This is a genomic window from Nocardioides sp. CPCC 205120 (genome assembly GCF_048654585.1).
Lineage (GTDB): Bacteria > Actinomycetota > Actinomycetes > Propionibacteriales > Nocardioidaceae > Nocardioides.
Genome location: NZ_JBMCYY010000001.1, coordinates 222302 through 334987, shown reverse-complemented (window position 1 = coordinate 334987; position 112686 = coordinate 222302). Strand labels below are relative to the sequence as shown.

At 74.6% G+C, this 112686-nt stretch carries 107 protein-coding genes and 1 pseudogene (2 of these 108 only partly in view); 68 read left to right on the top strand and 40 right to left on the bottom strand.

The features are described from left to right. The 3 genes from ACOACO_RS01665 to ACOACO_RS01655 form a co-directional block, all read right to left on the bottom strand. Window positions 1-865, bottom strand: partial view of a CocE/NonD family hydrolase gene (locus tag ACOACO_RS01665; RefSeq protein WP_420294519.1) — the 5' portion only. Its footprint begins 1691 nt before the window's first position; the window shows 865 of its 2556 coding nt (coding positions 1-865); the start codon lies at window positions 863-865; the stop codon falls past the left edge of the window. Between the two features lie 342 nt (window positions 866-1207). After that, on the bottom strand, window positions 1208-2095 hold the full coding sequence (locus tag ACOACO_RS01660) for a DUF4097 family beta strand repeat-containing protein (RefSeq protein WP_420294518.1): 888 nt from the start codon (window positions 2093-2095) through the stop codon (window positions 1208-1210). Between the two features lie 111 nt (window positions 2096-2206). After that, the gene (locus ACOACO_RS01655) at window positions 2207-2764 is read right to left on the bottom strand and encodes a pilus assembly protein HicB (RefSeq protein ID WP_420294517.1); all 558 of its coding nucleotides are present in this window, start codon (window positions 2762-2764) and stop codon (window positions 2207-2209) included. A 116-nt stretch (window positions 2765-2880) separates the two neighbouring features. Between ACOACO_RS01655 and ACOACO_RS01650 the strand changes: the two genes are divergently transcribed. Further along, window positions 2881-4071 carry an MFS transporter gene (locus ACOACO_RS01650; protein ID WP_420294516.1) on the top strand — a complete coding sequence of 397 codons (1191 nt, stop codon included), beginning with the start codon at window positions 2881-2883 and terminating at the stop codon, window positions 4069-4071. Window positions 4072-4336: 265 nt separating this feature from the next. Here the strand turns inward: ACOACO_RS01650 and ACOACO_RS01645 are convergent, their stop codons facing one another. After that, the gene (locus ACOACO_RS01645; protein ID WP_420294515.1) at window positions 4337-8320 is read right to left on the bottom strand and encodes a heterodisulfide reductase-related iron-sulfur binding cluster; all 3984 of its coding nucleotides are present in this window, start codon (window positions 8318-8320) and stop codon (window positions 4337-4339) included. 198 nt (window positions 8321-8518) lie between these two features. Further along, window positions 8519-9772: an ROK family protein gene (locus tag ACOACO_RS01640; RefSeq protein WP_420294514.1), complete on the bottom strand. Its 1254-nt coding sequence runs from the start codon at window positions 9770-9772 to the stop codon at window positions 8519-8521. 156 nt (window positions 9773-9928) lie between these two features. Here ACOACO_RS01640 and ACOACO_RS01635 point away from each other — a divergent pair, with 156 nt between their 5' ends. The 6 genes from ACOACO_RS01635 to sppA all read left to right on the top strand — a co-directional run bounded on the left by ACOACO_RS01635 (window position 9929) and on the right by sppA (window position 16440). Beyond that, on the top strand, window positions 9929-10957 hold the full coding sequence (locus tag ACOACO_RS01635) for a substrate-binding domain-containing protein (RefSeq protein ID WP_420294513.1): 1029 nt from the start codon (window positions 9929-9931) through the stop codon (window positions 10955-10957). Between the two features lie 55 nt (window positions 10958-11012). Beyond that, window positions 11013-12038 (top strand): ABC transporter permease, encoded by a 1026-nt coding sequence (locus ACOACO_RS01630; protein WP_420294512.1) that lies wholly within the window; start codon window positions 11013-11015, stop codon window positions 12036-12038. Further along, complete coding sequence (locus tag ACOACO_RS01625) at window positions 12035-12868, top strand: ATP-binding cassette domain-containing protein (protein ID WP_420294511.1); 834 nt, start codon at window positions 12035-12037, stop codon at window positions 12866-12868. Before ACOACO_RS01630 ends, ACOACO_RS01625 begins: the two co-directional genes overlap by 4 nt. Before the next feature lie 154 nt (window positions 12869-13022). Further along, complete coding sequence (locus tag ACOACO_RS01620; protein ID WP_420294510.1) at window positions 13023-13886, top strand: sugar phosphate isomerase/epimerase family protein; 864 nt, start codon at window positions 13023-13025, stop codon at window positions 13884-13886. Between the two features lie 2 nt (window positions 13887-13888). Then, window positions 13889-14569 (top strand): nucleoside/nucleotide kinase family protein, encoded by a 681-nt coding sequence (locus tag ACOACO_RS01615; RefSeq protein ID WP_420294509.1) that lies wholly within the window; start codon window positions 13889-13891, stop codon window positions 14567-14569. A gap of 23 nt (window positions 14570-14592) precedes the next feature. After that, window positions 14593-16440, top strand: coding sequence for a signal peptide peptidase SppA (gene sppA / locus ACOACO_RS01610; protein ID WP_420294508.1), 1848 nt, complete (start codon window positions 14593-14595; stop codon window positions 16438-16440). 36 nt (window positions 16441-16476) lie between these two features. Here the strand turns inward: sppA and ACOACO_RS01605 are convergent, their stop codons facing one another. Then, the gene (locus ACOACO_RS01605) at window positions 16477-16776 is read right to left on the bottom strand and encodes a hypothetical protein (RefSeq protein WP_420294507.1); all 300 of its coding nucleotides are present in this window, start codon (window positions 16774-16776) and stop codon (window positions 16477-16479) included. Then, window positions 16773-17093 (bottom strand): WXG100 family type VII secretion target, encoded by a 321-nt coding sequence (locus ACOACO_RS01600; RefSeq protein ID WP_420294506.1) that lies wholly within the window; start codon window positions 17091-17093, stop codon window positions 16773-16775. Before ACOACO_RS01600 ends, ACOACO_RS01605 begins: the two co-directional genes overlap by 4 nt. Window positions 17094-17276: 183 nt before the next feature. On the opposite strand from ACOACO_RS01600, the gene ACOACO_RS01595 reads away from it, so the two are divergent. The 6 genes from ACOACO_RS01595 to ACOACO_RS01570 all read left to right on the top strand — a co-directional run bounded on the left by ACOACO_RS01595 (window position 17277) and on the right by ACOACO_RS01570 (window position 23300). Continuing rightward, window positions 17277-17606: a hypothetical protein gene (locus ACOACO_RS01595; protein WP_420294505.1), complete on the top strand. Its 330-nt coding sequence runs from the start codon at window positions 17277-17279 to the stop codon at window positions 17604-17606. Beyond that, window positions 17606-20020 (top strand): WXG100 family type VII secretion target, encoded by a 2415-nt coding sequence (locus ACOACO_RS01590; RefSeq protein ID WP_420294504.1) that lies wholly within the window; start codon window positions 17606-17608, stop codon window positions 20018-20020. The genes ACOACO_RS01595 and ACOACO_RS01590 overlap by 1 nt, the downstream gene beginning before the upstream one ends. Then, window positions 20017-20403 carry a hypothetical protein gene (locus ACOACO_RS01585; RefSeq protein WP_420294503.1) on the top strand — a complete coding sequence of 129 codons (387 nt, stop codon included), beginning with the start codon at window positions 20017-20019 and terminating at the stop codon, window positions 20401-20403. The genes ACOACO_RS01590 and ACOACO_RS01585 overlap by 4 nt, the downstream gene beginning before the upstream one ends. Further along, window positions 20400-21251 carry a hypothetical protein gene (locus ACOACO_RS01580; protein ID WP_420294502.1) on the top strand — a complete coding sequence of 284 codons (852 nt, stop codon included), beginning with the start codon at window positions 20400-20402 and terminating at the stop codon, window positions 21249-21251. The genes ACOACO_RS01585 and ACOACO_RS01580 overlap by 4 nt, the downstream gene beginning before the upstream one ends. Before the next feature lie 251 nt (window positions 21252-21502). Beyond that, window positions 21503-22432 carry a peptidoglycan-binding protein gene (locus ACOACO_RS01575; RefSeq protein ID WP_420294501.1) on the top strand — a complete coding sequence of 310 codons (930 nt, stop codon included), beginning with the start codon at window positions 21503-21505 and terminating at the stop codon, window positions 22430-22432. Window positions 22433-22448: 16 nt separating this feature from the next. Next, window positions 22449-23300, top strand: a complete 852-nt coding sequence (locus ACOACO_RS01570; RefSeq protein WP_420294500.1) for a PhzF family phenazine biosynthesis protein — start codon at window positions 22449-22451, stop codon at window positions 23298-23300. Window positions 23301-23372: 72 nt separating this feature from the next. Here ACOACO_RS01570 and nhaA read toward each other — a convergent pair whose 3' ends face one another. Beyond that, window positions 23373-24632 carry a Na+/H+ antiporter NhaA gene (nhaA, locus tag ACOACO_RS01565; RefSeq protein ID WP_420294499.1) on the bottom strand — a complete coding sequence of 420 codons (1260 nt, stop codon included), beginning with the start codon at window positions 24630-24632 and terminating at the stop codon, window positions 23373-23375. Window positions 24633-24816: 184 nt separating this feature from the next. On the opposite strand from nhaA, the gene ACOACO_RS01560 reads away from it, so the two are divergent. Continuing rightward, the gene (locus ACOACO_RS01560; protein WP_420294498.1) at window positions 24817-25512 is read left to right on the top strand and encodes a hypothetical protein; all 696 of its coding nucleotides are present in this window, start codon (window positions 24817-24819) and stop codon (window positions 25510-25512) included. Here the strand turns inward: ACOACO_RS01560 and ACOACO_RS01555 are convergent. From ACOACO_RS01555 to ACOACO_RS01535, 5 genes are all read right to left on the bottom strand, one after another. Beyond that, entirely contained in the window at window positions 25431-26528 is a 1098-nt protein-coding gene (locus ACOACO_RS01555) for a DUF6882 domain-containing protein (RefSeq protein ID WP_420294497.1), read from the bottom strand. The two genes, ACOACO_RS01560 and ACOACO_RS01555, sit on opposite strands and share 82 nt — an antisense overlap. Before the next feature lie 30 nt (window positions 26529-26558). Further along, window positions 26559-27026, bottom strand: a complete 468-nt coding sequence (locus ACOACO_RS01550) for a hypothetical protein (protein WP_420294496.1) — start codon at window positions 27024-27026, stop codon at window positions 26559-26561. After that, window positions 27023-28270: a fatty acid desaturase family protein gene (locus ACOACO_RS01545; protein ID WP_420294495.1), complete on the bottom strand. Its 1248-nt coding sequence runs from the start codon at window positions 28268-28270 to the stop codon at window positions 27023-27025. The genes ACOACO_RS01550 and ACOACO_RS01545 overlap by 4 nt, the downstream gene beginning before the upstream one ends. Before the next feature lie 89 nt (window positions 28271-28359). After that, on the bottom strand, window positions 28360-29484 hold the full coding sequence (locus tag ACOACO_RS01540) for a ferredoxin reductase (RefSeq protein WP_420294494.1): 1125 nt from the start codon (window positions 29482-29484) through the stop codon (window positions 28360-28362). 96 nt (window positions 29485-29580) lie between these two features. Continuing rightward, complete coding sequence (locus ACOACO_RS01535; protein ID WP_420294493.1) at window positions 29581-30780, bottom strand: MFS transporter; 1200 nt, start codon at window positions 30778-30780, stop codon at window positions 29581-29583. An 85-nt stretch (window positions 30781-30865) separates the two neighbouring features. Here ACOACO_RS01535 and ACOACO_RS01530 point away from each other — a divergent pair, with 85 nt between their 5' ends. Further along, window positions 30866-31549, top strand: a complete 684-nt coding sequence (locus tag ACOACO_RS01530) for an HAD family hydrolase (RefSeq protein ID WP_420294492.1) — start codon at window positions 30866-30868, stop codon at window positions 31547-31549. Window positions 31550-31582: 33 nt separating this feature from the next. Here ACOACO_RS01530 and ACOACO_RS01525 read toward each other — a convergent pair whose 3' ends face one another. Then, window positions 31583-32938, bottom strand: coding sequence for an SLC13 family permease (locus ACOACO_RS01525; RefSeq protein WP_420294491.1), 1356 nt, complete (start codon window positions 32936-32938; stop codon window positions 31583-31585). A 102-nt stretch (window positions 32939-33040) separates the two neighbouring features. On the opposite strand from ACOACO_RS01525, the gene ACOACO_RS01520 reads away from it, so the two are divergent. Continuing rightward, window positions 33041-33667, top strand: coding sequence for a FadR/GntR family transcriptional regulator (locus ACOACO_RS01520; protein ID WP_420294490.1), 627 nt, complete (start codon window positions 33041-33043; stop codon window positions 33665-33667). A gap of 189 nt (window positions 33668-33856) precedes the next feature. Here ACOACO_RS01520 and ACOACO_RS01515 read toward each other — a convergent pair whose 3' ends face one another. From ACOACO_RS01515 to dtd, 3 genes are all read right to left on the bottom strand, one after another. Then, window positions 33857-35077, bottom strand: coding sequence for a CaiB/BaiF CoA transferase family protein (locus tag ACOACO_RS01515; RefSeq protein WP_420294489.1), 1221 nt, complete (start codon window positions 35075-35077; stop codon window positions 33857-33859). Between the two features lie 212 nt (window positions 35078-35289). Further along, on the bottom strand, window positions 35290-35727 hold the full coding sequence (locus ACOACO_RS01510; protein WP_420294488.1) for a hypothetical protein: 438 nt from the start codon (window positions 35725-35727) through the stop codon (window positions 35290-35292). An 18-nt stretch (window positions 35728-35745) separates the two neighbouring features. Continuing rightward, window positions 35746-36183 (bottom strand): D-aminoacyl-tRNA deacylase, encoded by a 438-nt coding sequence (gene dtd, locus ACOACO_RS01505; protein WP_420294487.1) that lies wholly within the window; start codon window positions 36181-36183, stop codon window positions 35746-35748. 48 nt (window positions 36184-36231) lie between these two features. Between dtd and ACOACO_RS01500 the strand changes: the two genes are divergently transcribed. Genes ACOACO_RS01500 through ACOACO_RS01485 form a run of 4 tightly spaced genes read left to right on the top strand, consistent with a single transcriptional unit; the run spans window position 36232 to window position 40573 of the window. After that, a complete protein-coding gene (locus tag ACOACO_RS01500; RefSeq protein WP_420294486.1) occupies window positions 36232-36612 on the top strand; it encodes a hypothetical protein in 381 nt (126 codons plus the stop codon). Window positions 36613-36645: 33 nt separating this feature from the next. Next, on the top strand, window positions 36646-38130 hold the full coding sequence (locus ACOACO_RS01495; protein ID WP_420294485.1) for an amino acid permease: 1485 nt from the start codon (window positions 36646-36648) through the stop codon (window positions 38128-38130). Beyond that, entirely contained in the window at window positions 38127-39011 is an 885-nt protein-coding gene (locus ACOACO_RS01490) for a universal stress protein (protein WP_420294484.1), read from the top strand. Before ACOACO_RS01495 ends, ACOACO_RS01490 begins: the two co-directional genes overlap by 4 nt. Then, a complete protein-coding gene (locus tag ACOACO_RS01485) occupies window positions 39011-40573 on the top strand; it encodes a fused MFS/spermidine synthase (protein ID WP_420294483.1) in 1563 nt (520 codons plus the stop codon). Before ACOACO_RS01490 ends, ACOACO_RS01485 begins: the two co-directional genes overlap by 1 nt. A 93-nt stretch (window positions 40574-40666) precedes the next feature. On the opposite strand, the gene ACOACO_RS01480 is transcribed toward ACOACO_RS01485, so the two are convergent. The 4 genes from ACOACO_RS01480 to ACOACO_RS01465 form a co-directional block, all read right to left on the bottom strand. Then, window positions 40667-42643, bottom strand: a complete 1977-nt coding sequence (locus tag ACOACO_RS01480; RefSeq protein WP_420294482.1) for a hypothetical protein — start codon at window positions 42641-42643, stop codon at window positions 40667-40669. Between the two features lie 156 nt (window positions 42644-42799). Then, window positions 42800-43687: an HpcH/HpaI aldolase/citrate lyase family protein gene (locus tag ACOACO_RS01475; protein ID WP_420294481.1), complete on the bottom strand. Its 888-nt coding sequence runs from the start codon at window positions 43685-43687 to the stop codon at window positions 42800-42802. Between the two features lie 3 nt (window positions 43688-43690). Continuing rightward, a complete protein-coding gene (locus tag ACOACO_RS01470) occupies window positions 43691-44800 on the bottom strand; it encodes an HpcH/HpaI aldolase/citrate lyase family protein (RefSeq protein ID WP_420294480.1) in 1110 nt (369 codons plus the stop codon). A gap of 21 nt (window positions 44801-44821) precedes the next feature. Then, window positions 44822-46006, bottom strand: coding sequence for an alpha/beta hydrolase family protein (locus ACOACO_RS01465; protein ID WP_420294479.1), 1185 nt, complete (start codon window positions 46004-46006; stop codon window positions 44822-44824). Window positions 46007-46109: 103 nt separating this feature from the next. On the opposite strand from ACOACO_RS01465, the gene ACOACO_RS01460 reads away from it, so the two are divergent. Then, complete coding sequence (locus tag ACOACO_RS01460; protein ID WP_420294478.1) at window positions 46110-46700, top strand: carboxymuconolactone decarboxylase family protein; 591 nt, start codon at window positions 46110-46112, stop codon at window positions 46698-46700. Here ACOACO_RS01460 and ACOACO_RS01455 read toward each other — a convergent pair. Beyond that, a complete protein-coding gene (locus ACOACO_RS01455) occupies window positions 46697-47626 on the bottom strand; it encodes a fumarylacetoacetate hydrolase family protein (protein ID WP_420294477.1) in 930 nt (309 codons plus the stop codon). The genes ACOACO_RS01460 and ACOACO_RS01455 overlap by 4 nt on opposite strands. Continuing rightward, window positions 47623-48216, bottom strand: coding sequence for a VOC family protein (locus tag ACOACO_RS01450; protein WP_420294476.1), 594 nt, complete (start codon window positions 48214-48216; stop codon window positions 47623-47625). Before ACOACO_RS01450 ends, ACOACO_RS01455 begins: the two co-directional genes overlap by 4 nt. A gap of 233 nt (window positions 48217-48449) precedes the next feature. Here ACOACO_RS01450 and ACOACO_RS01445 point away from each other — a divergent pair, with 233 nt between their 5' ends. After that, window positions 48450-49211: an IclR family transcriptional regulator gene (locus ACOACO_RS01445; protein ID WP_420294475.1), complete on the top strand. Its 762-nt coding sequence runs from the start codon at window positions 48450-48452 to the stop codon at window positions 49209-49211. Window positions 49212-49273: 62 nt separating this feature from the next. On the opposite strand, the gene ACOACO_RS01440 is transcribed toward ACOACO_RS01445, so the two are convergent. Beyond that, window positions 49274-50821 (bottom strand): bifunctional 3-(3-hydroxy-phenyl)propionate/3-hydroxycinnamic acid hydroxylase, encoded by a 1548-nt coding sequence (locus ACOACO_RS01440; protein ID WP_420294474.1) that lies wholly within the window; start codon window positions 50819-50821, stop codon window positions 49274-49276. Between the two features lie 270 nt (window positions 50822-51091). On the opposite strand from ACOACO_RS01440, the gene ACOACO_RS01435 reads away from it, so the two are divergent. Further along, window positions 51092-52189, top strand: coding sequence for a serine hydrolase domain-containing protein (locus ACOACO_RS01435; protein ID WP_420294473.1), 1098 nt, complete (start codon window positions 51092-51094; stop codon window positions 52187-52189). A 46-nt stretch (window positions 52190-52235) separates the two neighbouring features. Here the strand turns inward: ACOACO_RS01435 and ACOACO_RS01430 are convergent, their stop codons facing one another. The 3 genes from ACOACO_RS01430 to ACOACO_RS01420 form a co-directional block, all read right to left on the bottom strand. Then, window positions 52236-52835 (bottom strand): DUF1992 domain-containing protein, encoded by a 600-nt coding sequence (locus tag ACOACO_RS01430; RefSeq protein WP_420294472.1) that lies wholly within the window; start codon window positions 52833-52835, stop codon window positions 52236-52238. Between the two features lie 65 nt (window positions 52836-52900). Beyond that, window positions 52901-54427: an MFS transporter gene (locus ACOACO_RS01425; protein ID WP_420294471.1), complete on the bottom strand. Its 1527-nt coding sequence runs from the start codon at window positions 54425-54427 to the stop codon at window positions 52901-52903. Continuing rightward, window positions 54424-55767 carry a M20/M25/M40 family metallo-hydrolase gene (locus tag ACOACO_RS01420; RefSeq protein WP_420294470.1) on the bottom strand — a complete coding sequence of 448 codons (1344 nt, stop codon included), beginning with the start codon at window positions 55765-55767 and terminating at the stop codon, window positions 54424-54426. The genes ACOACO_RS01425 and ACOACO_RS01420 overlap by 4 nt, the downstream gene beginning before the upstream one ends. A 208-nt stretch (window positions 55768-55975) precedes the next feature. On the opposite strand from ACOACO_RS01420, the gene ACOACO_RS01415 reads away from it, so the two are divergent. From ACOACO_RS01415 to ACOACO_RS01350, 14 genes are all read left to right on the top strand, one after another. Further along, entirely contained in the window at window positions 55976-56128 is a 153-nt protein-coding gene (locus ACOACO_RS01415; protein WP_420294469.1) for a hypothetical protein, read from the top strand. Further along, a complete protein-coding gene (locus tag ACOACO_RS01410; RefSeq protein ID WP_420294468.1) occupies window positions 56125-56355 on the top strand; it encodes a hypothetical protein in 231 nt (76 codons plus the stop codon). The genes ACOACO_RS01415 and ACOACO_RS01410 overlap by 4 nt, the downstream gene beginning before the upstream one ends. Window positions 56356-56483: 128 nt before the next feature. Then, complete coding sequence (locus tag ACOACO_RS01405) at window positions 56484-57893, top strand: phytoene desaturase family protein (RefSeq protein WP_420294467.1); 1410 nt, start codon at window positions 56484-56486, stop codon at window positions 57891-57893. Between the two features lie 286 nt (window positions 57894-58179). Further along, on the top strand, window positions 58180-59076 hold the full coding sequence (locus tag ACOACO_RS01400) for an ABC transporter ATP-binding protein (protein WP_420294466.1): 897 nt from the start codon (window positions 58180-58182) through the stop codon (window positions 59074-59076). Continuing rightward, window positions 59057-60292, top strand: a complete 1236-nt coding sequence (locus ACOACO_RS01395; protein WP_420294465.1) for an ABC transporter permease — start codon at window positions 59057-59059, stop codon at window positions 60290-60292. The genes ACOACO_RS01400 and ACOACO_RS01395 overlap by 20 nt, the downstream gene beginning before the upstream one ends. A gap of 43 nt (window positions 60293-60335) precedes the next feature. Beyond that, window positions 60336-61208 carry a hypothetical protein gene (locus ACOACO_RS01390; protein WP_420294464.1) on the top strand — a complete coding sequence of 291 codons (873 nt, stop codon included), beginning with the start codon at window positions 60336-60338 and terminating at the stop codon, window positions 61206-61208. Beyond that, window positions 61205-62233, top strand: coding sequence for an alpha/beta fold hydrolase (locus ACOACO_RS01385; protein ID WP_420294463.1), 1029 nt, complete (start codon window positions 61205-61207; stop codon window positions 62231-62233). The genes ACOACO_RS01390 and ACOACO_RS01385 overlap by 4 nt, the downstream gene beginning before the upstream one ends. Continuing rightward, on the top strand, window positions 62220-62777 hold the full coding sequence (locus ACOACO_RS01380; protein WP_420294462.1) for a hypothetical protein: 558 nt from the start codon (window positions 62220-62222) through the stop codon (window positions 62775-62777). The genes ACOACO_RS01385 and ACOACO_RS01380 overlap by 14 nt, the downstream gene beginning before the upstream one ends. Next, window positions 62774-63532, top strand: coding sequence for a class I SAM-dependent DNA methyltransferase (locus tag ACOACO_RS01375; protein ID WP_420294461.1), 759 nt, complete (start codon window positions 62774-62776; stop codon window positions 63530-63532). Before ACOACO_RS01380 ends, ACOACO_RS01375 begins: the two co-directional genes overlap by 4 nt. After that, a complete protein-coding gene (locus ACOACO_RS01370; RefSeq protein ID WP_420294460.1) occupies window positions 63529-65268 on the top strand; it encodes an ABC transporter ATP-binding protein in 1740 nt (579 codons plus the stop codon). The genes ACOACO_RS01375 and ACOACO_RS01370 overlap by 4 nt, the downstream gene beginning before the upstream one ends. 41 nt (window positions 65269-65309) lie before the next feature. Further along, window positions 65310-65489 (top strand): hypothetical protein, encoded by a 180-nt coding sequence (locus tag ACOACO_RS01365; protein WP_420294459.1) that lies wholly within the window; start codon window positions 65310-65312, stop codon window positions 65487-65489. Window positions 65490-65605: 116 nt separating this feature from the next. After that, a complete protein-coding gene (locus ACOACO_RS01360; protein WP_420294458.1) occupies window positions 65606-65809 on the top strand; it encodes a hypothetical protein in 204 nt (67 codons plus the stop codon). A gap of 31 nt (window positions 65810-65840) precedes the next feature. Next, the gene (locus tag ACOACO_RS01355) at window positions 65841-66038 is read left to right on the top strand and encodes a hypothetical protein (RefSeq protein ID WP_420294457.1); all 198 of its coding nucleotides are present in this window, start codon (window positions 65841-65843) and stop codon (window positions 66036-66038) included. A 135-nt stretch (window positions 66039-66173) separates the two neighbouring features. Continuing rightward, window positions 66174-66419, top strand: a complete 246-nt coding sequence (locus ACOACO_RS01350) for a hypothetical protein (protein ID WP_420294456.1) — start codon at window positions 66174-66176, stop codon at window positions 66417-66419. Between the two features lie 82 nt (window positions 66420-66501). On the opposite strand, the gene ACOACO_RS01345 is transcribed toward ACOACO_RS01350, so the two are convergent. The 3 genes from ACOACO_RS01345 to ACOACO_RS01335 form a co-directional block, all read right to left on the bottom strand. Then, window positions 66502-67167, bottom strand: coding sequence for a hypothetical protein (locus ACOACO_RS01345; protein WP_420294455.1), 666 nt, complete (start codon window positions 67165-67167; stop codon window positions 66502-66504). A 140-nt stretch (window positions 67168-67307) separates the two neighbouring features. Beyond that, window positions 67308-68021 (bottom strand): response regulator, encoded by a 714-nt coding sequence (locus ACOACO_RS01340; protein WP_420294454.1) that lies wholly within the window; start codon window positions 68019-68021, stop codon window positions 67308-67310. Next, window positions 68018-69331, bottom strand: a complete 1314-nt coding sequence (locus ACOACO_RS01335; RefSeq protein WP_420294453.1) for a sensor histidine kinase — start codon at window positions 69329-69331, stop codon at window positions 68018-68020. The genes ACOACO_RS01340 and ACOACO_RS01335 overlap by 4 nt, the downstream gene beginning before the upstream one ends. A gap of 184 nt (window positions 69332-69515) precedes the next feature. On the opposite strand from ACOACO_RS01335, the gene ACOACO_RS01330 reads away from it, so the two are divergent. Together ACOACO_RS01330 and ACOACO_RS01325 are read left to right on the top strand one after the other, a co-directional pair. Beyond that, the gene (locus ACOACO_RS01330) at window positions 69516-69704 is read left to right on the top strand and encodes a hypothetical protein (RefSeq protein ID WP_420294452.1); all 189 of its coding nucleotides are present in this window, start codon (window positions 69516-69518) and stop codon (window positions 69702-69704) included. Window positions 69705-69717: 13 nt separating this feature from the next. Continuing rightward, window positions 69718-71433, top strand: a complete 1716-nt coding sequence (locus ACOACO_RS01325; protein ID WP_420294451.1) for a DUF4135 domain-containing protein — start codon at window positions 69718-69720, stop codon at window positions 71431-71433. 19 nt (window positions 71434-71452) lie between these two features. Here the strand turns inward: ACOACO_RS01325 and ACOACO_RS01320 are convergent, their stop codons facing one another. Further along, entirely contained in the window at window positions 71453-72067 is a 615-nt protein-coding gene (locus ACOACO_RS01320) for a nitroreductase family protein (protein ID WP_420294450.1), read from the bottom strand. Between the two features lie 186 nt (window positions 72068-72253). Here ACOACO_RS01320 and ACOACO_RS01315 point away from each other — a divergent pair, with 186 nt between their 5' ends. The 4 genes and pseudogenes from ACOACO_RS01315 to ACOACO_RS01300 all read left to right on the top strand — a co-directional run bounded on the left by ACOACO_RS01315 (window position 72254) and on the right by ACOACO_RS01300 (window position 77034). Next, window positions 72254-72376 carry a hypothetical protein gene (locus ACOACO_RS01315; RefSeq protein WP_420294449.1) on the top strand — a complete coding sequence of 41 codons (123 nt, stop codon included), beginning with the start codon at window positions 72254-72256 and terminating at the stop codon, window positions 72374-72376. Window positions 72377-72435: 59 nt separating this feature from the next. Beyond that, window positions 72436-75465 carry a helix-turn-helix transcriptional regulator gene (locus ACOACO_RS01310; protein WP_420294448.1) on the top strand — a complete coding sequence of 1010 codons (3030 nt, stop codon included), beginning with the start codon at window positions 72436-72438 and terminating at the stop codon, window positions 75463-75465. Window positions 75466-75554: 89 nt separating this feature from the next. Next, window positions 75555-76349 (top strand): annotated as a pseudogene (locus ACOACO_RS01305) (sucrase ferredoxin); the annotation flags it as partial. Window positions 76350-76458: 109 nt separating this feature from the next. Next, a complete protein-coding gene (locus ACOACO_RS01300; protein ID WP_420294447.1) occupies window positions 76459-77034 on the top strand; it encodes a hypothetical protein in 576 nt (191 codons plus the stop codon). Window positions 77035-77108: 74 nt separating this feature from the next. Here the strand turns inward: ACOACO_RS01300 and ACOACO_RS01295 are convergent, their stop codons facing one another. Then, on the bottom strand, window positions 77109-77678 hold the full coding sequence (locus ACOACO_RS01295; RefSeq protein WP_420294446.1) for a DUF4303 domain-containing protein: 570 nt from the start codon (window positions 77676-77678) through the stop codon (window positions 77109-77111). A 252-nt stretch (window positions 77679-77930) separates the two neighbouring features. Between ACOACO_RS01295 and dnaK the strand changes: the two genes are divergently transcribed. The 8 genes from dnaK (at window position 77931) to ACOACO_RS01255 (ending at window position 86396) form a co-directional block, all read left to right on the top strand. Further along, window positions 77931-79781, top strand: a complete 1851-nt coding sequence (gene dnaK / locus ACOACO_RS01290) for a molecular chaperone DnaK (protein ID WP_420294445.1) — start codon at window positions 77931-77933, stop codon at window positions 79779-79781. After that, complete coding sequence (grpE, locus tag ACOACO_RS01285) at window positions 79778-80431, top strand: nucleotide exchange factor GrpE (RefSeq protein ID WP_420294444.1); 654 nt, start codon at window positions 79778-79780, stop codon at window positions 80429-80431. The genes dnaK and grpE overlap by 4 nt, the downstream gene beginning before the upstream one ends. Window positions 80432-80544: 113 nt before the next feature. After that, a complete protein-coding gene (dnaJ, locus tag ACOACO_RS01280; RefSeq protein WP_420294443.1) occupies window positions 80545-81705 on the top strand; it encodes a molecular chaperone DnaJ in 1161 nt (386 codons plus the stop codon). 20 nt (window positions 81706-81725) lie between these two features. Then, a complete protein-coding gene (locus ACOACO_RS01275; protein ID WP_420294442.1) occupies window positions 81726-82154 on the top strand; it encodes a heat shock protein transcriptional repressor HspR in 429 nt (142 codons plus the stop codon). Window positions 82155-82293: 139 nt separating this feature from the next. Beyond that, window positions 82294-83610, top strand: a complete 1317-nt coding sequence (locus tag ACOACO_RS01270) for a hypothetical protein (RefSeq protein WP_420294441.1) — start codon at window positions 82294-82296, stop codon at window positions 83608-83610. Then, the gene (locus ACOACO_RS01265; protein ID WP_420294440.1) at window positions 83607-84659 is read left to right on the top strand and encodes an Abi-alpha family protein; all 1053 of its coding nucleotides are present in this window, start codon (window positions 83607-83609) and stop codon (window positions 84657-84659) included. Before ACOACO_RS01270 ends, ACOACO_RS01265 begins: the two co-directional genes overlap by 4 nt. A gap of 50 nt (window positions 84660-84709) precedes the next feature. Continuing rightward, window positions 84710-85693, top strand: a complete 984-nt coding sequence (locus ACOACO_RS01260; protein ID WP_420294439.1) for an alpha/beta hydrolase fold domain-containing protein — start codon at window positions 84710-84712, stop codon at window positions 85691-85693. A gap of 28 nt (window positions 85694-85721) precedes the next feature. Beyond that, window positions 85722-86396 (top strand): methyltransferase domain-containing protein, encoded by a 675-nt coding sequence (locus ACOACO_RS01255; RefSeq protein ID WP_420294438.1) that lies wholly within the window; start codon window positions 85722-85724, stop codon window positions 86394-86396. Window positions 86397-86510: 114 nt separating this feature from the next. Here ACOACO_RS01255 and ACOACO_RS01250 read toward each other — a convergent pair whose 3' ends face one another. Together ACOACO_RS01250 and ACOACO_RS01245 are read right to left on the bottom strand one after the other, a co-directional pair. After that, on the bottom strand, window positions 86511-86750 hold the full coding sequence (locus ACOACO_RS01250) for a CDGSH iron-sulfur domain-containing protein (protein ID WP_420294437.1): 240 nt from the start codon (window positions 86748-86750) through the stop codon (window positions 86511-86513). Next, the gene (locus tag ACOACO_RS01245) at window positions 86747-87727 is read right to left on the bottom strand and encodes an iron-containing redox enzyme family protein (protein ID WP_420294436.1); all 981 of its coding nucleotides are present in this window, start codon (window positions 87725-87727) and stop codon (window positions 86747-86749) included. Before ACOACO_RS01245 ends, ACOACO_RS01250 begins: the two co-directional genes overlap by 4 nt. A gap of 243 nt (window positions 87728-87970) precedes the next feature. Here ACOACO_RS01245 and ACOACO_RS01240 point away from each other — a divergent pair, with 243 nt between their 5' ends. Then, the gene (locus ACOACO_RS01240; protein ID WP_420294435.1) at window positions 87971-88519 is read left to right on the top strand and encodes a DUF6328 family protein; all 549 of its coding nucleotides are present in this window, start codon (window positions 87971-87973) and stop codon (window positions 88517-88519) included. Here ACOACO_RS01240 and ACOACO_RS01235 read toward each other — a convergent pair. Next, window positions 88516-89988, bottom strand: coding sequence for a response regulator (locus tag ACOACO_RS01235; RefSeq protein ID WP_420294434.1), 1473 nt, complete (start codon window positions 89986-89988; stop codon window positions 88516-88518). The two genes, ACOACO_RS01240 and ACOACO_RS01235, sit on opposite strands and share 4 nt — an antisense overlap. A 266-nt stretch (window positions 89989-90254) precedes the next feature. Here ACOACO_RS01235 and clpB point away from each other — a divergent pair, with 266 nt between their 5' ends. The 5 genes from clpB (at window position 90255) to ACOACO_RS01210 (ending at window position 96477) form a co-directional block, all read left to right on the top strand. Next, window positions 90255-92861 (top strand): ATP-dependent chaperone ClpB, encoded by a 2607-nt coding sequence (gene clpB, locus ACOACO_RS01230; protein WP_420294433.1) that lies wholly within the window; start codon window positions 90255-90257, stop codon window positions 92859-92861. Between the two features lie 85 nt (window positions 92862-92946). Next, entirely contained in the window at window positions 92947-94179 is a 1233-nt protein-coding gene (locus ACOACO_RS01225; RefSeq protein ID WP_420294432.1) for a hypothetical protein, read from the top strand. After that, window positions 94176-95003 carry a hypothetical protein gene (locus ACOACO_RS01220; protein ID WP_420294431.1) on the top strand — a complete coding sequence of 276 codons (828 nt, stop codon included), beginning with the start codon at window positions 94176-94178 and terminating at the stop codon, window positions 95001-95003. Before ACOACO_RS01225 ends, ACOACO_RS01220 begins: the two co-directional genes overlap by 4 nt. A 63-nt stretch (window positions 95004-95066) precedes the next feature. Continuing rightward, window positions 95067-95744: a hypothetical protein gene (locus ACOACO_RS01215; protein WP_420294430.1), complete on the top strand. Its 678-nt coding sequence runs from the start codon at window positions 95067-95069 to the stop codon at window positions 95742-95744. A gap of 79 nt (window positions 95745-95823) precedes the next feature. Further along, window positions 95824-96477 (top strand): hypothetical protein, encoded by a 654-nt coding sequence (locus tag ACOACO_RS01210; RefSeq protein ID WP_420294429.1) that lies wholly within the window; start codon window positions 95824-95826, stop codon window positions 96475-96477. A 74-nt stretch (window positions 96478-96551) separates the two neighbouring features. Here the strand turns inward: ACOACO_RS01210 and ACOACO_RS01205 are convergent, their stop codons facing one another. Next, entirely contained in the window at window positions 96552-97661 is a 1110-nt protein-coding gene (locus tag ACOACO_RS01205) for an aminotransferase class I/II-fold pyridoxal phosphate-dependent enzyme (protein WP_420296279.1), read from the bottom strand. Window positions 97662-97720: 59 nt separating this feature from the next. Continuing rightward, on the bottom strand, window positions 97721-98362 hold the full coding sequence (upp, locus tag ACOACO_RS01200; RefSeq protein ID WP_420294428.1) for a uracil phosphoribosyltransferase: 642 nt from the start codon (window positions 98360-98362) through the stop codon (window positions 97721-97723). Window positions 98363-98469: 107 nt separating this feature from the next. Between upp and ACOACO_RS01195 the strand changes: the two genes are divergently transcribed. The 3 genes from ACOACO_RS01195 to ACOACO_RS01185 all read left to right on the top strand — a co-directional run bounded on the left by ACOACO_RS01195 (window position 98470) and on the right by ACOACO_RS01185 (window position 99955). After that, window positions 98470-98949, top strand: a complete 480-nt coding sequence (locus ACOACO_RS01195) for a tRNA adenosine deaminase-associated protein (protein ID WP_277499875.1) — start codon at window positions 98470-98472, stop codon at window positions 98947-98949. Window positions 98950-99025: 76 nt separating this feature from the next. Beyond that, window positions 99026-99457 (top strand): nucleoside deaminase, encoded by a 432-nt coding sequence (locus ACOACO_RS01190; RefSeq protein WP_420296278.1) that lies wholly within the window; start codon window positions 99026-99028, stop codon window positions 99455-99457. Between the two features lie 186 nt (window positions 99458-99643). Next, window positions 99644-99955, top strand: a complete 312-nt coding sequence (locus ACOACO_RS01185) for a hypothetical protein (RefSeq protein WP_420294427.1) — start codon at window positions 99644-99646, stop codon at window positions 99953-99955. 97 nt (window positions 99956-100052) lie between these two features. Here the strand turns inward: ACOACO_RS01185 and treZ are convergent, their stop codons facing one another. Both treZ and treY read right to left on the bottom strand, forming a co-directional pair. Beyond that, a complete protein-coding gene (treZ, locus tag ACOACO_RS01180; protein WP_420294426.1) occupies window positions 100053-101831 on the bottom strand; it encodes a malto-oligosyltrehalose trehalohydrolase in 1779 nt (592 codons plus the stop codon). Further along, the gene (gene treY / locus ACOACO_RS01175; RefSeq protein WP_420294425.1) at window positions 101828-104200 is read right to left on the bottom strand and encodes a malto-oligosyltrehalose synthase; all 2373 of its coding nucleotides are present in this window, start codon (window positions 104198-104200) and stop codon (window positions 101828-101830) included. The genes treZ and treY overlap by 4 nt, the downstream gene beginning before the upstream one ends. Window positions 104201-104424: 224 nt before the next feature. Here treY and ACOACO_RS01170 point away from each other — a divergent pair, with 224 nt between their 5' ends. Continuing rightward, complete coding sequence (locus ACOACO_RS01170; protein WP_420294424.1) at window positions 104425-105180, top strand: hypothetical protein; 756 nt, start codon at window positions 104425-104427, stop codon at window positions 105178-105180. A 94-nt stretch (window positions 105181-105274) separates the two neighbouring features. Here the strand turns inward: ACOACO_RS01170 and glgX are convergent, their stop codons facing one another. After that, on the bottom strand, window positions 105275-107476 hold the full coding sequence (glgX, locus tag ACOACO_RS01165; RefSeq protein ID WP_420294423.1) for a glycogen debranching protein GlgX: 2202 nt from the start codon (window positions 107474-107476) through the stop codon (window positions 105275-105277). 266 nt (window positions 107477-107742) lie between these two features. Here glgX and ACOACO_RS01160 point away from each other — a divergent pair, with 266 nt between their 5' ends. From ACOACO_RS01160 to ACOACO_RS01130, 7 genes are all read left to right on the top strand, one after another. Then, window positions 107743-108279: a hypothetical protein gene (locus ACOACO_RS01160; protein WP_420294422.1), complete on the top strand. Its 537-nt coding sequence runs from the start codon at window positions 107743-107745 to the stop codon at window positions 108277-108279. A 16-nt stretch (window positions 108280-108295) separates the two neighbouring features. After that, window positions 108296-109348, top strand: coding sequence for a TlpA family protein disulfide reductase (locus ACOACO_RS01155; RefSeq protein WP_420296277.1), 1053 nt, complete (start codon window positions 108296-108298; stop codon window positions 109346-109348). Between the two features lie 71 nt (window positions 109349-109419). Beyond that, a complete protein-coding gene (locus tag ACOACO_RS01150; protein WP_420294421.1) occupies window positions 109420-110565 on the top strand; it encodes an acyl-CoA dehydrogenase family protein in 1146 nt (381 codons plus the stop codon). Between the two features lie 147 nt (window positions 110566-110712). Beyond that, window positions 110713-111237 (top strand): hypothetical protein, encoded by a 525-nt coding sequence (locus ACOACO_RS01145; protein WP_420294420.1) that lies wholly within the window; start codon window positions 110713-110715, stop codon window positions 111235-111237. Window positions 111238-111302: 65 nt separating this feature from the next. Next, window positions 111303-111869 carry an RNA 2',3'-cyclic phosphodiesterase gene (gene thpR / locus ACOACO_RS01140; RefSeq protein WP_420294419.1) on the top strand — a complete coding sequence of 189 codons (567 nt, stop codon included), beginning with the start codon at window positions 111303-111305 and terminating at the stop codon, window positions 111867-111869. A 44-nt stretch (window positions 111870-111913) separates the two neighbouring features. Continuing rightward, window positions 111914-112468, top strand: a complete 555-nt coding sequence (pyrE, locus tag ACOACO_RS01135; protein ID WP_420294418.1) for an orotate phosphoribosyltransferase — start codon at window positions 111914-111916, stop codon at window positions 112466-112468. Between the two features lie 33 nt (window positions 112469-112501). Further along, a protein-coding gene (locus tag ACOACO_RS01130) for a DedA family protein (protein WP_420294417.1) crosses the window boundary here: on the top strand, window positions 112502-112686 show its 5' end (the start). Its footprint extends 508 nt past the window's final position; only the first 185 of its 693 coding nucleotides appear in the window; its start codon is at window positions 112502-112504; its stop codon lies beyond the right edge, outside the window.

The following is a 112686-nucleotide window of genomic DNA, read 5'->3' as shown; positions in this document are numbered from 1 at the left end:
CCGCGCCGAGGAAGGCGCGCAGCAGCAGCGGCACCGAGAAGGTGGCGACGGCCGTCAGGTGGGAGAAGACGGTGGTGAGGGCGCCGGCCGGGTCGGTGGCACCGTAGGCCGGCGGGATCACCCCGGTGCCCGTCACGAGCCCCATCCACAGCGGGATGAACCCGACGTCGAGCTGGCCACCGGAGGCGACGACGTCGCGGTAGACGTCGGCGGCCGGCACCTGCGGGAACAGGGCCTTGAGCCCGGGCGGCCGCCCGGCCGCTGCGAAGATCTGGTTGATGCCCATGTACGACGGGCCGCGCATCGCCGCGGAGCCGTTGCTCCACGGACGGTCGGGCGACGTGGCCCACGCGACGGCCTCGGCGGCGTCCTGGTTCTCGCGGGCGCTGAAGGCGCCCCACGTGCCGGGCGAGCCGCCGGTGCCGCGGGCGTCGACGGTCAGCTGGGCGTAGCCGCGCTGCACGAGGTAGTCCGCGCCCGAGCCGGCGAGGTCCGAGGCGCCCGAGGCCGCCTTGTTGTACGCCGTGATGGTGACGACCACCGGGAACCGGCCCGGCACCGCGGTGCCGTCCGCGTCCGCCGGGAGCACGAGGTCGCCGCGCAGGACGGTGCCGTCGGAGACGGGGATCTCGAGGTCGCGCTGGGTGACCGTGCCGGGGTGGTCCTCGCCGCGCGGCGTCCAGCCGCTGGGGAGGGTGGTGGCGGTAGCGGTGGGTGCGGCGGCCGGCGCGGTGGCGGGTGCGGTGGCGGTCGCGGGGCGCGCGGTGGCGGCGGTCGCCGCGGGTGCGGCGGTGACGGTCAGCGCGACGGCGAGGCTGACGGCGTACGACGCCCAGCGGCGCGGCGGGCGGGGGGCGCGGCTCATGGTCACTCCTGCTGCAGGGCACCGACGTCCCGGTCGTCGTCGGGGTGTGACCTGGGTAACGACGACGACGGGCCGAGGTTACCGGCGCGTAGCTCGGGGCCGGGGCGGTCCGTCGTCGTCGGGGCCGGTGCGCGGACGGGCCCGGCGCGACCGGGCGCCGCGGGCCTCCTCGAGCCGGAGGCGGGCGACGGCGGAGAGGGTGTCGGGGTGGTGCATCGGGGGCTCCTCCGGTGGCGGTGGCGGTGGCGGTGGTGGCGGTTCGTGGTGGTGGCGGTTCGTGGCGGTGGGTTCGTGGTGGCAGCGCCAGGGATTCCGTGGCGCTCCCACCACGGATCGGTCGGGTCAGACGTGGCGGAGCTCGACGGCGCCGCTGACGGTGCTGGCCCGCACCTCGACGTACGGCGCGCCCTCGGCCGGGGCGCCGAGGCGCTCGAGGCCGGAGGCGATGCGGCCGGAGACGGTGGAGACGTCGGTCCAGACGGGGGTGCCGCGCGGGACGGCGCACCGGACGGCGCCCGACGCGGTGCGGGCGGTGAGGGCGCCGCTGCCGAGGTGGTCGACGCGTACGTCGCCGCTGCCGCTGCTGAAGGTGACGTCGCCGTCCGCGTGCTCGACGTGCAGGCGCCCGGAGCCGGTCTTGACCTGCAGGCTGCTGCCGCTCGCCGCGACCCGGACGTCGCCGGACCCGGTGCGCACGAGCGCGTCGCCGGCGACGTGCTCGACGCCCACGTCGCCCGAGCCGGACTTCACGAGGAGGTCGCCGCCCGCGGAGCCCACCCGGACGTCACCGGAGCCGACGCCGATCTCGAGCCGCCCGGTCGCGGCGTCGACGGTGACGTCGCCGGACCCGGCCCCGAGCAGGGCGCCGTCGCCGGCCTGCTCCACGCGGAGGGCGCCCGAGCCGGTCTCGGCGGACACGGCGGCGTACGCGCCGGTCACGGTGACCGGGGCGGAGCCGGAGCGCAGCACCAGCCGGCTGCCGGCGGGGACCGTGATGCGGGCGTGCACCTCGCGGTGGTGGCCGAGGAAGCCGCTGGTGCGGGGGGCCGCGACGCGGAAGCGCCCGTCGCGCTCCTCGACGGTGGTCTCCTCCGCCCCGGAGCCGGTGAGCTCGACCCGGACCTCGGGGTCGGCGCCGGCGGTGACGGCGAGGCTGCCCGCGCCGAGCTCGACGTACAGGTCGACGGGCTCGGGGGCCTCGATGGTGTGGACGACGGGCGTCGTGCTCATGGCTGCTCCAGGGTGTGCGGGGCCGACGGGCCGGCGGGGCCGGTCCGTTGGCAGTGGGGTGAGGTGCGGGTCGGGGGCGGGCGTGAGTCGGGCGGGGCGGGTGCCGGAGGGTCAGCTCCAGCCGGTCATGCGGCGGCCGCGGCGCTGGAACGGGTCGGCGGGGGCGCCGAGCGGCAGGCTGGTGAGGTCGATGGCGACGTCGCTGGTGTCCCGCGTCGCGGCGGCCCGCACGGCGGCGACGAGCCAGGTGTTGAGGGACTGGCCGGCGTCGGCGGCGCGGGCCTCCGCCTGCTGCTTGAGCGCGTCGGGGAGCCGCAGGCTGACGCGGGCGACGGTGCCGTCCGCGTCGGGCTCGGCCCCGTCCGGCGAGGGCGGCGCCGGCGGTGCGGGCGGGACGGGGGGCGCCGGCGGGACGAGCGGCTCGGGGGCGCCGGGGTCGACGACGAACTCGACGTCGCGGCCGGCCAGGCGGACCTCGACGCTGCCGCGGGGCAGCTCGGCCGAGATCTGCGAGGCCGCGTCGGAGAGCACCTCCATCAGCACGAGCCGGGCGGCCGGGTCGATCGCCATCGCGAGCCGCTCGGCGGCGGCGCGGATGTCGTCGCTGCCCGCCTCGGCGGCGGTGACGAGGTCGCGGCGCAGGCCCGCGACGTACGGCGTGATGTCCATGACGCAATGGTGGCACCATCATGACGTCACCACAAGGGCCTGATGGCGTCACGTGGCGTCAACTCGACGTCGGGCCCGGTGGCGGGCGTCGCGGACGGCGCTGGAATGCTGGACGGGTGCCCGACCCCGACGATCTCCACCGACCGGGCACCGCCGGCTACCGCCGCCTCAACCTGGCGATGCTGGGCGCCGGCCTCGCGGCCTTCGGCCTCCTCTACGCCACGCAGCCCGTGCTGCCGGAGATCGCGGACGAGTTCGGCGCCACCGCCGCCCACGCCAGCCTGACCGTCTCGGCCAGCACGGGAGCGCTTGCCGTCGCCGTCGTGCCGGTGACCGCGCTCGCGCTGCGCTGGGGACGCGTCCGCACGATGCGGCTCGGCCTCCTCCTCGCCGCGGTGCTCGGGCTCGCGTGCGCCGCGGCCCCGACGCTCGGCGTGCTCGTCGCCCTGCGCGGGCTGCTCGGTCTCGTGCTCGCCGGGGTCGTCGCCGTCGCGATGGGCCACGTGGGTGCGGAGGTGCACCCGAGCGGCCTGGGCGCGGCCATGGGCCTGTACGTCGCGGGCAACTCGCTCGGCGGCGTCGGGGGCCGGCTCATCACGGCTGCCGCGGCCGACGTCGGCTCGTGGCGCCTCGCGCTGGCGCTGCTGGCGCTCGCCGCGCTCGCGGCGACCACCGTGTTCTGGCGCCTGCTGCCCCCGGCGGTGGCGGACCGACGGGGGAGCGGCGTCTCGCCGCGGGCGTTCCGCGCGCTGCTGCGCGACCCCGCGGTGCTGGCGCTCGTCGCCATCCCGTTCCTGCTCATGGGCGGCTTCGTCGCGGTCTACAACTTCCTCACCTTCCGCCTCGTCGCGCCGCCGTTCTCGCTGCCGGTGGCGCTCGTGGGACTGGTGTTCCTGGCGTACCTCGCCGGCACCACCTCCTCCGCCCTCGCCGGCCGCGCCGCCGACCGCGTGGGCCGCCCGGTGGTGCTCGTCGGCGCCGTCGTCGTGATGCTGGCCGGGCTGCTGCTGACGCTGCCCGGCTGGCTGCCGACCGTCGTCGTCGGTCTCGTCGTGCTGACCGCGGGCTTCTTCGCCGCCCACGCCGTCGCCAGCGGCTGGGCGCCCGTCGTCGGCGGCGACCACGGCACGCAGGCCAGCGCGCTCTACGTCTGCGGCTACTACGCCGGCTCGAGCATCTTCGGCGCCTGGGTCGGCACCGCCTGGACCGGCCACGGCTGGCCCGGCGTGGTCACCTGGGTCGCGGGCCTCGTCGTGCTCGCGCTCGCCTGCGGGCTGTACGTCGCGCGCCGCACCCGCCGCGCCTGACCCGCCGTACCGGCCGCGGCACCGCCCGCGTGCAACGCGGTGTCCCGGCTGCTGTGGGCGGCTGACCCAGTCGCTCCACCACCGCACCGGACTCCAGCACCGCGGAGCACGACCGCGCCGAGGTGGGCGCCGGCGGTGGGTGCGACGGAGTGCGTGGATTCAGTCTGGGGCGGTCCGCGGGGCTGAACCTGCGCACTCACGCCGAAGGGGCGGGCCCACCTCCCGGTGGGACCGCCCCTTCGTCATCGGCCGTCGGCCGTCCGCCCTACAGGTCGAACAGCGAGCTGCTCCCGTGGATGTCGGCGTCCGTGCGCGGTGTGTGGGCCGCACCGGTGGACCGCGGCTTCTCCGCCGCGGGCTCGGCCGCGGGCACCGGCTCGGCCTGCTCCGTGGGCTCGACCTCCGCCTCGACCTCGGCCTGCTCCTCCTCGACGTCCGTCTCCGGTACGGCGGGAGCCTGCGTGGCTGCCTCCGGCTCGGGCTCGGCCACCTCGGCCTCGACCGCCTCGGACTCCACCTCGGAATCGACCTCGGACTCCGCGCCGGTCTCCGCCCCGAGCTCGGGCTCCGGCTCCACCGTCGCTTGGGGCTCCACCGGAGCGGGCTCCGGGGCGGGCTGAGCGGGGGCGGGCTGGGCCGCGGCGGCCGGGGCCGGGGCCGGGGCGGCCGGGGCCGACGTCACCTCGGGAGCGGGGATGTCGAAGAGCGACCCGGCACCGTGGATGTCGACGTCCGAACGCGGTGTGCTCACCGTGCCCGACGAGGCCGGGGCCGCCGTGGCGACCGGCGCCGCCGGGGCGGGCTCGGGCTCCGGCTCGGACGCGGTCTCCTGCGCCTCCGTCTCGGGCTGGGCCTCCGTCTCGGGCTGCGCCTCCACCTCGGGCTCGGCGGCGGGCTCGACCGGGGCGGCGGTGCCGCCGTCGGTCGGACCGGCCTTGGCCACCGGCGCGGGAGCGACGAGGTCGAACAGCGAGCCGCCCTCCGGGATCGTCGTCGCGGGGCGGGCCTGCGGCGACGCCGGCTTCGGGCTCGCAGCCGCCGCCACCGGGGCGGCCGACGTCGGCTCCGCGGCAGGTGCCTCCGCCTCGGTCTCCTCGACCGCAGCAGGCTCGGCCGTGGGCGCCGGCTCCGCCTCGGGCTCCGACGGCGCCTGCTTCGCAGCGGGCTCCGGCTGGGAGGCCACGATGTCGAAGAGCGAGCCGCCCGACGACAGGTCCACCGACGACGTGGGGGCGAGGGCCGCCTTCGGCTCCTCCGACTGCGCAGCAGCCGGCTCGGCCTTCGCAGGGGCGGGCTCCGGCTCGGCAGCCGGCTCCGTCTTCGCGGGGGCGGCCGGAGCGGACGCGGCGATGTCGAAGAGCGACCCGCCCGAACCCAGGTCGGGCGCGGGCTCCGCGGCCGGCTCCGTCTTCGCCTCCGGCTCGGACTTCCCGGCAGGCTCGGTCGCGGCAGGCTCGGCCTTCGCCGCGGGCTGGTCGCCCGCCACGTCGAAGAGCGACCCGCCCGAACCGAGGTCGGCCGCGGGCTTCGCCGCCGGCTCGGCCTTCGTCTCGGCCTTCGCCGCCGGCTTCGCGGGCTCGTCGCCCCCGAGGTCGAACAGCGAACCACCGGAGGCGGGCTTCGCGGCGGGCGCGGCCTTGTCCTCGGCCTTCCCCTCGGCGTCGCCCGTCCCGGCGTTCGCCGGCGTGCGCTGCTGCGACGGGGCGTCGTCGTCGAAGAGCGAGGAGGCGGAGCCGGCGTCGAACAGCGAGCCGCCCGTGCCCTCCTTCTTCGGCTCCTCCTTCTTCGCCTCCGGGGAGTCGAAGAGGGAGTCGCCGCCGGAGGCCTTCGCGAGCGGACCCGCGTCGGCCGTCTCGGTGACGGTGTTCTCCGTGATGGTCTCGTCCCCGGCCTCGGGCTCCGCCTTGGTGGAGACGTCGTCGCCGCCGGTCGGGGCCGCCTTCGCGGTGCCCTTCTTCGCGCCGGCCTTCGCCGTACCGTTCGCGGCCGCAGCACCCTGGCCCGGGGCCAGCTTGGTGGCCTGCTCGCCCTTCACGGACGCGAGCAGCATCTGCGCGACGTCGAGGACCTCGACCTCCTCGCGGGCCTCGCCCTTCGACTGCTGCGAGGTGAGGCCGTCGGAGATCATCACGCGGCAGAAGGGGCAGCCGACGGCGATCTGGTCCGCACCGGTGCCGACCGCCTCCTTCGTGCGGTTGACGTTGATGCGCTCGCCGATGTTCTCCTCCATCCACATGCGCGCGCCGCCGGCGCCGCAGCAGAAGGACCGCTCGGAGTTGCGCTCCATCTCCGCCAGCTCCGCGCCCGGCATGATCTGCAGGAGCTCGCGGGGCGGGGAGTAGACCTGGTTGTGGCGACCCAGGTAGCAGGGGTCGTGGTAGGTGATCTTGCGCTGGTGGGCGCCCGCGCCGTCCGCCACCGGGGTCAGCTTGCCGTCGCGCACGAGGCGGTTGAGCAGCTGCGTGTGGTGGATGACCTCGAGCTCGATGCCGAAGTCCTTGTACTCGTTCTTCAGCGTGTTCATGCAGTGCGGGCAGGTGGAGACGACCTTCTTGGCCTTGAACTCCTTGAGCGTCTCCACGTTCTGCTGGGCCAGGCCCTGGAAGACGAACTCGTTGCCCGCGCGGCGCGCGGAGTCACCGGTGCAGGTCTCGCCGTTGCCGAGCACGCCGAAGCTGATGCCGGCGATGTTGAGCAGCTCGGCCGTGGCGCGCGTGGTCTTCTTCGCGCGGTCCTCGTAGGCCCCGGCGCAGCCGACCCAGAACAGCCAGTCGACCTCGTCGAGCGACTCGATCGTCTCGCCGACGACGGGCACCTCGAAGTCGAGGCCCTTCGCCCAGTCCATGCGCGCGTTGGGCGACATGTTCCACGGGTTGCCCTTGTTCTCCAGGCCCTTGAACAGGCCGTTGAGCTCCGCGGGGAAGTTCGACTCGACGAGCACCTGGTAGCGGCGCATGTCCATGATGTGGTCGACGTGCTCGATGTCGACGGGGCACTGCTGCACGCAGGCGCCGCAGGAGGTGCACGACCACAGGACGTCGGGGTCGATGACCGCCGCGCCGTTCTCCGGCATGTAGAACCAGTCGTCGCCGGTGTCGCCGACCAGGGGGCGCTCGGCCTCGCGGGCGAGCACCTCGTCCTTCTCGAGCAGGGCGACCGCGGCCTCGCTCTCCTCGCCGCCGGCCTTGCTGTACGGCGCCTTGGCGTAGGCGTGGTCGCGCAGGCCCATGATGAGCAGCTTCGGGGAGAGCGGCTTCTCGGTGTTCCACGCCGGGCACTGGCTCTGGCAGCGACCGCACTCGGTGCAGGTCGTGAAGTCGAGGATGCCCTTCCAGGAGAAGTCCTCGATCTTGCCGACGCCGAGCACCGACTCCTCGTCGAGGTCGTCGATGTCGTCGAGCGTGATCGCCTTGCCGCCGGAGGTCAGCGGCTTCATGGCGCCGAGCGCGACGGCGCCGCTGCCCTCGCGCTTGAACCAGATGTTCGGCCAGGCGGTGAAGCGGTGCCAGGCGACGCCCATGTTGAGGTTCGCCGAGATGACGATGAGCCAGACCATCGCGAGCAGGATCTTGATCATCGCGATGACGACGATGATGTTCTCGAGCGTGGCCTCCGAGCCGGCGCCGCTCGGGAAGAGCGCGTTGCCGACGTGGGAGCTCAGCGGGAAGTGGAAGGTCGAGAAGTCCTCGGGGTGGTCGCTGTCGATCTGGCCGAGGTTGTACTCCGCGCCGCGGATGAACAGGATCGCGGAGCCCTCGAGCAGGGCCATGACCTCGACGAAGTAGCCCATCCACTGGTTCGAGCCGAAGAACCGGCTGCTGCGTCCCTCGCGCCGCGGGTGGTGCAGCTGGCGGTAGACGATGAGGAAGACGATGCCGATGGTGCTGAGCAGGCCGAGGCCCTCGCTCGCCCACTCGAAGAGGAAGAAGTGCCCGATGATCGGCAGGGCGAAGTCCGGCGCGAACAGCTGGACGTAACCGGTCGCGACCGCGGTGGAGAGCAGCAGGAACCCGGCGTACACGAACCAGTGCATGATGCCGACCCAGGTCCACTGGAGCATCCGCGTGTGGAGGAACGTCTCCTTGACCATCGTCAGCGTGCGCTTGACGGGGAGGTCGGTGCGGCCGGTGACCGGCTGCCCGACGCGGACGGTCGAGACGATCGACCGGACTGCCTTCGTGGTCATCGCGACCGCCACGGCGGTGAACGCCAGCGAGACCACGATGGCGACGATCTGGATAGCACTCATCTGTGCAGGGCTCCTCTGATCACAGGCGCTCGTGTCGGCCACATCGACACGCGCGCGTCGTCCGACCTTAGTGTTCAGGCGTTCGCTGCGTCACACCAACTTCTGTGACACGGATCCTACTAGGCGGTAACTTCGAGGGTACGGCGCACCCCGCCCACCCCGGGTCCCGGGGTCCGGCGCGGGGGCCGCGGAGGAGCGTCAGGCAGGGCCGGCGGAGTCGGCCAGCACGGCGTCCACGGTGGCCGGCGCGAAGACGTGGTCGGCCAGGAGGAGGGCCAGGCCGACGGAGCCCGCCCGCTCGTCGAGGCGGCTGCGGCGCAGCTCGAGGCGACGCGTGGCGAGCGGCAGCGAGCGGGAGTAGACCATCTCGCGGAGCCCGGCGAAGATCTGCTCCTCGGCCTCGGCGAGCTGCCCGCCCACGACGACGACGCGCGGGTTGAGGATGTTGACGGTCTCGGCCAGCGCCACGCCCAGCACCCGTCCGGCGGCGCGGGCGAGGCCCACGGCGACGGGGTCCGCCGTACGGATGCGCTCGACGACCTCGTCGACGGTCGACACGTCCCGACCGGCGGCGGCCAGGTCGCGGATCATCGCCCAGCCGCCGGCGCGCGCCTCGACGCAGCCGCTGTTGCCGCAGCGGCACAGCGGGCCGACGTCGCCGTCCTCGCCGGTGGCCTGCGTGTGCCCGATGTCGCCCGCGGCGCCGTCGGCCCCGCGGTGGATCCGCCCGCCCGCGATGATGCCGGCGCCCACGCCCGTGCCGAGCTTGATCATGAGGAACGTGTCGGCCTCGCCGTAGTGGGTGCGGTACTCGCCCCAGGCCATCGCCGTGGCGTCCTTCTCCAGCAGCAGCGGGCAGTCGTAGGTGCGGGCGAACCAGCCGCGGATGTCGAAGCGGTCCCAGCCCGTCATGATCGGCGGGCTGACGACGGTGGCCTGCTCCCGGTCCACCGGGCCCGGCACCGACAGCGCGATGCCCCGCACGTCCGCCGCCGAGCGCCCGCAGGCGGCGAGCAGCTCGGCGAAGAGCGGGTCGACGCGCGCCAGGACGGCCTCGGGGCCCTCGGTCACGTCGCTGACGAGGGGGCGGTCCTCCAGCACGCGCCCGCTGAGGTCGCAGATCGCGGCGCGCAGGGCGGTGGCCCCGATGTCGCAGACGAGGAGCACGCCGCGCTCGACGTTGAAGGCGAAGCTGCCGGCCGGGCGGCCCCGGCCGCGGCCGGGGACGACGTCGGGCCCGCGCTCGACGAGCAGGCCGGCGTCGATGAGCAGGTCGATGCGCTGGTTGACCGTCGAGCGCGACAGGCCTGTGAGCGTCATGACGTCGGTGCGGGTCAGGGGCGAGCGGGCGCGGAAGAGCGCGAGCAGCTCGCCGGGACCGACGATGCCCGCCGGGGGGACCGGGGTGGCGACGTACGACGCCCCGGGCGGCCCGACAGGTGTGGTCGACATGGCAGCACCCTATTAAGGAACGGCTCCGACGAAAAGAGGGGGATTAATGATTGACAGAAGTCATTAATCGCGATGTGATGCTCCGGACCCCATGACCCGGGTCACAGCTCACGCCGCGGCGACGTCGCCGCAGCACCGATCCGAAGGACCCCCCCGATGAGTCGTGCGCCCCACCTCCGCCGCCTGGCCCCCCTCGCCGTCGCGGCCAGCCTCTGCCTCGTCGCCTCCGCCTGCGGGAGCGACTCGTCGTCCGGCTCGGGCGGTGGGGACGGTTCCGTCGCCGCCGTCATCAAGGGCCTCGACAACCCGTTCTTCCAGCAGATGGAGGCGGGCATCGACGCCGGCGCGCAGGACGGCGACCTCGAGGTCGACGTGCAGGCCGCGGCCGACATCACCGACACCACGGGCCAGCTCGACAAGCTGAACGTCGTGGCGGGCCAGGACCCGGGCTGCGTCATCGTCAACCCGATCGATGGCACCAACCTCGTGCAGGGCCTCGCCGGCCTCGCCGCGAAGGACGTGCCGATCGTCAACATCGACAGCCCCGTCGACGCCGACGCCGCGAGCCAGGCCGACGCCACCCCCGCGACGTACATCGGCACCGACAACACCGAGGCCGGCCGCATGGCGGGCGAGCACATGCTCACCCTCCTGCCCGAGGGCGGCGAGGTGGCGCTCATCGGCGGCATCGCCGGTGACGTCACCAGCAACGCGCGCCTCGACGGCTTCACCGAGGCCGCCGGCGACGGCGTGTCCATCGTCCAGACCGTGTCGGCCAACTGGTCGCGCGACGAGGCGCTGACCCAGGCCACCACCCTGCTGCGCGCCAACCCCGAGCTGGCCGGCTTCTTCGTCGCCAACGACGACATGGCGCTCGGCGTGGCCCGCGCGGTCTCCGACGTCGGCCGCACCGGCGAGGTCGAGATCATCAGCGTCGACGGCGTGGAGGACGGTCTCAACGGCGTCGCCGACGGCGGCATCTCGGCCGTCGTCGCGCAGTACCCCTACGCCATCGGCGAGATGGGCGTGAACGCCTGCCGCGCCGCCATGGCCGGCGAGGACCTCCCGGAGGAGGTCACCGCCCCGATCGCGCTGGTCACCGCCGACAACGTGCAGGACGCCCTCGACGCCGCCCCCGCGCCGTTCGAGGAGTACGACGACCCGTTCGCCGCGCTCGTCGACTGACGGACCCGCCGCGCACCCCGCACAGCAACCCCCGCACAGCAACCGAGGAGCCACGATGTCCACCGCCGCCACCGGTACGCCGGCCGGTCCCACCGCGTCGAAGGCGACGCCCCCCGCGAACCGGGGGGGCGCCGGCCACGCGGTCACCAGCCGCCTGCGCGACGTCGGCTTCTGGGCCGACTGGGCCGCCCTCGTCGGCCTCGTCGTCCTCGTCGCCGTCTTCACCGCGCTCGAGCCGTCCTTCCTCAGCTCGGGCAACGTGACCGGCATGCTCTCGGCCTCCGCGGCGCTGGTGATCCTGGCCGTCGCGCAGACCTTCGTCGTCGCCACCGCTGGCATCGACCTCTCGATCGCCTCGGTCACGACGCTCGGCATCGTGGTCCTCGGCCAGCTGTACGCCGGCGGGCAGTCCCTGGGGGTGGCGTTCGCCGGCGCCGTCCTCGCGGGGCTGCTCGCCGGGCTCCTCAACGGGTTCCTCGTCGCCAAGGCGGGGATCACCGACTTCGTCGTCACGCTGGGCATGCTGTCGGCGGCCTCGGGCCTCGCGCTGGTGCTCTCCGACGGCCAGCCCGTCACCGTCACGGAGTCGTTCTTCTTCACCATCTCCCTCGACGGCCCGGTCGAGATGGTCACCTGGATCGTCGTCATCGCGGCGGTGATCGCCGCGATCGCCCACGTCGTGCTCTTCCACACCCGGTTCGGCACCCACGTGCTGGCCACCGGCGGCTCGCCCGAGGCGGCCACGGCTACGGGCATCTCGACGGCCCGCGTCAAGGTCGCCGTCTACGCCGTCGCGGGCCTCCTGGCCGGCATCGCCGCCATCATCATCGTGGCCCGCCTCGGCTCCACGCCCCCCGCGGCGAACACGGCGTACCTGCTCAACTCGGTCGCCGCGGTCGTGCTCGGCGGCGTCAGCCTCTTCGGCGGCAAGGCCAGCATCCTCGGCCCGGTCTTCGGCGCCCTGCTGCTGACCGTGCTGCTCAACGGCCTCACGACGCTCGGCGTCTCGCAGTACTACCAGCCCCTGTCCGTCGGTGTCGTCGTCGTCGCGGCGGCCTTCCTGATGAGGTTCCAGAAGTGACCGCGCTCGAGAAGAAGACCGCCACCACCCCCGGCAGCACGGGCGGCACGGCCAGCACGGGCAGCACGGGGGACGCGGGCGGCCGGGGCGCCGCCGGTGCCGGGCCGATCGTCGAGGCGCGGAACGTGTCGCTGTCCTTCGGCAGCGTCAAGGCCCTGCAGGACGTCAGCGTCACCGTGGCCCCGGGCGAGATCACCGCGCTCGTCGGCGACAACGGTGCCGGCAAGTCCACGCTGGTGCGCTGCTTCTCCGGCGTGCACCGCCCGCAGTCCGGCGAGGTGCTCCTCGACGGCCGCCCCGTCTCGTTCTCCTCGCCCGAGGGTGCCCGCTCGGCCGGCATCGAGACGGTCCACCAGAACCTCGCCCTCGTCGAGGACCTCACGGTCTGGCAGAACCTCTTCCTCAACCGCGAGCTGACCCGCTTCGGCATGCTCGACCGCCGCCGGATGAAGGCCGAGGCCCAGAAGATGGTCTCCGAGCTGGCCGTCAACGTGCCCGAGGTGACCTCGCGGGTCCGCCGGCTCTCCGGCGGCCAGCGCCAGGCCGTCTCCATCTGCCGGGCGGCCGGGTTCTCCTCGCGCCTCGTGATCATGGACGAGCCGACCGCGGCGCTCGGCGTGCAGGAGACCGCCCGCGTGGAGGAGCTCATCCTCCGCCTGCGCGACGAGGGCCACGCCGTGCTCCTCATCAGCCACAACTTCGACCAGGTGATGCGTCTGAGCCAGCAGGTCTGGGTCATGCGCGCCGGTCGCTGCGTCGCCGGTCGCCGCACGGACGCGACCACCGGCCAGGAGATCGTCGGTCTCATCACCGGCGCGATCGCCGCCTGATCGTCGGCCGGGTGGGCGGCCGCGCGCCGTCCACCCGGCCGGCCACCAGGCCGGCCCCCCGGCCCGCACCCCGCAGCACCCCGTCGTACCCCGGCACGTCCCGGCCGCCGCGACCCGGCGCCGTACCCCTTGCACCCCGAAAGGCACCCCTGAGATGACGAACCCGCTGGGCGTCCACGCCCTCGTCTGGGTCGGCGGCACCACGCCCGCCGACGTCGCGACCGCCGTGCGCAAGACGAAGGAGGCCGGCTACGACCTCCTCGAGCTGTCGCTGCACGACGCCGCCAACCTCGACGTGCCGGCGGCCCGCGCGGCCCTGGACGAGGCCGGCCTCGCCATCGCCTGCTCGCGCGGCCTGGCCTTCGACGCCGACGTGTCGAGCGAGGACGCCGCCGTCGTCGAGCGCGGCGAGAAGCTGCTGCAGGACTCGCTGGTGACCACCCACGAGCTGGGCGGCACGCACTTCACGGGCGCGCTCTACTCCGCCCTGGGCAAGTACGGCGCGCCGCTGAGCACGCAGGGCCGCGCCAACGTCGTGCGGGTGCTGACCGACCTCGCCGCCGAGGCGGCCGGGCGCGGCATGACGCTGGGCCTGGAGATCTGCAACCGCTACGAGACCAACGTCATCAACACCGCCGCGGACGCGCTGCGCCTGGCCGACGACATCGGCGCCGACAACGTGACGATCCACCTCGACACGTACCACATGAACATCGAGGAGGACTCCCTCTCGGAGCCCGTCCGCCTCGTCGGCGACCGCCTCGGCTACGTCCACATCGGCGAGAACCACCGCGGCTACCTCGGCCAGGGCCACATCGACTTCGACGGCTTCTTCGGCGCCCTCGCGGAGATCGGCTACGCCGGGCCCATCACGTTCGAGTCGTTCTCCTCGGCGGTCGTCTCCCCGACGCTGTCCAACGACCTCGCCGTGTGGCGCAACCTGTGGGACGACGGCATGGACCTCGCCGTCCACGCCCGCGAGTTCATGGCCGCGCGCCTGGCCGCCCACCAGGGGTGAGCGTGCCCGACCTCGACGCCCTCGTCGCCCGCGCGCACGACCTCGTCGCGCGGGCCGGCGGGGGCCGGGCGGTGCTCGGCGTGGTCGGCGCCCCGGGCGCCGGGAAGTCCACCCTCGTCGAGACGCTGCTCGCCGCGCTCGCGGCGAGCCCGCCCACCGGCCAGGGGCCGGGCTGGGTGGCGCACCTCCCGATGGACGGCTACCACCTCGCCGACGCCCAGCTCGACCGCCTGGGTCGCCGCGAGCGCAAGGGCGCCCCGGACACGTTCGACGCCCGGGGCTACGCCGCCACGCTGCGGCGCTGCCGCACCGAGCGGGAGCACACCGTCTTCGTGCCGGGCTTCGAGCGCGAGCTCGAGCAGCCGCTGGCGGCGGCGCTGGCCGTGCTCCCCGAGGCCGCCCTCGTCGTCACGGAGGGCAACTACCTGCTGCTCGGCGCGACCGGCGAGCCGGCGCACCACGAGCAGGGCTGGGGCGAGGTCGCCGACGCGATCGACGAGACCTGGTACGTCGAGGTGCCCGACGCGGTGCGCCGCGAGCGGCTCGTCGCCCGGCACGTGCGGTTCGGCAAGAATCCGGCGGCCGCCGCGGCCTGGGTCGACACCGTGGACGAGCCGAACGCCCGCCTCGTCGCCACCGGCCGCGCCCTCGCCGACCTCGTCGTGGACCCCGACGGGCTCTGACCCGCCCCCGTAGGGTCGACGCCATGGCGCCCGTCCGACTCCCCGACGTTGTCCGCCCCTACCTCGAGCCGCTCCTCGGCCAGCTCGGCTCCGCAGGTGGCCCGGCGCTCGCCCGGCTGCGCCGGGTGCGCGGCGGCAGCGAGCGGCTGCTGCTCGAGCTCGACCTGACCCGCGGCCTGCTCGAGGCGCCGCCGAGCTCGCCCGTCGCGGCGCTGCGCGCCCTGCAGACCCCGACGCTGCGCGGCCTCGTGACCGCGCTCGGCAAGGCGGCCGAGGACGACACCGTCGTCGGCCTCGTCGCCCACCTCGGCGGCGACCTGGGGCTGAGCGCCGGCGACGAGCTGCGCACCGCCGTGGCCGGCTTCCGGGCCTCCGGCAAGCGCGCCGTGGCCTGGGCGGAGACGTACGGCGAGATGACGGGCGGCAACGCGGCGTACCACCTCGCCAGCGCCTTCGAGGAGGTCTGGGTGCAGCCCACCGGCCAGGTCGGCCTGGTCGGCGCCCACGCGGAGGTGGTGTTCCTGCGCGGCGCACTCGACAAGCTCGGCGTGACGACGCAGCTCGGCCAGCGCCACGAGTACAAGTCGGCCGCGAACACCTATCTCGAGCGCGGCATGACCGACCCGCACCGCGAGATGATGACGCGCATCGTCGACTCGGTCACCGACACGCTCGTCGCCGACGTCGCGCAGGGTCGCGGGCTCCTCGCCGCCGACGTGCGGGCGGCCCTGGAGGCCGGCCCGCTCACCCCCGAGGACGCGCTCGCCCGTCGCCTCGTGGACCGGATCGGCTACCGCGAGGACGTCTACGCCGCCGTGCGCGCCTCCCTGACGACCGGCGAGGACGCGACCGACGGGCCGGCGCTGCGCTTCGTCGAGCGCTACGCGAAGCCGGGCGGTCCGCTCGGCGGGCTCAAGGACCAGCTGCCCAGCGGGCGGGGCAAGGGCGTCGTCGCCGTCGTCGGTGCCTACGGCCCCATCCACCTCGGCCGCAACGGCGGACCCAACCCGATGGGCGGGCCCAGCATCGGCTCCGACTCCCTGGCCACCGCGCTGCGCACGGCCGGGAAGGACGAGGACGTGCGCGCCGTCGTGCTGCGCATCGACAGCCCCGGCGGCTCGGCGGTCGCCTCCGACGCGGTACGACGCGCCGTCCTGCAGGTGCGCTCCGAGGGCACCCCGGTCGTGGCGTCGATGGGCGCCGTCGCGGGCTCGGGCGGCTACTTCATCGCCATGCCGTGCGACGAGGTCGTCGCCGGCGCGACCACGCTCACCGGATCGATCGGCGTGCTCGGCGGCAAGCAGGTCCTCACCGACACCCTCGCCCGCATCGGCATCGAGCGCGAGACGGTGCGCGCCGGCCGGTTCAGCGACATGTTCTCCTCCGACCGCCCCTTCGACGAGGAGGAGTGGGCGCGGGTCGAGGGCTGGCTCGACGCCATCTACGACGACTTCACGACCAAGGCGGCGCAGGACCGGGGGATGGAGCTCGCCGACCTCGAGCGGGTGGCCCGCGGCCGCGTCTGGACGGGCGCCGACGCCGCCGAGCGCGGTCTCGTCGACCGCCTGGGCGGGCTCGCGGACGCCGTCGACCGGGCCTGCTCCCTGGCGGGCACCTCGCGCCGCGACGTCGACGTGCGCGCCTGGCCCAGGCCCAACCCGTTCGCCGCGCTCACCCCGCCGGAGAGCAGCGAGGCGCCCGCGGCGGCGTACCTGACCGGTCCCCCCGCCCCGTCGGTGGCCGCGGCGCTGCTCGGCCAGGCCGGCGAGGGCGTCGGCGCGGTCGACCAGCTGCTGCGGCTGCTGGTCACCCACGCCGGGCTGCCGGCGTACGGCGCGCTCACCATGCCCGGGCGGATCACCCTGCGCTGAGGGTGCGGGCGCGCCCGGCGGACCCGCGCGCCGGGCTCAGCCGAGCAGCGCCGCGTTGCGGACCTCCGCCTCGCGGCACCGCTCGGCGTGGGCCTCGACCTCGCCGACCACCTGGGTGAGGGCCTCCGCCAGGCGGTCCACGTCGGTCGTCAGCCGCTGCTCGGTGCGGCGCTGCGCGACGCGCGACCCGGTCTCCTCCGACCAGCCGGCCGTCTGGCGGTCGACCGCCTCGGCGAGGTCGGACACGAACGTCCGGATCTCGTCGGTGGCGTCGCGCAGGGTCTGGGCGATCGCGTCGAGGGACGCCTCGTGGTAGACGAGGCCGCGCTCGCTCACACCGCACCGCCGCCGAGGCGCGACGTCAGCGACGCCATCGTCGAGGCGACCTGCACGTCGTTGGGGGCGTGCTCGGCGTCGACGCCGGCCAGTGCCTCGGCGTAGGACTGCAGGGCCGGCACGAGGGTGGCGGCGGACTCGAACCAGCCGCTGACCGCGGTGCCGAACGCCACCGCGGCGTTGCCCTGGAAGCCGGTCAGCTCGGTCTCGAGGGAGTCGCTGAGCGACTGCAGGAACTCCTGGAAGGTGGTGCAGGCCGTCTGCACCGTCTGGGCGGCCGTCGACTGCTCGCCGACGGTGAGCTGGATGTCCATCACGGGGCCCTTCGTGCGGTTGCCGGGGGAGGGCCGACCGTGGCCGGCCCGGGGTCCAGTGTCGGCAGGCGGCGCGCCGGTCAAACATCGACCCGCGGGTTTGCGCGTGCCGCGCTCCGGGGATCCCTGGTGCCGGTCGGCGAGCCCGGTGCCGCCGATCCCCCCGTCCGGAGCAGGAGGAACGCCGTGCCGTCCTACGACTACGAGGTCGACCTGCCGAGCCTCGCGGAGGCCGCGCAGGGTCTCGCCGAGACCGTGCAGCTGTTCAAGGACAAGGACGTGGAGGACCTCGTCCCGTCCCGCGACGCCATCGGCCACGACGGCCTGTGGGACGCGGTCGACGAGTTCAAGGGGCGGTGGGAGGAAGGCATGAACAACCTCTGCCAGGACGTCGAGGAGATGGCGGGCCGGCTCGGGAAGATCACCATGAACTACGCGGAGGCCGACCAGGCCGGCAACGACGGGTTCACCCGCGTCGCCGGCTCGGTCGGGGACGTCGACGTCCTGGGCGGCTGATGACGACCACCGGGTGGCCCGGCGGGCTGACGGGCACGGGCCGCTTCCACATCCCCGGCGACCCCGGCGCGATCCGCAGCCGCGCGGCCACGATGCGCGCGAAGGGCCAGACCTTCTTCGACACCGGCGACGCGCTGTCCCGCATCGACACGCAGGGCTGGATCGGCCGCGCCGCCGAGATGTTCCGCGACGCCCACGAGACCGAGCCGCACCGCTGGACGCAGGCCGGCAACGGCTTCATGAAGGCCGCCCGCGCCCTCGAGGGGTTCGCGGACGTCGTGCAGTCGGCCCAGGAGACCGCGGAGTGGGCGCAGCGCGAGTACGAGCGCGGCGAGCAGGTCACCGCCGACGCGCGCGCCGCCTACGACGCGGACGTCAACCGGGCCCGCAGCGAGGCGGACGCGCTGCGCGCCCAGGGCCAGACCGTCAACCTGACCATCCACCCGTTCTCCGACCCCGGCGACGAGGTCCGGCGCAACGCCGAGGCCGAGTTCGAGCGCGCCCGCGCGGAGTGGGACCAGGCCGGCAACTCGTGCGCCTCCGAGGTGCGCGCGGGCTGCGCCGACGCCCCGGAGGAGCCGAACTGGCTCGAGTCCGGCCTCGACTTCGTGGGCGGCATCTTCACCGGCGCCGGCGAGGCCCTCTGGGACCTCGTCACCATGTCGCCGCTGGGCATCGTCTCGATCGTCGAGGACGCCTGGAAGCTCTCCACCGGCCAGCTCACGCCGGAGGAGTACGCGATGCAGTGGCAGCTGCGCGTCGAGGACGCGGAAGCCATGCTGCAGGCGCTGCAGGACGACCCCGTCGGCTTCGGCAAGGAGCTCGGCAAGGGCCTGCTCGACTGGGACACCTGGGCCGACGACCCGGCCCGCGCCATCGGCCACCTCGTGCCCGACGCCGTCGCGGCCGTCTTCACCGGCGGCACCGCGACCGTCGCGACGCGCGGCGCCGGCAGCATCGACAACGTGGTCGACGGGCTCCAGGCCGCCAGCCGCGCCGGCCGCGGGCTCGACGACCTCGACCTCCCCGGCGGGACGCCCGGCGGACGCGGGGGCACGCCCGACCTGTACGACGGGCCCTCCCCCGACGGCCCCGACGGTCCCGACAGCCCGGGTGCCCCCGGCGGCCCGGGCTCGCCGGGGTCCCCGGGTACGCCGGGTCAGCCCGGCTCGCCGAGCGGTCCGCGCTCGCCCGAGGGGCCGGGCACGCCCGGCTCGCCGAGCGATCCCGGTACGCCGGGCGGCGGCGCGGGTTCGCCGGGCGGCGGCTCCGGCGGTGGTTCCGGGTCGCCCGGTGGCGGCTCCGGCCAGCCCGGCCAGCCCGGCGGCTCTGGGGGCTCGCCCGACACCTCCGGTGGCGGCAGGCCCGACGGCGGCAGCCCGACGCCGCCGCGCGACGTCGACGGGGGCGACACGGGCGGCGACACGGGCGGCGACACGGGCGGCCCGCGCCAGGACGGCGGGGATGCGCCGGGTGACCGCGGCGACGCCCCGGGCGACCGCGGCGACGGTGACGGCCGTGGTGACGGGGACGCCGACGGTCGTGGCGACCGCGACGGTGACGCCGACGGCCGCGGTGACGGTGACGACCCGCGCACGGGGAACGACGGCGACGGTCGCGACGGCGACGACCGCGACGGGGACGACCCGCGCGACGGGGACGACCCGCGCACCGGCGACGACGGCGACGCGCCCGGCAACCCGCCGCGCGACGACGACGACCGCGACGGCGACATCCCGCCGCGGGAGTACAGCGAGTACCGCCACGACATCCGCGACCGGCTGGGCTCGGAGGAGGCCTACCGCGAGTTCCAGGAGGCCGTCCGGACCCCGGTGGACGAGCTGTCGGTGGAGCAGCGGCAGCTGCTCATCGAGCAGCGCGCGCAGTACGACCTGACGCCCGACACGGAGTTCCAGCGCGTGCTCAACCCGAACCACGTCGAGGGCATCCTCGACAACAACGAGTTCAGCCGCACCACCGGCGGCTTCGCCGCACGGGCGGAGGACGTCGCGGACATCAGCACGCCGCGGGAGGCGTTCGACGACCTGGCCCTCGGCTACGACGGGCACCCGTTCAACGACCCGGACACGGGTCAGCTGCGCGACTCCATCCCCGTCATGCGCTACCAGGTCGAGGACGTCTCGGCCTACGAGGTGCCCACCCGGCCCGACCTCTACGAGGGCACCGGCACGTCGGCCCCCGACCAGCGGGGCACCTACGACGACCCGCCGCCGTTCACCGGCAACGGGTTCACCGGCGGCGACGTCCCCCGGCCCGAGTGGACGACCCCCGAGGGCCCGGCGACGCTGCGGGAGGGCGCCCAGATCTGGGAGCTGCGTGCCGACGGCACCGAGCGGCTCATGGGTGAGTACCGGACCGTCGACGGCGAGCTGAAGTGGGTGCGCACCCCGTGAGCGGGCCGGCGGTGCGCCAGCCCGGGCTCTACGCCCGGCGGGGCGGAACGGAGCTCCCCGCGCGGCCGGGGAGCGGCACGTCGTACCTCGTGGGGGCCGACGGCGCGCTCGAGCGGGTCGACGGCGCCGACCTCGACGCGGTGCTCGACGTGCGGGTGGAGGCGTCGTACGACGGGGTGCTCGTCCGGGTCCTCGGCTTCGACGCCGACCACGCGTGGTGGCGGGTGCACCGCCCGGCGCAGCGCGAGGAGCTGGCCGCGGCCGGGCTCGAGCCGAGCGGCGGGGACCGGCAGGACGGCTGGGAGTACCGCGTGCCGGTCGACCGGCTCGACGACTGGCGTGAGAACGTCACCGAGAGGACACCCCGAGGAGGCCGACCATGACCGCGGTGCTGCAGAAGCTGCTCACCCGCGACGCCGCCCGCCGCGTCACCCACTCCGGTGCGGGCCACCTGGAGGGCCCCGTGGTGGGCGCCGGCGACTTCGCGGGCGCGACACCCGCTCGGATGGCGGACGCCTACGGCCTCGACCCGGCGGTGCTGGGGCTCGAGGCGTTCGGCTACGTCGACCTGCTGCGCTTCCGCACCCACGACCTGATGAACCTGCAGACGCCGGCGGCCATCGGACCGCAGCCGTGGCCGACGTACGACGTGGGGTTCCTGCGCGACGGCGCCCCCGTGTGGTGGCTCGAGCGCACCCGGATCCCCATGGGGGCGGAGTACTGGCGGGTCCAGGCGGACGGCACGCAGCAGCACCTCTCGACGTACGCCTCCCCGGCGCTGGGCTGGTCGGGCGCCCGCAGCTTCCGGCCGCCGGTCGAGCTGGTGGGTACGCGCGCGGTGTTCCGCGGCCGCGACCTTCCCGCGGAGCTCACCCCCGAGCGCGACCGCGTCGAGGTCGTCCTCCTCGGCGCGGAGGCCGCCGAGGGTTTCGAGGACTTCGACGAGGTGCGCCCCGGCGTGCGGCGGCTGCTCGTCGGGCTGGAGGAGTGCGAGCGGTTCTACGACCTCGTCGTCGCGGCGCGCTGGCGCGGCCAGCAGGTCCGCGTGCTCGAGCAGGACGGCACGTCGGCCCGCCTCGAGCTGACCCCGGCGACGGCCGCGGCGGTGGAGCGGCTGGGGGCGACCGAGGTCGAGCCCGGCTGCTTCGAGGTCGTCGCGCCCCGCTCCGAGCTCGTCGAGCTCGAGGCCCGCGAGCGCTCGCTGCCCCGGGCGGCCACCGCCGCGGAGTGAGGCCCGCGCCCCTGCGCTGGCCGGGTGGGAGGCGGCCCCGGCCGGACCCGTGGCGACTCCCCAGAACTCGCCACGGGCCCCGCCGGGCTCGTACGGGCGCAACGAGGAGCCGTGACCCGGGTCACGCGCGACCCACGAACCGGCACCTTCCGGTCGCGAGCCCCTTGTCGGCGGTCCGCGGCGCGCACCAGCCTGGGCGCAGCGGTCGACGCAGACGGGCGTCGACCGGGTCGTTCTCGGGAGGAACACCCATGATCCGCACGTTCCGCCGACGGCTGGCCGCCGTCGTGCTGACCCTCGTGACCACCCTGGGCCTGGCCCTGACGGCGGCCGCGCCGCCGGCGCAGGCCGCCTGGCCCGTGCTGCAGCAGGGCTCCAGCGGCCCCGACGTCACCGCCGTGCAGCACCTGCTGACCGCGCGCGGACACGCCACCGGCGCGGACGGCGCCTTCGGTCCGGGCACGGCGTCGTCCGTGCGGTCGTTCCAGTCCGCCCGGGGCCTGGCCGTCGACGGCGTGGTCGGCCAGGCCACCTGGGGCGCGCTCGTCGTCACGGTGCGCCAGGGCGACTCCGGCTCGGCGGTGCGGGCGGCGCAGGTGCTGCTCAACAAGCACGGCGCCGGCCTCGGGGTGGACGGCGCCTTCGGGCCGGGGACCGCGGCGGCGGTGCGCTCGTTCCAGTCCGCCCGCGGGCTCGCGGCCGACGGCATCGTCGGCCCGGTGACCTGGGAGGCGCTGGCCGGCGGCGGGGGCGGTGCAGGCTGGGCGCTGATGATCCCGCGCTCGAACCTGCCGCGCTCGGAGTTCGACGACCCCCACCACACCTACCCGGCCCTCGACCTGCCCACGGCGACCGGCGTGCCGGCGTACGCCGTGACGGCCGGCACCGCGACGGCGATGAGCAACGCCCGCTGCGGCAACGGCGTCAGCCTCGTCGCGGGCGGGGTCACCTACCTCTACTGCCACTTCTCCAGCCACGCGTTCTCGGGCACCCGGACGGTGGCGGCCGGTCAGCTGATCGGGCGCACGGGCAACACCGGCAACTCCACCGGGCCGCACCTGCACTTCCAGATCACCGCGGGCGGCGCGCTGCGGTGCCCGCAGGCGTTCGCACTGGCGCTGTACGACGGCCGCACCCCGCCGTCGCCGTCGTCGCTGCCGACCTCGGGCTGCGTCGGCTGAGCCCTACGGTGGGGGCGTGAGCACGCATCCCTTCCACCAGGTCGACGTCTTCGCCCCCCGCCCGCTCGCCGGCAACCCGGTCGCGGTCGTCCACGACGCGGAGGGCGTCCCCGACGAGCGGCTCGCCGCCTTCGCGCGGTGGACCAACCTGTCGGAGACGACCTTCCTCCTGCCGCCCACGGCGGAGGGCGCGGCGGCGGGCGCGGACTACCGGCTGCGGATCTTCACCCCGGGACGCGAGCTGCCCTTCGCCGGGCACCCCACCCTCGGCAGCGCGCACGCGTGGCTGGCCGGGGGAGGGGTGCCGCGGCGGGCCGACGTCGTGGTGCAGGAGTGCGGGGTCGGCCTCGTGGAGGTACGGCGCGACGCGGACGGCCTGGCGTTCGCGGCGCCCGCGCTCCTGCGCTCGGGGCCGGTCGACGACGACGTGCGGGCTCGGGCGGTCGCCGCGCTGGGCGTCGACCCGGGCGCCGTGCTCGACCTCGCGTGGGTCGACAACGGCCCGGGCTGGCTGGGCGTGCGGCTCGACTCCGCGGCGACCGTGCTGGCCCTGCGCCCCGACTTCGCGGCCATGGGGGACCTGCGCATCGGCGTCGTCGGCGCCCACCCCGACGGCGGCCCGGCCGACGTCGAGGTGCGGGCGTTCGTCCCGTCGCTCGCCGTGGCCGAGGACCCGGTGACCGGCTCGCTCAACGCCGGGCTCGCGTTGTGGCTCACGGCCGCAGGGGTGCTGCCCCCGTCGTACGTCGCCCGTCAGGGCACCGCCCTGGGACGCGACGGCCGCGTGGTCGTCACGACCGGCGACGACGGGCGCGTGTGGGTGGGCGGCGCGACCCTCGGGCTCGTCGAGGGAGTCGTCGAGCTCTGAGAGCCGGCCCCGCGGGATCGTTCGTGGTAGCAGCGCCAGGGAATCCGTGGCGCTGCCACCACGAACCGGGGGTCACCCGCCGATGAGCGGCAGGTCCCCGTCGTCGATGCCGTCGCGGTTCATGTCGCGGGTGCGCGCGTGGCGGGCGTCCCAGCGCAGCAGGAGCGCGCCCAGCACCGCGCAGATCACGGAGGCGACGAGGACGGCGGCCTTGCCCGCGGCCACGAAGTGCTCGTCGGAGAACGACAGCTCGGCGATGAGCAGCGCCACCGTGAAGCCGATGCCGGTCAGGAACCCGATCGGCAGCAGGTCGCGCACGCCGATGCCCTGGGGCAGGCGGAACGGGGTCGTCCGGGTGACGATCGCGGTGGTGCCGAGCACGCCGACGACCTTGCCGAGGACGAGACCCGCCATCACGCCCAGCGCGACCTCCTCGCGGAGCACGGCGAGCGGTCCGCCGTCCTCCACGACGGTGACGCCGGCGGCGAAGAACGCGAAGACGGGCAGAGCGACGGCCGACGACCACGGGTTGAAGGCGTCCGCGTAGTGGTGGGCCCGGCCGTGCCGCTCGCCGTGCACGGCGACCGCGGGGACGACGAGGCCCAGCAGCACGCCGGCGACCGTGGCGTGCACCCCGGACTCGTGCACCAGCACCCACGTGACGACGCCGATCGGCACGAGCGCCCAGACCGGGGGCTTGCGCAGGCGGGTCAGCGCGCCGAAGAGCGCGACGAGCGCCAGGGCCGGCAGGAGGTACAGCGGGTCGAGGTCGGCGGTGTAGAAGATCGCGATGATCGTGATCGCGATGAGGTCGTCGACCACCGCGAGGGTGAGCAGGAAGACGCGCAGCGCCACGGGCAGGCCCCGGCCGAAGATGGCGAGGATCGCGAGGGCGAAGGCGATGTCGGTGGCGGCAGGGATGGCCCAGCCGTCGCGGTGCCCGGCGTCGCCGCTGCCGATGACGACGGCCAGGTAGACCAGCGAGGGCACGGCGACGCCGCCGACGGCGGCGAGCACCGGGACGGCCGCCTCCCGCGGGTTGCGCAGCGACCCCACGACGAGCTCGTGCTTCAGCTCGAGCCCGACGACGAAGAAGAAGACGGCGAGCACCGCGTCGGCCGCCCAGGTGGCCAGCGACAGGTCGAGGTGGAGCGCCGAGGGGCCGATGGTGAACCCGGACAGGTCGGCGTAGGCGTCGCGCCACGGCGAGTTCGCCCAGACCAGGGCGACGGCCGCGGCGATCATCAGCAGGATGCCGCCGGTGGTCTCCCGGCGGGTCCAGGTGCCGAGGCGCTGCCGGCGGGTGGGGTGGGTCTCGACGTGCGCGGTCACGGGTCTCCTACGACGGGTCGGGTGTTGTTCCCCGGCAGGTCCGGGGCGACCGCCGACCAGACTTCCCGGCACACCGCGACTAAGCCTAGCGGGGCACGGGTCGCCTGGTCGCCGCAGCACCCGCACGCACGTTGAGTACGCCGCTCCATCGCATCGCGGGCCGCGCCCGGCCAGGGTGCTGCGGGTGACCGCCGACATCGACCAGCATCCGCCCCCGCGCCCCCTCGCGCGTCTGCGCAGCGCGGGGGTGGCCCTCCTGCTGCTCGGTGTCGGGGCGTTCATGCCCATCCTCGTCCTGGGCTTCGACGGGTACGCCTGGCCCGCGGACCGCGCCGTCCCGGCCGACGGACGCCCCCATCGTGTGGAGCTGCGCGCCGACGAGCAGGCGTACGTGTGGGCCCACTCCATCGTTCGGGCCCCGTCCTGCACCGTGGCCGACGCAGCCAGTGGCCGCGCGCTCGAGCAGACCGACGTGACCACGAACCACTACCGGGAGGGCGGCAGCGCCGGCGACCACGAGCCCGTCCGGGCGTTCCACACCCGTGCCGGGGCCGTCGACGTCACCTGCACGGCGGTGCCGCTGGGCGCCGGCGGCTGGGAGGTCGTCCACGTCGAGGAGCGTCCCCGGCTCCCCGTGTGGGTCGTCAGCCTCGGACCGGCGCGCTGGGTCGTCCCGGCGTTGCTCGCGGTGGCCGCGGGCGCGGTGACCTGGGCCGCGGCGTCGGCCCTCGTCGTGCGCCACCGCCTCGCGCGGCGCCTCGCCCGACGGCTCGCGAGGGGCTGGACCGCCCGAGGTGGTCAGGAGCGCGGACGGAAGTCGAACTCCTCCTCGAGCTCGTCGACGAGGCGGAACCCGTCGTCGAAGACGCCGACGACGTAGCCGCCGTACCGCGCCCGGATCGCGCCGTCCTCCCGCCGGGTCCACGTCGCCTGCCACAGGCGCGGCGCGATGCGCACGGCCTGCCAGTCGGTGTGGGCGTCGAGGTCGTAGTCGGAGCCGTTGCCCTGCACGCCGCCGAGGAAGTAGGTGTCGTTGCGCCGCCAGTTCCGCTCCTGCAGGGTGCGCTGCAGCTGCATCAACCGCCGCCGGTCCTCCCGTTCCTCCTCCGTGAGGTCGCGCAGGCCCCGGCTGCCGTCGATCGCGTACGTCGGGCGGACGGCCGCGAAGTAGCGCTGCACGAAGCGCACCACCTGCGTGGCGCTCACCTGGGGCTCCGGGCCCGCGGTCTCCGGCGTGCCGCTCATCAGGGGCATCCCGGCCACGGGCCCCGTGGTCCGCGCCTGCGGCAGGTGCTCGGTGGGCACGACCGGCGGCAGGCTCGGCAGGGCGGCGGGTGCGACGTACGGCGGGAGGTCGGGCAGCGCGACGACCCGCACCGCCCCGTCCGGCTCGGTGACGCGGGCGGGCCCGTGGACCATGAACACGTGGGTCTCGCCGGCGGTGCCCTTGTACACGCCCTGCGCGCCGGTGAGCCGCCCGGCGACGGCGCAGTAGTCCCAGCCGTCCTCGACGGTGGCCTCGACCATCCGCGTGGTGAGGGCCTCGAGGCCGTGCTGCTCGCCGTGGGCCCGCACGCGCTCGGCGGCGCGGCGGAGCTCGGGCGGGACCGAGGGGTGGTCCCAGCCCCACAGCCAGGTGCCCTCCGGCGAGACGGTGCCGACCACCTGCATCGAGCAGTCGGCGCTGCGGCCCGTCGCGTCGTCGACGAAGAGCAGGAGGCCCTGGTCCATGCGGACCTCCCAGCGCATCGCGCCGAGGCCCCAGTCGGCGTCGTGACCCTCGTGGCGGGCCTGCATGGCGGCCCGGGCGTCGTCCACGAGGTGCGCCCACGCCGCGTCGTCGCGCGGCGAGGACAGGTGGGTGGGACCGGAGAAGAAGGGCAGGCCGGGGATCACGGTCGCGTGCCTACCCCGTCGCCGGCCCGCTCACGCGTCGTCGCGCCGCTCCACCACCGCGTTGGGTCGGAACAGGTGCAGGCCGTCGCGCGTGCCGGGCCGCACGAGGTCGAACCCGCCGGTGGTGACGACCGTCCACCCGCGCTCGCGGCCGGCGGTCGGCGCGGGGTGCCCGAGCACCGGCCCGGTCGTGGCGTGCAGCAGCGACAGCAGCTCGTCGCCGCAGCCGGGGTGCACCGGCGGCAGCCGGAACGCGTTGTCGTCGGCCTCGTCGGGCGTGCCGACGAGCACGAGCGGGTGCGTGAGCGTCTGCGCGCACACCGCGCAGACCCGGCTCAGGGCGCACTGCACGACGCGGGCGCGCCGCAGCTGCTCGAGGTCGCCGACGCCCGACGGGTCGGTGCACACGAACGGGACGCCGACGAGGTGGGCCGGCGGCCCGGACCGGTCACCCAGTCCGAGCCGCGTCAGCCCCTCGCCGATCCTCAGGGCACTCACGCGCGTGCCTTCGCCCCCGCACGCGACCAGCCGCCCAGCTCGGTACGCCGCTGCGGCCGCTCCGCGTCGCTCTTGCGGCTGCGGTCGGCGACGGTCTTCGTGGGCGGGGTGATCGCGCCGTACTTCTCGCTCGCGTGGTCGGTCCAGGAGTTCGGCAGGCTCAGCAGCGTGATGGTGCGCAGCGCCTGGCCGTACTGCTTGTAGAGGGGGCCCGTGGTGTAGGGGATGCCGTACTCCTCGCAGATCGCCTTCACCTCGACCGCGATCTCCGGGTAGCGGTTGCTCGGCAGGTCGGGGAAGACGTGGTGCTCGATCTGGTAGCCCAGGCTGCCGGACAGGATGTGGAGCGCGCGGCTGCCGTTGAAGTTCGCGGCGCCCAGCATCTGGCGCAGGTACCACTCCGCGCGCGTCTCGTCCTCGATCTGCTCCTCGGTGAAGTGCAGCGCCCCGTCGGGGAAGTGCCCGCAGAAGATGATCACGTAGGACCACACGTTGCGGGTGATGTTGGCCGCCGCGTTCGCCTGGAGCGTCCGCTTCCAGCCGGGACCGGACAGCGCCGGGTAGACGATGTAGTCCTTGAGGATCTGGTTGCGGCCCTTGCGGAGGATCTGCTTCAGCTGCCGCTTCATCTCCGCCGGGTCCTTCTCCAGCTTGCGGATCCGCTCGATGTCGAGGTCGTGGAGCGCGACCCCCCACTCGAAGAGCAGGCTCAGGAGGGCGTTGTAGACCGGCTGGCCGAAGTTCGCCGGGTGCCACTTCTGCTCGCGGGCCATGCGGAGGATGCCGTACCCGATGTCGTTGTCGTAGCCGAGGACGTTGGTGAACTGGTGGTGGATGTAGTTGTGCGAGTGCTTCCACTGCTCCGCCGGCTGCGCGGTGTCCCACTCCCAGGTGGAGGAGTGGATCTCGGGGTCGTTCATCCAGTCCCACTGGCCGTGCATGACGTTGTGGCCGATCTCCATGTTCTCGAGGATCTTGGCCAGCCCGAGCATGGCGGTGCCCGCCACCATCGAGCCGCGGCGCAGCACCTTCCGCTCCTTCGGGGCGTAGGAGCCGGCGAGCATCGCCACGCGGGCGCCGAACGCGAGCCCGCGCTGCACCTTGATGAGCCGGTGGATGTACGCCGCGTCGTCGGCGTTGCGGGACGCCTCGATGCGGGCGCGCAGCTCGTCGAGGCGGCGGCCGATGGTCTCGACCTCCTCCTCGCTCAGGTGCGTGTACTCCTTGACGTCGGCGATGGCCATGCCGTGCCTGCCTCTCGTGCGGGGGTCGGTGCTGCGTGTGCTCGTGCGGGGAGGGTGGGGAGGGTCGGTGCGGGGTCGGTGCGGGTCGGTCAGATCGCGATCGTGCAGTCGCCGTTGGGGACGGCCACGCACGTCTGGATGCGCTCGTTGGGCTGGTCGTAGCGGTCGCCGTTGCGCACGTCGGTGACCGAGCCGTTGACCAGTGTGAGGGTGCAGGTGTGGCAGATGCCCATGCGGCAGCCGAACGGCATGCCGATGCCGGCGGACTCGCCGGCCTCGAGCACCGTCGTACCGGGCTCGACCTCGGCGGTCTTGCCGGAGTTCTGGAACGACACGGTGCCGCCGTCGCCGACGTCGTCGCCGATCTCGAGGGAGAAGCGCTCGAGGTGGAGGGCCTCCTCGAGGCCCGCCTCGCGCCAGTGCTCGACCGCGGCGTCGAGCATCGGCGCGGGTCCGCAGGCCCACGTCTGCCGCTCGCGCCAGTCGGGCACCGCGTCGTCGAGGCGGTCGAGGGTGAACATGCCCTCGGTGTCGGTGAAGACGGGGATGAAGGTCACCGACTCGTGCTCGTCGGCCACCTGCTGCAGCCGCTCGCGGAAGATCATCCGGTCGGGCGTGGGGGAGGAGTAGACGAGGTGGATGTCGGGCAGCGGCCAGCGGCCCTCGCCCGCCCGGCGCACCAGCGTCTTGAGCATCGCCATCACCGGCGTGATGCCGGAGCCGCCGACCATGAAGAGGATGCGCTCGGGCGGCGGGTCGGGCAGCACGAAGTCGCCGGCGGGGGCGGCGAGGCGCACCACCGTGCCGGGCTCGAGGCCGTTGATCAGGTGCTCGGAGAGCAGGCCCTCGGGCATCGCGCGGATCGTGATGGTGATGCGCCGACCGCGCCGGCGCGGCGTGCTGGTCAGCGAGTAGGAGCGCCACTGGTAGCGGCCCTCGACGGGCACGCCGATCCCGACGTACTGCCCCGCCTGGTGGTCGAAGCGCCACCCCCAGCCGGGCCGGATGACGAGGGTCGCGGCGTCCTCGGTCTCCCGCACGACGGACTCGACGCGGCCGCGCAGCTCGCGCGAGGTCCACAGCGGGTTGACGAAGCGGAGGTAGTCGTCGGGGTGCAGCGGCGTGGTCAGCCCGTCAGCGAGGGAGCGGACGGCGTGCCAGTCGCGGCGGCGACGCGTGGGGGCGAGCTCACGAACGGCGGTGCGGAGTGCCACGGGCGGCTCCCGGTGCTCGGGTGATGCGGGTCACTGACTCAGTGGTCAGTTGTACACCGACGGTGGTGAGGGCGGAAGGGGCCGTCCGTCCCGGGCCTAGACCGTCGGCCGCTCGCCGCGCAGCGGGACGAGGGCGACGGCGAGCACGGGGAAGAGGGCGGCGAGGGCGTACGTCGCGGGGTAGCCCCAGGCGGCGATGGTCAGCCCGGCCACCGGCGGCACAGCGGCGGCGACCAGGTTCTGCGCCGTGTTCTGCACCCCCAGCGCGCGACCGGCCCAGAACGGCCCGCCGCGCTCGGCGACGGCGGTGAACGCCAGGCCGTTGTCGGCCACCGTCACGGCCGAGGCGACCACCATGACGACCACCGCCACGGCCGGGGCGACCTCCGCGGTGAGCGCGAGGAGCAGCATCGTGGCGACCGCGCCGTACGCGACCCACCGCAGGGGCCGCATCCGCGACCCGACGACGTCGGAGAGCCAGCCGGCCCCGACGCGGGCCGCCGCCCCGACGAGCTGGGCGCCCGCGACCACGGCGCCCGCGGCGGCCGCCGACCAGTGGAGGTCGGTCACCAGCCAGGTCAGCGCGTAGGTCCACACGACGAACTGCGGCACCACCAGCAGCAGCGAGACGCCGTGGATGCGGGCGAGGAACCGGTCGGCGCGGTAGGGGTTCGGCGCCGCGGTGAGGGGGGTGTCGGGGCGCGGTGGGTCGAGCACGACGACGGCGACGACCACGAGGGAGACCAGCGTGGCGGCGGCGGGCACCCACAGGGCGGCGGCCACGCCGTACCGCTCCGCGAGGACCGCGACGGTCGCGGCGGCGATGCCGACGCCCAGCGGCGCGGCCATCTGGCGGATGCCCATCGCCAGGCCCCGCCGGTGCGGGGGGAACCAGCCGACGACGACGCGGCCCGACGCCGAGTTGGTGGCCGCGCTGCCCACGCCGGCGACGAACAGCGCGGCGGCGAGCGCGGGCAGGCCGTGCACCTGGGTGGCGGCGACGCTGCCGAGCGTGGCGAGCAGGAGGCCGGCGAGCAGGCCGAAGCGCTCCCCGCGGTGGTCGACGACGGCGCCCCAGGCGTAGAGCGCGACCATGATGCCGGCCAGCGGGGCGGAGGCGACGAGGCCGGCCTGGGCGAGCGAGAGGCCCTCGTCGCGGTGCAGCGCCGGGATGAGGAACGCAGGCCCGTGGACCGTGACGGCCGACGCCGCTTGCGCGACCGTGCCGGCGCCCAGGATCGACCACCGGCGCGCGCCGCTGATGCGTTCGTGGGCGGGCACCTCGACGTCGGTCACGGGGTCAGTCAACGCCTCGCTCGTCCATCATGTGAAACGTCCGTCTCGGAATCTGGTACGACGGGCGCGCGCTACGGTCGGCAGCGTGATCGTCACCGTCGACCTCTTCAGCGCCCTGACCGACAGCCGCAGCGGCGCCGCCCCCGTGCTCGGCAGCCTCGCGCAGGAGCGGGGCTGGCCCGAGACCGGCGAGCAGCTGTACGACGCCTGGGACGGCCACAACAAGGCGCTGCAGCGCACCGCCCGGCCGCCGACGACCTTCCACGACCTGTCGCGGGAGGCGCTGGTGCGGGCGTACGCCGACCTCGGCCAGGACCCGGCCGCCGGCGCCGACGTCGACCGCGACCTCGCCGCGCTCGAGGAGTCGGTGGCCGACTGGCCGCTGTGGCCCGACGTCGCCGCGGGCATCGAGGCCGTGGCGAGGGTCCACCGGGTCGGCATCCTCTCCAACGTCGACGACGCCCTGGCGCGCCGCACCCGGGCCCACGCGCTCGTCGACCCCGGGCTGGTGCTCACCTCGCAGCGGCTGGGGGCCTACAAGCCGAGCCCCGAGCTGTACGCCGCGGCGGCGGCCGCCGTCGCCCCCGAGCGGCTGGTGCACGTGGCCGCGTCGGGGCGGGACGTGCGCGGCGCGCTCGAGGCGGGCCTGGCGACGGTGCGGCTCGTGCGCCCCGGCCACGTCGTGGACGCGGCAGGGCCGCGGCCGCCGGTCGAGGTGACCGACGCCGCGGCCCTGGCCGAGGCGGTGGAGCGGGTGGCCGGGGCCTGACCCCGGCGCCGCGCGCGTGTCGGGCCGTGGGCGTCAGGCGGTCGGCACCACCAGCAGCGCCCACGCGACGAGCGGGGCGATGACGACGATCGACATGCCCCACTGCATGAGGCGCTTGAAGACCAGCTCGCGGTCCTCGTTGTCGGCGTTGGCCACCACCAGGGCGCCGTTCGTGGAGAACGGGCTGCAGTCGACGACCGAGCTCGAGATCGCGAGCGCGGCGATGAGGCCGACGGCGCTGACCTGGTCGGTGAGCAGGAACGGCACGGCGAGCGGGATGAGCGCGCCGATGATGCCGGTGGTGGAGGCGAAGGCGGACACGACGGCCGCGATGAAGCAGAGCAGCAGGGCGGCGACGAGCGGCGCGCCGACCTCGGCGACCTGCTCGCCCACCCAGTCCACGACGCCCTCGGACTGCAGCAGGTTCACGTAGGTGACGATGCCGCCGATGAGCAGCACCGTGCCCCAGCTGATCTTCTCGACGGCGCCCTTGGCGGACTCGGGGAAGACGAGGGTCAGCACGACCGCGATGGTGAGGGCGGTGAAGCCGACGTCGAGGTCGAAGCCGAGCGCGCCGACCATGAGGGCGACGAGGCCGACGAGCGTGACGATGCGCTGGGCGTCGAGCTTGTGGGGCCCGCCGGCGTCCCCCTGGGTCTCGCGGGTGCGGGCGGCCTCGACGGCGGAGTGCGGCGTGCCCGGCCCGCCGGGGCGGGTCGCGGCGTGGCTGGCGGCCTCGGCCTCGACGCCCATGGCGGCGACGGTCTCGGTCTCCTTGCCGCGGGCGATGAGCGCGCGGCCGCCGAAGGCCATGTAGGTGATGGCGGCGATGAGCGCCGCGGCGGTGAAGGTCGTGATGAAGAGGACGCCCTGGTTGCCCGGCAGGTCGTTCTGGTCGACGACGCCGTTGGTGATGCTGCCGAAGATGCCGATCGGCGAGAAGCTGCCGGCGGTCGCGCCCTGCACGACCATCATGCCCATCATCATCGGGTTGATCTGGTAGCGCAGCGCGAAGCCCATGGCCACCGGGGCGACGATCGCCACGGCCGCCGGGCTCACCGCGCCGATGGACGTGACGGCCGCGCAGACCAGGAACATCGCCCAGGGCACGAGGGCCACCCGGCCGCCCACCGCGCGGACCGCGGCGTGCACGATCCAGTCGACGGTGCCGTTGTTCTTGGCCAGGGCGAAGAGGTAGGTGACGCCCACGAGGATGACGAAGAGGGAGCTGGGGAACCCGACGAGCACGCCGTCGGCGTCGAGGTCGAAGACGGTGAGGCCGACGACGAACGCCGCCACGAGCGCGAGCGCACCCATGTTGACGCCGCGGACGGTCGCGACCAGGAAGACGACCACGAGGACCGCCAGGGAGACCAGTTCGGTGGACACGAGAATTCCCATCGGATTGTGACGCAGGTCATGCGGACCGATCGATCATGTCAGTGGCTAGGCCACCTGGCAACCGGACCAGCGCATCCCTACGATGACGTCATGTCAGGTGATGCTCCGCGGCGGCTGCCGCCCCTGCGCCGCGAGCGGCTCTACGAGAGCCTGGCCGCCCACATCTCCGACTTCATCGAGGCCCAGGGCCTCGTCGGCGGCGACCGCCTGCCCCCGGAGCGCCAGCTCGCCGCCGAGCTGGGCGTCAGCCGGGCCACCCTCTCCCGCGCCCTCGCGGCGCTGGAGACCCGCGGGCGCATCGAGGTGCGCCACGGTGTGGGCGCGCTCGTGCGCGAGCCCCACCTCGGCCCCGGTGACGACACCGACGGGTGGGACCGGCGCGTTGCCGCCAGCCCCCGCTCGGAGGTGCTCGTGGCCCGCGAGGCGGTGCTCGCCGGGCTCGCCCGGGCGGCCGCGACCAACCCCGACAGCTCGCTGCGCGTGGCGATGCTCGCCCCCGACGGGCGCCGCCGCACGTTCGACCACACGTGGCGCTGCGTACGGCGGCTCTCGGCCGCCCCGCTGCTCGCCGAGCTCGACGACGTGCTCGCCGAGCACGCCCCCGCGCCCGAGGAGGACGCCGGGCTGGGGCTGCGCCTGGGAGTCGTGGCCGACGCGATCGTGGACGGCGACGCCGTGCGGGCCGCCACTGCCTGCCAGGGCCTGCTCGGGGGCTGAGCGCCGGGGCGCCCCGCCGGTCGCCGGAGCCCCGGGCGCCCGACCGTCACCACTCCCCCCGGGCACGGCGCGCAACAGAGCGGCGTACGCCCGAGGAGTGGATGCATCCGGGCGCCCGGCAGCCGGGGGACCGCCCGCGCTCGGCCGGCCGTGGTCCGGACCCGAGCCCGGGCCGGGCCCCGCCCGGTCTCAGGCCGGCGGCTCCTCCAGCCAGGCCCGCACCCGCTCGGCGTCGGCGTCGAGCACCGGCGGCGCCTGGTGGTCGGTGCGGGTGACCTCGGCGCCCGCGGCGTCGAAGAACCGCAGCGGCGGCCCGGGCAGCGAGAGGCGGCCGAGCGTGGGGTGCTCGACGTCGACGAGCAGCCCCTGGCTGCGCGTCTGGTCCCACTCGTAGACCTCGTCGAGCGTGCGGACCTTGCCCGCCGGGACGCCGATCTCGGCCAGCCGGGCCAGCAGGGGGGCGGCGTCCCAGGTCGCGAAGACCTCCTCCACCACCGCGATGACGCGCTCGCGGGCGCCGACCCGCTCGGAGTTGGTCGCGAGGCCCGCGGCCTCGGGGTCGAGGTCGAAGCCGGCGCAGAACTTCCGCCACAGCCCCTCGCTGCCCAGCGCGATCTGCACCGCGCCGTCGCGGCAGCGGAACAGGCCGTACGGCGCGATCGACGGGTGGTGGTTGCCCTGCGCGCGCCCCACCTCGCCGGCGACGGTCCACCGGGTGCCCTGGAAGGCGTGGACGCCGACGGTGGCGGCGAGCAGCGAGGTGCGCACGACGCGGCCGACCCCGGTGAGGGTGCGCTCGTGCAGGGCGGCGAGCACGCCGTACGCGCCGTACAGCCCCGACAGGAGGTCGGCGATCGGCACGCCGACGCGCTGCGGGTCGTCGGGCCCGGAGCCGGTGAGCGACATGAGGCCGGCCTCGCCCTGGGCGATCTGGTCGTAGCCGGCGCGCCCGCCCTCGGGCCCGTCGTGGCCGAAGCCGGTGATGGACAGGACGACGAGGCGGGGGTTGCGCTCCATCAGCGCCTCGATGCCCAGCCCGAGGCGCTCGAGGACGCCGGTGCGGAAGTTCTCCACCAGCACGTCGGCGCGGTCGACGAGGCGGAGCAGCACGTCCTTGTCGGCCGGGTCCTTCAGGTCGAGGGCGACGGACTCCTTGTTGCGGTTCGCGGACAGGAAGTACGTCGACTGCCGCTCCCCCTCCTCGCCCACGAACGGCGGACCCCACCCGCGGGTGTCGTCGCCGTGGCCCGGGGCCTCGACCTTGATGACGCGGGCGCCGAGGTCGCCGAGCATCATCGTCGCGTGCGGGCCGGCCAGCGCGCGGGACAGGTCGACGACCACGACGTCGCGCAGCGGGCCGTCGCCGCTCGGGCTCGTCGGGTGGGGGGCCGGGGCGGGTGCGTCGGTCACGGTGTCCTCTCGGGCCGGGAGGTCGCCGACGGGTCCGCCGCGACCGGAGCTCAGTGGACTGTCCACTATGCCACCGCGCGCCGGGCTGTGGGGAGGGGAGCGACCGTCCGACGAGGCGGACCGCGAGCACGGCGGAGACCTCGTCGAGCATGGCGTCGAGGTCAAGGCGGGCGGGCCCGTCCTCGGGCGCGTCGCTGTCGGCCTACGCGGGGTCAGCCGGGGGCCGCACGGAAGAGCGGGCTCGCCGCGCACCGCCGCGGCACGGCGCGGTAGCCGTGCACCGTCCCGCCGCCGACGGCCACGTCGTCGCCGAGCGACAGCTCGCCGACCCCCGGCACGTCCACCACGAGGGGATCGGTGCCGACGACCTCGGTGCCGTGGGGCCAGACGACGACCTGGTGGCCGATGCCGAGGCAGCCGCCGACGACGGTCAGCGGCCCGGACGCGAGCGCGTCCGAGCCACCGAAGACGCGGGCGCCGACCACGACCGTCGTGCCGTCACCCCCGTCGAGGGTGCGGGGCGCGCCGGTGACGCGCCACGCGCCGTACGCCGCCGCGAGGGCCACGACGAGCGCGAGGGCGAGGAGGAGGCGACGGCGCACACGGGTACGACGCGGCGCGGCCCGGCCAGGTTCCTGCGTCGGGGTCATGCCGGGGTCACGTCGGAGTCACGCCGGCCGCGGCGAGTCGAGCACGAGGGTGATGGGCCCGTCGTTGACCGACTCGACCTGCATGTCGGCGCCGAAGACGCCGCGGGCGACGCGGGCGCCGAGCTCCTCGAGGGCGGCGCAGGTCGCGTCGTACAGCGGCTTGCTGACGGGTCCCGGGGCCGCGGCCGACCAGGAGGGGCGGCGGCCCTTGCGCGCGTCGCCGTACAGCGTGAACTGGCTGACCACGAGCACCGGCGCGCCCGCCTGGGCGGCCGACCGCTCGCCGCGCAGGAGGCGCAGCTCCCAGACCTTGCGGGCGATCCAGGCGACGTCGGCGGGCCCGTCGTCGTGCGTCACCCCGAGGTAGACGAGCAGCCCCTCGCCCTCGGTGGCGCCCACCTCGGCGCCGTCGACGAGCACGCGGGCGGACAGGGTTCGCTGGACGACGGCACGCACCCGCGCAGTCTGGCAGGCCGCTGCTGGTGCGCCCGGCACCATGGTGGGGTGCCTGTCCCCACCCCCGCGCCCACCCCGGTCGCCGACCTCGTGGCGCGGCTGCCGCGGGGCGCCTCCACGGTGCGGTACGGCGGGCGGCCCTGGGCGGTGAGCGTCACGACGTACGCCGGCGGGCGGAGCCTCAAGCTGTGGGCCGAGGAGCTCGGCGGCACCGCGTTCGTCAGCGCCAACGTCTACCTCGGCACGAGCGGCGAGACCTTCCGGCCGTGCGAGATGCCGGCGGCCGACGTGCTCGCGTTCCTGCACGGCTGGGAGCCCGCGCCGGAGCCCGCGTCCGAGCCCGCGTCCGAGACCGCGCCCGAGCCGGCGCGCCGGTCCGGGGACGGGCCGCGGGGGCCGGTGCTTCCCGCCGTACCGGCCGCGGACTAGCGTTCCCCCACCCCGTCCGCGAGGAGGCCCCCCTTGGCCGGCCAGTCGAGCTCGTTCGGCACCCAGCTGCTGCGTCGCAAGCCGATCGCCCGACCGCGGGGCCCGCACGACGGCCCCGAGCTCGGGCGCACGCTCAGCACCTTCCAGCTCATGATGTTCGGCGTCGGCGCCACCGTCGGCACGGGCATCTTCTTCGTGCTGCAGGAGGCGGTGCCCGACGCCGGGCCCGCGGTCGTGGTGGCCTTCCTCGTCGCCGGGCTCGCGGCCGGGCTGTCGGCGATCTGCTACGCCGAGCTCGCCAGCGCGATCCCCGTCAGCGGCTCGACGTACTCCTACGCCTACCACTCCCTCGGCGAGCTGGTCGCGATGGTGATCGCGGCCTGCGTCCTGCTCGAGTACGGCGTGAGCTCGGCCGCCGTGGCCGTCGGCTGGTCCGGCTACTTCAACGAGCTGACCGACGCCACGCTCGGCGTCTCCCTGCCGCAGAGCCTGTCCTACTCCCCGATCCCCTACGAGGACAGCCCGACGGGCCTGGTGAACCTGCCCGCCGTCGTGCTCGTGCTGCTCTGCATGGTGCTGCTCGTGCGCGGCGCCAGCGAGTCGGCGCGGGCCAACGCGGTGATGGTGGTCATCAAGCTCGCGGTGCTGGTGCTCTTCGCCGTCATCGCCTTCACGGCCTTCGAGGCCGACCGGTTCGGCGACTTCTGGGGGGCGGGCGCGGCGGGCGTCTCGGCGGCGGCCGCGACGATCTTCTTCTCCTTCATCGGCCTCGACGCGGTCTCGACGGCCGGCGAGGAGGTGAAGGACCCGCAGCGGGCGCTGCCCCGCGCGATCATGGGCGCGCTGGCGGTGGTGATCGGCATCTACGTGCTCGTCGCCTTCGCGGGCGTCGGCTCGCAGCCGGTCGAGGACTTCTCCGACCCCGCGCAGCAGAGCGCCGGGCTGTCGGTGATCCTGGCGAACATCACGGGCTCCGCGATCCCCGGCGCCGTCCTGGCGGCCGGCGCGGTCATCTCGATCTTCTCGGTGACGCTGGTGACGCTCTACGGCCAGACGCGCATCCTCTTCGCGATGGGCCGCGACGGCATGCTGCCGCAGCGGTTCTCCCGGGTGAACCCCCGCACGCTCACCCCCACCTTCACCACCGTCGTCGTCGCGCTCGTGGTCGCGGTCATCGCCGGCTTCGTGCCGAGCGACTACCTGTGGGACACCGTCTCGATCGGCACGCTGGGCGCCTTCATCGTCGTGGCGCTCGGGGTGCTCGTGCTGCGCCGCAGCCAGCCGGGCCTCGAGCGGCCGTTCCGGGTGCCGTTCTTCCCGGTGACGCCGCTGCTGACGATCGTCGTCTGCATCTACGTGCTGTCCGGGCTGCCGGCCATCACCTGGATCATCTTCGGCTGCTGGCTCACGGTCGTGCTGGCGTTCTACCTCCTGTGGGGCCGGCGCCACGCCGTGCTCAACCACGCGGGGCCGGGCGCGGGCGAGCCCACGCCGACCGGGGCGGGGGACCCGCGATGACCGTCCTCGTCGGCCACCCCCCGCGCGCGGACGGCTCCGGGCGCGCCCCGCTCGTGTACGGCGCGCTCCTCGCCCGCAGCGCCGGGCTCCCGCTGCGCGCGGTCGCCGTCGTGCCGGCACCGTGGCCGACGCCGCTGCCGGGCGGCACCGACCGGGAGTACGCCGCGTGGGCCCGCGAGCTCGGCGACGCCGTCGTGGCCGAGGCCCGCGCGACCCTCGCCGAGGTGGCCCCCGACGTCGAGAGCGAGGTCGTCGCCGTGCCCGGCCGCTCCGTGCCGCAGCAGCTGCTCGCCGAGGCCGACCGGGTCGACGCCTCGGTCGTGGCCGTCGGGTCGGGCGACGACGGCGCCTGGGGCCGGGTGGTGCTCGGCGCCGCCGCCGACCGCCTGCTCCACTCGGCGCCCCTGCCGGTGGCGCTGGCGCCCCGCGGGTTCACCGCGCCGCCCGGCGCCCGGGTGCGCCGCGTGACCTGCGCCTTCCGCGGCGACCGGGCGAGCGAGGCCGCGCTCGAGCGGGCCGCGCGCATGTGCGTGCGCATCGGCGCCGCGCTGCGTGTCGTCACCTTCGGGGTCGAGGGTCGCACCATGTTCCCGCCGGAGGTGCGCGGCGAGGCCGACGTGCTGGACGCCTTCGTCGAGCAGGCGGGTACGGCGCAGGCCACCGCCCTGCGCCGCCTCGCCGGCTCGCTGCCCGACGACGTCACCAGCCGCACCGCCACCGGGCGGGACTGGACCCACGCGCTCGCCTCGCTGCCGTGGGACGACGGGGACGTGCTCGTCGTCGGCTCCTCGCCGGCCGGGCTGGTCTCGCGGGTGTTCCTCGGGTCGAGCGCCACGAAGATCGTGCGCTCCTCCCCGGTGCCGGTGGTGGTCGTCCCCTGATGGCCGACGCCTCCCGGGGACCGGCGGCCCCGCCCGACCGCTCCGCCGCGCCCCCGCCCGCCCGGCTCGGCGCCCGCGGGGCGGCGGCGCTCGTCTTCGGCTCCTCGGCCGCCGTGCTCGTCGTGGAGCTGGTCGCGCTGCGGCTGCTCGCGCCGTACCTCGGGCTGACGCTCGAGACCAACACCCTCGTCATCGGCGTCGCGCTCGCCGCGATCGCCGTCGGGTCGTGGGCCGGCGGGCGGCTCGCCGACCTGGTGGACCCCCGGCGCACCATCGCGCCCGCCCTCGGCATCTCGGGGGCGGCGGTGGCGCTGACGCCGGCGGTCGTGCGGGCCGCGGGGTCGTCGGGCGACGGCACCCTGCTGGTGCTGGCCGCCACGACCAGCATCGTCGTGCCGGGCGCGCTGCTCTCGGCGGTCACGCCGATGGTGACGAAGCTGCGGCTCACCGACCTGGCCACGACCGGCACGGTGGTCGGCCGGCTGTCGGGGATCGGGACCGTCGGCTCCATCTTCGGGACGGTGCTGACGGGGTTCGTGCTCGTGTCGCGGGTGCCGGTCAGCGGGATCCTCGTGGGCCTGGGCGTCCTGCTGGTCGCGACGGCCGCGCTCGTCGAGGTGCTGCTGCGGCGGCGCCGCCCGCGGGGCGCGGGGCTCGCGGGGCTCGTCGTCGTGCTGGGCGCGCTGGTCGTGCCGTTCGCGCCGGGCGGCTGCGACGCCGAGACGACCTACCACTGCGCGTCGGTGGTCGAGGACGACGAGCGCGACGGCGGCCGGGTGCTGGTGCTCGACGGGCTGCGGCACTCGTACGTCGACCTCGAGGACCCGACGTACCTCGAGTTCGCCTACGTCCGCGCCCTCGCCGCGGTGACGGAGGCGGCCCACCCGGGGGACGGTCCGATCGACGCCTACCACCTGGGCGGGGGCGGGCTGACGTTCCCGCGGTGGCTGGCCGCGGAGCGCCCGGGGACGCGCAGCCTCGTCTCCGAGATCGATCCCGGCGTCGTGCGCGTGGACCGGGAGCTGCTGGGGCTGCGCGGTGCCGGCGCCCCCGAGGGGATCGCGGTGCGGGTCGAGGACGGCCGCCTCGGGCTCGGGCGCCTCGAGCCCGGCAGCCGCGACCTCGTCGTGGGCGACGCGTTCGGCGGGGTCAGCGTGCCGTGGCACCTGACGACCCGCGAGGCCGTCTCCGACGTACGGCGGGTGCTCGCCCCCGACGGCGTGTACGTCGCGAACCTCATCGACCACGGGCCGCTCGCGTTCGCGCGCGCCGAGGTGGCGACCCTGGCGGACGTCTTCGCCCACGTCGCGGTGCTCGGCGAGCCGGGCGACCTCGGACGCGAGGGGCCCGGCGGCGACGGCGGCAACCTCGTCGTGCTCGCCGCCGACCGGGAGGTCGACCTGGACGCCGTCGCGGCGGCGCTGACCGAGCGCGACACCGGCTGGGAGGTGCTCGCCGGCGCCGAGCTCGACGCGTGGGTCGGCGACGCCGACGTGCTGACCGACGACCACGCCCCCGTGGACCAGCTGCTGCAGCCGTACCCCTCGGCGGGCGGCCGCTAGTAATCGGTGGCCTGCCGCCGGGTCGCGGTAGGAGCGGTAGTCGGTGGCTGTCGCTGGTACCGCGACCCGGGCCGAGCGAGGTCGTCGGGCCCCTCAGACCTCGGGGCGGGGCGGGAGGGCGCTCGGGTCCGTGGCGGGGGCCGTGCGGCGCGCGGCCTCGAGCGCGTCGGTCCACGCCGACCGGGCGGCGTCGAGCGCGCGGGCCTCGCTCAGGGCGCTCGCGTAGGCCGGCCACGACGGCTGCGCGCCCAGGCGGCACTGGCTCGCCGTACCCCCGCGGGCGATGCACTGCTCGCCCTGCAGCGACACCTGGTTGCCCTCGGCCGCGGCGCGCTGGCCGGCCTGCGCGAGCCGCACGAGCGCGGCGTGCCCGCCGCTCATCGAGGCGGGGACCGTCGCGCCGCGCAGCTCGGCGACGAAGCCACCCATCCGGTTCGTGGCCTGGAACAGCCGGCTGCCCTGCCGCGAGCTGGGCGGGGCGTCGGCGGACAGCAGCGGCAGCTCGGCGAGCAGGGACCGGTAGCGGTCGAACTGCGGGGCCGCTGCGGTGGCGTACGCCTCGAGCTCCGCGTCCGAGCCGGCCGCCGGGGCGGCGGCCTGCAGCCGGGCGACCTCCGCCTCCCACTCCGCGATGGTCGTGCGGGCGCCGGCGACGAGGGTGTCGAGCTGGGAGTACGCCGCCTGCGCCGACGCCCCGAGGATCCCCTCCGCCGACGACGCGGCCGCGCGGAACGGGTCGTCGACGTCGTCCCACAGGTCGAGGGTCGTGCCGTCGAGGGTCGCGAGCGCCCCGACGGGCGTCAGGATCCCGAGCAGGCCGTCGAGGGTGGCGGCCGTGCTCGAGTCGTCGGGGAACCCGGTGCGCGCAGCCTGCACGTACGACGTGAGGGTCAGCGCCCCGTTCGCCGCGTCGCGGACCTCGGCGGTGCGCCCGGCCAGCTCGATGCGACCGAGGACGGCGGTGAGGTCCTCCGTCGCGGTGCGGGCGGCGGCGGTGCCGACGAGCTCGGCGAGGTGCTGCGCGGTGCGGGCCGCGGCGATCTCGGTGGTCTCGGCGGACGCACCCGTGGCGCTCCCCGCCTCCTCCGCCGAGGCGCCCGCCGTGGTGCGCTGCAGCGACAGGGTGGCGTCGGCGGTGTCGAGCAGCTCCGCACCGGAGCGCAGGGCGGCGTTGAGCTCGCCGAAGTTCGCCAGGGTCGTGGTGTCGAGGTCCTCGAACGCGGCGACGGTGGCCACGAAGTCGCGCCGCCGCGTCAGCAGCGCCAGCTCCTCCTGCGTCGGCGCGGGCTCCAGCGCCTCGGCGCGGGTCACGAGCTCGGCGCTCTCCGCCTCGGCGGCGCGAGCCGCCGCGGCCGCCTCCGGCAGGCCCGTCAGGTCGGCCGTGGCGGTCACGGCGGTGGCCACGCCGCCGTACACGGTCGCGCTCTCCGCCAGCAGCGCGTCCACCCCGGCCGACGCGGGCGCCTCGCTGCCCTCGGTGGGCGACGAGCCGGCCGACGGGGCGTCGCCGTCGCGGTCGATCAGCAGCGTGCCCGCGCCGGCGACGAGCGTCAGCACCGCCGCGACGACCACCGCCGCCAGCCAGCGGCGGCGACGCTCGGGCTCGTCGTCGGTGGGACGGGCCGACGTCGCGGGACCGGCGGGCGCCGGGGCGACGGCCGGCACGACGGCGGTCCGATCGACGGGTACGGCGGGAGGGGCGGCCGCCGCGGGACCGGAGGGCCCGGTCGCACCGCGGGCGGCCAGCGCCGCCGCCGTCGCGGCGACGAGGGGCGCGGTCGGGGGGTCGCTCGGGGACTGGTCGCCCGGTGTGCCGGGGGAGGCGGGGGAGCCGGGGGAGCCGGGCGTGGCGGGGGAGCCGGGCGTGGCGGGGACGTCGGGGTAGAGGTCCGGGGCGTCGTCGGCGGGAGCGGGCGCGGCGGGCCCCGGCTGCCGGCCCGGGTCGGCCACGGGCTGCTCGCCCGGCTCCGCCTTCTCCTCCTCGCCGCGGAAGAGGCCGATGAGGGCGCGCTGGAAGTCGTGACCGGTGGCGGTCGACTCGCTGCCGTCGTCGGGCGGTGTGGTGGACATACCTCGTCTCCGGGCCGGCGCGCGGTGGCCGGTCTCCCTCGGTGGAACGCGCGGGGGCGGGCCAGGTTACGCGGACGGCGCCTCCCCGGCGCGCCGTGCGGGCGGGTGGGGGAGGCGCCGTCGTCAGGTGCGTCGTGACGCCGGTCGAGGCCGCTCTCAGCCCTCGTCGGCGCCGAGCGCGGTGATGGCCTCGTGGATGGCGAGCACCCGCTCGGCCGACTCGACGTGCAGGTTCTCGACCATCTTGCCGTTGTAGGTGACCACGCCGGAGCCCTTGCCGGCCTCCCACGCCTCGAGCACGCCGCGGGCGTCCTCGACGGCCTTCTCGCTGGGCGCGAAGGTCTCGTTGGCGCCGGCGACCTGACCGGGGTGGATGAGGGTCTTGCCGTCGAAGCCCATCTGGGCGCCCTGGGTGCACTCGGCGAGGAACCCGTCGGTGTCCTTCACGTCGTTGTAGACGCCGTCGAGGATCGCGACGCCCGCGGCGCGCGCCGCCAGCACCGACCACGACAGGGACGTCAGGAGCGGCGCACGGCCGGGGACGTGCTCGGCGTACAGCTCCTTGACCAGGTCGTTCGTGCCCATGACGAGCACCGCGAGGCGCTCGTCGGCGGCGGCGAGCTCGCGCACGCCGAAGATGGCCTCGGGGGTCTCGACCATCGCCCACAGGCGGGTGTGGTCGGGGGCGCCGGCCTTCTCGAGGGCGCCGACGAGCCGCTTGACCTCCTCGGCGCTGTTGACCTTGGGCACCACGACGCCCGCGGGCCCGGCCTGGGCGGCGGCCACGATGTCGTCGTCGTGCCACTGGGTGCCGAGGCCGTTGACGCGGATGGTGACGGTGCGGCGCCCGTACTCCCCGCTGCCGACCGCGGCGGCCGCCGCCTCGCGGGCCGTGGGCTTGGCGTCGGGCGCCACCGCGTCCTCGAGGTCGAGGATGAGGCCGTCGCACGGGATGCTCTTCGCCTTCTCCAGCGCGCGCTCGTTCGAGCTCGGCATGTAGAGGACGGAGCGCAGCGGCGTGAACTGCGGGGTGGGGTCGCTCATGGCTCAGGCCTCCTGACCGGTCGGGGCGGCGTCGATCGCGTCGTACTGCTTCTTCAGCTCGGGGTCGATGGCCGCCAGCTGCTCGGCGAGCTCGACGAGCACGAGGCACTGCTTGAGGGAGGCGTCGTCCTCCATCTTCCCGTCGAGCATCACCGCGCCGGTGCCGTCGCCCATCGCGGCGACGACGCGGCGGGCGTGGGCGATGTCCTCCACGCTCGGGCTGAAGACGCGGTTGGCGATGGCGATCTGCTTGGGGTGCAGGCTCCACGTGCCGACGCAGCCCAGCAGGAACGCGTTGCGGAACTGGTCCTCGCACGCCACGACGTCGGCGATGTCGCCGAACGGGCCGTAGTAGGGGTAGATGCCGTGCATCGCGCACGCGTCGACCATCCGCGCGATCGTGTAGTGCCACAGGTCCTGCTGGTACGTCGTGCGCTGGGCGTCGACCTGCGCCGTGCCGTCCTCGCCGCGCGGCGGGTCCTGGCGCACGAGGTAGCCGGGGTGGCCGCCGCCCACGCGGGTGGTCTTCATGCGGCGGTCGGCCGCCAGGTCGGCGGGGCCGAGGGAGAGGCCCTGCATGCGGGGGCTGGCGCCGCAGATCTCCTCCACGTTCGCGACGCCGCGGGCCGTCTCGAGGATCGCGTGCACGAGGATCGGGCGCTCCAGCCCGGCCTTGGCCTCGAGCTGGGCCAGCAGGCGGTCGACGTACTGGATGTCCTCCGCGCCCTGCACCTTCGGCACCATGATCACGTCGAGCTTGTGCCCGATCGCCGGCACGAGCGTCAGCAGGTCGTCGAGCACCCACGGGCTGTCGAGCGCGTTGATGCGCGTCCACAGCTGGGTGGAGGCGTCGGGCCCGCCGAGCCCCTCGGTCTCCTGGCCGATCCGCACCAGGCCCTCGCGGGCGGCGACCTTGCTGTCCGCCTTGATGGCGTCCTCCAGGTTGCCCAGGAGCACGTCGACCTTCCCGACCATGTCGGGCACCTTGGCCGCCATCTTGGGGTTGCCCGGGTCGAAGAAGTGGATGGCCCGGCTCGGGCGGGCCGGGATCTCGCGGACCGGGGCCGGGGCGCCGACCGCGAGCGGGGCGAAGAAGTCCTTGGCGCTGCGCATGGAACGGGAACGTAGCAGCGACTACCCGCCGGTAGGGGTGGGGGCGTGGCCGTCGTCACGTCGGTCCCGGCCCCGGGGTCGTCGGCGGTCGAGGCCCCCCGGCGGGTCGAGCTGGGAGCGGAACCAGTCGGCGACGAGCTCGGTGCGCTCGGACGAGTGGTTGTAGATGGTGTGCTCGCCGTCCTCCCACGTCCGCAACGACGCCCTCGGTGACAGCTCGAGGAACACCTCCTGCTGCTCGAGGGTGACGAGCGGGTCCTGCGCGCCGTGCAGGACCAGGAGCGAGCCCGGCATCCGGTCGAGGTCGGGGTCGATCCACAACGTGCGGAAGACGGCCGCGACGTCGTCGTCGGTCTCCACCCCCAGCAGGGCGCGAGCCTGCTCGACGGCCGTGCGGAAGGGCGCGGGCACCGGGCGGGCGGGGGCGCCGTTGACGCAGCAGGCGCGGAAGCGGTCGTCGTGGACCGCGGCCCGCGCTGCGAGCAGGCCGCCGAAGCTGTTGCCCCAGACGCCGAACGGTCCCTCGGAGCCATCACGCTCCTGGAGGAGGTCGAGCGTCGCACCGAAGGCCTCGTGGGAGCCGTCGTCGAGGTACAGGCCGTTCAGCATCCGCGTCTCCCCCTGGCCGGGAGCCTCGAGGAGCACGGTGGACAGGCCCCGGCGCGCGAGGGCCTCCGCTTGACGGTGGTACGCCGGGCCCCACCCGCTCTGGCCGCCCACGACGACGACGGTCGGGCCGGGGCGCTCGGCGCTCGGTCGGACGAGCCACGCGTTGCAGCTGCTCGACCGGAACGGGACGGACAGCCGCTCGACGTGCAGGTCGACGTCGAGGTCAGCCGCGTCCTGGTAGGCGCGGGAGAGTCGTGCGTACAGGGACCGCTTGGCCGTGGTGTCCGCGTTGTGGGCCAGCTGTGCGAACACCAGGGCTGCCGTCGCGCGGCGGTAGCAGCTCACGGCGGTCTCGACGTCGCCACGCGACGCAGCCGCCCGCGCCCGTTCGAGCTGGGCGTCGGCGAGCAGGGTGGCGGCCTCGTCCCACGCCTGGGGCACCGGGGTGGCGGTCAGCTGGAGGGCGTCCCAGTAGTCCATCCCGTAGTCGAGCATCCGGGTGACGGGCATGGACCGGCGGAGCGCCGCACGCTGCTTCGCCGCTTCCTCGGTCTGGTCGGTGGTGGGGCTCGGGGGTCGGTCGGCACGGTGGTCCACGGGCAGGCTCCTCAGGGGTGGGGGACGGGGACGAGGTGTAGAACTACAACTACGGGTCGGCGAGGGTGACGCCGCCCGCCGACGAGGAGGAGACCGAGACCGCATGCCCGATGGCCGCATCCGCAAGCTGGTCCCCACCGAGATGGACCCCTCGCAGAAGGCGCTGTACGACGCGATCGTGGGCGGTCCGAGGTCGTCGCAGGCTGCGCTCACCAGGGTCGTGGACGACGACGGCGCCCTGGAGGGTCCGTTCAACGCGTTCCTGCAGAGCCCGCCGCTGGGGCACGCGCTGCAGGCAGTGGGCGCCAGCCTGCGCTACGGATCGGGGCTCCCGGACCGGCTGCGCGAAGTCGCCATCCTCGTCGTCGCGGCCTGCCGAGATGCCGACTTCGAGCGGTTCGCCCACGAGCCCGTCGCCCGCTCGCTCGGGCTGGGGGAGGCCGAGCTGGCCTGTATCCGCACGGGCGACTACGAGGGCCTCGAGGTCCGGGAGGCGCTCGTGGCTCGCGCCGTCCGAGAGATGGTCGAGGACGGGGACCTGGCCGACGTGACCTTCGACGAGCTCCGCGGGGCGGTCGGCACGGCGCAGCTGTTCGAGCTCACCACGGTGGTCGGCTACTACTCCCTCCTGGCGCTCCAGCTGCGCGTCTTCCGGGTCGCGACACCGGACCAGGCGGAGCCGGGGCATCGCTAGCGCCGGTCGAGGGGGTGCACGGGGTCCGCGGCGACGATGGTGTTGCGGAGGCTCCCGAGCCCCTCCACGGTGGCGACCACCTCGTCCCCCGGCTCGAGCCACGGGAACTCCTCCTCGCCGTTCGTGCGCGACAGCTCCAGGATGCAACCCGTGCCGCAGGTGCCCGATCCCAGCACGTCCCCCGCCCTGACCTCCGTGCCCCGCGACGCGTACGCGAGCATCTGGGGGAACGACCAGTGGACGTCGGACCAGTTCGCGCTCGCGTACAGCCGCCCGTTGACGGTCAACGTCATGGCGCGGTCGAAGCCGGTCGCCGTCGCGTAGGGGGCGAGCTCGTCCTTGGTCACGAGGTACGGTCCGAGCCCTGTGGCGGTGTCCTTGCCCTTGACCGGCCCCATCGAGAGCGTCATCTCGCGGTGCTGCACGTCGCGTCCGCTCCAGTCGTTCAGCACGCAGTAGCCGATGATGTGGTCCTCCGCCTCCTCGACCGTCAGGTTGTGGCCCGACCTCCCGACGACCGCGGCCACCTCCAGCTCGAAGTCGAACTTCGACGAACCAGGAGTCATCGGGACGTCACCGTCGCCGCAGAACGCGTACGGGTTGGAGAAGTAGAAGACCGGGATCTCGTACCAGGTCGGATCCATCTCGAGCCCGCGCCAGGAGCGTCCGGCACGGACGTGCTGCTCGAAGGCGTAGAAGTCGCGGAAGGTCGGAGGGGTAGCGAGAGGCGAGAGGATGCGGACCTCTCCCGGGTCGACCTCACGGCCGGAATCCTCGGCAACGCGTCCCGCTCGCAGCAGTGCACCCTCTCCGGCCTCGATCAACGGGAGCAGGTCCTCCACGCCGGGCAGGACGCGGAAGTGGGCGCCGGCGACGACCGCGACCTCGACGCGGCCGTCGGGGTGGGCATAACGCACGAACTTCATCGACCCGCCTCCGTCGTGGTCGCAGCCCCGGACTGGGCCGATGCCTGTTCCCGGGTCCACCGCACGTAGCTCTCCTCGGTGAAGCCGCTGGCACCGAACCGCTCGACAGAGGCAAGGATCGCGCCCATCAGCTCGTCTGCGGGAGTCTCGATGTCGATGTTCTCGATGAACGGCTGCCGGGCCACGAGGCCCGTCTGCCAGTACACCTCCGCGCGGTTGCCCTCGGGGTCGAAGAAGTAGACGCCCACGGCGTTCCCGTGCGAGACGATCATGTCGAACCGCGTGCCGTCCTCCTTGAGCTGGCGGTACAGGCCGACGACGTCGTCGAAGGACTCGCAGCGGAACGAGATCTGCTGGATGAGGCGCCCGTCGGTGGCGACGTCGCGGCCCCTCGCCAGGAGGAGCTCGTGGTGCTCCTCGTCGGGTCGGGCCGAGAGGAAGTAGTTGCCGAGCGCGGCGTCGTGATCGGTGACGACCAGCCCCAGGACGTCCGTGTAGAACGCGAGCTGCCTCTCGACGTCGAAGCACCGGATGCCGACGTGGCCGAGCTCGGCGACCTTCCGTCGAGCCGAGGTCGTGGTCGTTTCCATGGGCGTCCTCTCCTCTGGTCATGCGGGATTGCGCGGGTCCGGCTGGCCGGCCGGGCGCAGCTAGTTCTGATGTCCGGACACCGTTCCACGCAACAGAACGGAAGTCCAGCCCGTGGCGGTGAAGGCAAGGATGCTGCAGCGTTCTGCGCTGCAGAACTGCCGATGCTCTGCGTGCTAGCGTGCCCAGGCCACGGGCGTCCCCGTGGCTCACCGTGTCAGCCTGAGGAGATCCCGTGTCGGCACCGGCGGCCAGCTATCCGATCGAGTCGGTGGAGAACGCGGCGCGCGTGCTGCTGATGCTCCGCGAGAGACGGGTGCTGCGCGTGGCCGAGGTTGCCGCCGAGCTGGGGCTCGCACGCTCCAGCGCGCACCGCATGGTGACGACCCTCCAGTCCCAGGGCTTGTTGCGACAGGAGCCGTCGCGCGGCTACGTCGCGGGCCCTCAGCTCATCCAGCTCGGGGTGGCCGTCCTCGGCGTGTCCGATCTCCGAGCCGAGGCGCGGCCGACGCTGGAGCGCCTGTGTCGGCAGGTCGGGGAGACCGTCCACCTGGTCGTCCTGGACGGCTCGAGGATCGTCTTCCTCGACGGCGTCGAGGGGAGCTTTGCGATCCGGGCTGCCGAGCGCACCGGCGACCGCGCGCCCGCTCACGCGTCCGCGGCCGGGAAGGTGCTGCTGGCCGCCCTGTCGCGCGAGCAGCTGCACGAGCGTTATCCCGCTCCCCGCCTCTCGGGGGGCACGTCGGGGGCGATCGCGAGTCGGCGCGTCCTGGAGGACGAACTCGCCCGCGTGCGAGACCGCGGATACGCCACGAACCTCGGCGAGAGCGAGGTCGGGCTGCACGCGCTCGCCGTTCCGGTGCTCGATGCGGCGGGTGGTGCCCGGGCCGCCATCAGCATCTCCGGACCATCCGTGCGGCTCACCGAGGACAGGCTCGACGAGCAGGTCCCCGTCCTCCTGGCCGCGGCGCGGGAGGTCGGTGCGTCGCTGGTCTGACCGGCCGACGGTCGCGGGCCGGGCCGTCCGCCCTCCGGGTCGGCGCCGGCTGCCCCCCGAGCTCAGGTCAGCGACAGCGTCGGGCGCAGCGACGCCAGCAGGTCCACCAGCGCCTCCGGCCCGATGGCGGTGCCGTAGACGTAGAAGTCCGGCCGGACCAGCGCGGCGACGACACCGCCCTGCTCCAGCCACCTCGAGAGCGCGTCACCCTCTTCCTGCATGCCGCGCGCGGTGCCCACGACCACCGTCCGCAGCCCGATCGCTTGCTCGAGCTCCGCAGCCAGGGCGGCTGCGGCCTCGTCGAGCTCGACGAGGCTGAACAGCGTGAACCCCTGGCCGAGGACGTCGTCGGACCGACGGGCCGTCCCGTCGTCCGTCCGCAGGACGGGTTGGACGCCGAGGCGCCCCGCGAGGGGCTGGCCCGGGACGAAGCCCGCGCCGATGCCCGGCTCGAACGGCGGCGGGAGCTCCGTGGCGGACCGCAGGCCGGCGCGGCGATCCGCGGCTCGGGCAGGATCGGTCTCGCAGACCACCGTCCCGATGCGGATCGACTCCTCGATGTACGCGATGACCTGGGGTCGCCTCGACGCGGTGTAGAGGTCGAGGAGTCGAGGGTCTGCCGAGCCGCCCAGCACCAGGTCGAACATCCAGGCGAGGGTCGCGGAGTCGCGGATGCCGGAGCTCATGCCCTGTCCCAGGAAGGGCGGCATGACGTGCGCCGCGTCGCCGGCGAGCAGCACCGCGCCAGCGCGGAAGGTGTCGGCCACCACGGACCGGAACTGGTAGACGGTCTGTCGGATGAGCTCGCCCTCGTCAGGAGCGATCCACGGCGCGAGCAGCTTCCAGACGTTCCCCGGCTCCACCATGTCGAGGGGATCGTCGCCGTCCACGAGCATGAACTCCCACCGGAAGTAGCGCTGCCCCACCCGACCCATGTGGTTGGGCCTGGCCGGATCGAGGACCTGGCCGGTGTGCGGGATGTCCGGTGTCCGCGCTCCCGGATTCGGGCGGAGGTCCGCGACCAGCCAGTCGCCCCGGAATCCGAGGTCCTCCGTCTCGATGCCGGCGAGTCGTCGGACGACGCTGTTCGCGCCGTCAGCGCCGACCACGTAGCGCGCGGTCAGCACCTGGCCGCTCTCGAGCGTGACTGCGACGTGATCGGACTCCTGCTGGAGGTCGGTGACCGCAGCACGGAACCGAACGTCGACGGACGGGCTCCGGCGGACGACCGAGTCCAGGATCTCCTCGAGCTCCGGCTGGTAGAAGTGGTACGAGGCGTCCCAGCCGGAGGGTGCGTCCCACTCGCGGGGCAGGCGGGCGAGGACCGTGCCGTCCGTGTCGAGGAACTCGTACAGCCGCGCGGGGTCGGCCACCGCTCCGACCTGGTCGGCGATCCCTAGCGACTGGAAGACGCGCATGATCTCGTGGTCGAAGTGACCTGCACGGGGCGTCTCGTAGCGGCCCGCGCGACGTTCGCACACGATGACGCGATGACCCGACCGCCCGAGGAGCGCGGCCAGGCTCTGTCCCACGGGGCCGAACCCGACGATCAGCACGTCCGCGTCCGTGCTCGTGGGAGTCGCGATGTCGGAGTCACCGGTCGGAGTCATGTCGTCGGCCTTTCGCGTTGCCGTCCATCGCCTCGGTCCACAGCCGGCCGGCTGTGACGGGCTGGTGCCACGTGGGGCGTGGCGAACGCCAAGTCTGGGAAGCAGAACACGTTCTGTCAAACAGAAGAGGGGGTCAGTGCGAGACGGGCGCCGGCGATGCGCCTGGCGCCGCTTGTCGACGCTCGCAATGTGTCCTACCTTACAGACCGCGTTCTGTTCTACGGACGCAGTGTCGCGACGTGACGTCAACGATGGACAGGATGGTCGACCATGGGCAGTGCAGTGCAGGACGCGATCGACGAAGCGCTCTCCCGTGGCGAGGTGGGGGTCCAGGTCGCCGCCTACCACCACGGCGAGCTCGTCCTCGACGTCCACGCCGGCGAGACGGCCACGAACGGTCGCGCGGTCGACTCCGACACGGTGTTCTGGGTCGCGTCGGCGGGCAAGGTGTCCACGGCCACCGTTCTGCACGTGCAGGCGGAGAAGGGTCTGGTCGACTACGACCAGCCCATCGCGTCCGTCTGGCCGGAGTTCGGTGCACGGGGCAAGGCCCGGTTCACCGTCCAGGACGCGCTGACCCACCAGGTCGGGCTGGCCGACCTACCGGCCGACGCCACCCCCGAGCTCCTGGGTGACTGGGACTGGGTGGTGGACCGGTTGGCACGGTCGGCGCCGAGCGACGAACCCGCTCGGCGCACCACTTACCACGCGCGGACGTGGGGCTACGTCGTGGGGGAGATCGCTCGCCGCGTCGACCCCGAGATGCGTTCGTTCGAAGACCTCGTGCGCGAGGAGGTCCACGAGCCCCTGGGTGTCTCGGGGGTGTGGCACCGGCTCCCCGACGGCGTCGGAGAGCGCACGGCCGTGATGCGGGGAGCCATCCTCGTCGGTGAGCCGATGACGTTCACCGTCACCGAGGACCACGAGATCAACACCGCCGCGTACCAGGACCGGATCGATCCCAGCGGCGCGTGGGTGACGGCCCGGGAGGGGGCCCGCCTCTGGGCCGCCTACGCCCAGGGTGGCGAGCTCGACGGGACGAGGCTGCTGCCGGCCACGCGGGTCCAGGGGTTCCTCGATCCGCGGGCGTGCGCGTTCGCCGCCGGCACCATCGTCGGGAGGCGCGCGGTGATCGGCGCGGGCGGGTTGATGGTGGGTGGCGCCGTACCCGCGCGCGGGGACGTCCTGGGGTTCGGCGGCGACCGGGTCCTGTGGCACCCGGGTGCCGGTGGCGCGCTGGGCTTCGCCGATCTGGACGCCGAGCTGGCCGTCATGATCTGCCACAACGAGTTCTTCGACGAGCGCCACCACGAGCAGCACCCGTTCGCCCCGCTCGTCCGTGCCGTCTACACCGACGTGCTGGGGTGACGGCCCCGGACCCGGGCAGCCCGTCCACCCCTCCCACCCCGACCCCTCAGCCGGTACGGCGGAACCAGCGGCGCCGCTGCTGCTCCCGCCGCTCGGCGGCGACGGCCGCGGCGCGCTCGGCGGCGGCCGCGCGGCGGGCGGCGAGGCGCTCGCGCCAGGCGTCGACCTCGGCGTCGACGTCGCGCTGCCGCGTCAGCACGGGCGGGCCGCCGGGGTCGCCGTAGAGCGCGCGGCGCACCCGGTCGTTGAAGTCGGTGAGCTCGCGGCGCACCTCCTTCTCGGTGGCGAACCGGTCGAGGCGGGCGTCGAGCTCGGCGTCCTCCTTGCGCAGCGCCAGCGCGGGCGGCAGCACGCCCGTGATCTGCTCGCGCTCGACGAGCCGCTTCACCCACCAGTCCGGGTCGTGCTCGACGCCGAGGTCCGCGATCGGCTTGCCGTAGCCGGGCAGGTCGTCGAAGTCGCCCCGGTCGCGGGCGCGCTGCAGCTGCAGCTCCACCCACTGCGTCTGGTGCCGGATCCGCTCGGCGGCGGCGCTGCGGCCGGTGCGCTCGTCGCGCTCGTCCTCGCGGAAGCGGTCCCCCGGGCCGGGACGCGCGGTCTCGTCAGGCCGTCCGGGTCGCTCGGGTCGGTCGGGTCGCTCGGGCACGGTCATCACCCCCGCCGACGAGACTACGAGCCACTCGGAGGAGTGAGCCGGCGAGGAGGCGGGACCTACCGGGGGGAAGCCACCGCCGTGGCGGGAGACGGCGTCGGCGCTCCCGCGCGGGGTACGGCGAGCAGGGCCAGCGCCGCGAGCAGCGCGCTCCCCGAGCACAGGCCCCAGACCGTGAGGTAGCCCGACAGGGGAGCGGCGCCCACGCCCGGCTCGTCCAGCGAGCCCGTCGCGGTCAGGGCGATAGCGAAGACGGCCGAGGCGATGGCCCCGCCGACGGTCTTCGTCGCGTTGGTCATGCCGGTCGCGAACCCCGTGCGGTCGGGCGGCGCCGCGGCGGCGGCCGCCGCGGGCAGGGCGGCGACGAGCAGGCCCGAGCCGAGCCCGGCGATGCCGAGGTTGGTGAGCATCTCGGTCACCGAGCCGTGCAGCGGCAGGAACAGCCCGTAGCCCAGCGCCACCAGCAGCAGCCCGCCGACCATCGCCCCGCGGGGGCCGAGCAGCCGCGTGGCGAGGGGCAGCAGGAGCGCGCCGACGAGCATGGTCACGACGTACACCCCGACGAAGGTCGAGACGGTGGCCGCGTCCACCCCGAGGCCGTAGCCGACCTCGTCGGGGTCGGCGCGCGCGAAGGTGGAGAGCGGGATCTGCGCGCCCAGCACGCTCATGCCGAACAGGAACGCGGTCAGCTGCACCGGCCACTGCCCCGGCGTCGCCAGCAGCCGCACGTCCACCAGCGGCTCGGACATGGCCGCCTCGACGCGCACCAGCAGCCACAGCGCGGCGGCACCCGCGAGCAGCAGGAGCCACGGCCAGGGCGAGCCGACGCCCTCGAGCCGCACGACGACGAGACCCGCCATGACGAGGCCGAGCACGACGGTGAGCAGGCCGAGGCCGACGAAGTCGTAGCCGCCCGTCGCGACCCCCGGGTCCCGCTCGATGCCGAACCAGATGACGACGAAGCAGAGGGTGACCGCCACGGCGGGCAGGGCCAGCAGCACCGGCATCGACGTGGCCTCGACCAGGGCGCCGCTCGTCAGCGCGCCCACGATGACGCCCGCCTCCAGCGCCGCCACGAGCACCGCCGCGGCCCGCCGCGTCAGCCGGTTCTGCTCGCGGGTGGCGGAGGTGCGGCGGTGGATGATGGCGACCTCGACGGGCAGCCACACGACGTAGGCGCCCTGCAGCGCCCAGCCGACGAGGAACGTCCAGAACCCCGGCGAGAACGCGAGCATCCACGAGCCCAGCGCGGTGACGGCCGTCGAGACGAGCAGCACGTTGCGGTGGCCCCACAGGTCGCCGAGCCGCGCGAGCAGCGGCACCGCCAGCGCGGACACCATGAGCTGCGCCGCCTCGAACCAGTTGACGTCGCCCTCGGGGATCCGGAGGTGGTCGGCGATGTCGGAGAAGATCGGCGTGTAGTAGCCCTGCAGCACCCCGCTCGCCAGCTCGACGGCGACGAGGAACCCGACGATCGCCCACAGCCCCGGCACGAGAGCGGTGCCGCCGGCGCCTCCCGGGCCTCCCGAGCCGCCCGAGCCTCCCGGGCCGCCGGTGCGCGGCTCGCCGGGTCGCAGGGCGCTCACGCGGGCAGCCCGCGCAGGAGGGCGGCGTACCAGTCGACGCCCCGCAGCAGGCCCTCGACGGTGAGGCGCTCGTCGTAGGAGTGGATCGCCTCGCGCTGCGCCTTGCTCATCGGGAACGGCGCGAAGCGGTAGACGCGCTCGCAGATCGCGGTGAAGTGGCGGGAGTCGGTGGCCGCCATCATCACGTACGGCGTCGGCACCGCCTCGGGGAACACCTCGGCCGTCGTGGCCTCGAGGAGGGCGAAGGCCGGGTCGCCCGCGTACGGCGAGACCGGGCTCGGCTCGCCCGGCTCGAGCACGCTCACCTCGGCGTGGTCGCCGACGACGCGGCGCAGGTGGTCGTGGACGCTGGCCACGGTGTCCCCGACGAGGATGCGCGCGTTGACGACGGCCGTGGCGGTCGAGGCGATGACGTTGGGCGCCGGCGACCCGGACAGCATCGTGGTGGCCAGCGTCGTGCGGGTCAGGGCGGCGGCCTCGGGGCCGGCGGCCGCGAGCGCCCGGGTGAGCAGCGGGGTCAGCCGACCGCCCGCCGCGGAGAGCGCGACGCGCAGCGGGGCAGGGGCGTGGGGGGCGAGGCGGTGGAACAGCTCGACCGCCGGGGCCGGCAGGCGCGCCGGCATCGGCGCCCGGTCGATCGCCAGCACCGCCCGGGCCACGCGGGCGGTAGGCCCGTTGCGCGCGGGGGTCGAGGAGTGCCCGCCCCGGCCGGTGGCGCGCACCTCGAACAGCGTCGTGCCCTTCTCGCTCACGCCGACGACGGCCATCGGGGTGGTGACGCCGGGGAACGCCCCGCCCGCGACCGCGCCGCCCTCGTCGAGCACGAACCACGGCGCGACGCCGGCGTCACGCAGGTGGTCGACGGCGGCCTGTGCCGTCGTGCCCGAGACCTCCTCGTCGCTGCCGAACGACAGCCAGACGTCGCGGGCCGGGGTGAACCCCTCGGCCAGCAGGCGCTCGACCGCGGCGCAGACGCCGACGACGCTGCCCTTGTCGTCGAGCGTGCCGCGGCCCCAGATCGCCCGGCCCTCGGGGGAGTCGGCGACCACGGCGTCGAACGCCGGGTGGGTCCACGGCGCCTCGCCGTCGACGGGCACCACGTCGAGGTGGGCCATCAGCACGACGGCCGGGCCGTCGCCGGTGCCCCGCCAGCGGAACAGCAGCGCGTCCCCGCCCACCCGCACCAGCTCCAGGTGCTCGTGGAGGAGCGGGAAGTGGGTCGCCAGCTCCGCGTGGAGCCGCGCGAACACCCCCGGCTCGACGACCTCCGGGGCGCGGCGCGAGACCGTCGGCACGCGCACGAGCGCGCGCAGCGCCTCCACGATCCTGCTCGTCTCCACGCGGCCCCCTCGCTCTCCCGGTGGGCGCACCGTACTCCCGCCGACCCGCTCGCGCCGGACGTTCGCCCGGACCGGCGCCTCCCCCGTGCGGAGGAGGAAGGCCCGGGCCGATTCAACCGTCAGGGGGATCCGGCACCCGCGGGGCGCTCCTAGCGTGGTGGTCACCGGAACAGCACACGCACTCGCACGCGACACGAGGAGAAGGACCATGGCGAACTACTGGCTCGGAGTGGTGGTGGCGATGTTCGCGCTCCCCATCGCCTACATCACGTTCGACGCGATCGCGCCCGCCGCGATCCTCGCGGTCGGGGTGGGGATCGTCGCCGCCCTGATGTTCGGCGGCAGCAGGAGCAACGCGTGATGGGCGCGGACGGCGGGAACCGGCGGGTGATGATCGACGCGGTGAACGCGGACCCGCACCTGCAGGGAGCCCTGGCGCCCCTCGCGGCCGGCGGGGTCGTGCCCGTGATGACCCACACGACCATCACCAACGTGACGAGCGCGGGGATCACGATCAACATCCCGACGGGCCAGGCCACCTACGTGTGCATCTTCGGCGGCGCCGAGACGGGGCGTCGCCGGCGGTGAGGACGGAGTGGTCCGCGTGGAGGGCGGACCACTCCGCACGTCACCCAGGATAGGCGGGCCGGCGAGAGCCGGCCCGCCTCGCGTCCCACCGCCCCCGGGGTCGGGCCCGGATGAGAGGAGCACGACGAATGACGACGGCAACCGTGGTCGGCAGCGGCCCGAACGGCATGGCGGCCGCGCTCACGCTGGCCGGGGCCGGCGTCCGCGTCACCGTGGTCGAGGCCGCCGACCGGCTCGGCGGCGGCGTACGCACCAGCGAGCTGACACTGCCCGGGCTGCTGCACGACGAGTGCGCGGCCTTCCACCCGCTGGGGCCGTCCTCCCCCTACCTGCGGTCCGTCGAGCTCGAGGGCGCCGGACTGCGCTGGGCGTGGGCGCCGCACGAGCTGGCGCACCCCCTCGCGGCCGGAGGTGGGGCGGTCCTCCAGCGCTCGGTCGCTGCGACCGCCGCGGGGCTCGGGGACGACGGTCGCCGGTGGGCCCAGGTGTTCGGACCGCTCGTGGAGCGGTTCGGGGCGATCTCGCGCGAGGTCATGGGTCCGGTGCTGCACGTGCCGTCCCACCCCCTCGCGCTCGCCCGGTTCGGTCTGCGCAGCGCCGCGCCGGCCACCCTGCTGGCCCGGGCCTGGCGCGGACCCGCAGCGGCCGCGCTCTTCGGCGGCGTGGCCGCGCACGCGATGCGCCCGCTCGACTCCGTCTTCTCCTCGGCCATCGGGGTCATGCTGACCACCGCGGCCCACGCCGACGGCTGGCCGGTCGCGGTGGGCGGCTCGGAGGCGATCCTCCGCGCCTCGCTGCGCCGCGCGGAGGAGCTCGGCGTGCGCCTGGAGACCGGGCGGTGCGTCACGAGCATCGACGAGCTCGGGACCGACCTGGTCCTGCTCGACACACGGCCCGCCGCCGCGGCCCGCATCCTCGGTCGCCGGCTGCCGGCGCGGGTCAGACGGGCCTTCGAGCGCTACGTGCCGGCGCCCGGCGTCTTCAAGGTCGACCTGGCCGTCGAGGGCGGCGTGCCGTGGCGCCACGAGCAGTCGCGCCGGGCGGGCACGGTGCACGTCGGCGGTGACCTGTCCGAGGTCGCGTACGCCGAGCGCGAGGTGGTCGCCGGCAGGATGCCCGCCCGCCCCTTCGTGCTGGTGGGTCAGCAGCACCTCGCCGACCCGACCCGTTCGAAGGGCGACGTGCACCCCGTCTACGCGTACGCGCACGTGCCCCACGGCTACGACGGCGACGCCACGGATTCGATCGTCTCGCGCATCGAGGAATTCGCGCCCGGATTCAAGGATCGCATTCTCGCCACCGCCTCGAGATCCGTCTCGCAGGGTTTCGAGAAGAATGCGAACCTCGACGGCGGTGACGTCATCGGCGGGGCCGGGGACCTCCGCCAGCTCGTCTTCCGACCGCGCGTGGCGGCGGACCCCTACGCGACCGGCGTGCCCGGTGCGTTCCTCTGCTCCGCCTCGACGCCTCCCGGCGCCGGGGCGCACGGGATGTGCGGCTACCTCGCGGCCCGCTCGGCCTTGCGCAGCCTGGCCTGACGCCCCGGGGGGCAGTCCCCCACACCCGACGACGGCGCCGGAGACCCTGACGGTCTCCGGCGCCGTCGTCGTGCCCGTCGTCGTGCCCGTCGTCGTGCCCGTCGTCGTGCCCGTCGTCGTGCCCGGACGGGGGCCGTCGCCGGGTCGCGACGTGCGGCGGAGGAAGGCCCGGACGCATCCCCCGCAGGGGGGAAGAAATACCTCGTCGCTTTCCTCACAACGGCGGATCCGCCCTTTCCGGACATCGCCATAACGTCGTTCTCGAATTCACGGAGAGGGGCGGAAGATGCTCGAGGTCGAGAACGTTTCGAGGCGCTACGGCGACCGCGCCGTCGTCGACGGTGTGTCGTTCACCGTGCCCGTCGGCGAGATGGTCGGCTTCGTCGGCGGCAACGGCGCCGGCAAGACCACCACGATGCGGATGATCCTCGGACTCCTGGCTGCCCACGGCGGCCGGGTGCTCTGGGACGGCCGGCCGATCACGGCCGACGACCGGCGCCGGATCGGCTACATGCCGGAGGAGCGCGGGCTCTACCCGAAGCAGCCGGTCCTTGACCAGCTCGTCTTCCTGGGACGCCTCGCCGGTGCCGGCCGGCGGCAGGCGCGCGAGCGGGCCGTCGAGCTGCTGGACGGGCTCGGTCTGGGCGACCGCCGCGCCGACGCCCTCGAGTCGCTGTCGTTGGGCAACCAGCAGCGCGTGCAGGTGGCTGCCGCCCTGGTGAACTGCCCCGCGGCCCTCGTGCTGGACGAACCGTTCTCGGGGCTCGACCCCCGCGCCGTCGACGCGATGAGCGACCTGCTGCGGGACAACGCGCGCCGCGGCGTGCCGATCCTGTTCTCCTCGCACCAGCTCGACCTGGTCGAGCGGCTGTGCGACCGCCTCGTGGTCCTCGCGGACGGCCGCGTCGCCGCCTCCGGCACGCCCGCTGAGCTCCGGGCCCGGGGCGAGGTCCGCCACCGGATCCGTCTCGGTGGCTCCCCCGACTGGCTGCACGGACGCAGCGAGGTCGACGTGCTCGACGTCGAGGACGACGCGGTGCTGCTGCGGCTGCACCGCTGGACGACCGACGACCTGCTGGCCGAGGCGACCCGGCGCGGCAGCGTCCGCGAGCTCGTCGAGGTGCGCCCCACCCTCTCCGACGTCTACCGGGAGGTGACCTCCGGTGTTGCAGCTGCAGCCTGATCGACGCCACGACGACACGCCGCGAGCCGCGACGGGGCCCGACGGCCCGACCGGCGCCCGCCCCCCGGGAGGCGTCTGGCGCATCGTCGCCGGCCGCGAGATCGGGCTGAAGGTGCGGGACAAGGGGTTCGCACTGTCGCTCCTGCTGACGATCGTCAGCATCGCGCTCTCGCTCGGCGCCGCAGCCTTCCTGGGCGGAGGGGACCAGACCGTCACGGTGGCCACCAGCGACGCGACCTCGGAGCAGCTGGTCGAGCGCGCCGGTGAGCTTGCTGACGACGGGCTCGCGATCGACGTCCAGCGTGTGCGTGACGACGCGGCGGTCGAGGCGGCGGTCGAGGACGACGAGGCCGAGCTGGGCCTGGTCGCGGGCGGCAACGAGCTGGTGGGTCGGGGCAGCACGGAGTCGCGCAGCGCGACGCTGGTGCAGCAGGCCCACGCCGAGGCGCTGCTCGCGGACAACGCCGCAGCCGCCGGGATCGACCTCGCCGACCTCGAGGGGGGCGACCCCCTCGCCACCCGCGAGCTGCAGGACGGGCAGGTCGGCGACGGCACCGTGCGCGTCGCCGCCATCGCCCTGGCCGGGGCCTTCTACCTGTGCGCCCTGATGTTCGGCGCGCTCGTCGCCCAGTCGGTGCTCGAGGAGAAGCAGAACCGGATCGTCGAGATCGTCGCCTCCCTCATCCCGCTGCGCTCGCTGCTGCTCGGCAAGATCGTCGGCAGCGCCGTCGTCGCCTCGATCCAGGTGGCCGCGATGGCCGGCGCCGCGGTCACCGTCCTCGCGGTGACCGGCGCACCGGTCGGGTTGCCGGAGCTGGGCCTGACCGGCATCTGGTTCGCGCTGTTCTTCGCCGTCGGGTACCTGTCGGTCGCCGCCCTGTGGGCCATGGCCGGCGCCCTGGCGACCCGGCAGGAGGACCTGCAACACACCGCGACCCCCGTCTCGATCCTGCTCATCATCGTGGTCCCGGTGGGGTTGTTCCTGAGCGGCACGGGGCTGGCGGTCGCGTCGTACGTGCCGATCGCCAACGTGGTCGCCATGCCGGCCCGGGTGCTCGCCGGGGAGGCCCTCTGGTGGGAGCCGTTCCTCTCCCTCGCCGTCCTCGCCGCGTTCTCGTTCGCCTGCGTCCGGTTCGCCGCCCACATCTACCGCCGTTCGCTCATGCAGACGCGCTCGCGGCTGACCGTCCGCGACGCCCTGCGGCTCGCGGACTGAGCCCACCGCCAGCGCCCACCCACCCGCCGAAGGAGGAAGCACGATGACCACACCCACGAAGGTCCCCGTAGCGACGGGGATCGCGACCCGGCTGCGGGAGAGTCTGGGCGCCGCCCTGGCGTCGCCGCTGGGCACCGCGGAGCGCGTCTCCGCGATCACCCAGGTGCTCTCCAGCGCCGAGTACCTCGTGCGCCGGCAGGACCGTCGCCGCGGCGGCCTCAACCACTGGGCGAACACGCGGCAGCAGGTCCCGGCCAAGTCCCGCTGGGCCCAGCGGCTGCGCGACGCCGTGGCGAAGGAGTCGGTCACCACCGCCCTGCACGGGAGCCGGCTCGTGGCCGGCGGCCTGCTGGTCTCGCGGCTGGCCGACGACCGGGTCCGTGCGGCGGCCAACCTCTACCTCGCGGGCACCCAGATCGTGCTGTACCCCCGCCACCTGTACGGCACCGACGGCTCCGACCAGGTCTCGTTCCTGGTGCAGTCGGCGGCGGGCATCGGCCGCGCGGGTGGCACGGACACCACCCGGCGGGCCGCGATCGAGTTCATCGGCGCGCAGACCGCGCTCTCCTACTGCGCGGCGGGCGTCGCGAAGGTGCCGGGCGCGGACTGGCGCTCGGGGGACGCGCTCGTGAAGATCATGCGCACCCAGACCTACGGCGACGAGCAGTTCCACGCCCTGCTGCGCCAGCACCCGGTGCTCGCACGGATGCTGTGCCACTCGGTGCTCGCGATGGAGGCCGGCTTCCCGCTCCTGATGCTGCAGAAGGGCCGCTACATCGACGCCGGGCTGCTCGCCATGGGCTCCTTCCACGTCGCGAACGCCCGGCTGATGGGCCTCTCGCGCTTCGCCTGGGCGTTCGTCTCGACGTACCCCGCGCTGCGCAGCCTCGCGCGTCGAGAGCTGGTGGCGGCATGACCAGCTTCGGCTCCTCGCTCACGGCGATCTCCGGTGCGGTCCTCGGGCTCGGCCTGGCCCACCAGGCGCACGCCAGCATCCGCACGAACCAGGCCCACCACCGCGGCTGGCAGCGGCACGAGGTCGTAGGGGAGACCTCCAACGTCCTGTCCGTCCACCGCCGCGAGGCCGGCCCCGGCGCACCGGAGCTCTTCTTCGAGGCCGGGCTGATGAACACCTCCACCTCGTGGCTGATGCTGGCCGAGCGGCTCGCGGCCGACTGCACCGTCACGGTCTACGACCGGGCCGGGTACCGCCGTTCCCGGCGCGGCCAGTCGGAGCCCTACCACCTGGGCGAGTCGGTCTCCGACCTCGTCGACGTGGTGCGTGCCCTGAAGGCCGACGGCGCCGACGTCACCCTGGTGGGGCACTCGCTGGGCGGCTACATCGCGCACCGCGCGGCGAGCCTGCTCGGCGACCTGACCGGCCTCGTCCTCGTCGACCCGATGCACCCGCAGGAGCTCGTGGCGAGCCGCGGCCAGCGCCTGGGCTCGAAGGGTCTCGACCTGAGCCTGCGCACGGGTCCCGTCACGGTCGCCCTCGGCGGCGGCCTGCTGATGGACAAGGCCGGCGCGCTGCGGGTCAGCGAGGGCAACCCCTACCTGCGCGGGCTGCGTGACGAGCTCTCCGCGCTGTCCACCTGGACGACGGCTCTGCGTGAGTGGCGCTACACCTACCCGTTCATGCTCGACGGCGGTCTGCCGCTCGCCGACCTCGGCGTGCCCGTGCACGTGGTCGGCGCCTCCGAGACCCTCGAGGGCTCCGCGGAGCAGCGCGAGATGTTCGACTCCTACGTCGCCAGCGGCACCGCCGGCGGGGGCCTCGTCGAGGTGCCCGGCACGACCCACCTCGGCATCGTCGGCTCGCCGGCGTCGCTCGACGCCGTGGCCGCGGCGGTGCGCGAGGCCATCACCCCCGGGACCGACGCCGAGCGCGTCGCCCCCACCCACCGGACGGAAGAGGTGACCCACCATGCGGGTCGTTGACAAGGCGGTGTGCGCCGGGTTCGCCACCTGGTTCGTGGCCACGGTGCTCTCGCAGCACCCCGAGCGCAGCTACGACCGTGCGCGCAAGCTCGACCGGACCGGGACGGGCGTGCTGATCCCCAACTGGCGGTTCTTCGCGCCCAACCCCGCGGTCGAGGACCAGCACTTCCTCTACCGGCTGGCCGACGCCGACCAGCAGGAGCACTCGGAGTGGCGCACGGTGTACGACATCGAGCCGCGTCGCTGGGGCCACGCGCTGTGGTTCCCGGGCCGGCGCCACGAGAAGGCGATCTTCGACGTGGCGGCCACGCTGATGCAGAACCGGGCGGCGGCGGTGCCGACGCAGGTCGCGGCGCGCGAGGCGGCGGTCCGGCTCATCAACGACTTCGTGCGCACGCGGGTGGAGCCGGAGGAGGGCTTCCCGTACTTCCAGGTGCTCCTCGTGCGGTACGCGGGCTACGACCACTCCGAGAAGCCGGTCTACGACATGGTCTTCGACTACGCCCCCGTGGTCGACGACGAGACGGCGGAGGTGGCGGCATGACGACCCTCGACGCACGCGACGGCGACCTCGCCTCCGACGTCCAGTACGACGGCCCCGTGGCCGGTGTCTACGACGCCGTCATCGGCGCCGCCCTCCCGGTCGAGGCGACCGTGGAGCGCTGCCGTCCGCACGTCGAGGGCCGCCGGGTCCTCGACATCGGGGTGGGCACCGGCCGGATCGCGCTGCCGCTCGCCGAGGTCGCCTCCTCGGTGGTCGGCATCGACAACTCCGCCGCGATGCTCGAGGAGCTGCGGGCCAAGCCGGGGGCGGGCGTCCTCGAGACGCACGTCGCGGACTTCCGCGCCGCGCTCCCGTTCGCCCCGGGGTCCTTCGGCGGTGCGGTGTCGACGCTCGGCTCGATGGCCTGCGTCCGCTCGCTCGAGGAGCTGGAGGCGGCGCTGACCAATGTCGCGACCGTCCTCGAGCCCGGTGCGCGGTTCGCCTTCGACTACTACTCCAGCGCCACGTACCGCCTGCTCGCGCAGGTCGGCACCGTCGAGGTCGAGAACCAGCACCACCCCAGCAGCACCGCTGTGACGACCCGCATCGACGGGTCGACGATGACGGTGTCGACGGTGGTGACGCCCCATGACGGCAGCACCCCGACGGCCTTCGACGAGACGGTGCTCCTGATCGAGCCCGACGACCTCGTCGCCCTGGCCGGCCGGGTCGGCCTGCGCCTCGTGGCGCAGGAGCCGGCCGAGGACCTCGGACCCTTCGACTGGTTCGTGCTGGAGCGGGAGGGCGGCCGATGATCCGCCACGCGTTCACCCTCCGCGACCGGTGGCTGCTGGTCGCCGGCATCCTCGTCGGGCTCGTCGGTGCTGCGGCCACCCTCGTGCAGCCGCTGCTGGTCGGCGGCGTGGTGGAGAGGTGGTCGGCGGGCGAGCCGGTGCGCGCGGCCGTCGCCGTGCTGGTGCTCCTCTTCGTGGCCGACCTGCTGTTGGGAGCGCTGAGCTTCTGGCTGATCGGTTCGGTCGGTGAGCAGCTGGTCGCCACCATGCGCTCGCTATTCGTGGGCAAGCTCCTGCGCGCCGACCTGTCGGGCTTCCAGCGGTACGGCCAGGGCGACCTGATGACCCGCGGCGTCTCGGACACCGCGGTCGCCCGGCTCGCCCTGTCCTCCTCGCTGGCCCAGGTCGTCACGTCCGGTTTCACCGTGCTGGGGTGCCTCGCCGTCATGGTGTGGATCGACTGGCGGCTGCTGCTCGTGACCCTGGCGGTCCTCGCCCTCGCCAGCGCCGCCTGCCTGGGCCTCGCCCGGCGGATCCGCCGCCAGTCGGTGCAGAACCGCAAGGACACCAGCGCGTTCGGCGAGGAGCTGCTCCGCGTCGTCACGAACGTCTCGACCGTGAAGGCGTGCGGCAACGAGGGCGCCGAGCAGGACGCGCTCGGCGCGACGGCCGAGCAGGCGCGGCGCAGCGGCGTGCGCGTCATCCTGACCAGCGCGTTCTTCACGCCCGTGATGAACGTCGGCACCCAGCTGGCGCTCGTCGTGGTCGTCGCCTGGGGAATGAGCCGTGCCGTCAGCGGCCAGCTGAGCCTCGCGGACCTCTCCGCGTTCGTGATGTACGTCCTGTACGTCGTCGCTCCGCTCGTGACGTTGTTCATGGGCATCGCCGACATCCAGCAGGCACGGGCCGCGATCGACCGCCTCGACGAGGTCATGGGGCTCGAGGAGGAGGAGGGCGGGACCGCCCTGACCGACGACTCGGCGACCACCTCCGTGTCGTTCGAGGACGTGTCGTTCGCCTACCCCGGCTCCGACCACCGCGTCCTGCACGGCCTCGACTTCGAACTCCCGCGCGTCGGGATGACCGCCGTCGTGGGCGTCTCGGGTGCCGGCAAGTCGACGATCTTCAACCTGGTCGAGCGCTTCCACGACCCCGACGAGGGACGGGTGCGGCTCTTCGGGGTCGACACCCGGGCGCTCCACCTCGCCGAGCTCCGCACCCAGGTCGGCCTGGTCGAGCAGGACTGCCCGCTGATGCGCGGCACCGTGCGCTCCAACGTGCGTTACGGCGCCCCGGACGCCTCCGAGGAGGAGATGTGGCGGGCCCTGCGCCAGGCGCAGCTCGCCGACGTCGTGGCCGCCATGCCCGCGGGGCTCGACACCGAGCTGGGCGAGCAGGGACTGGGTCTCTCGGGCGGGCAGCGCCAGCGCCTGGCGATCGCCCGCACCCTGCTGCGGGACCCGCGCGTGCTCCTGCTCGACGAGGCCACGGCCAACCTGGACTCGACGTCCGAGGCCGCGCTGAACCAGGCCATGCGCGTGGCAGCAGCCGAGCGCCACGTCCTGGTGATCGCGCACCGCATGTCGACCGTCCGCGCCGCCGACGAGATCCTGCTGGTCGCCGACGGACGCCTGGTCGCCCGCGGCACCCACGAGGAGCTGTACTGCTCGAACGAGGCCTACCGCACCCTCGCGAGCAGCCAGCTGGAGGACGGCCCCGCGGCCGAGCGCGACCCGGCCGCGCTGCTGCCCGCCTGAGCTCCCCCACCCACCGGTCCACCACTACGAAGGAGAACGTCATGCTGCTGCACCAGGTCAACGCGGACCCCGGACTGCGGGGCACCATCGGCCGCAGGCAGGCCCAGAGCATCACCCCGGTGCTCGCCACGCCCACGGCGCTGGTCGCGGTGCCCGCGACGGTGAAGGTCACGGCCGCCATCGGCGTCGCCGCCGCCTCGTACACCGCCGTCAACAAGTAGCCGCACCCCGGCGACCCGGGCGGACGCCGCCCGTCGCCCCCAGATGTCTCAGCCCGTCCGGCGCTGAGCACCCCCCGCTCCGGGACGGACCCGGAGCACGACGAGAGGACAGAACCATGATGCTCGACCACGTGAACTCGGACCCGCGCCTCGACGGCAAGCTCGCGCTGCCGGCCTCGGAGTCCGCGGTGCCCGTCATGGCGACCCCGGCCGCGGCCGTGGCCACCCCGGCCGTCGCCGCCAAGGTGGCCGGTGCCGTCGTGGGCGGCGGTGCCGTCACCGGTGCCGCGTACGCCGCCTACCGCACCGTCGTCAACTGACACCGAGACCAGGACAGAAGGAACCGAGAAGATGACGAAGAACATGATCGACCGCGTCAACGCCGAGTCGCACCTCATCCTCGACGACCAGCGCGCCGTGCCCGTCCTCGCGACGCCGGCGGCGTTCGTGGCGGGTGTCGTCGCGGGCGGCAAGGCCACGGCCGTGGTCGTGGGGGCCGCGGGCGTGGGTGCCGCCGTCGGTGGTGCCGTCAACGGCGGGGGCGAGTGACCTCCCGCTGAGGTACGACGAGCCGGAGGCCGTGGTCCGCGTGGAGGGTGGATCGCGGCCTCCTGGCCGTTCAGGTGCGACATCGCTCCGACGCCCCGGAACCAGGGGGTCGGAGCCCGACGAGATGAGGGACGCATGCTGCTCGACCACGTGAACTCCGACCCGCGCCTGGTGGGTCCGATCGGCCGTTCCGGGCCGGACACCGCCGTACCCGTGCTGGCCACGCCGGCCGCCTTCGTGGCGGGCGTCGTCGCGGGCGGGAAGGCGACCGCCGTCGTGGTGGGCGCCGCCGGCGTCGGTGCCGCGGTGGGCGCCGCCACGGGAGGGGGCGAGGGCCCCTCCGGCGGCGGTGGCCCCGGCGCGGGCGCCGGAGGCTGGTGACACCGCGCTGAGCCCCGGACGCCGCACGGCCCCCGACCGGTCTGGTCGGGGGCCGTGTCGCGTGCGGTCGAGGTGCCCGGGGCTACCCGTCGACCCGGAGCCAGGACTGCTCCACCAGCGCGCGCAGCCGGGCGCGGCTCGCCTCGGCGTCGTCGGCCCCGGCGCGGTGGGCGCTGCGGAGGGCGATCGCCCGGCGCAGCGCGACCTCGTCGAGGCGCCCCGTCGCCGGGAGGCCGCAGTAGCTGGTCGTGAACGCGACGACGAGTCGGGGGATCCGGTCGGCTCCGGCGCGTCCCCCGAGCCACTGCAGACGCAGCAGGTCGGCGACGACGCCGCCGACGTCCGCCGCGGGGTCGCCGCTGCCGCCGCCGGGGTCGATCTCGACGAGGTCGGGCGCAGGGCGACGGATCCGGTCGAGCCCGAGCGGGCCGTGCAGGCGCGCCTCGCCGCGGGCCATCAGCCCGCCCCAGGTCTCGAGGGACGACCGGTGCGGTGCGGGCAGCCACGCCGGCCGGCGCCACGTCGGCGCCGTGCCGGTGGACGTGCCGGTGGACGTGCCGGTGGGCGGGCCGGCGTGCTGCTCGCGCAGCCACTCACCGACCGCCCAGAGGGCGCCGAGCCATTGTCCGAAGGAGCGCCCGACCTCGTCGGGGGGAGCCTCGACCAGCGTCCGGGCGATCTCGGCCTCCAGGGTCTCCGTCGGCACGGAGCCCGAGGCGAGTCGCACCAGGGGTCGTGGTCGGTCCATGCCGGGAGGCCGCTCCTCTCGCCTGGTCGTCGGAACCTGCGGGGGATCGACGCTAGTCCGCTCGACGGAGCGTCGCATCGGCCGCGCGGGGGAGATCGACCGGCCGCGTGGGGAGCCCGTACGACGGGCTGCTGCGGCCCCTAGTCCCCCTCGCCCGCGGCCATGAACCCGGACTCGAAGGCGAAGACGACGAGCTGCACGCGGTTCGCGAGTCCCAGCTTGGCCAGGCACGACGACACGTGCGTCTTCACGGTCGCGGGGCCGACGAACAGCTCGGCGGCCACCTCGGCGTTCGACAGGCCGCGTGCGACGAGACGCAGCACCTCCGACTCGCGCTCCGTGAGCTGGTCGATCGCCGCCCGGTTCGCCGGGGAGATCGCGACCTGGTCGGCGCTCGCCGACTCCAGTCCGCGGGTGATGACGGGACGGGTGACCTCCGGGGCCAGCAGGCTGTGGCCGGCAGCGGTGCTGATGACCGCGTCCGTGAGGTGGGAGGGGTCGGTGTTCTTGAGCAGGAACCCGACAGCGCCGGCCTGGAGGCAGGCGAGCACCTTCTCCTCGTCCCCGAAGGTCGTGAGCATGAGGACGCGCGAGGAGCTCGACGCGACGATCTCGCGGGTGGCCTCGATGCCGTTCATCCGCGGCATCTCGATGTCCATCAGCACCACGTCCGGCGCGTGGGTGCGCACGGCCTGGAGCGCCGCGACACCGTCGGACGCCTCGGCGACGACCTCGAGCCGCGGGTCGACGCTGAACAGGAGGGAGAAGCCGGCGCGCACCAGCTGCTGGTCGTCGACCAGCAGCACGCGAACCGGTCTCTCGGTGGTCCCTGCGGACCCGGTGGACTCGCTCATGGACGTGTCGTGGTGGCGTCCCAGCGCAGCCGGGCGTTCACCACGAACCCTCCTTCCTCTGTGGGTGCGGCGTGCAGGTCACCGTCGTGGATCTCCACCCGTTCGCGCATGCCGACCAGACCCATGCGGGATCCGGAGGTCGCGGTGTCGCGGGCGGGTCCGGGATCGCGCACCTCGACGGCGATGACGCCGGCGTCGGCGGTGCGCTCGGTCACCGTGAAGGTGACGGTGGCCGCGTCCGCCTGGGAGTGGCGCACGACGTTGGTCAACGCCTCCTGCACCAGGCGGTACGCCGCGAGGGCGGCCGGCCCGGGCACGGCGTCGACCTCGCCCTCGGTCCGGGTGCTCACCTCGAGGCCGAAGGCCTCGTAGGTCTCCAGCAGGTGCTGCAGCTCGTCCAGGTCCGCGGTCGCGCCGAGGTCCGCCTCCGAGGCCTGCTGCACGCGCAGGGCGTTGAGCAGCAGGCGGAGGTCGCGCGTCGCGCTGCGCGAGACCTGCTCGACGACCTGCAGCGCGGTGGTGGCGTCGTCGGGGGAGGTCCGCAGCACGGCGCGTGCGGCCGCGGCCTGGATGCCGATCAGCGAGACGTGGTGGCCGATGACGTCGTGGAGCTCGCGGGCGATGCGCAGGCGCTCCTCGATGACGGAGCGCTGGCGCAGCTGGTCGGCCTGGGTCGCGATGGTCACGGCCTGCTCCCGGGCCCTCGCCTCCCGCTGCGCCGACCACCACGCGGCCAGGCCGCCGAGCGACGCCGCGAGGAAGAAGGTGAGCGAGCTGAGCGCGACCTGCAGCAGCGCCGCGACGGGCGGGCTGAACAGGCCGAGCACCGGCAGCGGCGCCAGCGTGTCGAGGGCGTCGTGCAGCAGCAGCTCGGCGACGACCCAGAACGCGGACGCCGCGGCCGTCAGCAAGGTCATCACCAGGGCGGCGAGGCGGTGGCGCGCCCACGCGATCGCGCTGAAGAGGGCGAAGAAGTAGTAGACCTGCAGCGCGAAGACGGGCGAGACCTCGGGCAGCCCGACCGCCGTCACCACGTAGTGCACCAGCGCGACGCCGAGGACGGTGAGCGGGGCCACCCGCCGCAGCGCCAGCGTCGTGACGGGCACGAGGATCCACAGGTAGGTGCCGAGCGTGCCGAGCTCCGTCGTGTCGAGCGACCCGAGGCTGCGGGCGGTCTCGATGGAGGCGGCCGCGCCGAGGACGAGGACGCACGTCAGCACGAGGTCGACGCGTAGCGCGCGCGGTACGTCGACCGGGCGCGTCCAGCCCCCGTCGATCCCGTACAGGCGCGCGATCCCCCCACCTGACATCGGCTCCCCTCCCGAGCGACTCCGCCTGTCCTTCCCCGCCTGCGGCGAAGTATGCGTCTCCCCCGCACGGGGGAGGACCGGACCGCCTGTCTCCCCTGCGTGACGGATGCGGACCGGGTCGCGGCGCTCGTACTGTCGACGTACGGAGCGGCTCCGACAGGGAGCCGGCGATGAAGGAGATGACATGTCGAACGCTGCTCTTGCCCGTCCCGTCGCCCGCCCCGTCGCCCCGGACGCCGCCGGATCCCTCGCCGAGGAGCTGGCCGAGCAGGCCGCGATCGAGCACCTCGCCACGCTCACGGGCATGCCGAGCCTCTCGACGCTGCACTGCCTGACGTCGAAGCACGACACCACGATGCTGCCGCAGCTCTGACCGGGGCACGCCGGTGAGCGCCCCGGCCTGGCGCGAGGTCTTCCCGGAGCTCGCCGGCCAGGACGACGTCGACGCCCTCCTGGCCTGGGCGGACGGGCTCGACGACGACCTGCCCCCGCACGGCGCCCCCGGCTGGCGGTCGACGACCACCGGCGACGGGGCGGACGAGGTGCACGACGACGGCGTCTTCGGCGCGGTCGTCGCCGCGGTCGTGCGGCCCGCCGTCGCGCCGGCGGTCGCGCGGCTGACCGCGCTGCCCGTCGTCGGTGGTCACCCCCGGGTCGCCGCGCGGCTGGAGGAGGCGGCCCGCCGGCTCGTCGCCGACGAGGTGGTGCGCCCCCTGATGGGGTTGCTGGCCGAGGACCGCGCTGCCGGCGCCCTGGTGGGCGACGATCCACGCGACCGGTACGGACGGTGGGTCGCCGCGCTGCTCTCGCCGGCGGGCTGGGCGCGGATCGAGGCCCGCCACCCCGACCTCCTGCCCCGAGCGTCCGCCCTCGCGGCCCGGCGCGCGGACGCGTTGACCGACGTGCTCGCGGCGACCGCGCGACACTGGGACGAGGTCGCGCCTGCACTGGGCGTCCCGGTCGGGGACCAGGTGGTCGACGTGCTGGTGGGCGGCGACAGCCACGGTGGCGGGCGCAGCGTCCTCGTGCTCACCACCTCCTCCGGCGCCCGGTGCGTCGTCAAGCCGCGCTCCGCCGCGGTGGAGGCGGGGTACGCCGAGTTCTCCGCGTGGCTCGGTCGCGAGGCCCTCGGCCTCGACCTCCCGCGGCCCGCCGTCGTCGAGCGGGCCGGTCTGACCTGGGTGGAGCACGTCGCACCCGGCCCGACCCGGCACCCTGACCACTTCGCGATGCTCGGTGTGCACCTGGCCGCACTGCACCTGCTGCGCGGCACCGACGTCCACTACGAGAACCTCCTGACCGACCGGCACGGCCGCCCCGTCGTCGTCGACGCCGAGGCGCTGTTCACGCCCAGCCTCGGCGCTGCCGCGGCTCAGGACGTCGACGCCACCGGCCTGCTCTCGACACCGTTCGGGGAGGACTTCGACTTCGGTGCGCTCGACTACCGCGCGGGGAGCACCTCGCCGTTCCGCGCCTGGCACGTCGAGGGCGCCGGCACCGACGAGGTCCGCTTCGAGATGCGACCGGTGACCGTCGACACGCCGGAGGCCCTGCGCGGGGACCGCCCGGGGCCCGGCGACGCGGAAGCCGTGGTCGGCGCGCTCGAGACCTGCCTGGCCCGCGTCGCGGCCGCCCCCGAGGAGGTCGTCGCGCGCGTCCTCCGGGTGTTCCCCGCGGGACGCGTGCGGATGATCCTCCGCCCGACCATGGCGTACGCCCTCGTCGCCCGGATGGCGACCCACCCACGGTTCACGGCCGACACCGACCGCCGGCGCGTCCTCGCGCGGCTGGCCGTGCTGCCGCCCGCCGTCGACCCGGTGCTGCTGGCCTCCGAGGTGCGGCAGCTGACGGCGGGGGAGATCCCCGCCTTCGGGGTCGACGTCCATGCCGACCGTGTGCTCGACGCGTACGGCCGGGACACCGGCGTGCGCACGGCCCGGTCGCCCTTCGACGACGTCGCCGCGGCGGTCCTGCGCGTGGACCGCGCCCACGTGGAGCGCCAGGTCGCGATCGCCCGGGCGAGCACGGCGCACTGGCGCGTCGAGCCTGCGCCGGCGACAGGCTCGGCGACCACCACCCGGGGAGGGAGGGCGCGGGCGTGAGGGTCCCTGGCCGGTCGTCTCAGGAGCCCCAGTACCCCCGGTGCACCACGTCGGCCACCGCCCTGCGCTCCCGCCGCGCGGGCGACCCCGAGGACCCCGTGTCCTCGGGGTGCCGGTGGCCGATCGTGATGGCCCCCAGCGGCTGGTACGACGCGGGCACGCCGAACGCCTCGCGGAAGTCACCGACCCGCTCGGGCGTGATGCCGAAGAAGCAGGCGCCCAGGCCCTCGTCGACGACCGTCTGGAGCGCGAGCAGCGTGGCCATGCCCGCGTCGACGTACCAGTAGGGGACCGGCCACCGGGCCTCGTCGCGGTCGGTCCAGCCCTTGTCGGGGGCGGCGTAGCGGTCGAGGTAGGCGTCCTTCGACGTCAGCGGCACGATCACGACCGGGGCGGTGCGCATCCCGGAGAGCCAGCGACCCTCGGGGTCGGCGTGCGCCGGGGAGGTGACCTCCCAGAAGCGGGCGACGTCGACCGGGGTGTCGAGGCGCAGGAACGCCCAGCCCTGGCTGAACCCGGCGCTGGGCGCCCGGGTGGCGTGCTCGAGCACCTTGTCGACGAGCGCGGGGTCGACGGGCCGGTCGGCGTAGCGGCGCACCATCCGCCGGCGGCGGACCACCTCGGAGAACTCCATGCGCGCAGTCTCCCAGGGCCCGTGGGCGTGGCCCGGGTCACCTCTCCTGAGGTGGCCGGGAGAGGACGGGGCGCGACCTAGGGATCGCGCCCGATGTGCGGGGCTACCTCAGACCGGGAGCCTGCTACGCAGGCTCCCGCCGGGAGCCGACCGACCCGCACCGACCCGCCCCCGCAGGAGGCCCCCGTGTTCGCCACCCCCGACTACCTCGTCGCCGAGGCCCGCCACCGCGCCGAGGAGGTCCGCCGCTTCTTCCCCCGCCGCGACACCCGTACCGACGCCGAGCGCCGCCGCCGCCGCTACCGCTGACCCCCTCCCCGCCCGACCGGACGCGGCGCCCGACGCCGTCGTCGGCGATCATGGGACCCGTGGTGGTCTCCCGTGGCTCGGCGCTGGTCGGACGGGGCGCCGAGCTGGACCAGCTCGGCGCCTGGCTGGGCATCGGCGCCGCGCGCTCGGACGCCGCGGACGTCTCGGGTCCCCCGGCGCCCGACGACCTGCCGCCGTCGGTGCTCGTCGCCGGTGACGCGGGCGTCGGCAAGACCCGGCTGCTGCGCGAGCTGCGCGACCGCGCCGTCGCGGACGGCTGGCGCGTCGACGCCGGGCACTGCCTCGACTTCGCCGACTCGGCGCTGCCCTACCTGCCGTTCTCCGAGATCCTCGGCCGGCTCGAGCGCGACCTCCCCGAGGTCGTCGCCGCCGTCGTGGAGACCCACCCCGCGCTGGCCCGCCTGCAGCCCGGCCGCCGGATGCGCACCGGCGAGGCCGACGACGCGACCAGCCTCGCCCGCGGCGACCTGCTGCCCGCGGTGCACGCGCTGCTCGAGGCGGCGGCCGCGCACGCGCCGTACCTGGTCGTGGTCGAGGACGCCCACTGGGCGGACCAGGCGACGCGCGACCTCCTCTCCTTCCTCTTCACCCGGCCCTTCGGGGCGCGGGTGGCGGTCGTCGTGTCCTACCGCTCGGACGACCTGCACCGGCGCCACCCGCTGCGCCGGCAGGTCGCGGAGTGGGCGCGGCTGCCCGACGTGCGCCGCCTGCAGGTCGACCCGCTGCCGCCGCCGGACGTGCGCCGGCTGGTGCGCGGGCTGGCGCGCCAGCGCTCGCGGCCGGCCGAGCGGCTGAGCGAGGCGGAGATCGCGGCCATCGTCGACCGCGCCGACGGCAACGCGTTCTTCGCCGAGGAGCTCGTGGTGGCCGCCGGCGGGGACGGGCTGCCCGAGGACCTCGCCGACCTCCTCCTCGTGCGCCTCGACCGCCTCGACGACGACGCGACGCGCGTCGTGCGGGTGGCGTCGGTCTCGGGGCGCCGGGTGAGCCACGAGCTGCTGGCCGTCGCGTCGGGACTGGCGCCCGAGCGGCTCGACGCCGCCCTGCGCCACGCGGTGGAGATGAACGTCCTCGAGCCGCGCAGCGACGGCTCCTACGTCTTCCGGCACGCCCTGCTGGCGGAGGCGGTGTACGACGACCTCCTCCCCGGCGAGCGGGTGCGGCTCCACGCCGCCTACGCGGAGGCGATCGCCGACGGGCGGGCGTCCGGCACGGCCGCCGAGCTGGCCCGGCACGCGCGGCTGGGGCAGGACCCGACCACCGCGGTGCGCGCCAGCGTCGAGGCCGGCGGCGACGCGATGCGGGTGGGCGCGCCCGAGGAGGCCGCCCAGCACTACCAGCACGCGCTCGAGCTGCTGGGCGCGCCGGGCGTCGTCGTCGCGGTCACCGAGCTCGCCGACCTCGTGACGCGCGCGGTGGCCGCCCTCGTCGCCGCCGGCCACGTCGCCCGCGCCGCGGCGGTGGCGCGCGAGCAGCTGGAGACCCTGCCGCCCGACGTGCCCGACGCGGTGCGGGGCGAGGTGCTCACGGCCTTCGCGACCGCGCTCGGCATGGCCGACACGACCGAGGACGTCCTCGGCTACACGCGCGAGGCCGTGGAGCTCACCGTCGACGCGCCCGTCGCCGTGCGGGCGCGGGCGCTGGGCTTCCACGCCCGGGCGCTGACCGCGTGGGGCGACCCCGACGACGCGCGCCGGGTGGCGCTGGAGGCGCTGGGCCTGGCCGAGCGCCACGACCTCCCGCGCCTGGCCAGCGACTCGCTCGCCACGCTCGTGGGCCTCGAGCGCGACGGGCCGGTCGACGAGGTCCGGGCCTCGATGGAGACCGTCGCGCGCCGGGCGCGGGCCGCGCGCGCCGTGGACGCCGAGCTGCGGGCCCTCTTCTTCCTGGGTCGCCTCCACCAGGACCGGGCCGAGCACCAGCTGGCCGCCGACGCCTTCGCCCGCGGCGTACGGCGGGGGGCCGCGGCCGGCACGCCGTGGGCGCCCTACGCCTTCGACTGCCGCTTCCACCTCGCGTCGGTCGCGTTCGACCAGGGCGACTGGGAGAGCGTGCTCGAGCTGACCGACGTCGCCGGGCAGACGCCGCCCGCCCTCAGCGAGGCGTGGCTGCTCGCGCTCGCCGTGCGCGTCGCGGCCGCCCGGGGCGAGAGCGACGCCCTCGCCCGCGCGCGCTCCCTGCGCGACCGCTGGCGCGAGGAGGGCCTGCTCGCCGTCAACGCGGCGACCGCCGAGCTCACCGTCGCCGAGCACGAGCGCGACCCCGCGGCCGCCCTCGAGGTGTACGACGCGCTCGTCGCCTGCGTGACGGTGACCTGGCGCGAGCACTTCCCGGCCCGGCTGCGGCTCGCCGCGACGGCGCTCGGCGTGCTCGGCTCCGCGGCGCTGGGCCGCGACGGGGTGGGCCTGTCGGAGGAGGAGCGTCGTCGGCTCGCCCCCGAGGCCGAGCGGCTGGTCGAGGACGGGCGCCGCGTGCTGGCCGACGTCCGCGAGTCGGGCACCGGCTTCGGGCCCGAGGGCGAGGCGTGGGCGGCGCGGCTCTCGGCCGAGTGGCTGCGGTGGCGCTGGGCCGCCGACCTCGACCCGCCCGACCCCGGCGAGCTCGTCGCCGCCTGGCGGCGTGCGGAGGAGACCGCCGATGCGGCCCGCAACTCCTCCCTGCTCGCGCAGGTGCGGGCACGGCTCGCCGTGGTGCTGCGCGCGACCGGCGACGCCGCGGCCGCCCGGGAGGTGGCGACGGCCGCCGACCGCACCGCCGAGCGCCTCGGGCTCGGCCCCCTGCGCGCCGACCTGGCCCCCGTGCTGGGGCGCCGCACGCCGGGCGCGGGCGCGACGGGCCGCGGGGGAGCACGCGCCGCCAAGCCGGACCGCACGAGCGAGCCCCTGACCTCCCGCGAGCGGGAGATCCTCGGCCTCGTCGCGCAGGGCCGCAGCAACGGGGAGATCGCCCGCCAGCTGTTCATCAGCGTCAAGACGGTCTCGGTGCACGTCTCCAACATCCTGGCCAAGCTCGGCGCCTCCGGCCGCACGGAGGCGGCCGCGCTGGCCCGCCGGAAGGGGCTGCTGTGACGTTCCGCTGCGCCGCCGCGAGCGCGGCCGACGCCGAGCCCCTCGCCGGCACCGCACCGACCGACGACACCTGACTCCTCGTCGAGCAGCCCGGCCCCTGGGGTCGCAAGGCGCTGCGGGAGAGCGACCTGCCGCCCGACGTGGCGGCCCACCTCGGCGGCCTGCGCGGCGTGCGGGTGCAGCTGGTGCGGCGACCCGGGCGACGCCCGGACGGGCCGCGGTACGTGTTCGCCGCGCGGCGCGAGGGCGCCGGGTACGCCGTCTCCGCGGCCCTGCTGCCCGACCTCGCCGCCCTGCTGGGCACGACCACCGACGACGTCGCCCGGGGCGCGCTGCCGGGAGCGACGCCGTACCCGGACCCGTTGTGGCTCGTGTGCACCAACGGCCGGCGCGACGTGTGCTGCGCCGAGCTCGGCCGCCCGGTGGCCCAGGCGCTCGCGGAGCGCTGGCCCGACGCGACCTGGGAGACCACCCACCTCGGCGGTCACCGCTTCTCCGCGACGCTGCTGGCCCTGCCGTCGGGGGTGGCGCTGGGCCGACTCGACCCGGACGGGGCGCTCGCGGCCTGCGCCGCCCTGGCCGACGGGCACGTCCCGACCGCCGTGGCCCGCGGCGCGTCCGGCCTGCCCGCGGCGGCCCAGGCGGCGGAGCTCCACGTGCGGGCGACCACGGGGCTGACCGGGCTCGACGCGGTGCGGGTCCTCGAGGTCGTGGGGGACGAGGTGGTCCTCGCCGTGGCGCGCGCCGGGGGCGTGGCCGGCGCGGGTGCCGAGGAGGTCGTGCGCTGCCGGGTGGCCTCGCGTCCGGGCCCCGCGCGGCGGCAGAGCTGCGGGGACGAGAAGACGGGCGCCGCGCCCGTCTGGGAGGTCGTCGCCGCGTCGTGAGCGCGGTGGGGTCCGGTCGCCCGTTTGGTCGGCTTGACACCCGCGACGAGAATGGCCGACCAACGGCCCGCGGTGCGCGGGCACGGACGAGACCGAGGGAGTCACCGCGGTGGTGGACGAGAACGACGACCGGCCCGTGCTCGTGGGCGTCATCGCCCTCGTGGGGGTGGGCCTCGTCGTCGGCCTGATCGTGGGTCTCGTGGCCCTCGGCGGCGTGCGCGTGCTCGGCCTCACCGGTGGTGGCGGGGGCGGGGGCGGCGAGGCCGCGGAGCCCACGCTGGTGCTGCCGGAGGTGAGCCTCACCGACTCGCCCACCGGGCCGCTCATCACGCTGACGCCGGAGGAGGGCGAGCCCGCCGCCGAGGACTCCGAGGAGCCCGAGCCGGTCGAGACGACCACCACGACCGCCGCCGCGCCCGCGATCACGCTGCAGACGAGCACCACGAGCGCCGGCGTCATGGACCGCATCGACATCTCGGGCGTCTACACCGGGGGCGACGGCGCGATCCTCACCATCCAGCGGTTCACCGACGGCAGCTGGAACGACATCGCCGCCAACACGTCGGTCTCCGGCGGGCTGTTCTCCACCTACATCGCGCTGGGGAGGCCGGGCGAGAACCGGATCCGCGCGATCGACGACAGCACGGGGCTGGCGTCGAACGAGGTCTCCATCCAGATCGGCTGACGACCCGCACCGTCGGGTGCGTCAGGCGCAGTCAGGCGCCGACGACCGGCGCAGTCAGGCGCCGTCAGGCGCCGTCAGGCGCTGAAGTAGGCCCGCGCGGCCGCGACCAGCGCCGGCTCCGGGTGGTCCCGGTCGAGCGCGTCCAGGCTCGCGACGGTCGGCCCCGCGGCGCCGTCGGTGTCCGTCACGAGGAGCACGGGGGCGCTGCCCGGCGCCACCTCCGCGTGGCGGGCCCGCACCCGGGCGTCGCCCAGTGCGGCGTCCAGCAGCGTCCGGCCGGTGCTGCGCCACCGCGCGTGGTCGGGCGCGGCGTCGGCGGCCCGGGCCAGTGCGTCGCTCACGCGGGCCAGCGGCTCCGCCCCGCCCTCGGGGACGACGCCGAGGTCGCCGTCGCCCCACTCGTCGGGCCACCAGCGCAGGTGGGTGCGCATCCCGGGGTCGTCACGGTCCTCGCCGGGGAGCGCGGCGACCAGCCGGGCCAGGGCCTCCTCGCTGTGCGCGGTGAGCCCGACGGTCGTGACGTCGGAGTCGGTCAGGAGCGCGACCGCGTAGACCTGCTCCCCGGCGTACGGCGCGAGCAGCGGCCCGAGGGTCGCGGCGATGCTCGTCACCAGGCGCTCGAGCAGCGCGTCGAGGTCGTCCACGAGGCGCAGCCTAGTGCGCCGGATCACGGGGGTCCGGTGGGAACACCAGCGACCCGACCTACGTTGACCCGTACGACGAAAGTTGAGTTGAGTCGGCTCAGGAAATTTGTGAGACTCGGCCCGGCGACGCACCATGGGAGTCACGCCCGGAGCGTCGGTCGCGGTCGGACGCAGATGGTCCGCACCCGGCTCGACGCCGGTCCCGCAGACAGCCCGGTACCCAGCCCGGCACCCCCAGCACAGGAGGAACACATGGCTCGCGCAGTCGGAATCGACCTCGGCACCACCAACTCGGTCGTCGCCGTCCTGGAGGGCGGCGAGCCGACCGTCATCGCCAACGCCGAGGGCGCGCGCACCACGCCGTCCGTCGTCGCGTTCGCGAAGTCCGGCGAGGTCCTCGTCGGCGAGGTCGCCAAGCGCCAGGCGGTCACGAACGTCGACCGCACCATCCGCTCGGTGAAGCGGCACATGGGCACGGACTGGAAGACCCAGCTCGACGACAAGTCCTTCACCCCCCAGCAGATCAGCGCGTTCGTGCTGCAGAAGCTGAAGCGCGACGCCGAGGCCTACCTCGGCGAGCCCGTGACCGACGCCGTCATCACGGTGCCGGCGTACTTTTCCGACGCGCAGCGCCAGGCGACCAAGGAGGCGGGCGAGATCGCCGGCCTCAACGTCTCGCGCATCGTCAACGAGCCCACCGCGGCGGCGCTCGCCTACGGCCTCGACAAGGGCGACGACCAGACGATCCTCGTCTTCGACCTCGGTGGCGGCACGTTCGACGTCTCGCTGCTGGAGATCGGCGAGGGCGTCGTGGAGGTCAAGGCCACCAGCGGTGACAACGAGCTCGGTGGTGACGACTGGGACAAGCGCGTCGTCGAGTGGATGGTCACCAAGTTCAAGAACGCCAACGGCGTGGACCTCGCGGCCGACAAGATCGCCGCGCAGCGCCTGCAGGAGGCGGCGGAGAAGGCGAAGATCGAGCTCTCCTCCTCCAGCGAGACCACGATCCACCTGCCCTACATCACCCACGGCGAGTCGGGCCCGCTGCACTTCGAGGAGAAGCTGACGCGCGGCGAGTTCCAGCGCATCACCTCCGACCTGCTCGAGCGCACCAGGGCTCCCTTCCAGCAGGTGCTGAAGGACGGCGGCGTCGCGGTCTCCGCGATCGACCACGTCGTGCTCGTCGGTGGCTCCACCCGCATGCCGGCCGTCTCCGACCTGGTGAAGGAGCTGCTCGGCGGCAAGGAGCCCAACAAGGGCGTCAACCCCGACGAGGTCGTCGCGCTCGGCGCCGCGCTCCAGGCCGGCGTGCTCAAGGGCGAGGTCAAGGACGTGCTGCTCCTCGACGTCACGCCGCTGAGCCTCGGCATCGAGACGAAGGGCGGCATCATGACCACCCTCATCGAGCGCAACACGACGATCCCGACGAAGCGCAGCGAGATCTTCACGACCGCCGACGACAACCAGCCGTCGGTCGAGATCAAGGTCGCGCAGGGCGAGCGCCAGATGTGGTCGCAGAACCAGCCGCTCGGCAACTTCGAGCTGACGGGCCTGCCGCCGGCGCCGCGCGGCGTGCCGAAGATCGAGGTCACCTTCGACATCGACGCCAACGGCATCGTGCACGTCTCGGCGAAGGACCAGGCCTCGGGCCGCGAGCAGTCGATGACCATCTCCGGCGGCTCGGCGCTCGGCAAGGACGAGATCGACCGCATGGTCAAGGAGGCGGAGCAGTACGCCGAGGAGGACGCCAAGCGTCGTGCCGCGGTCGAGGCCCGCAACACCGCCGACCAGCTCGTCTACACGACCGAGAAGTTCCTGACGGACAACGCGGACAAGCTGCCCGAGGACGTCAAGACCGAGGTGCAGGGCGACGTCGACGCGCTCAAGGAGGTGCTGGGCCGCGAGGACGCCAGCGCCGAGGAGATCGAGGCCGGCGTCACCAAGCTCAACGGCTCCAGCCAGAAGATGGGCGCCGCGCTCTACGCCCAGGCCGAGGCCGACCAGGCCGCCGCCGGCGGCACCACCGGCTCGACCGGTGAGGCCGACGAGGACGTCGTCGACGCCGAGATCGTCGACGAGGGCTCCGAGGGTGAGCAGAAGTGACGGCTGAGCAGCCGCACGGGGAGCGCCCGCCCGCCGACGAGCCCACGGGCGACGTCGACGAGCCGGTGGTCGCCGAGCCGACCGAGTCGAACCTCGCCGGTGGCGAGGCCGGCTCGGCCGGCGAGGCCCCCGAGGCGGCTGGGACCGCCGAGGGCGCCCCGGCCGCGGGCGGCTCGGACGGCGCCGGTGACGCCGGCGCCGACCAGGCCTCCGCCGACGAGCTGGCGGTGACGCGGATGGAGCTGGCGGAGCGCACGGCGGACCTCCAGCGCCTCCAGGCGGAGTTCGTCAACTACAAGCGCCGCGTCGAGCGCGACCGCGAGCTGCTCGCGCAGAACGCGTCGTACAAGGTGCTCGCCCCGGTCGTCGAGGTGCTCGACACCATCGACCGGGCCCGGGAGCACGCGCCGCTGGAGGGCGGCCTGATGGCCGTCGCCGACCAGCTGGAGCGCGTGGTCGGGGCGCAGGGCCTCACGAAGTTCGGTGAGCCCGGCGACCCGTTCGACCCGAACCTGCACGAGGCGCTGTCGATCCTGGGCACCGACCCGGAGGTCAGCGTGCAGACGGTGAAGGTCGTGGCGAAGGCCGGCTACCGGCTCGGTGACCGCGTGGTCCGCGCGGCGCAGGTGCTGGTCGTCGACCCCGAGTGACCCGAGCGGCAGCCGCCGGGCCGGTGCGACGTCGTACCGGCCCGGCGGGTCGCGGAGGTCGTGCGGCGTGTGGATCGTGTGGACGTGGACGTGAGTGACGAGGAGGTGCGCGGATGAGCAACGCCGACTGGGCGACGAAGGACTTCTACAAGGTGCTGGGTGTCGGGAAGGACGCCTCGGCCGACGACATCAAGAAGGCCTACCGGAAGCTGGCCCGCGCCAACCACCCCGACTCCAACCCGGGTGACACGGCGAAGCACGACCGCTTCAAGGAGGTCGCCGAGGCCTACGACGTGATCGGCGACCCGGCGAAGCGGAAGCAGTACGACGAGGTGCGCTCCATGCCGAGCGGCTTCGGCGGCGGTTTCGGAGGAGGGGGCGCCGGCGGGTTCGGCGGCTTCGACCTCTCCGACCTGCTGCGCGACCGCGCCGGCGGCGGCGCGGGGGCCGGCGGCATCGGCGACATGTTCGGCGACATCTTCGGTGGGGGCCGGCGCCAGCAGACGCGCAGCCGCGCCACGAAGGGCGCCGACGTCGAGAGCAACGCGACCATCAGCTTCACCGACGCCCTCGAGGGCGTCACGATCTCGCTGCGCCTGAGCAGCGAGGCCGCGTGCCCGACCTGCAACGGCACCGGCGGCAAGCCCGGCACGAAGCCCCACGTGTGCGTGGAGTGCGAGGGCGCGGGCTACGTGGTCGGCTCGGTCGGCGGTGCGTTCTCGATGAACGAGACCTGCCCCGTCTGCCACGGCCGCCAGCTCGTGTACGACGAGTCGTGCCCCACCTGCCACGGCACCGGGCGCGGCACCTCGGCCCGCACGATCCAGGCCCGCATCCCCGCGGGCGTGAAGGACGGCCAGCGGATCCGGCTGCGCGGCAAGGGCGCCCCGGGCGAGAACGGCGGACCGGCGGGCGACCTGTTCGTCACCGTGAAGGTCTCCCCGCACCGCCTCTTCGGGCGCCGCGACGACAACCTCACCCTCGACGTGCCGGTCGGCTTCGACGAGCTCGCGCTCGGCGCGGAGATCAAGGTGCCGACGCTGGGCGGCGGTCCCGTCACGCTGCGCATCCCGCCGGGCACGCCCAGCGGGCGCACCTTCCGGGTGCGCGGCAAGGGCGCGCGCCGCGCCGACGGCACCAACGGCGACCTGCTCGCCACCGTGCAGGTGCAGGTGCCCGCCACCCTCGACGCCGGGGCGCGCGAGGCCGTGGAGAACTACCGCGCGGCGATGGCCGGGCGCCCGCTGCGGGCCGGGCTGTTCGAGGACGCGTGATGGTGGCCCGCGGTGGCCCCGTGGGGCCTGACCCCGACGCCGCGGTCTTCGTCATCTCCGTCGCGGCGGAGCTCACCGGCCTGCACCCGCAGACGCTCCGCGCGTACGAGCGGATGGGGCTCATCACCCCCGGCCGCACGGGCGGCGGGGGCCGGCGCTACTCGGCCCGCGACATCGACCGCCTGCGCGACATCGCCGACCTGACGGCCGCCGGCACCGGCATCGAGGGGGTGCGGCGGATCCTCGACCTGGAGAACCACCTCGTGGCGCTGCGCCAGCGCAACGAGGAGCTCGTGGCCGAGCTCGAGGCGACCCGGGAGGCCTTGCGGCAGGCGGTCGCGGTGCGCCGTACGACGCCCGCCCCCGCCCGGGCCGCGAACCTGCCCGTGCTGCGCCAGGCGGACCCCGGCCAGTCCCTCGTCGTGTGGCGGCGCAACCGGGGCATCTGAGGGCCCGGGGTGATCCAGGTCGCCCGATCGTGGTCCGCTGAGGCTACTTGCGGTTAACCTTCCGCAACGGCACGAGCGGAGCACGACCCGGGGGCGGCGCCCCGCACCGGGCAGGACGTCCGAGGGGTGATGACGGCACGTGGACGCTGCAGGTGAGTGGCTGCGTGACTACCTCGCCCACATGGACTGGGTGCACTTCTGGTCCATCCCGGTCTTCACCGCGGTCGTGGGCTGGCTCATCAACTGGTCGGGCCTGTGGATGCTGTTCTCCCCGATCCACTTCCACGGCTTCCGCGTCCCCGGGCTGAAGGAGCTGGCGTCGGCCTCGCCGCGCAAGGTGCAGGAGATCCCCGGGTTCCTGCGGGGCGGGCTGGGCTGGCAGGGCATCGTGCCCGCCCGCGCCGCGAAGATGGGCAGCATCGCGGTGGACAAGGCGATAGCGAAGCTCGGCACGCCCGCGGAGTTCTACCAGGAGCTCGAGCCGGACCGGATCGCCGAGCACATCGTCGAGATGTTCTCCCCCGAGATCCCCGAGCTCGTCGAGCAGGTGATGCTGCGCGAGCACCCGCGGCTGTGGCACGACCTCCCGCGGCCGGTGCGCGTCGCCGTCGTCGAGCGGGTGCAGCACCAGCTGCCGCAGGTCGTGCGGCGGGTGACGACCGAGATCGGCATCCACATCGATCAGCTGCTCGACCCCAAGATCATGGTCATCGACCACTTCGAGAAGAACCCCGACCTCGTCGTGCGGATCTTCCGCGACTTCGGCGCCAAGGAGCTGCGGCTCATGGTGGTCTTCGGGTTCGTCTTCGGGTTCCTGCTGGGCATCCCGGTGGCCGTCGTCGACCACGCCTTCGGGCAGTGGTGGGCGCTGCCGCTCATGGGCGTCGTCGTCGGGTGGATGACCAACCTGCTCGGCATGTGGCTGATCTTCGACCCGGCCGAGCGCACGAAGGTCGGCCCGTTCACGTTCCAGGGCCTGTTCCCGCGCCGCCAGGCCGAGGCCGCCGAGATCTACGCCCGGCACATCGCGACCGACGTCATCACGCTCGAGCGCATCGGCGACTTCCTGCTCGACGGACCGCGGGGCGACCGCACCCGCCAGATGCTCGCCACGGCCCTCGAGCCCGCCATCGACGGCGCGATCGGGCCGGCGCGCGGCGCGGTGCGGGTGGCGGTCGGCACGAGCCGCTTCGACACCATCAAGGAGTCGGTGGCCCAGGAGGCGGTGGGCCGCACGATGCGCCCGTTCCAGGACCCCGTCTTCAGCGCGCGGCAGTCCGACAAGATCCAGAGCCTCATCGCCCAGCGCTGCAAGGAGCTCCCGCCGCGCGACTTCGTGGAGATGATGCGCGCCGCGATCAAGGAGGACGAGTGGATGCTCTACGCCCACGGCGCCATCATGGGCGCAGCGGGTGGGTTCCTCCACCTCTGGATGTTCGGGGTGGGAGGCCGGTGAGCAGGGGTACGTCGGGTGGTTGGGGCACGCCGCGCCAGCAGCAGGTCGTGCGCGAGGACGGGACGCCGGCGCTCCCGGCGCCGCCGCGCTCGCGCCGGCCGCGGTTGCCGGCACGGGTGCCGTCGTTCCTGCCCGCGGTCGTCGCCGACCGGGTGCCGGCGTCGCTCGCCCCCGCGGTCGACGCGCTGCCCGGGCTGGCCCGCATCGCGGCCACGACGGCGTACCACACCGCGGAGTGGGGGGTCACGGCGTACGCGCGGACCGGCCGCAAGATCGTGCGCGCCATGGTCGACCCCGACGCCGCGGCCGAGCTGACCCGCGACCTGAACGACGCGGCGACGATGGTCTCCGGCATCGCGCGGGCCGTCTCGGCGGGCACGCCGCTGCCCCAGGCCGTGGCCCAGGCCCACGCCCGGCTGCCGGCGGAGGCGCCGCGCGGCGCACCCGTCCCCGAGACGCACCACGGCTCGCGCCGCCTCAGCGAGGAGCAGCGGCTGCGCGCGAAGGGGGCGAAGCTGCTCGAGCAGTCGCGCGACGTGTGGCACACCGAGGGCAGCCACCCGGCGTACGAGCGGATCCTCGCCGACATCGCCCCCGACGAGGCCCGCATCCTCGTGCTGCTGCTCAAGGACGGCCCGCAGCCGTCGGTCGACGTGCGCACGGGCGGGCCGGTCGGGATGGTCAACTCCCAGCTCGTGGCCCGGGGCCTCAACATGATCGGGGCGCGGGCGGGGCTGCGGTACGTCGAGCTCGTGCCGCAGTACCTCAACAACCTCTCGCGCCTCGGCCTGGTGTGGCAGTCGTCGGAGTCGCTCGACGACCTGCTGCGCTACCAGGTGGTGGAGGCCCAGCCCGACGTGCTGAGCGCGACGCACTCGGTGAAGTTCGCGCGCATCCTGCGGCGCAGCATCCACCTCACGCCGTTCGGGGTGGACTTCGCGCGGATGTGCTTCGCGACGGAGGCGGAGGTCGCGTCCGCGGCGTTCCCGGTGCACCAGGCCCCGCCCACGGCGCCGTCGTCGGAGAAGCTGGCGCCCCGGCCGGAGTGACGGTGGGGCGGGCCGCCCGGGGGCTGGAACCGGGTGGCAGCCTGGGAGGCGTGAGTGCCTCCCGACCCGACCTGCCGCCGCCGGGCGTCACCCACGACGTCGACGACCGCCCGCCCACGCCCTGGACCCGGCTCTACGTGGCCGGGATGTGGCTGGCCCGGGACAAGGACGCGTTCACGGGCGCGGAGCACACGCGGGAGAACGCCCTGGAGCTGCAGAGGAAGAGCGACGCCCCGCCCACGCGGCTGACGCGGCGACGTCTCGACGTGCGAGAGGAGCAGCGGCACGGGATGCGCACCTGGGTGGTGCGGCCCCGCGCCGCGACGCCGGTCGCCCGGGTGGTCTACCTGCACGGCGGCGGCTACGTGCACCCGTTGACGGCCGACTACTGGCGCCTCGTGCGCGCCCTGGCCGAGGCGCCCGCGGAGGTCGTCGTGCCGGCGTACCCGCTCGCGCCCGGCGCGGACGCCGACGAGGTGCTGCCGCGCCTGATCGGGCTGGTGCGCGACGCGTGCGCCGACGGCACCCCGACGGTGCTGATGGGGGACTCGGCCGGTGGAGCGCTGACGCTGGTGATCGGGCAGCGCCTGCGCGGGCAGCCCCGCCGGCCGGCGCGCCTGGTGATGCTGTGCCCGTGGCTCGACGCCACCCTCGACGAGGACGAGGTCGGCGACCTCGAGGCCACCGACCCGATGCTGGAGGAGAGCGGCCTGCGCGCGGCCGGCCGGTGGTGGGCCGGGCCCCGCGACCCGTCGGACCCGCTGGTCAGCCCGGTCACCGGGCCGCTCGACGGGCTGCCGCCGCTCGAGCTCTACATCGGCGACCACGACATCCTGCGGCCCGCGGTGGACGGGCTGGTACGACGCGCGCTCGCCGCCGGCGCCACGCTGCGGGTGCGGGAGGTGCGGGCCATGTTCCACGTGTGGATGACCCGCGCGATCCCGGAGGCGGCGCGCACCCGGCGGCAGCTGCGCGAGCTGGTGCGTGCGGCGGCGACCGACGGGGTACCGGGCGGGGGTCCGCGGGGTGCCTGACCTCCCCCGGCGCGGGTACCGGGCGCCCATGACCAGCGACGCCGTGTCCGTCGAGCCTGCCCAGGGGCCGCCGCCCGCCGAGGGCGTGGAGCAGCTCACCACCGTCTTCTCGACCGAGCTCATCCGGTGGGACCGGCGCGTCCTGGAGCCCCGACCGTGGACGGTCGCCCAGTCGGAGTGGGTGGCGGAGCTCGCGGCCACCGCCTCTCCCGGCCCGATCCTCGAGCTGTGCTGCGGCGCCGGCCACATGGGGATCGTGGCGGCCAAGACCTCCGGCCGCGAGCTCGTGCAGATGGACCTCGACCCGGTCGCCTGCGACTACGCCCGCCTCAACGCCGCCCACGCCGGCGTCGCCTCCGAGGTCGTGCAGGGTGACTTCCGGGCCGTGGAGCCCCTCGCGCCGACGTACCCCCTCGTGCTCGCCGACCCGCCGTGGGTGCCCCGCGAGGAGGTCGGACAGTTCCCCGAGGACCCGCTGCTCGCCATCGACGGCGGCCCCGACGGCACCGACCTCGCCGTGGCCTGCGTCGCCCACGCCGCCCGCGTGCTGCTCCCCGGCGGCCACCTCGTGCTGCAGGTGGGCCCGGTCGACCAGCTCGCCGCGCTCGAGGCCCACCCCGACGTCACCTCCGGCGCGCTGAGCGTCGTCGGCGCGCGGGAGTTCGACCGCGGGATGCTCGTGCACTTCACCGCCGCGGAGTAGCCGGGGGCGGGGCGCCGCTCCGGTCGAGGCGGCCGCCGTCCGGTGGTTGAGGTGGGTGCGCCAGCACCCCTCGAAACCCCGCCCGGGGTCAGCACGGGCCGAGGGCCCGTCGGCTCAGGATCCCTTGGCGGCGCGGTCGCGCTTCAGCAGCGCGTGGGTGCCGTCGCACCAGGGCGAGCGGGCCGTGCCGCCGCAGACGCAGACGGCGACGACGGGGCGGGTGACGGGGTGGGCGCGGCCGTCGGCGTCCATGACCTCGTCGGCGCCGCGCAGCAGCAGGGGGCCGTCGGGGCAGACGCGCACGCGCACCGGGTCGCGGCCGGTCTCGCGGCCGGTTCCGGACGTCGCGCTCATCGGCCCGCCCCGGCGAGCTCGGGCGTGGAGGCGGTGATCGCGTCGTACAGCGACTGGCTGGCCTCCGCGTCGATGATGAGGCAGGTGGCGGCGCCGAGCAGCAGGTCGTCCTCGATCTCCGGCTCGGCGACGACGGCCGCGCCGCAGATGTCGCCCATGACGACCTGCTCGTGGACGGCGTCGGCCTCGACGTGCTCGTGGAAGTACGCCGCGGCGGCGTCGGGCAGGCCGACGCGCTCGATGCCGGCGGCGATGCGGCGGCACGGGTCGGTGCTCGTCGCCTCGAACGCGGCCAGGTGGCCCAGGGAGGCCCCCCGCAGCCGGCGCTGCATCGCGAACAGCGACATCACGTTGTTGGAGAGCAGGGTGGGCGCCTCGACCTGGTCGATGTAGGCGCCGTACGTCGCGTCCAGCCCGCAGGCCTCGAGCGCCTCGGCGTACAGGTGGGAGTGCAGGCGCTCGGGGCGCCCCCCGCCGTACTCGTCGTAGAGCAGCTCGCCCAGCGCCACCTTCGCCGGCCCGTCCACGCGGCCCAGCACGAAGGCCTGGGGGTCGGACTCCTTGAGGTGGTAGATGCTGCGCTCGACGAGGTAGGCGAGCACCTGCTCGCGGGTCGCGCGGCGCTGCAGGTGGCGCGCCAGCGGCGTCGACGGCCCGGCCTCGACCAGGGCGCGCAGGCGGCCCTCGACCGTGCCGGCGGCCGCGCGGGCCTCGTCCACGGCGGAGCGCGTCACGTCCCGCAGCTCGGCCTCGAGGAGGTCCTCGGCGTGGTGGCGCCAGCGCAGCAGCTCGAGGTCGCGCTCGGCGTCGGGAGCGGCGTCGTCGAACCCGCGGTACGCGAGCTCGTACGCCGTCCACAGCGCGATCTGCGCGTCCTCGCTCCGCACGTCGGTCACCGCGGGGATCTCCGCACGACCGCCGCGCACGACCTCGACCACTGCCTCGCTGATGGGGCCTCGGGGCCGGGGCAGGTGCATGCAGTCCTCCTCTGTCAGTGACGGCGCTCCAGTACCCGTGGGCACAGTCCGCAGTCGCCGCCGTGCGGCCTCGCCAGCGTAGGCAGCCGCTGGTCGCGCGCACCCCGACGCAGGACGACCGGCAGACGAACCGCGGACGACCGCGGGCGACCTCGGGCGACCTCGTACGACGCGTGCGCCGCCCGCGCGACGTACGCTCGAGGGTCAGCGACGGGCCAGGGACGGGGGGCCAGGAGGCGCACGATGGCGGAGCACGACCCCCACGACCCCCGCGGCGGGCACGCCGCTCCCGACCCGCGCGAGCAGGCCGACCACCTCGGGGTCGGCCTCACCGAGGCGCGGCTCGACCGCAACTGGTCGGAGCTGATGCAGGAGCTGCGGGTCGTGCAGACCGGGGTGCAGCTGCTGACCGGGTTCCTCGTGACGATCCCCTTCACCGAGCGCTTCGGCGACCTCACCGAGGGCCAGCGCGCGCTCTACCTGACGTTGCTGGTCGGGTCGGTGCTCACGACGGGGCTCATCGTCGCGCCGGTGGCCTACCACCGGGTGCTGTTCCGCCGGCGGCGTCGCGCGTGGCTCGTGGAGTCCGCGAACCTGCTGGCCCGCGCCGGCCTGCTGCTCCTGGCCCTCGTCTGCTCGGGGGTGGTGCTCTTCGTGGGCGACGTGGTGCTCGGGCTGCGCCCGGCGCTGGCGCTCTCCGGCTCGGTGCTCGTCACCCTGCTGCTGCTGTGGGGGGTCGTCCCGATCCTGCTCGGGCGGGGGGACGGCCCCCGCGCCTCGCCCCGGGCCTAGGCGGTCGGCAGCTGCACCGTGAAGATCGACCCGCCCTCGGGGTGGCGCCGGTAGGCCACGGACCCGCCCTGGGCCTCCGCGAGCGTGCGCACGATCCACAGGCCCAGCCCCGTGCCGCGCGCCACGGCCCCGGTGCCGCGGGTGAACTCGCGGAACAGGTGGGGCTCGAGGTCGGCCGGGACGCCCGGGCCGCGGTCGGCGACCTCGATGCGCACGGTGCCCGGGCGGCCGTCGCGGACAACGACGGTGCAGGGGGGTGCGCCGTGCTTGCCGGCGTTGCTCAGCAGGTTGCCGAGCATCTGCTCCACGCGCAGCGGGTCCACCATCGCCACCCGCTGCGAGGAGACGTCGAGCGTGACGTCGTCGGCGTGCGCCAGCAGCTCCTCCACGAGCGCCCCGACGAGCGTGGGCCGCAGGTCGACGTGGAGGGTGCCGAGGTGGACCTGCGTCGCCGTGTAGAGGTCGGAGGTCACGCGGTCGAGCTGCTGCACCTGGCGCACGACGGTGCCCAGGAGACGGGTCCGCTCCGCGTCGGGCAGCGCGTCCTCGCCCCACCCCAGCACGTCGACGGCCCCGTCGATCGCGGAGATCGGCCCGCGCAGCTCGTGGGCGGCGGTCGCGATGGCGCGCCGCAGCATGCCGAGCTCCTCGCCGGTGGCGTCGAGGTAGACGAGCACGCCCGTCCCGGTGCGCCGGACCGTCGCGTGCACCGACCCGGCGCCGACCGCGACCTGCAGCTCCACGTGGTCGTGGTGGCGGTGGTCGGCGACGGCCTGCGCCAGCTGGGGTGCCGTGAGGCCCAGCAGCCCGCCCGGGGAGAGGGGTACGTCGACCACGCCGCGGGCCGCGGCGTTGCTGGCGATCACCCGGGGTGCGGGTTCGTCGGTGACGACGAGGACCCCGTACGGCGCGTGCTCGAACGCCAGCGTCGCCAGGTCGGCGCTCGTGACGGGTGCGGGGCGCACCGTCGGCGCGGCGGCCGGGCGCAGCGGGGTCGAGGTCGCCGGGCCCGTGGCCGCGGAGGTGACGGCCAGGGGCCGGGCCGGTCGCCCGGGGTCACCGGCGAGCGCGCGGACGTAGGTCAGGATCGAGTGGAGCGAGGTGCCCTTCTCGACGTACCCGTCGGCTCCCGCCGCGACCGCCCGGTTGGCCATCTGGGCGGCCCCGAAGGCGGACATCGCCACGATCCGGGCGGCGGGACTGGCGCGGCGCAGCTGGGGCAGCGCCTCGATGCCGTCCATGCGGGGCATCGCGATGTCGAGCAGCACGACGTCGGGCTGGGTGCGCCCGACCACGTCGAGGGCGGCGAGGCCGTCGGCGGCCTCCCCCACGATCTCGAAGCCGCCGCGGGTCAGCATGAGGCGCAGCAGGTTGCGCAGGTCCGGGGTGTCGTCGACGACGACGACCCGCGCCGGGCGCACGGACGGCGCCGCGTCGACGGGCGGGACCGGCGGTTCGAGGGTGCGCATGCGGTGGTCCTTCGACGAGGGCGGGCGGGCCGCCCGGCGAGTGGCCCGCCCGATTGTCCGGGCCGGGCGTGGACCACGCCACGGACCGGAACGAAAGACCGGCGCAACGCTGGCGCAAGGTTCGCCCCGGGTACCGGGCCGCCGTCGGGAGCCACCGAAAAACCTCAAGTTGAGGGGAACAGACTCAACTTCGCTGCCGTTGACGAGGTCAGGCGGCCACACTGGTCACCGACCACCGCACCACGCCACACAGGGGAGGCACGCAGATGAGTCAGTTCGGGGCCGACAAGTTCACCACCCGCGCGCGCGACGCGATCGCCGCCGCCCAGCTCGCCGCGACGTCGGCGGGCAACACGTCGACGGAGCCGGCCCACCTGCTCGTCGCGCTGCTCCGCGAGTCCGGCGAGGGCATCGTCGGCACCGTCCTCACCGGTTCCGGGGTCGAGCCCACGACCCTGCTGGGCGCCGCCGAGCGCGCCGTCAGCGCCCTGCCGAGCGCCACGGGGGCGACGGTGCAGCAGCCCGGCGCGTCGCCGGCGCTCACGCGCGTCCTCGCGAAGGCGATCGACCTCGCGGGGGCGATGAAGGACGACTACGTCGCCTCCGAGCACCTCCTCGTCGCCCTCTCCTCGGTGGAGAGCTCGGCACAACGCGTCCTCGCCGACGCCGGCCTGACGACCCAGGGCCTCTCGGAGCAGCTCGTCGCCGTCCGCGGCTCCCGGCGCGTCACGAGCCAGGAGGCCGAGTCGACGTACGAGGCGCTGGACAAGTACTCCGTCGACCTCACCCGGGCCGCGGAGGAGGGCCGGCTCGACCCGGTGATCGGCCGCGACGCCGAGATCCGCCGCGTCGTGCAGGTGCTGAGCCGCCGCACGAAGAACAACCCCGTCCTCATCGGCGAGCCCGGCGTCGGCAAGACCGCCGTCGTCGAGGGCCTCGCCCAGCGCATCGTGGCCGGGGACGTGCCCGACTCCCTCAAGGGCCGCCGCCTGCTCAGCCTCGACCTGGCGGCGATGGTGGCCGGCGCGAAGTACCGCGGCGAGTTCGAGGAGCGGCTCAAGGCCGTCCTCGAGGAGATCAAGGACGCGGGCGGCCAGGTCATCACGTTCATCGACGAGCTCCACACGGTCGTCGGCGCGGGCGCCGGCGGCGAGGGCGCGATGGACGCGGGCAACATGCTCAAGCCGATGCTGGCGCGCGGCGAGCTGCACATGGTCGGCGCCACCACGCTCGACGAGTTCCGCGAGCACGTCGAGAAGGACCCGGCGCTGGAGCGGCGCTTCCAGCAGGTCTTCGTCGGCGAGCCGAGCGTGGAGGACACGATCCAGATCCTGCGCGGCATCCAGGAGAAGTACGAGGCGCACCACCGCGTGCGCATCACCGACGCGGCGCTCGTCGCCGCCGCGACCCTGAGCGACCGCTACATCACCGGCCGCCAGCTGCCCGACAAGGCCATCGACCTCATCGACGAGGCCGCCAGCCGCCTGCGCATGGAGCACGAGTCGTCCCCGGAGGAGATCGACCAGCTCCGCCGGCAGGTGGAGCGCCTCAAGATGGAGCAGTTCGCGCTCGAGAAGGAGAGCGACGCCGCCTCGGTCGACCGGCTCGCCCGGCTGCGCGCCGACCTCGCCGACCGCGAGGAGGAGCTGCGCGGCCTCGAGGCGCGCTGGGAGCGGGAGAAGCAGAGCCTCGAGGGCGAGGGCGAGCTGCGCCGCCAGCTCGACCAGCTGCGCATCGAGGCCGACAAGCTGACCCGCGAGGGCAACCTGGCCGGGGCCAGCGAGATCCTCTACGGCCGCATCCCCGAGCTGGAGAAGCAGATCGCCGGCCAGGAGGCCATGGAGAAGGCCGGCGACGACGACGCCGAGCCGCTCGTGGGCGACGAGGTCGGCGCCGAGCAGATCGCCGACGTCGTCGAGGCGTGGACCGGCATCCCGACCGGCCGCCTCCTCGAGGGCGAGAGCGCGAAGCTGCTGCGGATGGAGGAGGTCATCGGCGAGCGCCTCATCGGCCAGCACGAGGCCGTGACCGCGGTGAGCGACGCCGTACGCCGCTCGCGGGCCGGCATCTCGGACCCGAACCGGCCGACGGGCTCGTTCCTCTTCCTCGGCCCCACGGGCACGGGCAAGACCGAGCTGGCGAAGGCGCTCGCGGACTTCCTGTTCGACGACGAGCGCGCGATCGTCCGCATCGACATGAGCGAGTACTCGGAGAAGCACGCCGTGTCCCGCCTCGTCGGCGCGCCCCCCGGCTACGTCGGGTACGACGAGGGCGGCCAGCTCACCGAGGCGGTGCGGCGCCGGCCGTACTCCGTCGTGCTGCTCGACGAGGTGGAGAAGGCGCACCCGGAGGTCTTCGACATCCTGCTGCAGGTGCTCGACGACGGTCGCCTCACCGACGGCCAGGGCCGCACGGTCGACTTCCGCAACACCCTGCTCGTCCTCACCTCCAACCTGGGGTCGAGCTACCTCGTCGACCCGCTGCTGGACCCGGGGAGCAAGCGCGAGCAGGTGATGGGCGTCGTGCGGGCCAGCTTCAAGCCCGAGTTCCTCAACCGGCTCGACGAGATCGTGCTGTTCGAGGCGCTGAGCAAGGAGGCGCTCACGAGCATCGTCGACATCCAGCTGCGCCTGCTGGAGGAGCGCCTGGCGGCCCGGCGCATCGGCGTCGAGGTCACGCCCGAGGCCAAGCAGTGGCTGGCCGACACGGGCTACGACCCGGCGTACGGCGCGCGCCCGCTGCGGCGGCTCATCCAGAGCGCCATCGGCGACCCGCTGGCCCGGCTGCTCATCGGCGGCCAGGTCACCGACGGCGGTGCCGTGCGGGTCGTGCGCACCGACGGCGACGAGGGGCTGCGGCTCGAGGTCGCCTGACCCGCGGAGGGGTGCGGCCGGGCGCGCGGGGACCGCGGTCCGCCGCGTGTCCGGGCCGCACCCACGCGTCTGGTGGAATGGCCGGGTGAGCTCCTCCGCACAGCAGCCGCGTCCGCCCCAGGTCACCTTCTCCGGGTGGCTGGTCGTGGGCGGGTCCGTGATCGTGCTGCTGGGCGCCTTCGAGGCCATGGCGGCGCTGCGCACGCTCCAGACGCGGGAGGTGCTCGAGCAGTTCATCGCCGAGCCCCCCGGCAGCTCGCTCGGCCTCTCCTTCGAGGGCGCCCGCGAGATGCGCCGCATCGCCATCCTGGTGCTCGGCGCGTGCGCGACCGCCGCCGCCGTCCTCGGCTTCTTCGCGCTGCGGCGCGACCGGACCGCCCGCATCGCGCTCAGCGTGCTCGCGGTCCCGATCTTCGTGGCCGGCTCGATCGCCGGTGGGTTCGCCTCGGCCGTGGTGACCGTCTCGATCGTCATGCTGTGGCTCGAGCCGGCCCGCAGCTGGTTCGCCGGCCGCCCGCTGCCGGAGCGCTTCCGACTGCCGCGGGAGAGCGACGCCGCCCGCCGCGCCCGCGAGCGGCAGGACCCGTTCGCGATCCCGCCCCGCCACGACCAGCAGCCGGGTCAGCAGCCGGGTCAGCAGCCGGGTCAGCAGCCCGGTCAGCAGCCCGGTCAGCAGGGCCACCCTGGTCAGCAGCCCGGGCCGCAGGGTCAGCAGGGCCAGCCGTGGGGTCCGCCGCCCGGCGACCGCCCGGTGCAGGCGCCCTGGGGCGGTCGGCCGTCGCCGTACCAGGGCTTCGGCGACCCGCAGCGCGGCCCGTGGGGCCAGACGCCGCCCACCGGCCGGCACGCCGGGGGGTACGGCGGGCCCGTGCCGCCGCGCCCCGGTGCCGTGCTGGTGGCCTGCGTCCTGACCTGGATCGCCACCAGCCTCGTCACCTTCGGGATGGTGGCGCTCGTGGTCGTCGTGGCGTCGTCGCCCGACCGGCTGATGGACGAGATCCGCGCCACCCAGCCCGAGGCGGTCGAGCAGGGGGTCACCTCCGACCTCCTCGTCGCCACCGCCGTGTCCATGGCGATCGTGATGATCGCCTGGGCGGTCGCCTCCGCGGTGTTCGCCGCCTACGCGCTGCGTGGGGCCGGCTGGGCGCGGGTCGCCCTGCTCATCTCCGCCGGCATCGCCGCCGGCCTCGGGCTGGTAGCCGCCTTCTACGCCCCGCAGCTGCTGCTGCTCGCCCTCGCCGCGCTCGTGACGGTGGGCGCGCTGTCGCGCCGGGACGTCGGACAGTGGTACGCCGCGCGTGGTCGAATGGGTCGGTGACGACCCCCCAGGAGCCCAGCCCCTCGGACCCCACCTGGTCGTGGGGCACTGCGTCGCCGAGCCCGTCGGGGAAGGACGCCGGCGGAGCAGGGATGCCGGGTGACCCGGGCGTGCCGCCCGAGACCGCGCCGTACGGCGTCACCCCCGCGCCGTACGTCCACGACGCCCCGCCGCCCCCGATGACGACGCCGTACCCGTCGGGGGACCACGGGACCCCGCACGGACAGGACCGCTCCGCGGCGAACGCCTACGGCCTCGCCACGACGAACCGGCGGCGCCCGGCCTCCGTGGCGGCGGCCGCCGTCCTCACGATCGTCAGCTGCGCGTTCGCCGCCCTCCTGCTGGTGCTGGCGGGCGTGGTGGCGCTCGTCGGGGCGGTCTTCATCGCCAGGTCCGACGACGGCACGTCCGTCGAGGGGATGGGTGACGCGTTCGGCGTCGCGGCCGGCGCGGCCGGCGTCGTCCTCCTCGCCTGCGCCGTCCCGGCTGCCGCCGCGATCGGTCTCGCCGTCGGGGTGCTGCGCGGTTCGTCGGGCGCCCGCACCGGGCTGGTCGTCCTGTCGATCATGGCGGCCGTCGTCTACCTGGGCGTCGCCGTGCTGGCGGGTGCGGGCGGCGACCCCCTGACGGCGACGCTCGCCGTGGTCTACCTCGTCGTCTGCGTCGCCACCGCCGTGCTGCTGCTCAACCGCGACTCTCGGACGTGGTTCGCCGGGGGCGGGCCCGGCGCCGCGTTCGCGGCCGGGCCGGGGTACGGCGGGCCCCCGCCGGGCAGCGCGCCCTGGGGGCCCGGCCCGCAGGGGCCGGGGCAGCCCTGGGGATGAGCCCGGTCGTCGGTTCGCCCGGACCGCGTCCGCGGCGCCCCGCCCACGTGATGTGATGGTCCCGTGAGCAACTGGAACCCCGAGCCCGGTCAGTCGTCCGGCCAGCCGTCCGGCCAGGACCCCTACTCCGCCAACCCCTACGGCCAGCCCGGCCAGGGCCAGCCCGGCCAGGGGCAGTACGGGCAGAGCCCCTACGGCCAGCAGGGTCAGTACGGCAGCCCCTACGGCCAGAACCCGTACGGCCAGAACCCCTACGGCCAGCAGGGTCCCGGCACGGGGCGCCGGCCGGGCTCCGTCACCGCGGCGGTCTGGCTGTCCTTCATCGGGTCGGGCCTCGCGCTGCTGGGCGCCCTGCTGATGTTCGCGCTGGCCGGCAACGACGACTTCATCGACGGGTTCAGCGAGGCGGCCGGCGGGGGTGTCTCGGACGACGACGTCACCTCGATCGTCCGCCTCTTCTCGTTGCCGGCCATCATCCTGTCCATCGCGTCGCTGGCCGTGACCCCGTTCGTGCTGAAGCGCCGCAAGTGGGCCCGCGTCACGCTCTTCGTGCTCGCGAGCCTCGCCATCGTCGTCTCGTTCCTGTTCATCCCCCTCGGTCTGGTGTGGACGGGCCTGTGCATCGCGGGCATCGTCACCCTGGCCCAGGGCAGCGCGGGCACCTGGTTCCGCGGCGGCGGCGCCATCCAGTCCGCGCCCGGCTACGGCGGCGCCACCACCGACCAGAAGCCCTGGGGCTGAGCAGCTCCCCTCGCGTCCCCGTCGGTTCGACCCGCGTCGTGCCGACGGGGGGACGCGCCTCCGTGGTCCAATGGGCCGCGTGAGCAACTGGAACCCTGACCCCAGCTCGTCGCAGCCCGGCCAGCCCACCCCGCCGCCCTACGGCAGCCAGCACGGCGGCCAGTCCGGCGCCAACCCGCCGGGCGCCTACCAGGGCGCGCCCTTCAACGGGGGTGCGTACGGCGGCCCGACCGGATCGCTCAAGCGCCCCGGCACCGTCACGGCGGCCGTCTTCCTGACCTTCATCTCGACGGTCCTCGCCGGCCTCGGCGCGCTCGCGATGATCGTGTTCGCGATCGTGGGTGCCGACGCCTTCGAGGACGAGGTGCGCAAGGAGATCGAGAACAACGCGGACCTGCGTCAGCAGCTCGAGGACGCGGGTGCGGACGCCGGCGACATCGGCTCCATCGTCGACTTCGCGCTGGGGTTCCTGATCACCATCGCGGTGATCCTGCTGATCTGGTGCATCATCGCGTTCGTCCTCGCCATCTTCGCCGGGCGGGGCTCGAACGGGGCCCGCATCACGCTGGTCGTCTCCTGCGTCGTGACGATCCTCGGCACGCTGATCCTGGCCGGTGCGGGGCTGCCGCTCGTCTTCACCCTCGCGGCCTTGGCCACGATCGTGCTGTTCTTCACCGGCGGCGCGAACAGCTGGTACAAGAACAAGAAGATCGCCAAGCTCCAGGGCCGCTGAGCCGGCTCACCCACGCACGCACCGGACGCCGGTCGCCCCTCGGGGCGGCCGGCGTCCGTCGTACCGGGGCCGCGTCAGGCGTGCAGGTCGGCGGCGGCGAGGCGGTGCAGGCCCTCGACGAGCACGGGCTCGTCCTTGCAGAACGCCCAGCGCACGAGGTGCTGCCCGATCGTCGGGTCGGAGTGGAACCCCTGGAGCGGGATGGCGACGACGCCGGCGCGCTCCGGCAGGGCGGCGCAGAACGCGGCGCTGTCGGCCCAGCCGAGGTCGGCGACGTCGGTGACGGAGAAGTAGGTGCCCTCGGGCACCCGGGGTGCGAGCCCGGCCGCGGCCAGGCCCTCGCACAGCAGGTCGCGGCGGCGCTGCAGGTCGACCGCGAGCGCCTGCGGGAAGTCCGCCTCGGCGTCGAGCGCGTGGGCCGCGGCGGGCTGCAGCGGCGAGCCCGAGGTGAACGTCGTCCACTGCTTCACGGCGAGCACGGCCGCGACGAGGTCGGCGGGGCCGGTCGCCCAGCCGACCTTCCAGCCGGTCAGCGACCACCCCTTGCCGAGGCTGGAGACCGTGAGGGTCCGCTCCGCCATGCCCGGCAGCGTGGAGATGGGCACGTGCCGGTGGCCGTCGTACACGAGGTGCTCGTAGACCTCGTCGGTCACGACGAGCACGTCGTGGCGCACCGCCGCCTCCGCGACGACCGCCAGCTCGGCGGGCGTCAGCACCGACCCCGTCGGGTTGTGCGGGCTGTTGAGCAGGATCAGCCGCGTGCCGTCGTGCACGGCGGCGCGCAGCGCGTCGGCGTCGAGGCGGAAGTCGGGGGCGCGGAGGGTGACGGGCCGCCGCACCGCTCCCGCCATGCTCAGCACGGCGTCGTAGGCGTCGTACGACGGCTCGAGCAGCACGACCTCGTCGCCCGGGTCGACCAGGCCCAGCAGGGCGGCGGCGACGCCCTCGGTCGCGCCGGTCGTGACGACGACCTCGGTGTCGGGGTCGAGGTCGATGCCGTGGTGGCGCGCCTGGTGGCGGGCCACGGCCTCGCGCAGCGCCGGCACGCCGATGCCCGGGGCGTACTGGTTGCGCCCCTCGGCGACCGCCGCCCGGGCCCGCTCCAGCACGGAGGCGGGCCCGTCCGTGTCGGGGAACCCCTGGCCCAGGTTGACCGCCCCGGTGCGCAGCGCGAGCGCCGACATCGTCGAGAAGACGGTCGGCTGGATGCCCTGCACGCGGCGGGCGAGGCGCGCGCCCACGGTCAGTCGGCCACGCCGTACAGCCGGTCGCCGGCGTCGCCGAGACCGGGGACGATGTAGCCGTTCTCGTCGAGGCGCTCGTCCATCGCGGCCGTCACGACCCGCACCGGGATCGAGAGGTCGGCCAGCTCGTCGGCCAGGCGCTTCGTGCCCTCGGGGGCCGTGAGCAGGCAGATGGCCGTGATGTGGTCGGCGCCGCGGTCGACGAGGAAGCGGATGGCGGCGGCCAGCGTGCCGCCGGTCGCGAGCATCGGGTCGAGCACGTAGCACTGGCGGCCCGAGAGGTCGTCGGGCAGCCGCTCGGCGTACGTCGAGGCCTGCAGCGTCTCCTCGTTGCGGACCATCCCGAGGAAGCCGACCTCGGCCGTCGGGAGCAGGCGGACCATGCCGTCGAGCATGCCGAGCCCGGCGCGCAGGATCGGCACGACGAGCGGCTTGGGGGTCGAGAGCCGGACGCCGGTCGCCGGGGCGACGGGGGTGCGGATCTCGTAGGGCTCGACGCGCACGTCGCGCGTGGCCTCGTAGGCCAGGAGGGTCACGAGCTCGTCGGCGAGGCGTCGGAACGTCGGGGAGTCGGTGGTCGCGTCGCGCAGCGCGGTGAGCTTGTGCGCGACGAGCGGGTGGTCGACGACGAGGGTGTCCATGGACGGGAAGCCTAAGCCGTGGCATTCCCGCTGCTGATCCTGCTGGCGCGACGCGCCCGGGTCTGACACGCTGGGAGTCGGTCGTCGGCACGCGAGGAGGGGGACACGTGGACACGGACAGCATCGACTTCGCCCTCGTGGCCTACCGCGAGGAAGGCGTGTGGCAGCTGCACGAGATCGTGGACGACGTCCTCGACTCGGTCGACACGCTCGCCGCCGCGCTGCGGCGCTTCCCGGGCGACGGCGGCGCCATCGGCGTCGTGGGTGTCGACGAGGACTTCTTCGTCCTGGTGCGCGTCGCCGGTCCGCGCACGCGGATCCTGCTCTCCGACGTCACCGCGGCCGACGAGTGGGAGCTGGCCCGCACGGCCGTCGAGGCGCTCGACCTGCCGATGCCGGAGGACGAGGACGAGCAGGAGCCCGCAGGCGACCTGTCCCTGCTGGCCGACCTCGGCATGAACGCCATGGACCTCGGGCTGCTGCTCGACGACTTCGACCTCTACCCCGACGAGATGGTGTCCGAGATCGCCCGCAAGCTCGGCTTCGGCGTGCTCTTCGACGACGCGGTCGGCCTCACCTCGGCGTGAGCCTCCGCTCGTCCCCCGGCCCGACGGCGCCGGTCCCCGCGTGATCCATCCCCAGGGGGGTCGCTGGAACGCGCCGATGCGCGCCGCCCTCGACGAGGCGCGCGCGGCGCTCGCGACCGACGACGTCCCCATCGGCGCCGTGGTCGTCGACGAGCAGCGGCGCCTGCTCGGGCGCGGTCGCAACGTCCGGGAGGCCGCCACCGACCCGACCGGTCACGCCGAGGTCGTCGCGCTGCGCGAGGCCGCCCGGGCCCGGGGGGAGTGGCGCCTGACCGGCTGCACCCTGGTCGTCACCCTCGAGCCGTGCACCATGTGCGCCGGCGCGGCCGTCCTCGCCCGCGTGGACCGGGTCGTGTTCGGGGCGTGGGACGAGAAGGCCGGGGCCGTCGGGTCGCTGTGGGACGTGGTGCGCGACCGCCGGCTGAACCACCGCCCGGAGGTCGTCACCGGTGTCATGGCGGGGGAGTCCGCGGCCCTGCTGGGGGAGTTCTTCGCCACCCACCGGTGAGGTCGTGGTGACCCGACGCACTACCGGTCCGGGCTTAGAGATGGCTGAGACGTGGCTGAGACGGGTACCAGTAGGTGATCGACGGCAGCCAGTCGTCGGAGCGCACCACCTTCCCTCCCCCCATCAGGTGCTGCAGCGCCGACGGGCACGAAGCCCGCCCGGCGCAGCGCCACGAAGGAGCACGGCATGTCGAACAACCAGCACGTCCAGAACGCCACGACCCGGCGCCGCATCAGCACCGAGACCAAGGCGTCGTTCAAGACCACCGAGCTCATCGCCTACATCGCCGCCGTCGTCGGCGTCCTCATCGCCTCGGCCCTCGTCGACGAGTCCGACTTCGGGCCGCAGGAGGCGTGGTTCTACGTCACGCTGCTGACGATCGGCTACATGGTGAGCCGCGGCCTGGCGAAGTCCGGCTCGCGCGACTTCTACGACGACGACTCCGACCACGCCCGCGGTGACCAGGGTCGCCACGGTCACGCCGGCTCGAACGTCTGATCCTCGCTCCGAACCACACGGTGGCGCCGCCCGGTCCGGGCGGCGCCACCTGTGCGTCTCGGGGGTCGCGGCGGGCCCGCGCGGCGCCTCGGGACCTTCAGGCCCCGGGCGCCAGCACGACCGCGCCGTGGGGCGGTACGACGAGGGGCGACCCCGCGTCGTACCCGCCGGGCGTGGCCCACGCGACGCCGTACCCCTCGGGCACCTCGACCGTCGCCGGCTCGGTGCCCAGCGCGAGCACCATCCGCACGGACCCGCGCCCGATGCGCACCACCCGCGTGGCCTCGTCGACCTCGCAGGTGGTGGCGCCGAAGGACGGGTCGGTGAGGTCGGGCAGGGTGCGCCGCAGCGCCGCCAGCTCGCGGTAGACGCCGAGCACCACGGCGTGGCGCCCGCCCTCGGCCTCGGCCCAGTCGAGCTTGCTGCGCGTGAACGTCTCCGGGTCCTGCGGGTCGGGCACGACCGCCGGGTCCCAGCCCATGGCCGCGAACTCCTCGATGCGCCCGTCGGCGGTCGCCTTGCCCAGCTCGGGCTCCGGGTGCGAGGTGAAGAACTGGAACGGCGTCGACGCCGCCCACTCCTCGCCCTGGAACAGCATCGGCGTGAAGCCGGTCCCCAGCGTCAGCAGGGCGGCGGTCGCGAGCTGGTCGTCGTCGAGGTGCTCGGTGAGCCGGTCGCCCACGGCGCGGTTGCCGATCTGGTCGTGGTTCTGGCTGCAGACCACCAGCCGCCACGTGGGCGTCGAGCCCAGGTCGATCGGCACGCCGTGGTCGCGGCCGCGGAACGAGCTGAACGTGCCGTCGTGGAAGAACCCCTTGGTCAGCACCTTCTGCAGCGCCGCCAGCGGCTCGAAGTCGGCGTAGTAGCCGGTCGTCTCGCCGCTCAGCGCCACGTGCACCGCGTGGTGGAAGTCGTCGCTCCACTGCGCGGTCAGGCCGTGGCCGCCGGCCTCGCGGGGCGTGAACATCACCGGGTCGTTGAGGTCGGACTCCGCGATGAGCGTCAGCGGGCGTCGCACGTGCGCCGACCACGCGGCCGTCTCGACCGCCATCTCCTCGAGCACGTGGGTGGGCGAGGAGTCGTGCAGCGCGTGCACGGCGTCGAGGCGCAGGCCGTCGACGTGGAAGTCGCGGAACCACATCGCCACGTCGTCGAGCACGTAGCGGCGCACGTGCTCCGAGCCCTCGCCGTCCAGGTTGACCAGGTCGCCCCACGTGTTGCGCCCGCTCTTGAGGTACGGCGCGAACAGCGGCAGGTAGTTCCCGGACGGTCCCAGGTGGTTGTAGACCACGTCCTGGATGACGCCGAGCCCCGCCGCGTGGCAGGCGTCGACGAACCGCTGGTACGCCGCGGGCCCGCCGTACGTCTCGCTGACGGCGAACCAGCCGACGCCGTCGTACCCCCAGTTGTGGGTGCCGTTGAACGCGTTGACGGGCAGCAGCTCGACGAGGTCGACCCCGATGGAGACGAGGTGGTCGAGGCGGCCGATCGCGGCGTCGAGGGTGCCCTCGGGGGTGAACGTGCCGAGGTGCAGCTCGTAGATGACCGAGCCGGCCAGCTGGCGCCCGGTCCAGCCCGCGTCGGTCCACGTGAAGGCCGACGGGTCGAAGGTGCGCGACAGGCCGTGCACCCCGTCGGGCTGGCGGCGCGAGCGCGGGTCGGGCCGGGGCGCGGGGTCGTCGTCGAGCAGGTAGCCGTAGTCGACGCCCTCGGGGTACGCCGCAAGGTCGAGCCGCAGCGCGCCGGCGGGGACGGTCCACCAGTCCTCCGGTCCGCGGACCAGGTCGACGACCTCCTCGTGGTCGCCGGCGGCGACGGTCAGGCGGACCGTGCGGGGCCGGGGCGCCCAGACGGCGAACGGGGCGGGCGTGGTCATGCGGACTCCCTCGTGAGCAGGGCGACGGGGTACGTCGCGAGCAGGTCCGCCACCAGTACCCGTCCGGACGCGTCCCGCGCGACCGGGGCGTCGGCGATCAGGTCGTGCCACCGGCCCTCGGGCAGCTCGAGGGTCGTCGTGCCCCAGCCGCCGCGGCGCTCGAGCCCGACGGGGAGCCGGGTGACGACGCTGACGGCCCCGCCGCGGTCGAAGGCGACCAGGTGGTCGGCGGCCTCGCCCTCGGCGGCCAGCGGCGTGTACGAGGAGAACAGCTCGGGCCGGTCGCGGCGCAGGCGCAGCACCGTCGCGACGAGGCGCAGCTTGACCGCGCCGGAGTCGGCCAGGCCGCCGCCCAGCGGGGGACGCACGCCCCCGAGCAGCGCCGGCAGCACCTCGGAGCGCACGTCGAAGTCGACGGGACGGCGGTTGTCGGGGTCGACGAGCGACTGCTCCCACAGCTCGCTGCCCTGGTAGACGTCGGGCACGCCGGGGATCGTCAGCGCCACGAGCTTCGCGGCCAGCGCGTTCGACCAACCGGGCCCGGTGACGGCGTCGAGGAGGGTGACGAGCGTGCGCCGGGCGTCGCGGTCGTCGAACGCCGCGTCGACGGCCCGGTGGACGGCCGCCTCGTAGGCCTCGTCGGGGGCGGTCCACGTGGTGCCGTCGCCCGCCTCGCGCATCGCCTTCTCGGCGTACGCGTGCAGGCGCGAGCGCAGGTCCCCGCCGCTGGTGGCGGGCCAGGCGCCGACGATCGCCTGCCACAGCAGGGCGCCGAAGCCGGGGTCGGGCAGCGGGGCGGCCTCGAGCAGCTCCGAGAGGGCCCCGGCCCACAGGTCGGGCACCTCGGCGAGCACGCTGATGCGGGCGCGCACGTCCTCGCCGCGCTTGGTGTCGTGCGTCGAGGTGGTCGTCATCGCGTGCGGCCAGTGCTCCTGCCGCTCCGCCATCGCGGCGTGGAACGTGGCGGCGTCGACGGCGAAGACCGACGGGTCCGCGCCGACCTCGTTGAGGCTCGTCAGGCGCGACCAGCGGTAGAACGAGCAGTCCTCGACGCCCTTGGCCATGACCATGCCGGAGGTCTGCTGGAAGCGCAGCGCCGCGGGGTGCTCGGGGTCGGAGAGCAACGGGTGCAGGCGGTCGAGCACCGGGCCCAGGTCGGGGCGGTGGCGACGGGCCGACGTGAACGCCTCCTCGAGGTGGTCCCGGCCGGCCGGCAGGTACGAGCGGTAGACCGGCATCCCGGACACCAGCTCGGCGACCGCGTCGACGACCTCGTCGCCCGGGTCGCCCAGCTCGCGGGCGATGCGGCGCACCTCGGAGCCGAGGATGCCGTCGGCGACCTCGCGCTTGCGGTCGTGGACCATCGCGTGCCAGTCCACGGGCGCGCCGCGCAGCGAGGCCTCGAGCGCGTCGAGGGGGGCCTCGCCGGCGGGGTCGACGAACAGGCGGTCGACGAGGGCGAGAGCGTCGTACCCGGTCGTGCCGGCGGTGGCCCACGAGGACTCGAGCTCCTCGCCGGGCTCGAGGATCTTCTCGACGAGCACGTAGGCGCCGCCCGTGATGCCGGCCAGGTCGTCGAGGTAGCCCTCCGGGTCGCGCAGGCCGTCGGGGTGGTCGACGCGCAGGCCGTCGACGAGGCCCTCGTCGAACCAGCGCTTCACCTCGGCGTGCGTGGCGTCGAACCAGCGCCGGTCCTCCATGCGCACGGCAGCGAGGGTGTTGACGGCGAAGAAGCGGCGGTAGTTCAGCCGGTCGTCGGCGGTGCGCCACCCGACGAGCTCGTAGTGCTGCGCCGCGTGGGTGGCCTGGGCGTCGGGGGTGCCGTCGACGAGCACCAGCGTGCCGGGCCGCACCGGGAAGCGGTTGTCGTGGTAGCGGAGCTCGCCGTCGACCACGCGCAGGTTGTCCAGCGTGCCGTCGGGGCGGAGGTCGTCGTCGCCCACGACGGGGATGCGGATGCGCCCGCCCCCGGCCTCCCAGTCGACGTCGAACGCGTCGGCCCACGGCGACGCGGGGCCGGCCGCGAGCAGCGACCACCACCAGGCGTTCTCCGCGGGCGTCGCGACGCCGACGTGGTTGGGGACGATGTCCACCAGCACGCCCATGCCGAGCGAGCGGGCGCGGGCCGAGACGGCCTGCAGCCCGGCGGGTCCGCCGCGCGACAGGTCGATGCCGTTGTGGCCGACCACGTCGTACCCGTGGTCGCTGCCGGGCTCGGCGGCGAGCACCGGCGACAGGTAGACCCAGTCCACGCCGAGGGCGTGGAGGTAGGGGAGCGTGCGGGCGGCGGCGTACAGGTCGAACTGCGAGGTGACCTGCAGCCGGTAGGTGCTGGTGGGCGTGCGGGCGCTACGGCGCTCGTCGTTCATGGTGGATCCCGTCCTCGGCCGGCCGTGGGGGTGCAGCATCGCCAGCGTAGAGGGGGCGCCGAGCGGGGAGGGCCGGACGCCGACGGTGCGCGACCGGGCGCGCGGGGCCGACCCCGCAGGGGCGGCGCGCACGTGATCTGATGGGGGTGGACGACCGTACGGGCGACCCGGCCCGTAGGACCGGCCCGGGCGACGTCGCCGGGGGACGACTGGGAGGAACGAAGATGCGAGTGACCGTGCGACGCGGGATGCGTCGAGGAGTGGCCATCGCCGCGGGGATGGTGCTGACCACGTCGGTCGTCGCCGGCTGCGGCAGCGACGACGAGGGGAGCTCCTCCGACAGCTCCTCCGAGGACGGGTCCGACGCCGACGCGTCGGACGAGTTCGCCGACTCCTCGGCGGAGGACATCATCGCCGCGGCCCAGGAGGCGATCGAGGGCGCCGAGTCGTTCCGCGTGGCGGGCGAGATCGAGGATGACGGCGACACGGTCGAGGTCGACCTCATGCTCGACGAGGCCGGCGACTGCACCGGCGAGATGACGCTCGCCAGCGTCGGCAGCCTCCAGATCGTCGGCGTCGACGGCTCCTACTGGGTCAACGGCGACGCCGACTTCTGGACCGCGGCAGCGGGCGACCCGGCGGCGGCCTCGCTCTTCGCCGACAAGTGGGTCGTCGACGCCGAGCAGGACTTCGCCGAGGTCTGCGACATCGAGACCTTCCGCGACGACGAGTCGGACGGCGACGTCGAGGACGCCGAGAAGGGCGACGTGACCGAGGTCGACGGCGAGGAGGCCGTCGAGGTCACCTTCACCGACGACGAGGGCGAGTCCGTCACGGCGTCGGTGCTCACCTCGGAGCCGCACTACCTCGTCAAGCTCGAGGGCGAGACCGGTGCGTTCACGCTGAGCGACTTCGACGAGCCCGTCGACGCCGAGGAGCCCCCGGCCGACGAGGTCCTGGACCCCAGCACGCTGGGCTGATCCCGACGCGCCACGCACGACGGCGCCGGACCCGCGGAGCGATCCGCGGGGCCGGCGCCGTCGTCGTCCCGGGGGTGCCGGGGGCGGCGCGGGGTCAGTCCGTGGTCATCGCCGCGATGCTGGCCGCCACCGAGTGGTCGGGCTCCTCCACGGGGGCCTGGTGCTCGCGCAGCACCAGCACGCTGCGCGAGGTCATGGGCAGGCGGCTGCCCGCCGGGTGGCCCTCGTCGTCGGCGAGGTGGCCGGCGGTGTCGATGACGACGTCCCACGCCTCGGCGTACTCCGCGGGAGGCAGCACGACGTCACAGTCGCCGTCGGCGTTGAAGTAGAGCAGGAAGTGGTCGTCGGTGATGGTGCCGCCGCGCGCGTCCTTGCCGGCGATGCCGTGGCCGTTGAGGTACATCCCCAGCGCCTTCGCGCCGGGGCCCTCGCCGCCCGCCCAGTCGCCGTCCTCCATCGGACGCCCGTCGAGGTGCAGCCACACGATGTCGTTGAGCCGGTCGCCGTCCTCGCCGGGCAGCGGGGTGCGCACGGAGCCACCGGTGAAGAACCGCTTGCGGCGGAACGTGGGGTGGGTGCGGCGCAGCCGCGCCACCGCCGCCGTGAACTCCACGAGCGGGCGGTCGGCGTCGTCCCAGTGCACCCACGACAGCTCGGAGTCCTGCGCGTAGGTGTTGTTGTTGCCCTGCTGGGTGCGGCCCAGCTCGTCGCCGTGCAGCAGCATCGGCACGCCCTGGCTCAGCAGCAGCGTGGAGATGAAGTTGCGCTGCGAGCGGGCCCGCGCGCCGAGGACCTCGGGGTCGTCCGTGGGTCCCTCGACGCCGTGGTTCCACGACCGGTTGTGGCTCTCGCCGTCGTTGTTGTCCTCGCCGTTGGCCTCGTTGTGCTTCTCGTCGTAGGACACGAGGTCGCGCAGCGTGAACCCGTCGTGGGCGGTCACGAAGTTGATGCTCGCGAACGGGCGACGCCCGGAGTGCTCGTAGAGGTCGCTGGAGCCGGCCAGGCGCGACGCGAAGTCGCCGAGGTCGGTGTCGCCGCGCCAGAAGTCGCGGACGGTGTCGCGGTACTTGCCGTTCCACTCCGTCCACTGGGGCGGGAAGCCGCCGACCTGGTAGCCGCCGGGGCCGACGTCCCACGGCTCGGCGATGAGCTTGACCTGGCTGACCACCGGGTCCTGCTGCACGAGCTCGAAGAAGGTGGCGAGGCGGTCGACGTCGTAGAACTCGCGCGCGAGCGTCGAGGCGAGGTCGAACCGGAAGCCGTCGACGTGCATCTCGCTGACCCAGTAGCGCAGCGAGTCCATGATCAGCTGCAGCGAGTGCGGATGGCGCACGTTGAGGCTGTTGCCGGTGCCCGTGTAGTCCATGTAGTACCGCTGGTCGTCCTCGACCAGGCGGTAGTACGCCGGGTTGTCGATGCCCTTGAAGCTCAGCGTCGGCCCGAGGTGGTTGCCCTCCGCGGTGTGGTTGTAGACCACGTCGAGGATGACCTCGATGCCCGCGGCGTGCATCGCCTTGACCATCGACTTGAACTCCTGCACCTGCTGGCCGTCGTGCTCGCTCGCGGCGTACGACGCCTGCGGCGCGAAGAAGCCGAGGGTGTTGTAGCCCCAGTAGTTGCGCAGGCCCTTCTCGAGCAGCGTGTTGTCCTGCACGAACTGGTGCACGGGCATGAGCTCGAGGGCCGTCACGCCCAGCTTGGTGAGGTGGTCGGTGATCGCCGGGTGCGCCAGCGCGGCGTAGGTGCCGCGGATCTCCTCGGGGATCTCGGGGTGGAGCTGGGTCAGGCCCTTGACGTGCGCCTCGTAGACGATGGACTCGTCGTACGGCGTGCGCGGCCGTCGGTCGCCCTCCCAGTCGAAGAAGGGGTTGATGACGACGCCGTGGGTCATGTGCGGCCCGGAGTCGTCGTCGTTGCGGGAGTCCTCGTCGCCGAAGGTGTAGGCGAAGAGGGAGGGGTCCCAGTCGATCTCGCGGCTGGTCGCCTTCGCGTAGGGGTCCAGCAGCAGCTTGTTCGGGTTGCAGCGCAGGCCCTGGGCGGGGTCCCACGGGCCGTGCACCCGGTAGCCGTAGTGCTGCCCGGGCTGGACGGTCGGGAGGTAGGCGTGCCACACGTGGGCGTCCACCTCCGTCAGCTCCACCCGCGTCTCGACCCAGGTGTCCTCCCCGCCCTCGGGGTCGGGGTCCAGCAGGCACAGCTCCACCCGCTCCGCGACCTCGCTGAACAACGCGAAGTTCGTCCCGCTCCCGTCGAACGTCGCCCCCAACGGGTACGGCGTACCCGGCCAGACCTCCATGCCTCACTCCTCTCGCCCGCGCTGTCGTCGTTCGTCTGGACGATCCAACCAGGGGGGTGGGTGGCGTGTCGCGCGACGCGGGGGGTCGGGCGCGACGGACGGTCCGCCGGGGACGCCCACCGGCCGGACCTGACGACTCTTCGGCAAATCTTGAGGCGACCCTGCTTTCTTTACCGTTGCCCTATTCCCGAACTAGCGGGGCGAACCTAGGGTTCGTAGCGGTCCGGTGAGGGGTTCTCCGGGCCTCCTACGTCAGGGAGATCGCCATGTCCGAGACCGAGGCCCGTCCGGGTCACGTCAGCCGCCGAGCGGTCACCCGCGTCGCCGCCTGGTCCGTCCCCACCGTCGCCGTCGTCGCGGCCGCGCCGGCGTTCGCCGCGTCCCCCGGGACGTCGTACGACGTGCAGGTCACCGCCGACTGCGGCGCGTCCCTGCTGGACCTGTCCGGCAACAAGCGCTTCGCGATCACCGCGCTGACGGGGACCGTCCCGGCGGGCACGCAGTTCGTCCTGACCGGCGCCGGTCTCCTCGGGCTCGGTCTCGGCGGGCCCGCGACCGGGCTCACCGTCCTGGGCACGAGCACCGACGGCGAGGCGGTCCTCGCCCTCGAGGCCGACCTCCCGCAGGGCTCGACCGTGTACGTGGACCTCAGCGACGCGGCGCTCGCCCTCAACGTCGCGCAGACCTTCACCCTGGCGGCCGTCGCGTCGTCGGCCGAGTCGGGCCCCGGCGCGAACGCCGCGTCGTTCCGCCTCACGGGCGCCAGCGTCGCCGGGCTCCAGGTCGTCACGCTCTGCGTCTGACGGGAGTCCCGAACCACTGAGCACCGCGCTGCACCTCGCGACCGCCGGCACCCTCCTCGGGGTGCTGGCGGTCGCGGCGTCTGCGAAGGTGCGCCGCCCCGACCTGGCGCGGGCCGGTCTCGTCGCGCTCGCGCCGGCCCGCCTGGCGCGGTGGCGGGCGGCGCCCCAGGCGCTCGCGGGTCTCGAGGCCGCGCTGGCCCTCGGTCTGCTGCTCCCCGGTGACCCCGGTCGGGTGGCCCTCGTCGCCACCGCGGCCGTGCTCGCCGTCTTCACGGCGGCGCTGGCCCGGGCGGCCCGCCGCCGCGACGGGTCGAGCTGCGGCTGCTTCGGCGCCTGGTCCGACGAGCCCGTCACCGCGCTGACCGTCGCCCGCACGGCCGGCCTCACCGTCCTGGCCGTCGTCGCCCTCGTCACCGGGTGGGGCGCGCCGGGTCTCCTCGCCGCAGCCGGGTCGGCCTCGGGGCCCGAGGTGGCGGCCGCCGCCGGGACGGCGCTGCTGCTCGTCCTCGTGCTCGTGCTCGTCACTGCGCTCGGGGTCGCCGGGGGGAGGGCGGTCCCGAGCGAGGCACCCCGCCCCGACGGGTCCCGCCCCGCCGGGCCCGGGCCGACGGACCCGGCCGACCTCTCCGGGCAGCCGGTCCCGGTGGTCGAGGTGGTGCTGCCCGACGGGCAGGTGCGGGAGCTGCGCCACCTGGCCCACGGTCGCGCCGTGCTGCTCGTGGTCGCCTCCCTGGAGTGCGGCACTTGCCACGAGGTGCTCGACGAGGTGCCCGTCTGGCAGGCCGACCTCGGGCGCGGCGTCCACGTGCTGGTGGTGACGTCGTCGGATCGCGACCCGTTCCTGCGGCGCTTCCCCGCCCTGCGCCCCCACCTGGCGCTCGGCTCGCGCGGCGTGCGCGACGCGTTCGGTGTGCCGGGCACGCCGTCGGCCGTGCTGCTGGGCGCCGACCGCCGGGTCGCGACCCGCGTCGCCGTCGGCGCGGACGAGGTCCTCGCCCTGCTCGCCGGGACGCTCGAGGCCGTCGAGCGCGCCGGCGCCGAGCCGGGCCCCGCCCCCCACGCCGGGTGAGCGTCGGCGTACGTCGGCGTACGTCACACCCCCTGGCTGACGCCGGTTACCTGCGAGTAAGGTCCGGCCTCGTGAACCGAGAGATCTACGACGAGGACCACGAGGCGTTCCGGGCATCCGTGCGCGAGTTCCTGGAGCGTTCGGTCATCCCCGACGTCGAGGCGTACGCCGAGAACAAGGGCATCCCGCGCGAGTTCTGGCTCGAGGCGGGCAAGCAGGGGTTCCTGGGGCTGGAGATCCCCGAGGAGTACGGCGGCGCGGGCGCGGGCGACTACCGCTTCAACGCCGTCATGGGCGAGGAGCTCAGCAAGGTCAACGCGGCCCTCGGCTCGTGCTGGGGCATCCACGCCGACATCACGGCGCCGTACCTGGTGCAGCTCGGCACCGAGGAGCAGAAGCGGCGCTGGCTGCCGGGCGTGGCCGCGGGCGAGATCCTGCTCGCGATCGGCATGACCGAGCCCTCCGGCGGCTCCGACCTGGCGGCGCTCAAGACGACGGCCGTGCGCGACGGCGACGAGTGGGTCATCAACGGCTCGAAGACGTTCATCACGAACGGCTACTCGGCCGACCTCGTCATCACCGCGGTGCGCACCAGCCCGGAGAAGAAGGCCCGCGGCATCACGCTGTTCGCCATCCCGGCCACCGCGGAGGGCTTCAGCCGGGGCCGCAAGCTCGACAAGGTGGGCCAGGACGAGTCCGACACCGCCGAGCTGTTCTTCGAGAACGTCCGCCTCGGCGACGACCACGTCGTGGGCGAGCTCGACTCCGGCTTCATCCACATGATGCAGAAGCTGCCGCAGGAGCGCCTCGGCTGCGCGATCTCGAACATCGCGCACGCGAAGCAGATCCTGCTGGAGACGGTGCAGTACACGAAGGACCGCAAGGCGTTCGGCCAGTCGATCGGTCAGTTCCAGCACTCCAAGTTCCTGCTGGCCGAGCTCATCACCAAGATCGAGGTCAGCGAGGCGTTCCTCGACCAGTGCGTCACGGCGCACACCAAGCAGGAGCTCACGCCGGTCGACGCCGCGAAGGCCAAGTGGTGGACCAGCGAGATCCAGAACGACGTGCTCGACCACTGCGTGCAGCTGCACGGCGGCTACGGCTTCATGAACGAGTACCGGGTCGCCCGGGCGTGGCGCGACGCCCGCGTCTCGAAGATCTGGGCCGGCTCGAACGAGATCATGAAGGAGCTCATCGGGCGCGACCTCGGGCTGTGACCTGAGGGGAATGCGGCTTTCTTTGCCGTCTTTTTGCCCCCGGTCGGGGGTGGTCCGGACACCCCGGGGCCCGCGTTTGACGGGCCCCGGGACCTGGGGTCCATTGGGTGTGCACTGCACCTGATCAGACTCTGGGGAGGGTCCGCCATGTCCGACCACACGTCCGGCACCACGTCCGGCGCCACCACCGGGAGCGGCGTCTCGCGTCGCTCCGTCACCCGCGCCGCGGCGTGGTCCGTGCCCACCGTCGCGGTCGTCGCGGCAGCGCCGGCGTACGCCGCGTCCGTCTCCGACGTCGGGGCGTTCTCGCTGCAGGGCAGCTGCGGCACCCTCGGGCTTCTCGGGCCGGGCTTCACCCTGCAGGCAGGGCCGACCGCCTCGCTGCCGGCCGGTACGACGGTCCTCGTCACCGGGAGGGGCGTCGCCAACATCGGGGTGTTCTCGGTGACGGGTGGCATCGCGCAGGTGACCCCGCTCAGTCCGACGTCGCGGCAGATCGTCCTGACGAGCGAGCTCCCGGCCGGGGCGACGATCGCCTTCCGCACCACGCTCTCGATCACCGTGGCCTTCCAGCTGAACGCCGCGGTGACCCTGCCCGAGGGCGTCTCCGGCACGGGCTCGAAGGCGACGGCCGCCGTGAGCAGCACGCTGGTCCTCTGCTCCGCCAGCTGAGCCACACCGGACCCGTCCGGAAACCCGGTGCGGCGGGGGTGCTCCCCGCCGTACCGTCGGTGGTGATGCGCCTGTTCACCGCCCTCGTCCCGCCCGCCGACGTCCTCGAGCACCTCGACGACTTCCTCGACGTGCGTCGCGCGGCCGCCGACCTGCGGTGGAGCCGCCCCGAGAACCTCCACGTCACCCTCGCCTTCGCCGCGGAGGTCGAGGAGTGGCGGGTCGACGAGGTGCTCGAGCGGACCGCGGCGGCCGCGGCGCGCCGTACCCCGTTCACCACCCGGGTCGCCGGGGGCGGCGCCTTCCCGCACCCCGACGCCGCGCAGGTGCTGTGGGCGGGACTGGCGCTCGACGAGGCGGCGGGCGCCGAGCTCGAGGCCCTGGCCCGGGGCGCCCGGACCGCCGTGGCGACCGCCGGGGTTGAGGTCGACGGCACCCGGTTCCGGCCCCACCTGACGGTCGCGCGCTCGGGTCGACCGCGGCAGCTGAGCGACTGGGTGCGGCTCCTCGACGCGTACGAGGGTCCCCGCTGGACCGTCGACGAGGTCGCCGTCGTGGCCTCCCACCTGGGGGAGGGGCCTCGGCGCCGGCCCCGTCACGAGGTGCTCGCCACCGCCCCGCTCGCCGGCTGAGGTCCCGCGCGGCCCCCGCGCCGCGACCACTACGCTCAGGGTCCATGAGCGCCCCCGACTCCCCGGCCAAGCAGCAGCTGATCGCCCAGGTCGACGCCAAGGCCGTCGTGCGCGGCGAGGTCGTGCTGAGCTCCGGCGCGACCGCCGACTACTACGTCGACATGCGTCGCGTGACGCTCGACGCCGCGGCCGCCCCGGCGCTCGGGCGGGTCATGCTCGACCTGACGGCCGACTGGGAGTACGACGCGGTGGGCGGCCTCACGCTCGGTGCCGACCCCGTCGCCACCGCGATGCTCCACACCGCCGCGGCCGAGGGCCGCGTGCTCGACGCGTTCGTCGTGCGGAAGTCGCAGAAGGTGCACGGCCTGCAGAAGCTGATCGAGGGCCCGCCCGTCGCGGGGCGGCGCGTGCTCGCCGTCGACGACACCTCCACCACCGGCGGGTCCGTGCTCGAGGCGGTCGCCGCCCTGCGCGCGGCCGGTGCGGAGGTCGTCGGGGTGGCCGTGGTCGTCGACCGCGACACCGGGGCCGCCGAGCGCGTCGAGGCCGAGGGCGTGCCCTACCGCTTCGCGGTCGGCAAGGCCGAGCTCACCATCTGAGGCGCTCTCAGCCCCCGTCGCTATCCTCGCCCGGTGATCACGACCGGCGCCCTGGCTGGCCCGACCCTGATGAGCGCCGACCCCGACGACCTCACCGGGTTCGCCGGCTGGGCCGTCGAGCTGATGGAGAAGATCGGGCCCATCGGCGCCGGCATCGCCATCGCGGCGGAGAACCTGTTCCCGCCGCTGCCGAGCGAGGTGATCCTGCCGCTCGCCGG

What these genes read in the sequence shown, in the direction of transcription:
- ACOACO_RS01660 (WP_420294518.1), bottom strand. Translation starts at nt 2,095, where the DNA reads ATGAGCACGACGCCCGTCGTCCACACCATCGAGGCCCCCGAGCCCGTC.
- ACOACO_RS01655 (WP_420294517.1), bottom strand. Translation starts at nt 2,764, where the DNA reads ATGGACATCACGCCGTACGTCGCGGGCCTGCGCCGCGACCTCGTCACC.
- ACOACO_RS01645 (WP_420294515.1), bottom strand. Translation starts at nt 8,320, where the DNA reads ATGAGTGCTATCCAGATCGTCGCCATCGTGGTCTCGCTGGCGTTCACC.
- ACOACO_RS01640 (WP_420294514.1), bottom strand. Translation starts at nt 9,772, where the DNA reads ATGTCGACCACACCTGTCGGGCCGCCCGGGGCGTCGTACGTCGCCACC.
- ACOACO_RS01635 (WP_420294513.1), top strand. Translation starts at nt 9,929, where the DNA reads ATGAGTCGTGCGCCCCACCTCCGCCGCCTGGCCCCCCTCGCCGTCGCG.
- ACOACO_RS01630 (WP_420294512.1), top strand. Translation starts at nt 11,013, where the DNA reads ATGTCCACCGCCGCCACCGGTACGCCGGCCGGTCCCACCGCGTCGAAG.
- ACOACO_RS01620 (WP_420294510.1), top strand. Translation starts at nt 13,023, where the DNA reads ATGACGAACCCGCTGGGCGTCCACGCCCTCGTCTGGGTCGGCGGCACC.
- sppA (WP_420294508.1), top strand. Translation starts at nt 14,593, where the DNA reads ATGGCGCCCGTCCGACTCCCCGACGTTGTCCGCCCCTACCTCGAGCCG.
- ACOACO_RS01590 (WP_420294504.1), top strand. Translation starts at nt 17,606, where the DNA reads ATGACGACCACCGGGTGGCCCGGCGGGCTGACGGGCACGGGCCGCTTC.
- ACOACO_RS01580 (WP_420294502.1), top strand. Translation starts at nt 20,400, where the DNA reads ATGACCGCGGTGCTGCAGAAGCTGCTCACCCGCGACGCCGCCCGCCGC.
- ACOACO_RS01575 (WP_420294501.1), top strand. Translation starts at nt 21,503, where the DNA reads ATGATCCGCACGTTCCGCCGACGGCTGGCCGCCGTCGTGCTGACCCTC.
- ACOACO_RS01545 (WP_420294495.1), bottom strand. Translation starts at nt 28,270, where the DNA reads ATGGCCATCGCCGACGTCAAGGAGTACACGCACCTGAGCGAGGAGGAG.
- ACOACO_RS01520 (WP_420294490.1), top strand. Translation starts at nt 33,041, where the DNA reads ATGTCAGGTGATGCTCCGCGGCGGCTGCCGCCCCTGCGCCGCGAGCGG.
- ACOACO_RS01510 (WP_420294488.1), bottom strand. Translation starts at nt 35,727, where the DNA reads ATGACCCCGACGCAGGAACCTGGCCGGGCCGCGCCGCGTCGTACCCGT.
- ACOACO_RS01490 (WP_420294484.1), top strand. Translation starts at nt 38,127, where the DNA reads ATGACCGTCCTCGTCGGCCACCCCCCGCGCGCGGACGGCTCCGGGCGC.
- ACOACO_RS01485 (WP_420294483.1), top strand. Translation starts at nt 39,011, where the DNA reads ATGGCCGACGCCTCCCGGGGACCGGCGGCCCCGCCCGACCGCTCCGCC.
- ACOACO_RS01480 (WP_420294482.1), bottom strand. Translation starts at nt 42,643, where the DNA reads ATGTCCACCACACCGCCCGACGACGGCAGCGAGTCGACCGCCACCGGT.
- ACOACO_RS01475 (WP_420294481.1), bottom strand. Translation starts at nt 43,687, where the DNA reads ATGAGCGACCCCACCCCGCAGTTCACGCCGCTGCGCTCCGTCCTCTAC.
- ACOACO_RS01470 (WP_420294480.1), bottom strand. Translation starts at nt 44,800, where the DNA reads ATGCGCAGCGCCAAGGACTTCTTCGCCCCGCTCGCGGTCGGCGCCCCG.
- ACOACO_RS01460 (WP_420294478.1), top strand. Translation starts at nt 46,110, where the DNA reads ATGCCCGATGGCCGCATCCGCAAGCTGGTCCCCACCGAGATGGACCCC.
- ACOACO_RS01455 (WP_420294477.1), bottom strand. Translation starts at nt 47,626, where the DNA reads ATGAAGTTCGTGCGTTATGCCCACCCCGACGGCCGCGTCGAGGTCGCG.
- ACOACO_RS01450 (WP_420294476.1), bottom strand. Translation starts at nt 48,216, where the DNA reads ATGGAAACGACCACGACCTCGGCTCGACGGAAGGTCGCCGAGCTCGGC.
- ACOACO_RS01440 (WP_420294474.1), bottom strand. Translation starts at nt 50,821, where the DNA reads ATGACTCCGACCGGTGACTCCGACATCGCGACTCCCACGAGCACGGAC.
- ACOACO_RS01435 (WP_420294473.1), top strand. Translation starts at nt 51,092, where the DNA reads ATGGGCAGTGCAGTGCAGGACGCGATCGACGAAGCGCTCTCCCGTGGC.
- ACOACO_RS01415 (WP_420294469.1), top strand. Translation starts at nt 55,976, where the DNA reads ATGGCGAACTACTGGCTCGGAGTGGTGGTGGCGATGTTCGCGCTCCCC.
- ACOACO_RS01405 (WP_420294467.1), top strand. Translation starts at nt 56,484, where the DNA reads ATGACGACGGCAACCGTGGTCGGCAGCGGCCCGAACGGCATGGCGGCC.
- ACOACO_RS01400 (WP_420294466.1), top strand. Translation starts at nt 58,180, where the DNA reads ATGCTCGAGGTCGAGAACGTTTCGAGGCGCTACGGCGACCGCGCCGTC.
- ACOACO_RS01390 (WP_420294464.1), top strand. Translation starts at nt 60,336, where the DNA reads ATGACCACACCCACGAAGGTCCCCGTAGCGACGGGGATCGCGACCCGG.
- ACOACO_RS01385 (WP_420294463.1), top strand. Translation starts at nt 61,205, where the DNA reads ATGACCAGCTTCGGCTCCTCGCTCACGGCGATCTCCGGTGCGGTCCTC.
- ACOACO_RS01380 (WP_420294462.1), top strand. Translation starts at nt 62,220, where the DNA reads ATGCGGGTCGTTGACAAGGCGGTGTGCGCCGGGTTCGCCACCTGGTTC.
- ACOACO_RS01375 (WP_420294461.1), top strand. Translation starts at nt 62,774, where the DNA reads ATGACGACCCTCGACGCACGCGACGGCGACCTCGCCTCCGACGTCCAG.
- ACOACO_RS01370 (WP_420294460.1), top strand. Translation starts at nt 63,529, where the DNA reads ATGATCCGCCACGCGTTCACCCTCCGCGACCGGTGGCTGCTGGTCGCC.
- ACOACO_RS01365 (WP_420294459.1), top strand. Translation starts at nt 65,310, where the DNA reads ATGCTGCTGCACCAGGTCAACGCGGACCCCGGACTGCGGGGCACCATC.
- ACOACO_RS01360 (WP_420294458.1), top strand. Translation starts at nt 65,606, where the DNA reads ATGATGCTCGACCACGTGAACTCGGACCCGCGCCTCGACGGCAAGCTC.
- ACOACO_RS01355 (WP_420294457.1), top strand. Translation starts at nt 65,841, where the DNA reads ATGACGAAGAACATGATCGACCGCGTCAACGCCGAGTCGCACCTCATC.
- ACOACO_RS01350 (WP_420294456.1), top strand. Translation starts at nt 66,174, where the DNA reads ATGCTGCTCGACCACGTGAACTCCGACCCGCGCCTGGTGGGTCCGATC.
- ACOACO_RS01345 (WP_420294455.1), bottom strand. Translation starts at nt 67,167, where the DNA reads ATGGACCGACCACGACCCCTGGTGCGACTCGCCTCGGGCTCCGTGCCG.
- ACOACO_RS01340 (WP_420294454.1), bottom strand. Translation starts at nt 68,021, where the DNA reads ATGAGCGAGTCCACCGGGTCCGCAGGGACCACCGAGAGACCGGTTCGC.
- ACOACO_RS01335 (WP_420294453.1), bottom strand. Translation starts at nt 69,331, where the DNA reads ATGTCAGGTGGGGGGATCGCGCGCCTGTACGGGATCGACGGGGGCTGG.
- ACOACO_RS01330 (WP_420294452.1), top strand. Translation starts at nt 69,516, where the DNA reads ATGTCGAACGCTGCTCTTGCCCGTCCCGTCGCCCGCCCCGTCGCCCCG.
- ACOACO_RS01320 (WP_420294450.1), bottom strand. Translation starts at nt 72,067, where the DNA reads ATGGAGTTCTCCGAGGTGGTCCGCCGCCGGCGGATGGTGCGCCGCTAC.
- dnaK (WP_420294445.1), top strand. Translation starts at nt 77,931, where the DNA reads ATGGCTCGCGCAGTCGGAATCGACCTCGGCACCACCAACTCGGTCGTC.
- dnaJ (WP_420294443.1), top strand. Translation starts at nt 80,545, where the DNA reads ATGAGCAACGCCGACTGGGCGACGAAGGACTTCTACAAGGTGCTGGGT.
- ACOACO_RS01255 (WP_420294438.1), top strand. Translation starts at nt 85,722, where the DNA reads ATGACCAGCGACGCCGTGTCCGTCGAGCCTGCCCAGGGGCCGCCGCCC.
- ACOACO_RS01250 (WP_420294437.1), bottom strand. Translation starts at nt 86,750, where the DNA reads ATGAGCGCGACGTCCGGAACCGGCCGCGAGACCGGCCGCGACCCGGTG.
- ACOACO_RS01245 (WP_420294436.1), bottom strand. Translation starts at nt 87,727, where the DNA reads ATGCACCTGCCCCGGCCCCGAGGCCCCATCAGCGAGGCAGTGGTCGAG.
- ACOACO_RS01240 (WP_420294435.1), top strand. Translation starts at nt 87,971, where the DNA reads ATGGCGGAGCACGACCCCCACGACCCCCGCGGCGGGCACGCCGCTCCC.
- ACOACO_RS01235 (WP_420294434.1), bottom strand. Translation starts at nt 89,988, where the DNA reads ATGCGCACCCTCGAACCGCCGGTCCCGCCCGTCGACGCGGCGCCGTCC.
- clpB (WP_420294433.1), top strand. Translation starts at nt 90,255, where the DNA reads ATGAGTCAGTTCGGGGCCGACAAGTTCACCACCCGCGCGCGCGACGCG.
- ACOACO_RS01205 (WP_420296279.1), bottom strand. Translation starts at nt 97,661, where the DNA reads ATGTCGGCGCTCGCGCTGCGCACCGGGGCGGTCAACCTGGGCCAGGGG.
- upp (WP_420294428.1), bottom strand. Translation starts at nt 98,362, where the DNA reads ATGGACACCCTCGTCGTCGACCACCCGCTCGTCGCGCACAAGCTCACC.
- ACOACO_RS01190 (WP_420296278.1), top strand. Translation starts at nt 99,026, where the DNA reads ATGCGCGCCGCCCTCGACGAGGCGCGCGCGGCGCTCGCGACCGACGAC.
- ACOACO_RS01185 (WP_420294427.1), top strand. Translation starts at nt 99,644, where the DNA reads ATGTCGAACAACCAGCACGTCCAGAACGCCACGACCCGGCGCCGCATC.
- treZ (WP_420294426.1), bottom strand. Translation starts at nt 101,831, where the DNA reads ATGACCACGCCCGCCCCGTTCGCCGTCTGGGCGCCCCGGCCCCGCACG.
- treY (WP_420294425.1), bottom strand. Translation starts at nt 104,200, where the DNA reads ATGAACGACGAGCGCCGTAGCGCCCGCACGCCCACCAGCACCTACCGG.
- ACOACO_RS01170 (WP_420294424.1), top strand. Translation starts at nt 104,425, where the DNA reads ATGCGAGTGACCGTGCGACGCGGGATGCGTCGAGGAGTGGCCATCGCC.
- glgX (WP_420294423.1), bottom strand. Translation starts at nt 107,476, where the DNA reads ATGGAGGTCTGGCCGGGTACGCCGTACCCGTTGGGGGCGACGTTCGAC.
- ACOACO_RS01160 (WP_420294422.1), top strand. Translation starts at nt 107,743, where the DNA reads ATGTCCGAGACCGAGGCCCGTCCGGGTCACGTCAGCCGCCGAGCGGTC.
- ACOACO_RS01145 (WP_420294420.1), top strand. Translation starts at nt 110,713, where the DNA reads ATGTCCGACCACACGTCCGGCACCACGTCCGGCGCCACCACCGGGAGC.
- thpR (WP_420294419.1), top strand. Translation starts at nt 111,303, where the DNA reads ATGCGCCTGTTCACCGCCCTCGTCCCGCCCGCCGACGTCCTCGAGCAC.
- pyrE (WP_420294418.1), top strand. Translation starts at nt 111,914, where the DNA reads ATGAGCGCCCCCGACTCCCCGGCCAAGCAGCAGCTGATCGCCCAGGTC.